Source organism: Pseudoalteromonas sp. GCY, from assembly GCF_016695175.1.
Lineage (GTDB): Bacteria > Pseudomonadota > Gammaproteobacteria > Enterobacterales > Alteromonadaceae > Pseudoalteromonas.
Map to the genome: position 1 here is coordinate 3,467,501 of NZ_CP068023.1, position 115,343 is coordinate 3,582,843.

Genomic DNA, 115,343 nt, shown 5'->3' on the forward strand with positions numbered 1-115,343 from the left:
TCTTGCTGTGCTTTCACTTCAGCAACAAGCGATACACCAGGCATAGCGGATACAATATGGTTAATCCCGAATTGTAAAAATGCGTCCCAAATATTAGCCGTGCCACTCAGTGACAATTGCTTGTGCATATTGTTTGCAAGTGCAACATCGACTTTGGCGCGCTGCATCCCAGTTAAGATCATTTTGGCGTGTGGTAACAACCTTTCACCTGGCGCAGTTAACTGAATATTGTTACGCTGGCGAATAAAAAGATTCACCCCTAAACTTTGCTCAAGCTGGCGGATCCTAAAACTTACAGCTGACTGAGTGATGTATAAATTTTCTGCCGCTCGACCGAAGTGACGGGTTTTGACAACTTCGACAAAAGTTTTTAATAGATCTATGTCCATTTTTCTTCCTGACGATAAAAATTACTCGTTTAAAAAATTATAAAACTTGGTCCATACTCCAGCCAGATAATCTTAGAGGACTCAGTTATGGATCATAATTTAGCGACTTTGAAAAATGCATTTGCAAGCCCCAGAGCCTTTTATGATGACGCCAACTTCCCTAGAGGATTCGGACGCAGTGGTCACTTTACGCTACAAGAAGCCGAAATTCTTGAACGCTGTGGTGCCACATTAAGAAGCTTATACAGCAAAGCAGAAGAACCTCAAAACAGTTTCCAATCTCAATTTGTTCAGGTAATGGAAGGGTTAATCCCCCCAACTAACGCTGTAGAAAAAGCTTGGACCAAATATTTGAAGCATACTACGTGTAAGACAAAGTTTCACACTCTATTTGGACGCTCTAAAGTTCAAAACGATGGTAGCGTTGTTATCCCGATAGATATTGACGACGAGCTATAAGCAAAATCGCCCAAATACTATCAAGCTTAGACGCCAACAGAGTTATGGTATTTCTTTCGTTGGTGTCTGAGCAGTCCCTTTATTGATACTATCTAAATCTTGATTACCTCACCATACCCTATCTTTCTAGCATTTTGTTTTTAGTCATTACCTGTTTATTAGCACAAGCATTGCAATTAAGCGCAGTTAGGTTAAGAATTAGTAAAACAGGAAATGATTGGCGAAGGTTGTGTTACGGAAAATCTTAATCATTGAAGACACCCCCACAATTGCGAAGGTGCAAAAGCATATTGCTACTACAGTGGGATACCATGTAGATATTGCAGAGTCTTTGGCTGAAGCCAAAGCTTTATTATCACAGCACAACTATTTTTGTGCCGTGGTTGATTTTATGTTGCCAGATGCGCCTCTTGGCGAAGCGATACCTTGCACCGTAAAAGCCGATATTCCAACGATTGTTATGACCGGCAACTTAGATAGTCAAACACGCTCAATCGTTGAGCAATACCCTATTATCGATTATATCACCAAGGAAAATAAACAAGCCTATCATTATTTACGTCGCCAATTAGAGCGCCTGCCAAGAAATGAAAATGTCAGAGTACTGGTTGTGGACGATTCTATTTCGTCGAGACACTATGTTTCAGCGCTCCTCACTCGCCACAAATATCAGGTACTAGAGGCCTGTGATGGCATAGAAGCGCTCGCAGTATTAAAAGACAATCCAGATATTTCCGTGATTATCACCGATAGCGAGATGCCTAACATGCGAGGAGAAGAACTATGTATCGAAATTAGACGACTCTACACTGATGATGATAAAGCGATAATTGGTATATCAGGAGTTGAAACCGCAAACTTGTCAACGCGTTTTTTGAAAAATGGCGCCAACGACTATCTCAGAAAGCCCTTTAATGCTGAAGAGTTTTACTGCCGCCTCAGCCAAAACGTCGATATGCTAGAGCATATTCAAACAATACGCAGACAAGCAAATACGGATTATTTAACCAGCCTGCCAAACCGACGCTACTTTTTTGATACAGTAAAGAAAAGTTTAAAAACCAGATATAAAAAAGAGTTAAACAGTCTGATCGCTATGGTAGACATAGATCATTTTAAACAAGTCAATGATAAATATGGCCACGAGGGTGGCGATGCAGTGCTTCAATCAATAACACAAGCTTTTGCAAAATACTTTCCAAACGATTTAGTTGCTCGCTTGGGTGGAGAAGAGTTTGCGATATATTTCAAAGATACAGTGGCCGAACATTGCAAAGAAAAACTAGAGCGCTTCAGAGAATATTTAGAGCAAAGCAGTAGTGAACTAACACCACAACAGATCTCATTTACCGTTTCAATAGGTCTTGCAGCACAAATAACTGCAAATATTGAAAGCCTGATAAAACAAGCAGATGAGCGTTTATATCAGGCAAAAGCTTCGGGAAGAAACCGCTTAGTTCACTAGGCGCTTTCTTTTATCTCGATAAGAATCAAAGCTAAACATCACCAGCGCTCCCCAAATAAAGGCAAACGTTATTGCTCGCTCTGCATCAAAGGCTTCCCCGTAAAATAGTACCGCCAATATAAACATTAAGCTCGGCCCGATGTATTGAAAAAAGCCAAGTGTCGTGTAGGGTATCCGTTTTGCCGCTGCGGTAAAGCATAACAAAGGCAAAGTTGTCACCACACCCGCACTTATCAATAGGGTGTTGGTGTACCAATCATTATTCCAAAGGTTGCTCGTGGCACTGGGCTCAACCCACCACCAATAAGCCAGTGCAATTGGGGTGAGAATAAGTGCTTCCACCAGCAATCCAGGAAGCGATTCAACCGCTAAGGTCTTACGTAACAATCCATATATCGCAAACGATCCCGCCAGTGAAAACGCAATGACAGGGAATGAGCCAAAACTGATTAACTGTAACACCACGCCCACTATCGCTAATAACACAGCAAACTTTTGTGCCGTTCTCAACCTTTCCGATAAGAATAACATTCCCAATAGCACGTTAAGTAATGGGTTGATGTAATAACCCAAACTCGCATCTAGCATAAAGCCGTTATTAACAGACCAAATAAATAAACCCCAGTTAAAACCCAACAGCAACGCGGTGAGTGTCAACATCGCCAGCAATTTAGGATTAGCCAATATAGCCTTAATTTTGGGCCATTGCTGCTTAGCAAGCACAATTAGTGCAATAAAAAATACAGACCACACAACGCGATGAATGAGTATCTCAATCGCGTCGACATGGACGAGTTGCTTAAAATAGATGGGTGCAAGTCCCCACATAAAAAAGGCGAGTACAGCGAGTAAATGGCCTTTCTTTTGTTCTTCAATCACGGGCGTTTAACCTTTGAAGGGATCAACTAAGAGGTCAATCATTATACTCATTTTTATTAATCACAGCGATGAAAGTTCGATGAATTCACAATCACAAAGTCTAAAGAACACAAGTGCTCAAAACTTATTCAAGTCTCTTTCGATTAGATAAAAAGCAAAGACAAGGTTCAAAAAAAGCTCTAAAATAACGCCGATGGATACCCTCGTAAGCACCCCAATTAAAGACCCTCATTCGGTACTGAAAGATATTTTTGGCTACAGTACGTTTAGACATGGTCAGCTTGATATTATTCAGTCTAGCTTAGCTGGTCAGGATACGCTTGTACTGCTGCCTACAGGCGGTGGTAAATCACTCTGTTACCAAGTCCCTGCAGTACTATTAGCAGGCGTGACAATCGTTATATCGCCACTTATCTCATTAATGCAAGATCAGGTCGCGCAGTTAAAAGCACAAGGCATAGCCGCTGAATATATCAACAACAGCGTCGCTTGGGAGCAGCAAAGAGATACCTATGACGCGCTTTTCCAAGGTCGTTTAAAGCTGCTGTACGTTGCACCAGAAAAGGCCTTACAAAGGGATTTTATCGAACGCATATCCAACTGTAACGTCAGTTTATTTGCCATTGATGAAGCCCATTGTGTATCCCATTGGGGACATGACTTTAGACCCCACTATTTTCGTTTAAAAGAATTGCGTCAACATTTTCCGTCTGTTCCGATGATGGCATTAACCGCAACGGCTGATTTAGCAACACGAAAAGATATTGTCCAGCAATTAGGTATGCAAGCACCATTTATCTATACCGGTAGCTTTGACAGACCCAATATTCGTTACACCATCGAAGAAAAGTTCAAACCCCTGTCGCAGTTGATCCGCTATTTAAAAGAGCAAAAGGGGCAAAGTGGCATAATCTACTGTGGTAGCCGTAAACGTGTTGATGATATTGCCGAAAAGCTGATTGATGCTGGGTTCAATGCTGCAGGTTATCACGCGGGTCTAGATAATGATCAGCGCCAGTTTGTACAAAACCGCTTCGCCCGAGATGACATTCAAATCGTAGTTGCAACCGTTGCTTTTGGTATGGGGATCAATAAACCCAACGTGCGATTTGTGGTTCACTATGATATTCCAAAAAGTGTAGAAGCGTATTATCAAGAAACGGGCCGTGCAGGGCGAGATAGCTTAGCAGCTGAAGCCGTTATGTACTTTGATCCTGCTGATATTCCCCGCGTTAGACGCTTTTTTGAAGATATTCCAGACGAGCAACGTCGTAAGGTTGAAGAGCAACGGTTTCAGGCGATGTCGAGCTTTGCTGAAGCGCAAACCTGTCGTCGTCAAATTTTGCTCAATTACTTCAGCGAATATCAACGTGAAGCATGCGGTAACTGTGATATTTGCCTTAACCCTCCGAAACAATTTGATGGCACATTAGTCGCCCAACAAGCGTTATCGTGCGTATACCGCGCAGAGCAACGCTTTGGCATTGGTTACATTGTGGATATTTTGCGTGGGGCAAATACTGCAAGGATCAGAGAACAAAACCACCATACCCTCTCAACCTATGGGATCGGGAAAGAGCACAGCAATGAGTTTTGGCTGAGTATCTTACGCCAATTGATCCACCATGGTTTATTGAGTCAAGATATTACTCAAGGTGCAACGCTTAGGTTAACAGAAGCGGCCCGTGCCGTGCTGCGCGGTGAATACGTGCTACAACTCGCAGAGCCAAGACTCATAGCTAAGCATGTCTATCAAGATAAACTGGCTCAGTTTAATTACGACAAGAAATTATTTGCTAAGCTTCGTGCACTCAGAAAGCAGCTCGCAGATGAAGATGATGTACCGCCGTATGTTGTATTTAACGACCGAACGTTGGCTGAAATGGCACAAAGAACGCCAACAACTGATAGCGAGTTTTTGCAAGTGTCTGGTGTCGGTTTTACTAAGCTCAGCAAGTACGGCGCCCCTTTCATGCAGCTCATTCGTAATTATTTGGAAAGAGAATAATGACCACACTCACTTTGGATAATTCACACGAGGTGATTATCATCAACTGTGAAATTACACCTCAAGATGACGAATTTGAAATTTGGGGCCGAATATTCTTACATCAAGATGAGATTCAATTAATTGAGTTCTCTGCTGGTGCAGACAGGCATCAATGGCGTTTTTCATATAAAAACTGTAATTTTAATTTAAATTTTGAACATTACAGTGAGAGCGTGTGGATAGCTCCTGATGGCGTTGATGCCTTAGAACTCCTACCTTTCCTACGCCAACAACTTTCTCGTTAAGTCCACATAAAGCTCTTTAAGTCTATAAATATTATTACTTTTGTTGCAGAACTAAAGCAAGCTGCAACAATATAATCCATACTAAAGGAATATTAGACTTAAAGGCGCTGTGATGAATGTAAAGAGGATTTCGTGTAATAGTATTGTACTAATATGTAGCCTAAATGCAGCTGCGCAAGCTGAAAAAGTTCCTGCTGTTGATTTTGCTAATAGCTGTGGTAACAACCGGGTTGAAGCACAAAGCGACCAAAATCTTTCACGCCAGCTAGACAGCAAACAAACCTATCCAGAGCCTGCAGAGGGTAAAAAGGTCGTCGCTATCACTCTTAAACAACTTAATGTTTTCGATACCGACAAACCTGAAGAAGACAATGCCCTATTCCGATTTGCCAACCGTTATCATATTCAAACCAAGCCCGAAGTATTAAAAAGCGTACTCCTATTTCAAGAAGGGGATGCTTACAACCCAAAAAAACTCAGTGAATCCGAGCGACTCCTTCGCAATCAGTCATACCTATATGATGCTCGTATCTACGCCGTGGAAAACTGTGATGGTGATATTTTAGTTACAGTTGTAACGCGGGATCTTTGGACACTATTGCCCGATTTAAGTTTTAGTCGTAGTGGTGGGGAGAATACTTCTCGAATTGGGTTTAGAGAAAGTAATCTATTTGGGTGGGGAAAGCGCCTTTCTTTTACTCATATACAAGAGGTCGACCGCTCCGGCTATCAGTTTGTCTATGATGACCCTAATATTTTAAACTCAAGATATCGTGGTCGCGTAGAATATTCAGATAATGACGATGGTGAACGCCACTATATCGATGTGAGCTATCCGTTTTTTGCAACCGATACCCCATATAGTTATGGTTTTACGAGTTATTCAGACAAACGCGAAGAGCCCATATATTCTGAAGGTGAAACAATCTCAGAGTTCAGTCAATCCACGGATGTCACGCAAGTCTACTTCGGACACTCAAAAGCGCTATCGGGCAGTTGGACTCGTCGTCTCATCGCAGGCGTTAGACATGAGCAACATACCTTCCGTGAGATAGCTGATACCACTTTACCCATTGCACAGGATAGAACACTCACCTACCCTTATGTTCAAGCTCAGTGGTTTGAAGATTCCTATGTAAAGGTACGCAATTTCGACTCGATTTATCGTACGGAAGATCTTAATTTAGGCTGGAATATTAATGCTCTATTTGGCTATTCGGCCGAATCTTGGAGTGACGATACTGAGCGTCTTGTTTATTCATTTTCTGCCAATACTGCGCACTACACCTCAGATCACAGCTTGTGGCGTTTTTATTTTGATGTCAGTGGCAACTGGAACAAAGACACAGATAAAACCGAAAACCTGATAGCGAAAACAACCTTTCAATACTATTTAAATACCAGTTTGTATGAATCTTGGTTTATCAATGCAAGCTATACCTATGGAAATAACCTGACCTTTGATAATCAAATTACGTTAGGGGGGGAAACCGGGCTTCGCGGATACCCAATAAAATATCAGCAAGGTAGTCGAAGCATGCTACTCAATATCGAAAAGCGCTATTACTGGGAATATGACTTACTGCGCTTATTCAAAATTGGTGGTGCGGCTTTTTTTGATGTAGGGCGCGCGTACCACTCTCACCTGCCGATTGAAGCAGATGAATCTGTCTTAAAGAATGTCGGCATTGGCTTGCGTTTAGCACCAAGCCGAGCCAATTCAGATATCATGGTTCATATTGATTTAGCCGCGCCAATTAATGGCCCGGATAACGTCGATAGTGTCCAGTGGCTATTAACGGTGAAAAATCGCTTTTAACGGTGTCGCGCACCAATAAACATGATATAAAGCAGAAAAAATTTCTTAGGATACGACTTTGCATTTGTTAGATTTCGCACTCAGTCAATACAAGCTAATTGTAACTTTGGTGGCGCTATTATCCTTCCCACTATTGATAAAAGCTTGTTGCAAACTATTAGAGAAAGTAACACGCGGAAAAATAGACTCACATCGTAAACAACGTGCCGATCTACTCGTTCGTGTACTCGTTGCATTTGTATTCGTCTGTTTTATGCTTGTATTCTGGGGCATAGAACTTCGTGGTTTGCTGGTGCTTGGCTCATCGTTATTTGCGATGCTAGGTGTTGCCATGTTTGCCGGTTGGTCACTGCTTTCCAATCTGACTTCATTCTTACTTATGTTTATTCAAAACGATTATCGCGTTGGGAATTGGGTAAGAATTGTCGACGGTGCAAACTTTGTTGAAGGCTGTATTGTAGAGATGGGGCTGATGAGTGTGGTGCTGCGTCATGTTGACGGTCATAAAGTCGTATATCCCAACAACTTGTTTGTTACTCGACCCGTTATGGTGCTTAGTCAGGAACCGGCTAAACCTAAACAGGTTCCAGCACCAAGAAGAACATTAGGCCCTAAGAAATAGGGCCTATATCGTCAATAAAGGTTTCTAGCTGTTGTTCAACAATGCTATTTGCATGTGCAAAGTAAGCTAAGTGAAAAACCGCATCTCCTTCATTCACCAAAGGTAGCATTTGTTGGCCAATCACTATCCCACTACGAGGCGCGATAATCGCTTCTTCACTTTGACCTAGTGGACTGTCTATATAAGCCAAGATTTGACCTTTTGATACGCGTTCCCCCAAGTTAACTTGGGCTCGAACAATACCATCAACGTCTGCTCGCACCCAACTTGTTGCTGCCGCGATAACCGCATCATGACGTTGTTTCCTGCGACGTCCACGCAACATTCTGAGTTTGCGCATAACATTTTCAACCCCTTGCAATCCAGCTGCAATGGCCAATGAGTCAAACCGCAACGCTTCTCCCGCTTCATAAGTGATAACAGGAATGTCCAATCCCGCGGCTTCACTTCGCAACGACCCATTACGCAGTCGCGCATCTATCGCAACCGGCGTACCAAACGCCATGGCCATTTCTTTGGTCATTTCGCAGGACAAGTCACCTCGGATCTGCGGTAAGTTAGAGCGATGAATCGCACCGGTATGTAAATCGATAATATGGGTGCATTTTTTTACCACCAAATCGAAAAACATAGATGCCATTCGAGCCCCTAACGAGCCTTGCTCAGAACCTGGAAAACAGCGGTTTAAGTCTCGTCTATCAGGTAAATAGCGAGACTTATGAATAAAGCCAAAGATATTGACGATAGGCACCGCTATCAAGGTGCCACGTAGCGTTGCCGCATCGACTTTACTTAATAGCTGGCGCACGACCTCAACGCCATTCAATTCATCACCATGAATTGCGGCACAGACCAAAAGTACCGGCCCGGCCTCTGCGCCATTAACAACTTCAATCGGAATGGTCATTGGTGTGTGAGTGTAGAGCTTGGCCACTTCCAACTGGACAGTCTGCCTTTCAGCAACACCCACTCTTGTATCTAATAACGTAAAGGGTTGGTTGATTTTAACCTTTGCCACGTGTAGCAGTCCTTTTCGCCGCTGCATTCTTCTCGATAAAGGAGATGATCAAGCTAGCAATGTCTTTACCTGTTGCCTTTTCAATGCCCTCAAGGCCCGGAGATGAGTTCACTTCCATCACCAAAGGACCACGCTCTGAACGCAATAAATCTACACCGGCAACATTTAGGCCCATGGCTTTTGCTGCAGCAATTGCAGTGCGGCGCTCTTCCGGAGTGATTTTTACCAATGTCGCAGAACCACCACGATGCAGGTTTGAGCGGAATTCGCCCTCTTGCGCTTGACGCTTCATCGCGGCAATGACACGGTCGCCGATAACGAAACAACGAATGTCCGCACCACCTGCTTCTTTAATATACTCTTGCACCATGATGTTGGCTTTTAAGCCCATAAATGCTTCGATAACGCTTTCCGCCGCTTTTCGTGTCTCAGCTAACACCACACCAATACCTTGTGTGCCTTCTAGTAGCTTGATCACAACCGGTGTGCCGCCAACCATTTCCAGTAAGTCTTTAACGTCATCAGGCTTACTGGCAAAGCCTGTGATTGGCATGCCTACGCCTTTTCTCGACAGTAACTGTAATGAACGCAACTTATCTCTTGAGCGAGTGATTGCAACAGACTCATTCAATGGGTAAACCCCCATCATTTCAAACTGTCTGAGTACCGCACAACCATAAAACGTCACAGAGGCACCAATTCGCGGAACAATCGCATCAAAGCCGCTCAACTGCTGTCCCTTAAAGTGAATTTCAGGCTCGCTACTATTGATATTCATATAACAACGTAGCGCGTCAATAACCTCAACTTCATGCCCACGCTGCTCTGCCGCTTCAATTAAACGACGTGTTGAATATAAAGATTGATTCCTTGAAAGAATGCCAATTTTCATGATTTATCCGTTTTATTACTTAAGTATGACTGTTCTGGATCAACAAGGATGCGGCCTCGCATCGCCGTGCGGCCCAGTAACATTCTAAATTTCATGGTTTCTCTATTGCTTAGCGTGATTTCAATTGGCCAAGCCTGATTGCCGATAGTTAAATTTGTTTCTATTATATAACGTAGTTCTTTATGACCGCCCGAATCGGTAACAACGCGCTCATCCACTACTTTTGCTTCACTACAGACTTCATAGTCGGTGTTGTCTTGTTTGGGATGGATCCAAAACCTTACCCAAAGTTCATCTTGTTCTGTTTTGAAAGGCTCAACCTTAAAGGCATGCAGACATGATGTCCTTGCTCCAGTATCTACTTTCGCTTTGATTTTTTCGATACCTAAATCGGGTAAGGAAAGCCACTCTCTCCAACCAACTGTGATCATATTATGCTCTCGTACAAAATGAGTTCGGACTTATACGCTGATTCAAGTCACTTGAAAAACAAAATAAATTTATCCTAAAGATAAAAACGCTCTGTTAAGCCAAGCACCTTAACTTACAGTAACACCACTTACACATTTTTCAAGGTAAAGCCCTATACTGAGCTAAAGTAAAATAGAGTATTCAAACAATTTATTTCATCGCCAAGATTTTTAAATGAATTTGAAAATTAAATTATCTATGTCAGTCTTGGGACGAACTTTTTAATAGGAATTAGCTATGACTGGACTACTCCATGCGTTTGTGCTCGACGGTCAAGGTGGCGGTAGGCTACTTTGCGATCTGAGTGAAGTAAAATCCGTAATTCACAAGGAGCCACTTTGGCTCCATTTTGACTACAGCTTCGACGAAACGACCGAATGGCTGAAGCAACAAACGTTTTTGGATGACTGGGAAAGAGAAGCGCTAACCGCAGATGAAACCCGTCCGAGAACGGCTAATGGCGATGAAGGTTTGCTAGTGTTCTTGCGTGGCGTGAACCTTAACCCCAAGCAAAGCCCTGAAGACATGGTTTCTATTCGCTGTTTTGCAAACGATAAACTACTTATCACCTGTCGTAAGCGCCATATTATGTCTGCCCAAGATATGCTGGCATCACTTAAAAAGGGTCAAGGCGCAAAAAGTATCGGTGAGTTACTGTCTACATTGGTGATGCGACTTTCTGTGCGAATGCAAGACATCATCTGGCAAATAGAAGAACAGCTTGATGAATTTGAAGACGCGATGGAAAGCAGTGAGCAGCTGCCAAACTATCAGCAACTTTCAACATTAAGAAGGCAAACCATTGGTTTAAAACGCTATCTTAAGCCACAAAAGCTTGCTATTAGCGAACTTATATTGGCAAAGGTTGCTTGGCTCGACGAAGATCATCAACACATGATTGAAGAGGCGAGCAATGCCTTAAGTCGATATATCGAAGAATTAGAGGCAGCGATTGAGCGTGCACAAGTGATCCAAAATGCGATCACCAACCATCAAAATGAACAATTAAACCAAAGAATGTACGTGATGTCCGTCGTTGCAGCGTTATTCTTACCACTTGGATTTTTAACAGGCTTGTTAGGGGTGAATATTGGCGGTATTCCTGGCACTGAATGGGGTGGCGCATTTGCCTTTTTTGTTATTATGTTGGTGGTACTAACTGGTGGTATTGGGGTGTACTTTAAACGCAAAGGCTGGTTGTAAGTAGGAGTAAGCATTGGCGCTCTCGCTAGGGATCGAACCTAGAACTCAGCCTCCGGAGGGCTACGTGATATCCATTTCACCACGAGAGCGTCGGCAACATAATAATGCTAAGTGCAGGCAATTGCCAGACAATGTTTGCTATATGACTAATTAGTAACCTATTTTTAAAAAAAGCTGTACTTTGGGCAAAAAACCAGTTATTCAACTATGCTTTGAAAATAATAAAATAGACTGATATTGCTGCCCGTTCAGAAATATCGCGATACATCATTGAGGATCCCAAATATGACACCGATGACAACAGAGCAAGTTGCAGAGTTTCTTGACGTAAAGGTTGAGCGCGTAAGACGCCTCGCACGAGAAAACTTGCTAGTCGCCAAAGACACTGATGCCAATGGCGAACCTATCTTTGACAAAGCCGATGTTGAAAAATACAAAGAACTCGCACAGCGACTGGGTGGGATCTAACCCTTTCAGTAACGATGGCCAGTATTGTGTTCAGGGAATGCCACACGTTACTGGCTCAGCTTGTTGTTACGATAACCACTGCTTCACTAACTGTCTCAGTTTTTCAGCTTCTGTTATTACGCCACGCTGCTCGTACCATTGAATACTAACAATCAAATAAATTTGGCAAAATACCGTCAGTTTAGCTTGAACGTATGAGGGCATTACTTGCTGCTTTAGAGAAAAGTAAGACTCAACCACCGTAAGTGCTTCTTCAACACCACAGCTAAAACTACACACCAGCGCTGCTAAATCAAAAAATATGTCACTATGACAAGCATACTCAAAGTCGATTAACCGAACCCCCTCTGGACTTTGAATGATATTGCTCATGACTAAGTCATTATGGCAAAACGCCTGATCCACAGGTAGAGAAGCTAAGCTTTCGATAAGCCATTCGATGTCAACTAAGTGACGCAGTTCCTCATCAATAGCCTGAACATAACCGACTAGGTCCAGCACCTCATATACTTCAAGCTCTAAGCTATGCACCTGAATAACTTGTGCTAACAACGCAGTATTTAACTTTGGCTCAGCACACACTTCTGGCATAAAGGTGAACAGCGCCATACGAGTGCGTAGATCGTACTGCAGTACTTTAGAAGTAATGCCTTGCTGTGCTAACTTATTCTGTGCCTTCAAGGCCTCAGTAGGAATACCATGGCTATAGCATTTTACTAGGTAGCTTTCGCCTTTACTCACCATCAGGTAATTGTTATTACTCACACCTTTAGTCAGCTTTTCTAATCGCTCTACTGAAACCTTGAATACGGTATCCACCTTTATTTTTAATTTTTCAAGTTCAGAGTGCTGCAAGCGTCTTTCCTTGCTTCGCTTCATATTCTTCGTACCAACGCTTGTAGCCCCAGCACGCCATCAAGGTGTAGAAAATGAATAATACCAGCGTAGGATAGAAACCTTTAAGGTAATAAAGGTAGATAGAGGCTGCATCAATAACGACCCAATATAGCCAGTTTTCAAGAATCTTCTTAGCCACTAAATAGGTCGTCACCACCGCGAAGCAAGTGGTAAAGCTATCTAAATAAGCGAGATCTGCTGCCATATAATGCTTGGTGAAATAACCCAGCACAACAGAAACCACTGAAGTGATAACAATGATTGAAAGGTGTTTTGATAACGACCAAGAAACAATATCACTGGGCTTATTTTTGTCACCCTGACGCCACATCCACCAACCAACGACGGCCATGACCATATAGTAAAAGTGCAGCAGTGATTCCATCACTAGCGCTCCGTTCCAGTACAGAACGGTATAGATAAAGGTGTTAATAAAGGCCACAGGCCAACACCAAATATTCTCTCGAATTGCCAGTAATAAATAGGCAACTGCCAGCACCACAGCGATGTACTCCCAACTCGACATCGCAGTGAACCCTGCAAAGGTTTCAGTAAACCAGTCCATTAATCGCAGGCACTATCAGCTGGAGATAAATCGCCTGAGATAAACTTACAAACAAAAATACATTTTCCGTAAGCTTCAAATGAGTGTTTCATTTCTTGATTCAATACTGAGGTCACTAAATCAAATTCACCAAAGACCTGAGTTGACATCGTGTTTGTGATCACCTTGATCCCTTCATGCTCATTCAGCCTATCAATAAAACCTTTAATAAAAGGGATATAGTCTTGGTGCAGTGGGTACTTGCTTATTTCAACAGAAACTTGCATGGGCGCTCCTTACAAATGGCAGCCGATTATTAATATTGCTGGTTTAGATTTTCCCCACCGGTAAAATCCGATTTTGGGGTATAGTTAATCCAATCTTGCTGATAGATAATTTTACCTTTTTCGTCAAACTTTAGCACTATCAGAAATCGCCAAGGCCCTAACTCGCGTGACGCATAATTAAAGCGATTAAAAACGCCTCTAGCAACCACGGTTCGAGTCGTGCTATCGACTATTTTATCCTCAACCACTAAGACGGGTTGTTCATCCAGCACAGCAAAATTCCCAGCAGACCAATTAAAAAAAGCCGTAATCTGATCTTTACCTCGTGCCTTATGACCAAAAACCATATCTTCCAGCACCGCATCTTCTGCATAGAACTCGATAAACTGGGTAAAGTTCTGCCGCTGAGCATAGGTATTAAAGTAAGCATCGGTATGGCTGATGAATGTATTTTTCTTACTGATATTAACCGAGTTACTACAACCACTCAGTATTAATATAAAGAATAACAAGAACCGATAGCGCATCATAGCCACTCCAAAAGCCGTATTAATCGAGTATAAAAAAAGCGCCTGTAGCGCTTAATTCGACGATGATAAAATGTGTATTTTTATACTGTCACTATACCCAATGGCTTAGCGGTTTTCCACGCTCCACGGGTAAAGTCTGGAATACTCAGTGATTCACTACGATTAGCGACTGACTGAGCCGATAATGGAGAAATTACCGACCAAGCTGCACCATCGTATACGTCTTGATCTAGCGCCTCACCATTACGCAGGCAATAGATCATGCGCCAGAACATTAAAAAGTCCATACCACCATGACCGCCATTGCGCTGCGCTTCTTCACCCATTTTAGTCCAAAGCGGATGGTCGTATTGTTCATACCAAGGATCCATTTCGTAATCCCATTCATGGAAGCTCTTAGTACCACCTTGCTCTAACGCGATACGATTAGGGAAACCAGCAAAGACCCCATTAGTTCCTTGAATAAGATTGTGACGAGAATAAGGCCTAGGCGTGGTCGTATCGTGTTGTACCATGATACTGCGTCCTTTGATGGTTTTAATCATCGTGGTATTCATATCACCCGCAATATAATGTAGTTGATTGCGCTCATGATCTGCTGGAAATTCGCGTTTTGCATAGGCAGCACGACCAAGGGCGGGAGAACTCATCGAGGTTAAATAATCAAAACGGTCACCTCGGTTAATATTCATGTACTGAGATACCGGCCCTAAACCATGAGTTGGATATAGATTACCATCTCGCTTAGTATGCCAGTGTGTACGCCATGAGCCGGTCTTGTGCTCAATTTCTTTCATTTGCCAACGCAGCTCATGAATATATGCAGCTTCACCATGCAATAACTCACCGAATACACCTTGGCGAACCATATTCAGTACCATCAACTCATCGCGACCGTAATTGACATTTTCCATCATCATACAGTTCTTTTGCGTGCGCTCTGCGGTATCGACTATCTGCCACATTTCTTCAACGGTCAGCGCTAAAGGCACTTCAACAAACGCGTGCTTACCACTGTTCATGGTATCTATTGCCATCGGCGCGTGCCATTTCCAGGGTGTGGAAATGATAACGATGTCAATATCGTCCCGATTAAGCATTTCTTGATAAGCTAAATCACCGCCACGATACAACGCAGGTTTCGGCAAACCTCGCTCGCGCACAAGATAGTCAGCCGATTTTTCAAGCACTTCATCATGGGTATCACAAATCGCGACAATACGTGCGCCATCGATGTGACTCATGCGCTTTACATGACCATAGCCACGTTGCCCAACCCCAATAAAACCTACCCGAACCACGTCCATTTTTGGTGCTACGAGTCCAATGACAGAGCGGCCTTGTTGCTTAGGTACAACGCTATTCTTTTGATTAGAGTTTGCGCACCCAGCTACTACACTCGCAGCCGCTGCCGCTCCTGCGGCTTTTAAAAAGTCGCGGCGGTTTATATTTTTCATTCTTACTCCTAAACGATACTTCTCAACAGCACTAATACTGCTCGCTATCAAGCTAACCTATCCCAATCTTAGGTTCAAAACATTGCGATAAAGCCGCAAAAAAAAGCGCTTGAAGCGCTTTTTCTTAAAATACATTAAACCGTTAAATTGCCCTGATAATGTTATTCAGACAATCCTCTTTTTCTAGCACACTGGAATACAACGCAAGCTGGTTCTTCGCGCGGTCGAGATTATGATTGGCTCTGTGGGTTGCAAAATAATTATCTCCATCTAAGTGATCTGTTAAAAATCTCAGACCTATCATGAATGGCATCACTTTGGCGCCAAGAATAAAACTGTCTTTTTCTGCTTCAGTCACACTGTCTTGTAACGGTTCAATATACCCTTGCGCCAGCGCAGCAAAGATATTTTCTCTTACCTGCACATTACTCAAGTTCGTAGAGTCTTCGGCTTCTGGTGAACAGAAGGTACGCACCATATCGCCAAAATCAAACAACCAGTTACCTGGCATACAAGTATCTAAGTCGATAACGGCTCGTGCTGCATCACTCTGTGTTGAAAACAGCATGTTGTTGATTTTGGTATCGTTGTGGCAAGCTCTAAGAGGTACTTGTTTTTGTACCTGCTGCAATTCTTCTGCAAGTGCAAATTGCTGCTGAAAAGCGGCGATAACATCACTGCACTTTTGCGCGCGACCATGCTCGTCTTTCGCTAGCACTTGGTTAAATGCATCAATACGCATCGCCAAGTTATGAAAGTTTGGAATTACATGATGTAACTGTGCGGCATCAAAATCATTTAGCGCATGTGCAAACTGCCCAAAGGCGTTTGCAGCCGTTAATGCTTGTTGTTCGTTTGCAACTACGTCTTCGCTATAACTGCGGCCAATAAATGCAAGTGCACGCCAAACTTCGTCATTAATATCGACTAAATATTGGCCTGAACTCGTCGCTAAGTGCTTTATGATAGCGAGACTATATTCTCCATTTAAGGCTTTTGCTGTTAGGTGCTGTTCAATCGCTCGCGCATTTTCAACAAGCTGCAAAGGGTTTGGAAATACCGTGGTATTTAGCTTTTGTACTACCATGGTTTTGTGGTTGTCCTGCAACAGCATGGTCGTGTTGATATGGCCACTACCAATCGGCTTCATTTTAGCTTCTTCACTAATGAGACCGTATTCATCAGCAAGTTGTTGCGCAACGGCTTGATACTCCATATTCACCTCAAAAGGAGTTAAGTCGGATGTAATTGTGTGGAGATGATTATCTTCCCTGACGTGCTTCATAAATCTTTCTCGCGACAATGTCTAGTTCGCTCTTATAAGTTATACCGTACCAATGTGATTTAGCTTGGTAGACCGACACGGTTTGCAGGCCCTTATTGATACTGTGTTGGATACAATCCGGCAGATAATACTCTTTTTTGACACCGTTGTCATAATTCCTTAAAAACGCATTAAACCCCGCTTCTAATGAATCAAAAAGTGACGGCGTCACACCCCAACAGGTCATCGAAGCAAGCGTAGAGTTTGCGATCTTACACCGCTTATCTGCAATATCACCGAACAACTCGCCGTTTTCAAAGCGAATATCTAATGCCTCTTCAACCGAGTGTAGTTGTTGCGCTTGTACCTGACAAACGCCACGGTTTACTCCACCTTGATCTGATAAGGTATTTATAATTGGGTATGCGACCATCGCCATATTGCTATGATGCTGAAAATGCTCAACAAGCTGCTCAAATGCATCAGGCCCGTAATAATCATCCGCCGTAATAACTATCGCTGGCTTATCAATGTAAGGTTTTGCACACAACAGCGCATGCCCTGTGCCCCATGGTTTTTCTCGCTCTGCCAAACAGTCGATAAATTCACTTGGAATATCGCTAAGCCGCTGTTGCACTAAAGTGATGTTCAGCGCCTTCGGCAACCGTGGTAATATCACATTTTCGATTAGGCTTCGCACTTTGTCATTAATGATCAAAATAACATCGCGCACACCAGCATGATGCGCGTCAATTATACTCAATTCCATAATGCTTTTATCGATACTTGGCAGCTCAGCAACCTGCTTATTACCACCAAAGCGGCTTCCTAATCCACCTGCCAAAATGATCAGCGTGGGGGGGTGTTCGATTCCTATCATTGAAAAAATATCAAAACTCAAATAAGCGGATAAGTGTACTGAGCTTTTGCGCAGAATAAAAGCAATTGCGAGCAAAGGCGTCCTCGCAATTAGGGCCAGTTGATCTTTCAAGTTTGTTTTTGCAGCTGTTTGATTGGTATTTATACAAGGCAGAGCCTGCGTAGCATAGTTACTCTATGTGAGTCAGGCGATAACACTGTAGAAATGCTAATCAAGCGCTGCCCTTTGGGTTCCCCTGAGTGCGCTTTGTTCATTGTTACTCAACTTTTGCTTAGATTACTAGGCGGCAAGTCGAGCGCCGCGACCAAAACACACTCAAGGGAACAAAAATCAAACAGCAAAGATCATCAGGCCCTAGTCTTACACCAGTGTGAACTAGCTAAACTTTTGGCATAAGTACTTTATTTCTTGGTATTCAAGCAGTCCTTCCTGTGCCCCTTCTCGGCCAAGACCTGAAAACTTCACACCGCCAAAAGGCGCTACCGGATTGGATATAATCCCTTCGTTAATCCCAACCATGCCATACTCAAGCGCATGACTTACTCGCCTTATTTGATTGCCATCATTCGAATAAAAATAAGCAGCAAGCCCTTCTGGCACAGAGTTTGCCATTCTTACCACTTCATCTTCACTCTCAAAATCAATAATGCTGACAATCGGTGCAAAAATTTCTTCATGGAAGATCCGCATGGTGCTATTTACACCCGTGATAACTACCGGAGCCATAAATTGGCCGCTTTGTTTATCACCTTGATAAGCGATGCTTGCGCCTTTAGCTAACGCATCGTCCAACAGCTGCTGTGCTTTTTGTTTGGCTTCAAGTGAAATGAGTGGACCAATATCAATACCTTGCTCTAAACCATTCCCCAAGGTGAGTGTGCTGACCTGCTGAGTGAGTGTATTGAGTAGCGCTGCCGCAATACTTTTTGCTACAAACACGCGATTTGCGGCCACACAAGTTTGTCCTGCATTTCTAAACTTTGCCGCCATCAAGCCACTTACCGCTTGCTCAACGTCAGCGCTGTCGAAAACAATAAATGGTGCATTACCACCAAGCTCCATTGACGTTCTTTTCACCGTGTCGGCACATTGCTTTAACAACGCACTCCCCACTTGTGTTGATCCCGTGAATGTGAGTTTGCGCACTTGTTGTGACTCAGTAAGGTGTGCAACTAATCCTTTAGAGTCGTTAGTCACTAACACCTGAAAAGCGCCAACTTCCATTCCAGCCTGAATAGCCAGCTTAGCCAGTGCGATGGCCGCAAGAGGGGTTTTCTCTGAAGGCTTTAATATAAAACTACAGCCTGCGGCATAGGCTGGTGCGACTTTTCTGGTGATCATTGCAAGTGGAAAATTCCACGGTGTGATCCCAAGTACAACACCAATTCCTTGCCTAATGGTAGTTAGCTCATGAGATTGAGAATGACTGGGAATAACCTGACCGTAGGCGCGCTTGGCTTCTTCGCTATACCACTCAATAAATCCAGCAGCATAATCAGCCTCAGCAAGCGCTTCCTTTAATGGCTTGCCTTGTTCCTTAGTGACGATTTCAGCCAATCCCTGACGATGCTCTATTACCAACTCGTACCATTTTCTAAGTATTTGGCTGCGGGCGTGTGCTGTCGTGCTAGAAAGTTTTTCAAAGGTTTCAACCGCTGCATGCAGCGCTTTATCGGCTGCCTGATTATCCACCTCAGAAACCTGAGCTAGGTGCTCTCCAGTTGCAGGGTTGACCACATCGACTTGCTTATTACTATGATGTGCTTGGCCATTGATAAGTGAGAATTCGGGATTACTGATGAGTGACATAGCATTCCTCCTGAAAGGCAAAAAGCCGTAGTAAGAGACCACGGCTTTTATTAAATTTGTCGGTAACAACCTAGGTTGTTAGCAGCACTTAATGGTCTTCATTAACGATATTGAGATTGTACTTCGGAATTTCAACCACTAAGTCTTCATCACTAATTATCGCTTGGCAACCTAAACGAGACTCAGCTTCAAGACCCCATGCTTTATCTAGCATATCATCTTCCAACTCATCGCTCTCTTCAAGTGAGTCAAAACCTTCACGAATAACGATATGGCAAGTGGTACATGCACATGATTTTTCACAAGCATGTGGAATACTAATACCGTTTTTCAACGCCACATCGAGTACAGTTTCACCCGTTTTCGCTTCGATTGCAGCACCTTCCGGACATAACTCTTCATGGGGTAAAAAGATAATTTGTGGCATATTACACCTCGTCTACCGACTGCCCTTGCAGTGCCTTTTTAATTGATTGGTCCATTCGACGTGAAGCAAAATCACTACTCGCCTGATCGACTTCTTCGATCGCCTTTTTAATCTGCTCTGGATTGTCTGCACTTTCGCGAATTTGTGCAAGTTCAGTCATCGCACCGCGCAGTGTATTGAGTTCATCTTCTGCCAACAGATGACCATCTGTTGCAAGCGATGCCTCTAACGCTTCCAACACACGCAGCGCTTCAACCTGCTGCTCTTTAAGCATACGAGCACTCATGTCTTCTTTGGCATTACTCATCGAATCTTTTAGCATTTGTGCTACTTGGTCATCGCTCAAACCAAACGAAGGTTTGACTTGGATCTCAGCCTGCACACCTGTCGATTTTTCTTCGGCTGAAACACTCAGCAGACCATCAGCGTCAACTCTAAAAGTGACACGAATGTGCGCAGCGCCTGCCGCCATTGGTGGAATGCCTTTTAGACTAAATTTAGCCAAACTACGACAATCATCAACTAGCTCACGCTCACCTTGCAGTACATGTAATGACATGGCCGTTTGACCATCTTTAAAGGTAGTAAACTCTTGTGCGCGTGCAACAGGAATGGTGGTGTTACGCGGAATGATTTTTTCAACCAATCCACCCATTGTTTCTAAGCCTAAAGACAATGGTAATACATCAAGCAGTAACATATCAGAGTCAGGCTTGTTACCCACTAAAATATCAGCTTGGATAGCAGCGCCTAATGCCACTACACGGTCTGGATCGATTGATGTTAGCGGCTCTTTGGCAAAGAAATTACCGACTTCTTCACGCACTACTGGCATACGAGTCGAACCACCCACCATCACAACCTGCAAGACTTCTTCTTGTGTGACACTGGCGTCTTTTAACGCACGGCGACAAGAGCGTAAAGTCTTTTTAACCAGTGGCATTGCCATTTCAGCAAATGCTTGACGCGTGATAGTAACAACCAACTTTTGCTCGCGAACTGGTAGCTCTACGTTTACTGTCTCGTAGCTTGAAAGCGCTTCTTTACAGGCTCTTGCCTTATTAATAAACAAGCGTAGCTCTTTTGGATTTAAATCAAATAGCTGAGTTTGTTGTTTGAAAAAATCGACCAATAATGAATCAAAGTCATCACCACCGAGGCTAGAATCACCACCGGTTGATAATACCTCAAACACTCCCTGGTTTAAGCGTAAGATAGAAATATCAAACGTACCACCACCAAGGTCATAAACCGCAATCACGCCTTCTTGACCAGAGTCTAGACCGTAAGCTACCGCAGCCGCAGTCGGCTCGTTAAGGAGTCTCAGTACTTTAAGACCAGCAAGCTCGGCTGCGTCTTTTGTACTTTGTCTTTGTGCATCATCAAAATACGCAGGTACGGTGATAACCGCACCCATTACATCTTCACCAGCAAAGCTATCAATAGCACGTTGGTGTAATGTTTTTAAAATTTCAGCGGAGGCTTGCACTGGACTCACAGCGCCTGCTACGGTTTCAATAGCTAGCGAACCGTTATTATCGACAAAGTTATAAGGCAATTGACCATAGCTTTGTTCTATTTCAGATTGCGTTTTACCTAAAAAACGTTTTACTGAAATAAGTGTATTGGTGGGATCTTCAGCAGAAGCAGCTTGGGCTTGTTCACCAACGATAACCTCTGATTCGGTGTACCTTACTACCGAAGGCAGCATAGGTTTACCCATTAAATCGCTAAGGGTCTTTGTTTCGCCACTTTGTACTGTCGCCACAAGAGAGTTCGTGGTACCTAAGTCGATACCAATCGCTAATTTATGCTCATGAGGTGCCGCGCTCTGCCCCGGCTCAGCAATTTGCAATAATGCCATAATGCTCTTTTCACTTTAACGTTTGTTGATGCTATACATCATCAATCGAATAATTCATCTTCGATACGTGCTAATTCGTCGCGTAACTTGTAGACAAACTTTAGCTTACGAATATTGTCTGCTGCGGCTTCTAATATGCTCATGTCATCGCTTTGAAGCTGCTCGGCAAGGGAAGCGCTAAACTCTATATCTAACGCGTTAATCTGTGTTTCAAATTCTGCAATCGCGCTGTCAGGCTCCGCCGCATCAGGTAATTCTTCTAATGCTTCGCGCAGCTCCATTTGTTGCATTAAAAACATCGGATCTTGCAAAGTTTGTTGCTCAGCCCGTATGTCTACACCCTTTTCGCTTAGCATATACTCAGCGCGTTTAACTGGATGTTTGAGCACCGCTAACGCGTCATTTATCTCTGCGGTTTTCTGTACCGCGAGCAACTTCTCGCGCTCACTTTTACCAGCGAATCTATCTGGGTGAACTGCACGCTGTAGCTCTAAATAACCTTGATTTAGTTTGTTTAAATCAACGTGATAATCAACAGGTAAATCAAATAATTCAAAATAACGCATACGCACCTAATACAGCAAAGCCCCACCAAGGCAGGGCTTTAAGCTATTCACTGTTGCAAACTATACGGTGAAACTTTCACCACAGCCACATTCGTCTTTCTGATTTGGGTTATTGAATTTAAACCCTTCATTCAGACCTTCTTTTGTGTAATCAAGCTCTGTGCCGTCGATATAAACTAAACTTTTTGCATCAACGATGATTTTGACATCTTTGTCTTCAAATACTTCATCGCCTTCATCTAAATCGTCGACAAATTCGAGAACATAAGCAAGACCTGAACAGCCCGTGGTTTTAATACCAACGCGCAGCCCTATGCCTTTTCCACGGTTACTCAAAAAGGCTAATACGCGATTAGCGGCTGCATCTGTTAACGTCACTGCCATAATAGTCTCTTACTTCGCTTGTTTACTCTTATAATCTGCAATCGCAGCTTGAATCGCATCTTCTGCCAAAATTGAGCAGTGGATTTTCACTGGTGGCAACTCAAGCTCTGCACTGATATCAGTGTTTTTGATAGTCGCAGCTTCTTCTAACGATTTACCTTTCACCCACTCAGTCACAAGTGATGATGATGCAATCGCGCTACCACAACCATATGTCTTGAATTTCGCATCTTCGATGATGCCTTCTTTTGACACTTTAATTTGTAGTTTCATTACGTCGCCACACGCAGGTGCCCCCACCATGCCCGTTGCTACGCTTGGATCGTTCTTGTCTAAAGAACCTACGTTACGTGGATTCTCAACGTGGTCTATAACTTTATCACTGTAAGCCATAACTATTTCCTCACTACCTGCTTGCGGCTGGATGGTATCCAGCCAGCGGCTAAAACTTGCTTAATGGTGTGCCCATTCAACGCTATCTAAATCGATGCCATCTTGGTGCATTTCCCAAAGCGGTGACATCTCACGTAAGCGACCAATAGAATTCTTAAGAAGATTGACGGTGTAATCGATCTCTTCTTCTGTCGTAAAACGACCAATACTGAAACGGATAGAGCTGTGTGCTAATTCGTCATTACGACCTAGAGCACGCAGTACATAAGATGGCTCTAAGCTCGCCGATGTACATGCAGAACCAGAAGAAACCGCAATGTCTTTAACCGCCATTAGTAGACTCTCACCTTCAACAAAGTTGAAGCTGATGTTTACAATGCCAGGTACTGATTGGTCGATAGCACCATTAAAATAAACTTCGTCCATATCCATTAGGCCGTCCAATAGACGCTGACGGAGCGCACTGATGTGTGCATGGTCTTTTTCAAAGTCTTGCTTTGCAATTCTAAATGCAGTGCCCATGCCCACGATTTGGTGAGTTGCAAGAGTACCTGAACGCATACCGCGCTCATGACCACCACCGTGCATTTGTGCTTCTAAACGCGCGCGTGGCTTACGACGTACGTACAACGCACCGATCCCTTTAGGGCCATAAACTTTGTGTCCAGAAAATGACATAAAGTCTACTTTCAATGTTTGTAGGTCGATTAGTACTTTGCCAGCACTTTGCGCCGCATCAACATGGAACATAATCTTGCGCTCACGACACATCTCACCGATAGTCGCGATGTCTTGAATAACACCTAGCTCGTTATTAACGTGCATTACGCTCACCAAAATAGTGTCTTCACGCATGGTTGCTTCAAGCTTTTTCAAATCAAGTAAGCCGTTGTCTTCAACATCCATATACGTCACTTCAAAGCCTTGACGCTCAAGCTCACGACAGGTGTCTAGCACTGCTTTATGTTCCGTACGAACGGTGATGATGTGCTTACCTTTCTTTTTGTAGAACTGTGCAGCACCTTTGATTGCAAGGTTGTTTGATTCAGTTGCACCAGATGTGAAAACGATTTCACGCGGATCAGCGTTGATTAAATCAGCGATATCATTACGCGCCTGATCAACCAGTTCTTCTGCTTGCCAACCGAAACGGTGTGAACGAGAAGCTGGATTACCAAAGTTACCATCCATTGTCAGGCACTGCATCATCTCGTCTGCAACACGCTGATCAACCGGAGCGGTTGCTGCATAATCTAGATATATCGGTAATTTCATTTATCTCTCCGCTTGACGTCAACCTAGAGTTGACAGCTCACTTGAATATTGTCTAATTGCTCGATAACACGCTTAACGTGCTTATCTTGCCGCGTTGCTACGGATTGAACATCCGCGTCGGCGACTAACTCGGCTAGGGAAATACTGTTTAAAAACTCTTCAATTCGCACACTTAAGTCAGACCACAATGAATGAGTCAGACAGCGCATACCGCTTTGGCAACCGCCGCCTTCGCCGTGACAACGTGTTGCGTCAACGGACTCGTCAACGGCATTAATCACATCACCAACGGAAATTGTGTGTGCATCACGGCCTAATAAATAGCCGCCGCCTGGACCACGTACAGAGCTTACTAAGCCATGTTTACGTAGACGGGCAAATAATTGTTCAAGGTAAGATAGCGAAATCTCTTGTCGTTCAGAGATATCTGCTAGTGGAACAGGGCCAATACTTGCGTGTAACGCAACATCTAACATTGCTGTCACGGCGTATCTGCCTTTTGATGTCAGTTTCATGCATAACCCCCGCTAATTTACCAAGCAGCAAATTTTAATTACTTGACTAAGATAGTCAAGTATTAACCAAGCATAATAACGGCTTTAAATCTGCAACCCTCGTATGCCTACCCGAAATACCTGAGTAATTTAATCAGGTATTATGGATATTGTAATTACCTGAGTATTTTAGTCAAGTATTAGTGATGAAGATTTATGCAAGATTTCACAAAAGGAATGGTTAATATCTAGACAATGGAAATATAACAGTATTGGCGCGTTGGGAGGGCCAATACTGTCTTCTTGTTTGGTTTACTTGTTAGTGGATTTATCTATTGAGCTTAGGATCCCACGTAGAATATTAAGTTCTTGATCTTCCGGTCTAGCACGGTTGAACAAACGCTTTAGCTTAGTCATCACCATGCCCGGATGCTGCTTAATGATAAAGCCGGTGTCATTCAAGGTATTTTCAAGATGCTCGTAGAATAACTCCATCTGCTTTGATGATGGGTAAATCGTTTCATCCACTTCTTCTGGCTGTTTTTCTTGCGTGTCTAGATATGTCATACGCGTTTCGTAGGCCAAAGTTTGCACTGCCATCGCAAGATTAAGCGAGCTATACTCAGGGTTGGCTGGAATACACACATGATAGTTGCACAATTGCAGCTCTTCGTTCGTCAGACCACTATTCTCACGACCAAATACAAGGGCTACAGGGCCATTCACCGACTCAGCCACCAATTTTTGTGCACACTCACGCGGGTCTACCATTGGCCACGACAAAGTACGCGAGCGCGCACTGGTGCCAATAGTTAGAGCGCAATCAGCAATCGCCTCTTGAAGCGTATCGACTTTAGTAGCCGCACCCAACACATCCGTTGCACCAGCCGCCAATGCACTTGCGTGGCTGTCCACTTCACATGCAGGGTCAACTAAATAAAGCTTAGATAACCCCATCGTCTTCATTGCTCTCGCAACTGAGCCAATATTGCCAGAGTGTGAGGTGTTCACTAATACAATTCGAATATCTTCTAAAGCCATTTACACGAGTCTCAAACAAAAATAATGGCGCAGTGTAGCATATCTCATTTGCGTTTATCCAAGCTCTACAACCAGAAATTAAAAATCTTTGCACAGCAAAGGAGTACAAAAAACAACCACAAAAATTCACAATTGGTTATTTACTTTAGAGAAAAAACCGCTAGAATACGCCGGCTCAAAATGATCCTGTTCTTTTACAACCTAAAGGTAATGCTATGCATCCAATGTTGAACATTGCGGTACGCGCTGCGCGTAACGCAGGTAAGATTATCCTACGTGCAAGTGAAGATTTATCGCGCGTTGAAGCCACTCAAAAAGGCACTAATGATTTAGTAACAAACATCGATACAGATGCGGAATCAATCGTTCGTGACACAATTTTAAAATCTTACCCTGATCACTCTATTGTTGGTGAAGAATTTGGTCATCACGAAGGCAAAGATGCAGACTACCTTTGGGTTATCGATCCTCTAGACGGTACGACTAACTTCGTTAAGGGTATCCCCCACTATGCTGTTTCTATCGCGCTAAGAGTTAAAGGCCGCGTAGAGCAAGCTGTTGTATACGATCCAATCCGCGACGAATTATTTACCGCTTCTCGTGGTCAAGGCGCGCAGCTAAACAACAAACGTATTCGTGTATCTAAGTCTATTGAATTACAAGGCACGGTGCTTGCAACTGGTTTCCCTTTCAAGCAAAAGCACCACATGGATGCCTACCTTGAAGCGTTCAAAGCACTATTCATTCATACAGCTGACATCCGCCGTGCGGGCTCTGCAGCACTCGATATGGCGTATGTTGCAGCAGGTCGTATGGATGGCTTCTTTGAAATTGGTCTTAAACCTTGGGATACAGCAGCTGGTGAGCTGTTAGTGAAAGAAGCTGGCGGTATGGTCACCGACTTTGCAGGCGGTGCTAACTTTAACCGTAGCGGCAACATCATCTGTGGCGCACCTAAGCTTTGCCAAGCGATTGTAAAAGAAATTCGTCCAGTATTAACTGAGTCATTGTTAAAATAATAACTCTGGCTTAGACAAAAGAGCCAAGTATTACCTTAGGCTAGTAAATTAATAAAGAGCTACTATTTCATTATGGTGGCTCTTTTTGTTTCCATCTCCTTTCGTACAACTCACGACGAGCCAGCCTGTCACTACCACAAAAACGACTCTTTTCTTCTTATATCCAAATCGCTAAATGCTGTTGCCAGCAGTACATAAGCACCATATGCTAGAGCTTCTCCATTTAAGCAAGGAAAAGTGATGGTAAAACTCATTGTTTTTGTATTTACGGTATTCGCCCCAATCGCACTTTCGCAACCAACAATTAATAATGCGCTACCTTTTCCTGATAAAAAACAACGAACAGAGATTACCACACAGCTATTTTCTGGAATAGAAAGCATCGATGCCATAACAATAACACTGCGCAATAAAACAAGACGTATAGACTGGAAAACCTACAAAGCCATAGCAAGTAAACGTATCATAAACTCAAATAATTGGGATACCTTATACCGTGCCCTAGACAACCTACATTATGGAATTTTAAATCGTCACTCCTATTTGATAGTTGATGAAAAGGCACGCAAAAAAGTCACTAGCTTCCCTAAGTGGCCGAAGCTCGAAATAGGCTATACATGGCCTCAAATTAGCTTTTTCTCTACAAGAAACCAAAAGTCAATCAGACTTATAAACGACCGTAGCATAGAAGATTTGTTTGAAGAGTTTTTCAACTTTTATTGTAATGACGTACATAAATCAGGTTGCCTGCGGCTGTTCTCCAGCTACATGAAATCGGGCTACTTCTTCTCTGGTGACCTAGATAAACTCGTCGTTAGTTACACAGATAACAGTTCAGATGTTTTTGTAAAACAGGGGCAACAAAAAAGCAAGCAGCAGGCTTCTTCTAAATGTTCAGAAATGTATTTACCGCTTGGCTTAAATTTGCTCTACGATGGCAGCCAGTCATGCCTATATGAAAGCGACGGTGCCTTTGTGCTTAAGATATTCTACTTTGGTAAGTGGGGTTCTCACAGCGATGATATCTATTGTGACGAAGCTAAAGAACCAGGTATGTGCTTCGATATTAGCGAAATAAAGCAAATTACACATCGCTCGTCGGCTAAACCCCTAATAGTAGATATCCAGAATAATAAAGGTGGTTCAGAAAATACGCCTTGGATCGCCGCTTTGACCAGAAATGGATTCAGAGATAATTTGGTCCAGTATCGAAATACACCGCTTTTGGCGAATAAAGAGATACGAGATAGTGCGTTTTACCAAAGTAAAAAAGCCGAACGTTGGTATCAGAATATTGTCGCTGACATCACCAGTCGCGATGACTTTCTGCCTCCTCGGCCTGACTTTTGCCGTGGCTCTGCCCAGTGCGACATTCGCATGATTGACTCGTCTTCTACGCCTATTAAGTACGAGTCCTTAAAACTCGTAGTCAATGCTGGATGCGTTAGCTCTTGTGATGATTTTATTTGGCGAACACGCCAGTATGCAAATGCGAAAACCTTTGGACAATTGCCGGCTACCGACGGCGCCTATGCCAGATTAACTGGTTACTTATTTATCACTAAAACAGGGAAGATAATTAATATTATCACTGGTGAAGGTGAGCACCCAGCAGGTGATAATGGAACTTTATTACTGACTTATCAGCTCCCTATTTCTAAAACAGTGAGCTTTGAGGGAGAAATGTTGGAAGGAAATGCTAGCGTACTTGACAACTTATTGCCTGTAAGCAAACTGAACTATGTTAATTTGGAATTAGATAACTTGGTAAATGCCTTGCGTGATTAAAGCATCCGATTAGCTAGAACAAGAAATACAGTGAAGCCGCTATATCCAAGATAGCGGCTTCACTGGTTTAAGAGCGTTCAGACCTACTTAATTTCCACACGGGCTGAGCGCATCACGATTTCATCGTTTAGCTCAATACCAAGCCCCGGCTCTTCTGACACTCTAAAGATACCGTTCTTAGGCTGTGGATCTTGCAAGCATAGTTCCCTGTTCCACTTTTTGATTGCGTAAGTATGGTGCTCATGGATCAGGAAGTTTGGGATCGCGGTTTCCAAGTGTAGTGAAGCAGCAGTTGCTACCGGGCCGCCACAGACGTGCGCCTGAATACGAATATCAAAGATATCGGCGTAATCACATACCTTCTTGGTTTCAGTAAAGCCACCACATAGGCCAATATCTGGCTGCAGTACATCGATACTTTGATCTTCAAAATAAGGACGGACACCCCAGCGGTTATATAAACGTTCACCACCAGCGATTGGCACAGAGGTCTTGTTTGCTACCTTTGCATGTAAAGAGTGGTTTAGATAATTCACTGGCTCTTCATAATACATACAATCAAATTCTTCAGCGATGTCTGCAATTTGAATGGCTGATGTCGCGCCTGGTAAGCTGTGGCACTCAAAAATAATGTCGACTTCATCGCCTACCGCTTCACGTATTGCTTTCATTCTTGCACGGTATAATTTCATTTCCGCGCGCGAGATAAGCTTAGTTCTATCGTAATAGGTGTTGCCATCTTTATCGTACTGAATTGGGTCAACTTTAACCGCATCGTAGCCTTCTGCAATGGCTTTATGTGCAGCTTCAGCATATTCGTGTGGTTGAACTAGTGCTTTAAACTCGCTGTCCCAGTCAAACTGTAATTGCGAGGCATAGGTACGAAGCTCAGGGTTCACTTTACCACCAAGCAACTGATAAACAGGTAGGTTTAAGGCTTTACCTTTAATATCCCAAAGCGCGGTATCTATTGCTGACATCGCCGCATACACCACAGGTCCACCACCTAAACCCCAAAAACTTTCTCTCAGCATACGCGACCAAAGCAGCTCGGTTTGAAAAGGGTCGTGACCAATTAAAAAAGCTTCAGCCATTTCTTTGATCATACTAGCCGCAGCGCTGTGACCGAGGTCGTATGCAAGCCCTGCTTCACCAACCCCTGAAATGCCTTCATCGGTGTGAATACGAACAAAAACGGGTGTCCAAGCAGGTCTATCTGGACAATGAATATCGAAAACTTCGACGCGATTAACTTTCATGTTGACTCCTATTGAGCAAAGCTTGGATCTAGGCGGTAAGCTTTACGAAGCATTGCTGGCCATGCTAATTGACCACCGGTGCTACCGCTATGCACGACATTCGCTTGGTTATAAATGTTATCAATAATGGGTTGTGGTACAGGTACCGCTTGCTGTCCCGTTGCTTGAATCGCAACTTGGATTTCACATGCACGCTGTAAGTCATAAAAACGCATAAAGGCATCGCCTACCGTTGGCCCAACAGTTAAACCACCATGGTTCACCAGCAGCATATGATTGGTTGTACCTAAGTCATCTTGTAAGCGCTTTTTCTCATCCATATTCACCGCTAAACCTTCATACCCGTGATACGACAGTGATGGTAAGGAGAACATACTATGCTGACTCAAAGGCAATAAACCACATTCTACACTTGCGACTGCAATCGTCTCTTTGGTATGAAGGTGGATAACGCAATGCGCATCTTCTCGCACCTCATGGATTGCACTGTGGATGGTAAAGCCCGCCGGATTAATCTTAAATGGCGTATCATCAAGAATATTCCCTTCAAGATCGACCTTCACTAAATTAGAAGCGGTGACTTCATCAAAGGTCAGCCCAAAAGCGTTTACTAAATAATGATCCGTACCCGGCAAACGCGCCGACATATGCGTATAAATTAAGTCTCCCCAGCGAAAGTGCTCAACCAGTCGATAGCAAGCGGCAAGGTCAACACGCAGTTGCCATTCTTCTGCGCTTACTTTGTCTTTTAAATTTAACTGAGGTAATTCGAACATGGGGATCCCTTATTGACTCCACATTTGGATGTATAGAAGTCTAAAATAGCTTAATTATATCTTCAACTAAAAACCACCGCGAACGGTGGTTTTTTATCATCTTTGATATCTAATTTTGATGTTATTCAACTTTAGATAGATACTCTGCAATCGCATCGATTTCAGCGTCCGTGACATTGGCAACCATCGCTTTCATCGCCGCTGACATACCATTATTACGTTTACCTGATTTGATATCTTTCATTTGCGCCGCTAAATACTCTTTATTTTGACCATTTAGCTTTGGATACAGAGGCATGATTGGTGCTTTACCTTCTGCACCATGACAGGTTTGACACATTTTTGCTGTATATAATGCTTTACCATCTGCAGCCATTGAACTTGCTGAACCTAGTGCGCAAATTGCCACCGTAGTCCCTACTAGTAGTTTTTTCATCTTGCTCATATCATTACTCTTTTTATTGACGGTTAACGTTGTAAGTCAGTGTAGACTAAAGTTTGACCTAAAGCCTAATCACTACCACATCAAATCATCTGGGACTTCAAAGTCAGCGTAAGGGTCATCCTCATCACCTTGCTGATTATCTTCCACATGGAAAACGATATATTTTTCGTCTACCTCTGCAATCTTTCTAGCAGGTTCATCTTGTAGCACATAGAACTGCTCTTCTAACACACAAATCGCTAAACGCCCCTTTGATAGCGCTTTTTGTGTTTCGGAATTAACTTCTAACTCCTTCACCTTATTTTGGTATGTGAAGTTAAAGGTCACATTACCGCGGATCTCATCTTGGTTATGATGCTCTAAGATCTGCTTCACGCGAGCAATTTGCTCTTTATCTTTTAGCGTTTCTTGCTTCGCTTTATTTAACTCTTCGGCACGCTTTTGCTGCTCAAGCTTTGTCTGCTCAATATGTTTTTGAAGGTCTGTTTGGTCGCTCGTTGCGCCTTTTTTCTTTTTCTTCTGCTGTTTACGCTTTTGTGTTTTTGCAACTTTCGCTTTGTGCTCAGTTGTTAGACCTGCTTTTAGCAACTGATCTTGCAGTGAACCCATCATGCAACTCCGTAAAATAGACTTTTCACTATTTTAACTCAGCAATTTCGATTGACCAGAGAGGAATCGGTCAATCTAATGTAAAACTACCAAAATTATTGTTGCGCATCGTGATTTAGCGCAAAAAATTGTCATCTAGTTTGCTTTAATTTAAGCTAACTCATCGAAATAAAAAGCCTTATTGCTTAATGCCCGTCATTCATCTATTGCTTTGCTCTGTTACCATTTTTTTTGTGCTCTATGCACCGCAGCCGCTGCTGGCCGAGTTTGCAGAGCAATTTAATGTATCTGCGTCTGATGCGGGCATGCTGATGTCAGCAACTATGCTACCTTTGGCTATCGCGCCAATCTGCTACGGATTATTGCTGGCAAAGTCCAATCCGCTGCGCATTTTAAAATGGACCATGCTGCTCTTAGCACTCAGCAGTTTAGCATTTGCTTCAATGACTTCGTTTTCAGGGCTCTTGTTTACTCGGTTAATTCAAGGGCTATTATTACCTGCAGCACTCACTGCGATGACAGGTTATATCGGCCAACAATTTAGTGGCTCGCAGTTGAAAAGAAACATGAGTTTGTACATCGGAAGTACCATAGCCGGAGGTTATTTTGGCCGTACGCTTGCAGCCAACTTTACTGTCTGGTTTGAGTGGCAAAGTTTCTATTACCTAAACGCATTGTTATTGATTGTGCTGGCATTTAGCATTCGGGCCAGCAAGAACAAACCACCAATAATTCACGCGACAAGGATCAGGGACTATCTGGCACCACTCAAGCAATCGCGCCTGGTGAGATTATACAGCTCTGTATTTTGTATGTTTTTCTGCTTCGCGGGACTACTCAACTTTTTACCTTTTATACTCAAGTACGACTTTAATTTAACTGACCCCAGTAAAGTGGGCTGGGTCTATACAGGCTATTTGGTTGGTGCTTTAGGGTCTATCGTTACACCTTGGCTACAAAGTAAATTTCATTCTACCTGGCGATTTTTAGCTGTGATGTTCTTCATCTATGCTACAACCATTGCGCTGTTACCCGTGGCGTCTGTGTTCTTTTTTGTGGTCTTATTTACGCTATTCTGCGCCTGTATGTTTGTGATCCATTCAACCGCTGCACCATTAGCCAACAGTATTAGTCAGGCACCTGCAACAGTCACTAATGGCGCTTATGTTTCGTTTTATTATTCCGGAGGCGTGCTGGGCTCTTACCTTCCGGGTTTGATTTATGAGCAAGCTGGTATCACTTGGTTTTGTGCGTCACTTTTTATCGTTTGTACAGTCGGCTTAGCTCTGAGTTTGAGAAACACAGTCAACCCAGTGAGGTGAGTGTCCAGTGACTTGCCAAAAGCGCTTTAGATCTGCGAGCGTTAATACCCAAGTTTTAGTATTCACTAGCGGATGGCACTGCCATAAGTGCGCAGATTGCAGTTCACTGTCAAGCCATAATTCGACTTGTTGCTCGCTGTCGTTATGCAGTGTGAGTGCCGACACACAGCCTTGTTCCACTCCTAAATACTTTGCTAGCCTGTCCGTCGATGCAAAACCTAAACGCGACACCCCTTGAGATTTAGACAGCGCTTTTAGGTCAACTTGCTTGTCTGCAGGAATAATAAAAAGAAAGTGTCGCTTTCCATAGTTATCTCGGAGGAAGAGATTTTTCAGTCGCGTCCCTTTTCTCTCTAACTTCAAGTTGTCAGCATCTAGACAAGTATGTAACGGTGGATGCTCATAATTGAGATAGTTGATATCTAACTGAGCGAGCCGCTCTGCAAGTGCACTTGGATTGTTTCTGATCACAAACACTTACCTCGTAGCTGAACGCTACGCTGTCGCCAGTATACATCGGTAATTTTATGACCTGCGTTACAGTAATCCGCCTCAATCAAAGCCGGTTTTAATAAGGCGACGGCTTGCTCTTCTAACTTGAGTTTTAGAGAGGGGGAATCTTCAATACGCTCAAACTCGGCAAAACGTTTTAGCTCTCTTCTTGATATTGGCTTACTTGCATCCAGCTCCATTCGAGGTGTTGCTTGTACCGTTACAATGAAAGCAAATTCTTTATCACCAGTTGGCGAAAGGCGCTTATGAAGAGATTGTTTTTCGATAATAAGTTCAGGCTCATCAGGTTGTGATGCACAACTCGCTAGAAGCCCAATAATGAGAATAGAAAAGATATGACGCAGAACCATAATTCGCTTAATTCGTTTTATTTTCAGTTCAGTGTAACAAAGACTATAAAAAAATAGCGAAATTTTTTGTCTGGGGTTGACGGGAATATAAAAAATGATTAAATTTCGCTTCGTCTACAGATGGAATGTGGGGCTATAGCTCAGCTGGGAGAGCGCCTGCCTTGCACGCAGGAGGTCAGCAGTTCGATCCTGCTTAGCTCCACCACTTTCCGCTCTTCTTACTTCTTACAAAATTAACACTCTAAATCGAAAAGAAAAAAGCCCAAGTCTTTCGACCCGAGCTTTGCAGTTACTTATGTCATTCTGTGTATACCACTGAGTAAAATTCCACATACTCAAGCAGCATAAGTTTATTATTCTCTGATTTGACCTTCACCATTCACTAAAAACTTTTCGGTTGTTAGCGACTCCAAGCCCATAGGTCCGTAAGCGTGCAATTTGGTTGTAGCAATACCAATCTCGGCACCTAAACCTAACGCTGAACCATCACTGAAGCGTGAAGAGGCGTTAACCATCACAACAGAAGCATCTACACCGCGTTGGAACAAATCAGCAACAGCTTCGTCTTCCGTACAGATAACTTCGGTATGGTGACTACCAAAGCGATCAATATGGGCAAGCGCTGCATTAAAATCAGCAACCTGACGAACCGCTATTTCAAGGCTCAAGTATTCTTCGCCAAACTCGTCATCGCTTAACTCAACTGCGTTATCAAAATAAGCTACGGTTTGTTTACACGCATTAATTTTCACACCCCTTTCAGCCAGTGCTGCAGCGACTTTCGGTAAAAAAGTCGGAGCGATATCTTGATGCACGATTAACCCTTCTAGCGCATTACACACACCAGTACGCTGAGTTTTACCGTTTAACAGAAGCGCCATTGCTTTATCGAGATCGGCCGCTTTATCTATATACAAGTGACACACGCCTTTAAAATGCTGGATCACTGGCACCGTACTATTCTCTGTAACGAAATTGATTAAGCCTTCACCGCCACGTGGGATGATAAGGTCGATATACTCTTTTTGTTGCATCAGTTCCATTAACAATGCACGGTCTGGATCTGGAATAACAGAAACTAACGCTGCGGGTAGGTTATGTTTTTCAAGCGCCTTATGCATCGCTTTTGCGATCTCTAAAGAACTCGCTAACGCTTCTTTACCACCACGCAAAATAACACCATTACCTGATTTAAAACACAGCGCACCGGCGTCAGCGGTGACATTGGGGCGCGCCTCATAAATCATGCAGACAACACCAAGTGGCACTCGCATTTTGCTGATTTTAATGCCATTTGGTCTTACACCCATGTCTCTACGTGCACCCACTGGATCGTCCAGTTGAATGATAGTCTCGATACCTTCAGCCATACCTTCAATCCGCGCTTGGTTAAGCGTTAATCTATCTATCATGGCGTCGCTAAGCTGGTTATCACGAGCAGCAGCTAAATCAGCTTCATTGGCTTTAATAATGGCATCGCTGTTTTCACGGATCCCTTTTGCCATATCTGCTAACACCGCATTTTTTTGCTCTGTAGATAATAGTGCTAACTGTTTCGCTGCTTTTGCAGCCTGTGATGAAATATCTGTAATTAAACTCATGTCTTATGACTTCTCCAATAATGCAATATCTTGTTCTGAAATAACGGGTCCGATACTATCTTGAATTCTTTCGCTGATCGGATTCTCTTCATGTTCAGTTAAAAAGTTTAATAGGCAACTACTGTAATTCGTGGTCGCTTTGGCTAAGCGCTTACCATCTTTACTCCTCACGAGTACGGTATCTCCAACAGAAAACTCACCTTTTACTTCAGTGATTTCATCACCACTTAACTGACCCACCACTTGATTTTCGCCTGAGCCATAATCGCTATCTACGACCAGCTCACCTTGCTCTGATGCTGTGTGAGTCATCCAATGCACCGCTTCTTGCATCGGTTTATCATAGGCTGTAAATACCGTGCCTGGATTTTTTCCCGCCAACAATAATTCAAAGGTTGTTTCTTCGAAGCCGTTAACAATATAGGTATCTATACCGTGAGACGTCGCCTTTTCAGCAGCTTCGATTTTGGTTTTCATACCACCGGTGCCAACCTTACTCGTTGGACAACCTGCCATATCGTAGATTTCTTCAGTGATCTCTGTCACTTCTGAAATCAGTTCTGCATCAGCATGTAAGTTAGGGTTTTTGTTATATAAACCACTGACGTCGGAGCAAATAATTAGCCCGTCGGCATCTGCTGCCCCCGCTACCATGGCAGACAAATTATCGTTATCACCCACCTTCAAATCGTCTGTGGTCACGGTATCATTTTCATTGATGATAGGCAGTATTCCATGATCGAGTAAAGTGAATATTGTTTCACGAATACTGGTATATCGCTCCCTGTCACGCAGGTCGCCGTGAGTCAGCAATATCTGCGCCGACGGGAAGTCGAAGAAACGGTCCCACGTAGCCATCATCTCGGTTTGGCCAGCTGCCGCCATCGCTTTTTTCACCGCAATGCTCGGCTGCTCTGAATTAGGAAATAAGTGCGACCCTGCCGCGACTGAACCTGAAGAGACGAGGATCACTTCGATACCTCGGGCTCGACAACGCACGATGAATTGCGCGATGCTGAGTAAATAGCGGGATCGACACCCATCTTGCTCTGGCGCGATCAACGCACTCCCGATCTTGATTACTATACGTTTTGACTGTTTCATCGACATAAATTCCTGCATTAAATTAACCACCCACTCACGAGCTGGTACTCCAAATATCTCCTATTAAAAGACAACAGAAAGCGCAATGCATCGACCAAAAAGTCGGCAAATAGATAAAACAAACAGACGTGCGACGGCGAAGACCTTAGTCCCATAATATCGCCACACATGCTAAACCCAGACACAGCAACAATCGTTAACTGGCTGACATTTCACTAATAGAAGATTGATTGTGACATCAAGTACTTAACCCTTGACGTCGAGCCGTTTCCAACAGGGCCACCATGGTTTGGTGCGGCCAGAAAGGCTGTACCGCAATGAATAATTGCGTAATGAGTAGATTGTGAATGACGGCGCGATTTACTTCACGCCTTGAACGCTTACTACCTTAACGTAAGCTCGGGTAAGATTGCAACCCTATCCCATGTTAATTATTTATGACCACCATAAATCATTTTTATAATACCTTATTTTCAGTAATTTATTCACTTTACCCTCATTCGCGCTGTGTTATAACTGGATGCTAGCTATACTGATAAAAATGTTGGAATAATCCAACCGGGGAGAATCTATGTCAGCAATCTACATTGCAGGTATTGCAGTATGCTCTGTAATAGCACAATGGCTTGCTTGGGCCTTTAAGGTTCCTGCAATTTTGTTTTTACTTCTTATTGGCCTTGCTTTGGGGCCATTTAGTGGCACGCTGGATCCAGATGCCTTACTCGGGGATTTACTCTTTCCCGTCGTCTCACTTTCCGTTGCCGTTATCCTTTTTGAAGGTTCACTAACCCTGCATTTTAAAGAACTCAAAGGAATAGGTAAGGTCGTACGGAACCTTTGTTCTATTGGGATGTTGGCAACCTTTGCGGTGATAGCAACGACCGCAATTTTCGTGCTAGAGCTTAATTGGCAAGTTGCCGCCGTTTTGGGCGCAGTACTTGTCGTGACGGGTCCAACGGTTATTGCCCCAATGCTGAACGCAATGCGTCCAGACAAAGACATAGACCGTATTTTACGTTGGGAAGGTATAGTAATAGACCCAATTGGTGCGCTCTTTGCGGTACTCGTATTTGAAGCCGTCTCTTTAGTTGGTGGCGAAGGTATCTTCAGTCATACCTTGTGGGCGCTCGTATCAACGCTTGGTGTTGGGATCAGTATTGGCGTCGCATCAGGTTACCTCACCACTTACCTAATAAGAAAAGAGTGGCTTCCTTTCGAGCTTCACAAATTCGCGATTTTAGCGCTAGTGTTGTTTAGCTTTACGCTATCGAATCATCTGAGTCATGAGTCAGGCTTACTAGCCGTGACCATCTTTGGTATTTGGCTCGCTAACCAAGATGACTTGGAAATAGACTCAGTATTAGAGTTTAAAGAAGATCTCTCAATGATCCTGATTTCGAGCTTATTTATCTTACTCGCGGCACGACTCAAGTTAGAAGATTTAATGCTGTTAGATACCGACGTCTTTATCTTTCTAGCTGTAGTATTATTTATTGCTCGACCGTTGTCGATATTCTTATCGACGTTCAATACTGACTTACCGATAAAGTCTCGTATTCTGTTAAGCTGGATAGCTCCTCGAGGCATTGTTGCTGCAGCTGTAGGCTCAGTTTTTGCGCTGAGTATGACCAAATCACAGATAGCAGATGCGGATAAAATGGTGCCACTTATCTTCACCGTCATCATTGTTACCGTGGTACTACAAAGCCTAACGGCAACGCCATTCGCACGTCTTTTAGGAGTGCGTCAACCAAAGCCCAATACCTTACTTATCATTGGTGCAAACCATGTAGCTAGAGCGGTGGCTAAAGGCTTAAAAGACCAAAATATTGATGTTTATCTCTCCGATCCCGCATGGGAAAACTGCAAGATGGCGAGAATGGACGGACTGCCTTGTTACTATGGTAACCCACAGTCGGAACATGCAGAGCGTTACCTCCCGTTGACCAGCTTAAAGTCAGTGCTAGCGCTTTCACCTAACCGTCATCACAACGCTTTAGGTGTACAGTACTTTTCTCACTTACTTGGCGATCAATGTGTTTATTCGCTCAAATCATCCACTAACCACGCCAAAGCAAACAAAGATAGCGCCACTTTCCTTTCTCGCCAAATCTTGTTTGGTGACGAAGGTAATTACGCCAAGCTAAGTAGCATGATGGCTAAGGGCGGCAAAGTGAGTGTAACGCGGATCTCAGAAGAGTTTAAATGGGAACAGTATAAAGAGGTTAACAGTGAAGCAATCCCACTGTTTGTACTCACAGAGCAGAACAAAGATGAGGAGCCTATCTTGATCCGCCCGTTTACCTCTGACATGAAAAAGCTTCCAGAAGAAGGCGACCGCGTATTAGCGTTGCAACCGCCTAAGTTAACGGTGCTTAAAGATCCAAATGCGAATAAAGAAGGCCAAATTGGTGCAAAGCTTAGCAGCCAGCAAATTACTTAACCTGAGATTTGGATTAGGAATAAGCAAGCTAACATGCTCTATTTAGAAACAAGCAAAGCGGCATAACTCACGCCGCTTTTACTTTCCACTCACAACCCACAGAAGTAATACCTATTGATTCAACGGAGTTAGCCTAAGCTCGGGTTATATAGGCAATCTAGCGCGCTTTACCACGCTATCAGGCATTTTATTTGCCAATTGCCCTAGTGCTACCTGAATTCGCTTATGTAGCTTTTTATCTGCAACTGCGGAATGGAACAGCCATCTATAGGCATCTTCATAATCTCTAGGACTACCATGACCTTGATTAAATACATCTACGAGTCTTAATTGAGCGTTTAAGTTGCCAAGTGCTGCGGCCTCTCTCAGATAGGTTACCGCCATCGCTTTATCTTCTTGCACTAACTGGCCAACATCATAGTAACGACCTAATTGTTCAAGCGCCGCGGCAAGGCCCTGCTCTGCTGCCCTTTTCATATAATAAAGGCCAAGTTCAACATCTCTATCTACACACACAGCATAAGCTAGCATGTCACCATAGAGAAATTGATACGAAGGCAGCGCCATAATTTCAGCACGCGCTTCAATATCTTTAACCAGCTGACACTCATCCGCTTTAACCCGAGCAAGGTGTTGATTTTTTTCAATGAGCGCTAGTAGCTCTTGCTGCGTATACAAAGGCACAGCTTCGATAGCCTCTTCGGCAGATACTTTGCTCTGTATACTGAGACTTAAGGAAACACTCAATGCTGAAGCTGCAAAATAACGAAGTAAGTAATTCATCGAAGACCCATCAAAGTAAAGCTGATTGTTTAACTATAGCAGGCTGCAAAGGCAAATTACTTGCTTTGCAGCAACATCGACACTCAAATTTGATTAAGCATTATTCACGCCAAAGCGAAGGCTAATTTTATCATATGAGCAAACATTCGCTTACTTATCGGCAGGAAGATAAAAACTTGTAGGGTAATAGACACAAAAAAAGCTGCCGTAGCAGCTTTTTTCTTTATCAATCGACAGCAGGATTATTCAGCAAAAGGGTTGCGAACAATCATTGTCTCAACGCGATCTGGGCCTGTTGAGATGATATCAATTGGCACGCCAGTGATTTCTTCTAGGCGCTTGATATAGTTGATAGCGGCTTCTGGAAGCTGCTCAACAGAAGTTGCACCAAAGGTGTTTTCGCTCCAACCTGGCATTTCTTCGTAGACTGGAGTCACTTTCTCATAGCCTTCAGCAGCAAGAGGAGTCACATTAGTCACAGTGCCGTCTTCTAACTGGTAACCAGTACAGATTTTCACTTTTTCTAGACCATCAAGTACGTCCAGTTTAGTTAAGCAGAAACCACTGATGCTGTTGATTTGAACTGCACGGCGCATTGCCACTGCATCAAACCAACCGGTACGACGTAAACGACCTGTCGTTGCACCAAACTCGTTACCTTTCTCGCCTAAGTGTCTACCAACTGCGTCTTGCTTGTCTTGACCATCGTAAAGTTCTGTAGGGAAAGGACCAGAACCAACACGAGTTGTGTAAGCTTTAACAATACCTAAAACGTAATCTAAGTGTAAAGGACCAAAACCTGCACCAGTTGCAACACCACCAGCCGTTGTGTTTGATGAGGTTACGTACGGGTAAGTACCGTGGTCGATATCAAGTAATGTACCTTGCGCACCTTCAAATAGAATATGGTCGCCAGCAATACGTGCTTGATCAAGTAGTTCAGTAACGTCAACAATCATTGACTTAAGTACTTTTGCTACTTCCATTGCATCATCGTATGTCTTCTGGAAGTCTACTGGGTCTACTTTGTAGTAGTTAACCAAGGCGAAGTTGTGGAACTCTAATACTTCTTTAAGCTTCGCTGCAAATTGCTCTGGGTTGAAAAGATCGCCAACACGTAAACCACGACGTGCAACCTTATCTTCGTACGCAGGACCGATACCACGGCCAGTTGTACCAATGGCTTTTTCACCACGCGCTAGTTCACGCGCTTGGTCTAGTGCAACGTGGTAAGGCAAGATCAAAGGACATGCTTCGCTGATCAATAGACGCTCACGTACAGGAACGCCACGCGCTTCAAGCATGTGGATTTCTTTCATTAGTGCATCTGGTGCAAGTACTACACCATTACCAATTACACATTTAACGTCTTCGCGTAGTACACCTGATGGGATCAAGTGTAGTACCGTTTTCTCACCGTTAATTACTAGTGTATGGCCAGCATTGTGTCCACCTTGATAGCGAACAACTAAAGAAGCCTTATCTGTAAGTAGGTCAACTACTTTACCTTTACCTTCGTCACCCCATTGGGTGCCTAATACAACGACGTTTTTACCCATTGCAAATTCACTTAGAAAAAATTAGGCGCAGATTTTACCAGAAAACCATAGTCGAAATCACCCCAATTTGCCTAATTTTTCTGCTTTCAATTAGATTGATGATGTAAAGCATCAAGGTAAGTTACATAACTTGTTGAAAAGGTGGATTAATAGCTGAAAATCAAACAACGTATTTTATTTTTATATCAAAATAGCTGTATTGTTCGGATTAATCGATAACTATCTCTTTGTTATCAAAAGTAAACTTTTATAAAACGTAAAAAGCCCAAAGGTTAACCTTTGGGCTTTTAAAAATATGGCTCAAGCTTGCTCGCGAGCAGTTATGCTTGAGTGGCTAGCCTATAGCTCTAAATCGTCTTCAACTTCAGCAAGGCCTTTATCTTCTCCCTCTTCAGGCATAATAACCGCTTGCGCTAGGAGCATTTCTCTCAACTTGCCTTCAATTTCGTTGGCAATCTCAACATTTTCTTTTAAAAACTTAATTGAGTTTGCTTTACCCTGACCAATCTTATTGCCGTTGTAGCTAAACCAAGCACCCGCTTTATCAACCAGTTTGTGTTTCACACCTAAGTCTATCAACTCACCTTGTTTCGACGTACCTTCACCGTACATGATGATGAACTCAGCTTGCTTAAATGGTGGTGCTACTTTGTTTTTCACAACCTTAACGCGAGTTTCGTTACCAACAACCTCATCACCTTCTTTCACTGAACCGATACGACGAATATCAAGACGTACGGATGCATAGAATTTAAGTGCGTTACCACCAGTTGTGGTTTCAGGGTTGCCAAACATCACGCCAATCTTCATACGAATTTGGTTGATGAAAATACATAATGTGTTCGAACGTTTGATATTAGCTGTAAGCTTACGCAATGCTTGTGACATGAGTCGAGCCTGCAAGCCAACGTGTGAGTCACCCATATCGCCTTCGATTTCAGCTTTAGGGGTAAGTGCTGCTACCGAGTCAATAACAACCAAATCAACCGCGCCAGAACGAACTAACATGTCACAAATTTCAAGCGCTTGTTCACCGGTGTCAGGCTGTGATACTAATAGCTCATCAACATTAACGCCTAGCTTTTCAGCATAGATTGGATCGAGTGCGTGTTCAGCATCAACGAACGCACATGTTTTACCAAGCTTCTGCGCCTCTGCAATCGCTTGTAATGTTAGCGTTGTTTTACCTGATGATTCTGGACCATAGATTTCAACAATACGACCAGTTGGTAAGCCGCCGATACCAAGTGCAATATCCAGACCTAGTGAACCAGTTGAGATGGCTTCAATATCTAGCGCCTTGTTCTCACCCAGTTTCATGATTGAGCCTTTACCAAACTGACGCTCAATTTGTGATAGTGCTGCGTCTAATGCCTTTTGCTTGTTATCGTTCATTTGCTTCTCCAATTCAGCGTAATGACACCTAGTATACTGTATGAAATTACAGTATCAAGTAGAATTTTATGATTTTACCATCGCTATAGTATTTTTTAATGCGAATTCAATAGCTTGAACTCTTACTTCGGCCCTACTTCCAGTAAATACTTGGTGAAATGCCTGAACTTTTTCACTATTTGCAATAGCAAACCATACAGTACCTACGGGCTTATCAACACTGCCCCCTGTTGGTCCTGCGATACCAGACACAGCAATAGCAACTTCAGCATGGGCTGCCTGCTGAGCGCCTTTGACCATTTCCAAAACCGTTTGCTCGCTCACTGCACCAAATTGCGTTAGGGTTTGTTGCGATACTCCCAATAATTCATGCTTAGCTTGATTACTGTATGTCACAAAACAACGTTCTATATATGCAGAGCTCCCCGGCGTATCTGTTAACGCATAACTCACCCCACCACCCGTACATGACTCTGCGGTAGTGATTGTTACGCCGTTATTCGTTAGAATAGCGCCCAATTGTGCCGCATATTCGGCTATCTCTTTGTAGTGCTCCATAGGAAAACCTTTTAGGTATCAACAATGTCGTCAGATCTTTATTCAGAACACACTATAAACCAACAAACCCCAATGATGCAGCAATACCTGCGAATTAAAGCTCAGCATCAAGAAATCTTGCTGTTCTATCGCATGGGCGACTTTTATGAACTTTTCTTTGACGATGCCATCAGAGCGGCGCAGCTTCTTGATATTTCTCAAACCTATCGCGGTAAAGCCGGTGGCAATCCAATTCCAATGGCAGGTGTTCCCTATCATGCAGTTGAAAACTACCTAGCTCGATTGGTACAACTGGGTGAATCTGTTGCTATTTGTGAGCAAGTTGGTGACCCTGCGACCAGTAAAGGTCCTGTAGAACGTAAAGTTGTGCGTATTGTTACTCCAGGTACCGTCACCGACGAAGCACTATTGCAAGAACGCCAAGATAATTTACTTGCGGCGGTCTACCAACATCCAAAAAACTTAGGTTATGGCGTTGCCTATCTTGATATTAACTCGGGCCGATTTAATATCGTAGAGCTACAGACTGACGAAGCACTTAATTCCACGTTACAGCGCTTGCAGCCCGCAGAATTGTTATATCCAGAATCATTTCAGAACCTTTTAGTGCTAGAAAGCATTAAAGGCAGTCGTCGCCGCCCGGATTGGGAGTTTGATTTAGACACTGCAAAGCATTTACTTTGTCAGCAGTTTGAAACCCGCGACTTAGTCGGTTTTGGTGTCGACAATGCCAATATGGGTTTAATCGCTGCAGGTTGTGTCATGCAATACGTGAAAGACACGCAACGCACCGCATTACCTCATATTCGTGCGATCACGCTCGAAAAGAATGAGCACGCGGTGATCTTAGATGCCGCGACGCGCAAAAACTTAGAGCTGACACTGAACCTCTCTGGCGGTGTTGAAAACACCTTAGCGCAGATTTTAGATAAGTCTTCAACGGCCATGGGTTCGCGCTTACTAAAACGCCGCATTCATACGCCCGTGCGCGAACGCAAAGAGCTCAATGCTCGACTCAATGCGATTGCGAGCCTTATCGAACAACAACTATGCATGGAAGTTTACGACGCACTAAAACACATTGGCGATATTGAACGAGTCGTAGCCCGGTTAGCGTTGTTTACCGCTCGTCCGCGTGATCTAACACGCTTAAGAAGTGCATTACAAGCGTTACCGCCACTGCATGAGATATTACAAGATGCGACGGATGCGAGACTTCAGTCTATCATTAGCCACTCACCGGCATTACCTAAGTTACAAGATTTGTTAGAACGAGCGGTTATCGACAATCCCCCTGTTCTCATTCGTGATGGAGGGGTGATAGCACAGGGCTACAATGCAGAGCTTGACGAGCTACGCGCATTAAGCGCAGGTGCCACGGATATATTAGAAAAACTTGAAGAAAGAGAGCGCGAACGCACAGGGATCTCGACATTAAAAATTGGGTATAACCGCGTTCATGGATTTTATATTGAGATCAGCCGCGCCAATTCGCACTTAGTGCCTGCGGAATACATTCGCAGACAAACACTGAAAAATAACGAACGCTATATTATTCCTGAGCTAAAAGAGCATGAAGACAAAGTGCTTGGAAGCCAATCGAAAGCACTAGCACTTGAAAAGCGACTATATGAAGAGCTCTTTGAACTCATTGCACCTTATATTGAACAATTGCAAGTAATGGCAGCAGCACTTGCGGATTTGGACGTACTAAACACCTTAGCAGAACGTGCTCAGACACTAGACTATTGCAAGCCCACGCTTACCGAAGGCACTGAAATTGATTTAGTGGATGGTCGCCATCCAGTCGTAGAACAAGTAAGTAAAGAGCCATTCATTGCCAACCCAGTAAAACTCAACGATGAACGTAAAATGCTCATTATCACTGGGCCAAATATGGGTGGTAAATCGACCTATATGCGTCAAACCGCGTTAATTGTGTTGATGGCGCATATTGGCAGCTATGTACCGGCAAGCGCAGCCACCATCGGAATTGTCGATCGTATTTTTACTCGCATTGGTGCAAGTGATGACCTTGCCTCTGGGCGCTCAACCTTTATGGTTGAAATGACCGAAACTGCAACCATTTTAAACAATGCAACCGCCCAATCATTGGTGCTAATGGACGAAATTGGTCGCGGGACAAGCACCTATGACGGTTTATCACTCGCTTATGCGACAGCGGATTATCTCGCCAGCAAAATTGCAGCAAAAACACTGTTTGCTACTCATTATTTTGAGTTAACCGAATTGGCTGAGCAACAAGCAGGCCTTGTTAATGTGCATTTGGATGCCGTTGAACATAACGATACCATTGCCTTCAAACACACCGTGATGGAAGGGGCTGCAAGTAAGAGTTTTGGTTTACAGGTAGCAAGTCTTGCCGGTGTGCCAAAAGCGGTGATTAAGTTGGCGAAACAGAAACTCGCTTTGTTAGAGCAACATCAGAGTGTCGTTGGCGATAAGCCTGTTCATGTTGCCGCGCCTGTACAGCAGAGCTTAATGCTTGCCAATGAGCCTTCTGAGGTTGAAGCGCTACTTGCAGATATGGATCCCGATGATATGACACCGAAGCAAGCTCATGCTTTGCTATATCAACTTAAATCTATGCTATAGAAAGTAAAAAGCGGCTAAAAGCCGCTTTTTTAATGTTCTCTTACAATTAGAACTTGTGGTTATACTGAAGACCAAAGATCATCGCATGACCTTTAGAGCGATAGCCCCACTCACTGAATCTGTCAGCTTCAGTGAAAGTTTGTGTTTTACCTCTTAAAACACTGATCCCGAAATCTACAGTTGCTTGGTTAGCAAGTGTATACTCCGCACCAAATGAGTACCAAGTACGGTCTGTATCAGGAATTGAGATAGACAGATGGTTTTCATCCGCTGGTGACTCATCATACGCCATACCTGCACGTAGTTTCACCGCATTACTAAGCTGATAGTCAGCACCAACTGCAAAACGTAATGAATTAGAGAAATTCTCTTCTTTAGTGAATACTGAACCTGCGCTACCAACTACAGCTTCAAGTTCATCAAAACTATTCCAGCCGGTCCAAAGTACGCTGTAGTGTAGTGAGGTTTCTTGGTTTAGTTTATGAGAACCTGAGATCTCAGCGATCGCAGGTAACGTTACATCTACTGAACCTGGTAGTGACGCGCCATTCAAGCCGCCCATCGCTGCTGGTAAGTCGTTACTAAAGTGACCATCAAATGTGATATCTGTTTCACTGCGGTAATGAAAGCCGATTAGGTTGTTTTCATCAATTTGATAAGCAACGCCTAGGTTCCAACCAAAGCCATAATCGTCACCTTCTAAATGTACTGCTTGAGTACTTGCTGGCAAACCTGTCGTTGTCGCACCAAGGTTACGGACGATTTTAGCATCGGCATAAACTTCATTAATACCAAACGCTACGCTCCATTGCTCATCAATTTGGTAAGCAGCAGAAATACCTAAATTAACAGTCTTAATTTCAGTTTCACCCGCGATTTGGCCAGCAACGTAATCCTTATCGAATTCAGTAGATAAGCCAAACTGTGAATAAATACCTGCACCAATCGACCATTGGTCATTATATTTGTGTGTTGCATAAATAGCAGGAATAATAGCACTTGGTGCAATACTATTGTCATTTAACGCTGACGCAGGGATACCATTGCTAGTACCTGTTCCCGTCAGGCTTACGTCCGGTTGAACATACATAGCTGCTACTGATAATTGCGTGCCCGATAGCTTACCCATCAATGCAGGGTTACGCGCTACCACTGACGCATCGTCGGCTGCAGATGCTTCACCCGCATAAGCACGACCAAGGCCAGATACGTTTTGTTCCGCAAGTTGGAAGGCGGCAGCTAGTGCTTGTGATGACGATAAAATCGCACCTGATGCGATAAGACCTAATAATACTTTGTTCATACTCTAATCCCCTGTGAACTAACCATTTCTCTGAGTAATGGTTAAAAAAACCAATTCGAGTAAAACTGCGTAGCCTCACTTTGACCTTGCTCACCTAGCCAATATCCAGCTATGCCACACACCCACCAAATTGGCAGAATAATAAATTCATGACACCCTACCTAAAAGTGGAGTAGAAATCTCCTTTTTTGCGACTTTTCGTTGATTAAGTGAACATATAACGAACAAATTACGCACTTTATAAACTCATCGGATGAGATTGATTATCAAATGATAATAATTACCAATATCATTGACGTACCTTCATACCTTATATACACTCTTCAATCTGAGTAGGAGTCATTCTGTGTGCTAATCGTGCCAAGGAGAACAACATGTCGATAGCATTAATCGTTTGCGCTTTGGTATTTTGCGGTCTCAGCGTATATTGCCTGTGTAAAGCAAACTACTGTGCCTGTCGCCACGCGGGAGAATGCGATAACCCGGTCAGTCAATACTGGCTAGGGGCTATTGTCGCAGCGCTACTATCATTGCTGCTAAGCTGTGCAGCGTTACATTCGGAAAAAGGAACATTACTGTGGGTATTAATGATGGCAAGCTGTATGACTGGCGCGATGCTCTCTGCTAGATGGCAAAACCTCAAAAGACGCTGTAAAAACGCTTTCTTCCCAGTCGCGCAATCCAAACCTTAAATCAATAATTGATCTCTTAGCAATCGTGAGAGGTTAATTTGATAATCAAGCGGCCTAACACTTGCGATCACTTTGATGTCTGACTCGCTTAAATCCAAATCTTTTGCCGTAACATGGTGGAGATGTTTGGTATTGTAAAACACTCGTACAAGAGGCGCGGTGGGTGCATGTTTATTGCCTTCTAGTACCAATCCTAATCGCTCGTTGGTCAGTTTAACAATAGTTCCTACGGGGTGAACCCCCATACACTTAATAAAACGCTGCACTAAAATAGGATCAAATTGCTTTTTACTCGACAGCAAAAAGCGTAATGCATTAATAGGCTCATCAGCCTCTTTGTGGTGCTGATCTGAGGTTATGGCGTCGTATACATCCACAATCGCCATCATTCTTGCCGCAGTGCTGAGTGCGTCGTCTTTAATCCCTCTGGGATAGCCTGTACCATCTAAGCGTTCATGATGGTTGATGATCATGTCCAGCATGATTGGCGTGATCCCAGACTCTCCTTTACTCAACCCTAACGACTGTGCCACATGTTTTTTTACCGCACGATACTCAAGATCGGTAAAATTACCCGGCTTATTGATCAGCCCCTGCGGTAGCTTAGCGTGACCAATGTCATGCAACATCGCCCCCATGGCTAACTGTTCAATAATGTGATGTTGCAAACCGAGGTGCTTCGCAAATACGGTGATCAGAATTGCGCAATTGGTCATATGACGCCAATTGTAGGCATCTTTGTCTTTGATCCGAGTTAAAATCGCCATCGCATTTGAATTACGCAGTACCGAATCTACGATGTCTTTACTTACCTCATTGATGAGGCTCATATCAACCTTCAAACCCGATGTTACATCTCCATAGAGGCTTTGGATCTGACGGTTATTTTTTTCAAACTTTTGCATCGCAACCGCAAACTCTTGCTGCAAAGTTTGTTCTTTACTCACCGTTTTGGCTTTGGATTTTGGCTTGCTGCGAGCGGTGGAAAGACTGCCATCCATGCTATTTTTGGCGGCAGGTTTTTCAGGGGCTTGTGGTGCTTCAGTGACCGGTTCTGCTGGCTGCTGGTATTTCTGTGGTACAGGAATATCGCTCTGCGTAAAGTCTATAGTGAGCTCCAGTACCCCTTTATCAATCAGTTTTTGAATGATGGCTTCATCTCTGACCATTCCCCGAGATTTGATCTTAATGCCCGTGTCAGACTTATGCTTGTGAACATTATCCACAAACATTCCTGGTCTAAGATCTTCAATGGGGAGGACAATCTGCATGAATCGCTTACACTACGTAGTTAGCCAATGAATATTAATACCATTGAATGAGGTGAAACACCATCTATTCAGATTAAATTCACACAAAGGTATGGTGAAATTACAACCACTCAGAAACGCTTGTTATACCAGTTTACTTAATTAAGTGATTTAATTTGAGGTATTTATGAAGTGTTGCAGAAGGGGAAACCCAACACCATATACATGCTGGGTTTTATACAGTTGCTATTCTTGGAAATAAGTTCCCCAGCCGTCGTATTCAACGCCAGCGTCTAGTGCAACCTTTTCTAACTTGTCTACGTCTTCCATGATAACGTCGGTATCCAGTTCGGCTTCTACTACAACATCAAAGCCCCAAATTTTACCGCCGTCTTCGAGCTCTAGCTCTGCAGGTTCTTCAACATCATAGCCCAATTTAAATGCCGCTAATGCTGCTGCTTCCAGCTTGTCAAAATCCTCGCTTACAAAGTGATGTTCTACTTCATAAAGCGTTTCAGGGTTTGAACCGTCTTCTAGCAATGAAGAAACGATGTCTTCACTTATCTCACGCCAGTTTTCCATTATTTTAATCTCGCTTTTGCATCTAGTTCAGCTATTCTTTGAGCCATTTTAGCATGGATCTGAGCAGCGTGATCCCTTGCTGGCACTTCTGGGTCTAAATATTCTGGTTCTAGCATGTCGATATAGACCTTACCATTATTCCAACGATTGAGCTTTATCTGCTCATGCGTTGAACTCATACATACTGGGATGATAGGCACATTGGCGCTCATTGCAGTGTGAAATGCCCCGGTTTTAAATGGCAACAAACCGCGACCATAGCTTCTGGTTCCTTCAGGGAACATCCAAACCGATAGTTTTGACTCAGTGATTTTTTTTGCTGATTTGGTCAGTGTCCCCAAGGCTTTAGAACGATTAGCTCTATCAATCAAAATGTTGCCAGATAGCCAATACATTTGCCCAAAGAACGGGATCCACTTTAAGCTTTTTTTTCCCATGCTGACGGTGTTTTTTGGCACCACGGCCGGCAGCGTAAAGAGATCATAATTATTTTGATGATTTGCAACATACATCGCGGGGACAACATGCTTGGCATTTGCATGCTGCGTAATAACCAACTCAACGCCTATCAACTTTGACATATAGCCATACCATTTGGCTATCGTGTGCACATTGTTGGCATGAAAAGGACGCACAATGCACAATAACAATCCGCAAATACCACTAACAATGATAAACACTGCTAATAAGAGAATTCGTATAATGGCAATCAATTTAACCACTCCAGAATTAAAATCTCGCGCATTATAGTAAAATAAGCGAACACTTGTAAGCTCAAAATGATGATAGTTTTGAGATTGCCAGAGGAGTCTCAAGGTATGATAGTTAAGATACTGATCTGTTTATAGAAAATAAAAATGCCGCTGAGTAGCGGCATTTGACACACGATTTATCATTTTTGCAAAATTTAGCTCATTGCGTTTTGCAGCTTTTTCATTGCTGACTTTTCTAGCTGGCGTACACGCTCTGCCGACACGCTATATTTCTCAGCTAGATCTTGTAGCGTTGCCTTTTCGTCAGCAAGCCAACGTGCACTCACGATATCTTGAGAACGCTCATCAAGCGTTTTCAGTGCTGCAAATAGGCGATTATGTGACTGCTCTTGCCACTGCTCTTGCTCAACTTCTTCGGCAAGGTCACTACTTGTGTCTGTTAAATACTGTACTGGAGAGAAGTTACCCGCTTGGCTTTCGTCATCATCAGCAGATAGGTCAAAGCCCATATCTTGGCCTGCCATACGAGACTCCATCTCGCGTACTTCTTTCTCACTTACACCAAGCTCGTTTGCAACCGTTGTCACTTCGTCTTGGTTAAACCAACCTAAACGCTTTTTATTTTTGCGCAGATTGAAGAATAATTTACGCTGCGCTTTTGTCGTCGCAACTTTAACTATACGCCAGTTCTTTAATACATATTCATGGATTTCTGCTTTAATCCAATGTACCGCAAAAGAAACAAGACGCACACCCACACTTGGGTCAAAACGCTTTACTGCTTTCATCAACCCAATATTACCTTCTTGGATTAAGTCAGCCTGAGGTAGGCCATAGCCCGAATAACTTTTTGCGATGTGAGCAACAAATCTCAAATGAGACATAATGAGTTGCTTAGCCGCGTTAAGATCCCCTTCTTCCTGAAGACGTGTCGCAAGTTTTTTCTCTTCCTCAGCGCCAAGCATAGGTATTGTGCTTACAGATTGAAGGTAACCTTCAACACTTGCGCTTTGCTGCCCAGTTAGTGCTAATGCGTATAAATCTTTAGTCATGTTTCACCTCAGTGATAAACCGTTTCGTGTATATTTAGCACTCTAACATCTAGAGTGCTAAATGCAATCTACTTTATCTGATTTTTAAAATCAACCTTTTTAGAAGAACTTCAATAACAAAATATAAACCATTGAATAATATTAAAAATATTGAATTAACTAGGCTTCTTTTTACGATATTATTTTTTTATGACAGTGCTAAATTTAATTAGTTCTGATTGTTTGAGTGCTAAAATCTGATAGTAATTGGCAATCGACTGCTAAACTTTAGCAGTCGATTGGTGTTTGTAGCGTTAAATCACACCTTTTCAGGTTCAATCTCTTTGATATAACGGTGTACAGAAAGAAAAGAGCCAACAAACCCTAAAGTAACCGCAGTGCCAAGTAGCACTAAAAGTTCATTCCCTGCCATTCCCTGAAGCACAAAGTTGCTTTGATATACCCCAACAACCGTAGATACAGCTGACTCCAGCCACCACAACATAAGGCCAACACAGATAAAGGCAACCAAACCGCCGACTATGCCATACCATACACCAGTCCAAAGAAACGGAGCCTGAATAAAGGTATTGGTCGCTCCCACCAGTTTTAGCACTTGAATTTCTTCTTTCTTGTCCATGATGGATAAGCGTATGGTATTTCCAATAATCAAGATAACGGCGCTAAGCAACAGAAATCCCACGGTGATCACACTTTCTTTTAGTAACCCCAGTAGTGCATTTAGGCGCTCTAGCCATTCAATATCCAGCTTACCAAACTCGACCTCGCGCTCTTTTTCAAGTTTAGTGAGAAGCTCTGTTGCGGCTTGTGGTTTTCTAAAACGACTAACAGGCGTTACTAGCACAACATTAGGCAGCGGGTTTTCTTCTAAATAGTTAAGCGCCTGACCAAAGCCAGACATAGACTTAAATTCGTCCAGAGCTTGGTTTTTACTTATCAGTACTACTTTTTCTATTTCTGGATAGAGTGCAAGCCGCTTCACCAAGGTTTGTGTCTGTGCTTCTGTCATTTCATCTTTAACGAACAATGATATTTCAGATGCCTCTTTAAACCCGCTACTTACCTGCTGTACATTTTTCACTACCACATAAAGCGTCGCGGGCAATGTTAGGCTGAGTCCCAAAACTAGAATAGTCATTAAAGAGGCCATTGGCGTACGCCACATTTCCCCAAGGCTCTGTACACCTTGACGAATAATCATCAAACAAAAAAAGTAAAAATGATGAAATATCGATTTTTTACTCTGTTCAGCCTGATTTCCTCGTCCTTTAAACAGCAAACTCATAGCGTGTCCTCCGCCAGCGGATCTTGTAGCATGCGTCCTTGATTAAGCGTGAAGCTACGGTATTTCATACGTGCTATTAACCCCAAATCATGAGTAGCGATAAGAACGGATGTACCACGGCGATTAAATTCTTCAAATAGGTTCAGAATTTCCATCGATAGTTCTGGGTCTAAGTTTCCCGTCGGTTCGTCTGCAAGCAGCAAAGGCGGCGAGTTAACAATCGCTCTTGCTATGCCAACACGTTGCTGTTCACCTCCAGATAACACACTCGGATGGCACTTTGCTTTATCAAGCAAACCCACTTTGTCCAAAGCGGCATGTACTCTTTTGGTGATCTGTTTATGGTGAGTACCTTCAATAACTAAAGGTAGTGCGACGTTATCAAATATGCTGTAACGTTCGAGTAGGCGGTGGTTTTGAAAAATAATCCCAATATCTCGGCGAACGAAAGGAACTTGCCGGTTAGATACCGTATTGAGATCAACACCATTAATGTAGACACGGCCTGCTGATGGCCTTTCCATCACGCTAACCAACTTTAATAATGTACTTTTACCAGCGCCACTGTGGCCGGTTAAAAATGCGAGTTCTCCATTTGCAAGTTCAAAGCTAACTTTTTCCAGCGCTTTGTGCCCACCAGGATAAGTTTTGCTCACTTGCTCAAATTTAATCATGTTGGCCTCTTATACTTATTTTAACCATGACGCTCAGTCCGTGGCATTGTAGCAATTCGGCAATCGAATAAAGCGGGCAAATTTGCCCGCTTTATTGCAACTGATGTCTCTATTTATTCTTGACTGAACAAAGCCTCGATAAAATCATCACTCTTAAAGGTGCGTAAGTCATCAATACCTTCACCTACACCTATATATCGAATTGGCACCTTAAACTGATCCGCCACAGCAAAGATAACCCCACCTTTGGCTGTACCATCAAGCTTAGTTAACGTGATACCAGTTAAGCCAACCGCTTGATTAAACAGTTTTACCTGACTAATCGCATTCTGACCAGTTCCGGCATCAATCGTCAACATCACTTCATGTGGCGCGTCAGGGTCTAACTTTTTCATTACTCGAGCAATCTTCTCAAGCTCTTGCATTAGGTTATCTTTATTTTGTAATCGACCCGCTGTATCCGCTATTAATACATCGATATTTCTCGCTTTAGCCGCTTGGAAGGCATCAAATACCACCGACGCAGAATCAGCTCCGGTGTGCTGGGCAACAACAGGGATACTGTTTCTTTCACCCCATACCTGTAACTGCTCTACCGCAGCCGCGCGGAAAGTATCGCCAGCCGCCAACATGACAGATTTACCTTCGCTTTGAAACTGTTTGGCAAGCTTACCAATTGTTGTCGTTTTACCAACGCCATTTACGCCAACCATTAAGATAACAAAAGGTTTCTTATCGGCAGGGATCTCAAGCGGTTGCTCTGCCGTATTTAAGATCTCTGACATTTCTTTTTTCATTAGATCATATAAAGCTTCACCGTCTTTTAACTGCTTTCTATCAGCAGCATCAGTCAGGTTATCTATCAGCTTCATCGTGGTTTCAACACCAATATCAGCCGTTAGCAATTGCGTTTCTAGATCTTCGAACAACTCATCATCGATTTTCTTGCCTTTGAATACCGAAGCAAAGCCTGAGCCGATATTGGCCTTGGTTTTCAACAAGCCTTTTTTAAGGCGGGAGAAGAAACCTTCTTTTTTCGGCTTTTCTTGTTCTTGAGCTAATTGTGCCTGACGTTCTGCTTCTTCACGCTCGGCTTGTTCTTTAGCTAATTGTGCTTGACGCTCTGCTTCTTCACGTTCAACTTGCTCTTTCGCTAATTGTGCCTGACGCTCTGCCTCTTCACGCTCAGCTTGTTCTTTAGCTAATTGTGCTTGACGTTCTGCTTCTTCACGCTCAGCTTGTTCTTTCACTAATTGTGCCTGACGTTCTGCTTCTTCACGCTCAGCTTGCTCTTTCGCTAGTTGTGCTTGACGTTCCGCTTCTTCACGCTCAGCTTGTTCTTTAGCTAATTGTGCCTGACGTTCTGCTTCTTCACGCTCAGCTTGTTCTTGAGCTAATTTTGCTTGGCGTTCCGCTTCTTCACGATCGGCTTGTTCCTTTGCTAACTGTTCTTGACGTTCTGCTTCTTCACGCTCGGCTTGTTCTTTAGCTAATTGTGCTTGACGCTCTGCTTCTTCACGTTCAACTTGCTCTTTCGCTAGTTGTGCCTGACGTTCTGCTTCCTCACGCTCAGCTTGTTCTTTAGCTAATTGTGCCTGACGTTCTGCTTCCTCATGTTCAGCTTGTTCTTGAGCCAATTGCGCTTGGCGTGCTGCTTCTTCACGTTCAACTTGCTCTTTCGCTAATTGTGCTTGACGTTCTGCTTCTTCACGCTCAGCTTGCTCTTTAGCTAATTGTGCCTGACGTTCTGCTTCTTCACGCTCGGCTTGCTCTTTAGCTAATTGTGCCTGACGTTCTGCTTCTTCACGCTCGGCTTGTTCTTTCGCTTGTTGTGCCTGACGTTCTGCTTCTTCACGCTCAGCTTGCTCTTGAGCAAGTTGTGCCTTACGTTCTGCTTCTTCACGCTCAGCTTGTTCTTTCGCAAGTTGTACCTGACGCTCTGCTTCTTCACGCTCGGCTTGTTCTTTCGCTAGTTGTGCCTGACGCTCAGCCTCTTCACGCTCAGCTTGTTCTTGAGCTAATTTTGCTTGGCGTTCTGCTTCCTCACGCTCAGCTTGTTCTTTTGTTAACTGTTCTTGGCGCTCAGCTTCTTGTTGCTCTTTATCGGATTTACCAAAGCCCAACCAAGATAAAAATTTGTTTTTCTTTCCCATATTCACTTATGACCGTGTTAGATAAATTGCATAAACCCAAAGCAAAATGTTGATGATCTTGCTACCATACTCGAAAACGCCAATCCGCATCAGCTTATTGCTTTTACTTGGATTGATATCACACTTAATTTTGGGCTCGAAAGGCAAGCCGAGGATGGCAACCTTAGTGCTTAGACAAAATTGCGTGCAAGTGTACCATGTTCCGTAAGGATGAAAAATCCTGACACCAAGAACCTTTAATAAAGAAGCAAATTACGTCGCTATGAGAAAATCTAAGCCTAAGTCAAATACCAAACAGTCTGGTTTCATCCGCCTGATCAGTGGTAAGTATAAGGGTCGCAAGTTACCAGTTCATGATGTTGTGGGATTAAGACCAACAACAGATAGAATGAAAGAAACCGTTTTTAATTGGCTCATGCAGGACGTAAGAGACGCAAAAGTACTCGATTGCTTTGCCGGTGCTGGCAGTCTAGGATTTGAGGCTATTTCACGCTTTGCAGCAAGTGGAACTTTTATCGAACTGGATAAAACCGCGGCGACACAGCTTAGCAATAATGCAACTTTACTCAAACTAGATAACGTTGAAATCATTAATACCGACGCGTTAACCATGCTGGCAAATAACCTTAAGCAACAGCAATATGACTTGGTTTTTATTGACCCACCCTTTCGCAAAGGGCTTGTGACTCCTTGTTGTGACTTACTTGAGTCACAATCTTGGCTCAGCGAAGACGCACTTATCTACGTTGAATTTGAACAAGAGGCACAACCTGAAACACCAGAAAATTGGCAAGTGATTAAAGAAAAGCATGCAGGACAAGTGATCAGCCGCCTTTATCAGCGCTGAAATTCCCTCATAAAGAATGAAAAAACAGCCGTTAGCGTATGACATGACAGGGCTGGTGTTTTTAGCTATAATTTAGGCTTTACATGCGGTCTTGCTTCAGATTACAATACCGCACCATTTTTGAACCAATTGGCTAGTTTTTAGCCAGATAGAGCTAAGCTCATTAATTAGGTAGGTGAATTTTTAATGCCAGTAATTAAAGTAAGAGAAAACGAGCCGTTTGACGTTGCACTACGTCGTTTCAAACGTTCATGTGAAAAAGCAGGTATCCTTTCTGAAGTTCGTCGTCGCGAGCACTACGAGAAGCCAACTGCTGAGCGTAAGCGCAAAAAAGCTGCAGCGGTTAAGCGTCACATGAAGAAGCTTTCTCGCGAAAACGCACGTCGCGTTAAATTATACTAATCAGTATTGGTCTTGTATCAATGAGCTTATTAGTTACGCTAAAAGACGCGCAAAAAGAAGCGATGAAAGCCAAAGAGAAACTTCGTCTTGGCGCGATTCGTGCGGTACTTGCTGAAATTAAACAGCGAGAAATCGACAACCAAACTACACTAGACGACGCAGGCATTACTGCGGTTTTAGTTAAGTTGGTTAAGCAGCGTCGCGATTCTTATACCCAGTATAAAGATGCAGGGCGTGAAGACTTAGCTGATATCGAAGCTAACGAAATTAGCGTACTTGAGACATTCCTTCCTAAGCCACTTAGCGAAGATGAAATTGTCGAGCTAATTGATGCCGTGATTGCACAAACTGGTGCGTCAGGCATGCAAGACATGGGCAAAGTAATGGGTGCGATTAAAGCCGAAGCTGAAGGTCGTGCTGATATGGGTAAAGTCTCTGGTTTAATTAAGCAAAGACTTACCGCTTAAGCCCACATACAATTGTATGATTGATAAGTGAACCGAGCCTAGTGCTCGGTTTCTTCGTTTTAGGCGTCATGTGCATCAATGCAGTACTGGTAATACCAATTTGCTTAATTAAGTGATCTATTTTGAGGCGAGAAAATCTTGTCGATAATCAGGCAAAAATTTTGCTATTTAGTTGTTCTAAATGAGAAATTTTTAACGCAGTTAGCGTCAGATTTGCTCCTTCAAATTGAGCAAGTATTAAGACTAATTGGTATAAAATACCTTAATTGAATTAAGTTGATTTTTTCTCGTTGCTACTTGATATAATGCGCTCACTCACTAGTACAACTTCGGAACTTAAATGAAAGGCAAAATCCCTAGACAGTTTATTGATGACTTGCTCGCAAGAGCGGACATTGTCGAGCTCATAGACGGTCGTGTGGGATTAAAAAAAGCAGGAAAAGACTATCAAGCCTGCTGTCCATTTCACAATGAAAAAACGCCTTCATTTACCGTGTCACGTGATAAACAGTTTTATCATTGCTTCGGATGTGGTGCTAATGGCAACGCTATTTCCTTTTTAATGGAATACGACAAGCTTGAGTTTGTTGATGCTATTGAGGAACTAGCCGCCCTATTAAACTTAGAAGTACCACGCGAAAACGCCCCACAAGGGCCGCAGCGTTCAATGGAAGAAAAAAAGTCTGACTATGACTTAATGCTCCAAGCCGCTAAGTTTTACCAGCATCAGTTAAAACACCATAGCAATGCCACTCAAGTAATTGACTACGTAAAAGGCCGCGGCCTGAGTGGCGAAACTGTACAAAAGTTTATGATTGGTTATGCACCACCTGAGTGGGAGTCATTGTGTAATCAAATAGCCCGCAAGCCTGAGCACAAACAACAGCTACTTGATTTAAAGTTAGCATCAGAAAAGTCAGCTGGCCGCCAATTTGACTTCTTCCGCGATCGCTTGATGTTCCCTATTCGTGATAAACGTGGTCGTGTCATCGCATTTGGCGGAAGGATAATGGGTGCAGATCAAGGCCCTAAATATCTAAACTCGCCTGAAACACGCATTTTCCATAAAAGTTTCGAACTTTATGGTTTTTATGAAGCTAAACAAGCGCATAAGCAATTAGATAAAGTGTTGATTGTGGAAGGCTATATGGACGTCGTTGCCTTAGCAGAAAAAGGCATTGATTACGCCGTTGCCGCATTAGGCACTGCAACCACCGCTGAACACATGCAAACTTTGTTTCGTAATACCGACAGAGTGATATGCTGCTACGACGGTGACAGAGCTGGCCGTGATGCAGCTTGGCGTGCGCTTGACCATGCTCTACCTAACTTAAAAGATGGTAAATCACTACAGTTTGTCTTTTTACCTGATGGTGAAGATCCAGACTCATTAGTACAGCAAGAAGGCAAAGACGCCTTTGAAGCGCGGCTGGAAACGGCAACCGATTATACGCAAGTATTGTTTACGAAATTACGCGAGCAATGCGACCTTACAAATGATGCAGGTAAATCTAAGCTACTTACCGATGCCATTCCACTCATTAGCAAAATACCCAGTGACTACTACCAAGAGAGTTTGTTAACCACCTTAGCCAGGTTAATTGGTCGTACTCGTGAGCAACTTAGTGCTAAATTAGCAAGTAACAAACAGCAGAATAAAATTGAGCGCCAATTTAAAGTCACACCGATGCGCCGAGCAATTGGCTTACTGCTCCAACATCCACAGCTTGCGCAAACAGTTGAGTACATGCCTGAACTCGGTGAAATGGCGATCCCGGGTATTCAACTGCTGCTGAGCTTACAAATGTTATGTCACGATAACCCGCAAATAAACACAGCGCAGTTACTTGAACATTATCGCGACCAAGCTGAATTCGATGCCTTGAAAAAGCTTGCGGTGTGGCAACATGGCGTTGCTGAAGATAGGCTAGAAGACGAGTTTAAAAATACTTTTCAATTTATTGAAGATCAATGTTTAAATTATCGCCTAGAGACCCTATTAATAAAGGAGAAAACCGAAGGCCTAACAAATGATGAGCGGCTAGAATGCGCACTCCTTACCCAAGCGCTTAAACAGTAGAAGTTCTAGTCAATAGCAATTTTCGGTGCTATAATGTTCTATTCACTGCGTCATCAAAATTTAGCTGTTAAATAGCTGGCGCCTGTTGTATCAACTTTTCAGAGTGGAAGCAAATTTCTCTATGGATCAATCTCCTCAGTCACAACTCAAACTTCTGATTCAGAAAGGTAAAGAGCAAGGTTATTTAACTTTTGCAGAAGTTAACGATCATCTTCCACAAGACATCATAGACTCAGATCAGGTAGAAGATATCATCAGCATGATCAACGATATGGGTATTCAGGTCTCTGAAAATGCGCCTGATGCTGATGAGTTGATGATGCAAGAAACAACAACAGATGAGGATGCTGCGGAAGCAGCGGCTGCGGCTTTAGCAACAGTAGAAAAAGAAATTGGCCGCACAACTGACCCTGTTCGTATGTATATGCGTGAAATGGGTACGGTTGAACTTCTAACTCGTGAAGGCGAAATCCAAATCGCTAAGCGTATTGAAGAAGGGATCAACCAAGTACAGATTTCTGTTGCAGAATACCCTGAAGCTATTACTTACCTTCTAGAGCAATGGGACAAGTACGAAGCAGAAGAAATGCGCCTAAGCGACATTGTTTCTGGTTTCTTTGACCCTAATGCTATCGAGGAAGACGAAGCACCAATTTCAGCAACACACATCGGTTCTGAGCTAAGTGATGAAGACTTAGATGACGAAGATGATGATGAAGATGATGACGATGACGATTCAGAAGAAGGCGATTCAGGTCCGGATCCTGAAGAAGCTCGTGAGCATTTTGAACAACTTCGTACGCTGTACAATAAAGCGCGAGAAATTTTTGAAAGTAAAGGTCGTTCGCACCCAGATGCGAAAGCTGCAATTCAGGAAATCGGCGATCACTTCCGTACTTTCAAGTTAGTTCCTAAGCAGTTCGACCGAATGGTAAATAACATGCGCGACATGATGGACAAAGTGCGTGTTCAAGAACGCATCATCATGAAGCAAGCAGTTCAGATTGCCAAGGTACCAAAAAAGGTTTTTGTTAAGCACTTTGCTAACAACGAAACCGATACCGCATGGATCGACGCTGAAATTGCATCAGGTGAAAAACACTCGGCAAAACTTGCTGAAGTAAAACCTGAAATCGAGCGTTGTGTTAACAAGCTTAAAGCGTTTGAAGATAGCACTGGTCTTAGCATTGAGCGTATTAAAGACATCAACCGTCGCATGAGCATTGGTGAAGCAAAAGCTCGCCGGGCGAAGAAAGAGATGGTTGAAGCGAACTTACGTCTTGTAATTTCAATCGCTAAAAAGTATACCAACCGTGGTCTGCAGTTCTTGGATCTGATCCAAGAAGGTAACATCGGTCTGATGAAAGCGGTTGATAAATTTGAATACCGTCGTGGTTATAAGTTTTCAACATACGCAACTTGGTGGATCCGTCAGGCGATTACACGCTCGATTGCGGATCAGGCAAGAACTATCCGTATTCCAGTGCATATGATTGAAACGATCAACAAGCTGAATCGTATCTCTCGTCAAATGCTACAGGAGATGGGCCGTGAGCCAAGTCCTGAAGAATTGGCAGAGCGTATGATGATGCCTGAAGACAAGATCCGCAAAGTGTTAAAGATCGCCAAAGAGCCAATCTCAATGGAGACGCCAATTGGTGATGATGAAGATTCACATCTTGGTGACTTTATCGAAGACACTACTATTGAGTCGCCGATTGATTCAGCAACGATGGAAAGTCTTCGTGGCGCAACCAACGAAGTGCTGGCAGGCCTTACTGCTCGTGAAGCTAAAGTACTACGTATGCGTTTCGGTATCGATATGAATACAGACCACACGTTAGAAGAAGTGGGTAAACAGTTTGATGTAACACGTGAGCGTATTCGTCAGATTGAAGCTAAAGCGCTACGTAAGTTGCGCCACCCTTCTCGCTCAGATCTATTAAAGAGCTTTTTAGACGTTAAAGGCTAAAAAGTAGCAAATAAGATTAAGGCCGCTATTCAGCGGCCTTTTTTATATTAATTGGATTAAATAGGTATACACACATGGCTTGGATCCAAATCCGAATTTATTCAGATAAAGCCGATGCCGATGCTTTAAGCGATATGCTTATGGATGTCGGTTGTCCGTCTGTCACATTCATGGATAGTAAAAACAATCCCGTTTACGAACCAAAACCTGGCGAAGTCATCTTATGGCCTGAAACAACGGTGATTGGTTTATTTGAAGCGAACCATGATATGCAAGCAGTCGTTGACTTTGTCCAGTCACAATATGACAAACCGTTAAACTACAAGCTTGAACAGCTAGAAGACAAAGACTGGGAACGCGAGTGGATGGATAATTTCCACCCAATTAAGTTTGGCGAGAGATTATGGATCTGCCCAAGCTGGCGTGATGTGCCAGATCCCAATGCTGTCAATGTGTTACTAGATCCAGGCCTTGCATTTGGTACTGGTACCCATGCCACAACCGCACTTTGCCTGCAGTGGCTAGAACAACAAGACCTCAGTGGCAAAACGGTCGTTGATTTTGGCTGTGGCTCTGGGATTTTAGGCATTGCAGCAATCAAATTAGGCGCTGAGCGTGTGATTGGTATTGATATCGATCCACAAGCGCTTATCGCAAGCCGCGATAATGCCGAGCGTAATGGCGTTGCAGATAAGCTAGAAGTGTATTTACCTGAAAATCAGCCGCAATTCAGTGCTGATATCGTTGTTGCTAATATTCTTGCACAGCCGCTGAGAGAGCTACACGAAATCATTCTCGGCTTCTTGGGCGACAAAGGCGCCATCGCCATGTCTGGTATTTTAGAAGAGCAAGCGCAATCCGTTGCGGATGTTTACGCACCATTTTTAAAGCTAGACAACATTGCCCAACAGGGTGAATGGACGCGCGTCAGCGGTGTGAAAAAATAAGGCTGCTAACGTAACGCTGACAAAAGTATCAGCGAGTCAATGAAAGTTAGTAAGTTTTAACTGGTAAAGCCTGTAATTAACAGGCTTTACGCATTTTTCACAGCTTAAATTTTCGGCTCAAATTGTACCTTTAAAATTGTTTTTGCATAAATTTCGTGCAAATTATCTGGGCTCTCAGGTTGTTATCAAATGTCAACCCATAAAGTTCAAAAAAAAAGCAATTATGTTCAATTTATAACCTTTGATTTTTGCGAAAAAAACCGTAAACTTAGCGCCCCTTGAGGTAAGGCGGATTAAACTGTAGTGCGTATTGGTCCATACCAACTTGAAAACAATCTTATCGTAGCACCAATGGCTGGGATCACCGACAGACCGTTTCGACAACTGTGTCGACGTCTAGGTGCGGGGCTTGCGGTATCAGAAATGTTGTCTTCAAATCCAAAAGTGTGGAAAACCGATAAGTCGCAAAATCGCATGGATCACAGCGGTGAATCGGGCATTCGCTCGGTACAAATCGCAGGAGCAGATCCTGAGTTGATGGCGCAAGCAGCACAATTTAATGTCGCAAACGGTGCGCAGATCATAGATATCAATATGGGCTGCCCCGCTAAGAAAGTGAACAAGAAGCTTGCAGGCTCAGCATTGTTGCAATATCCAGAGTTGGTTGACGAAATCGTAACTGCTGTGGTTGCTGCCGTTGACGTACCTGTGTCGTTAAAAATCCGTACAGGATGGGACACAGACAATCGTAACGGTGTTGAGATTGCTCGCATAGCTGAACGTCGAGGCATTGCTTCGCTAGCCGTGCATGGCCGTACAAGAGCATGTATGTACAAGGGCGAAGCTGAATACGCCACGATCAGAGAAATTAAACGTTCAGTATCTATTCCTGTGGTAGCAAACGGTGACATTACGTCTCCTGAAAAAGCGAAGCAGGTGCTGGAATACACGGGCGCAGATGCCATTATGATTGGTCGAGCCGCCCAAGGTCGTCCTTGGATTTTCCGAGAAATAGACCACTATTTGCGAACCGGTGAACATTTGCCAGAACCTGAAATAGCAGAGGTTCGAGCAATATTGATGGAGCACTTAGTAAATCTCCATCAATTCTATGGTGAGCCAATGGGAGCGCGCATCGCACGCAAGCATGTATCTTGGTATTTGCAGGCCCATGACCAAGAAGGTCAATTTAGGCGAGTATTCAATGCCTTGGAGACGCCAGAAGCGCAAATCGAGGCATTAGAAGACTATTTTGAAACATTAGGGTGAATGAATTTATTCATCCTTCAGGCTAACTAAGAAAGAGACATAACGATGTTCGAACAAAATGTGACTTCTCCATTTATTACTAACGCTCATGTTCAGTCACAAGAGAAACCGCAACCTTTGCGCGATGCAGTTAAAAAAGCTGTACATCACTACCTAAAGCAGCTTAATGGTCAAGACGTACAAGACGTTTATGAGTTAGTTCTTTCTGAGCTTGAAGCACCTCTACTTGAAGAGGTTATGACTTATACTCGTGGTAACCAGACTCGTGCAGCGATCCTTTTAGGTATCAACCGTGGCACACTTCGCAAGAAGCTAAAAAAATACGGCATGAACTAAGTACTGCTGGTAAAATTTAGTTGATAAAAAAGCACCTTCGGGTGCTTTTTTATTGTTTAAAATTCAGCAGCTAGCGGACATTTATCCTTTTCATATCGCACTTTTCTCATGTTTATCTCGCCTTTTAACATCGTCATCTTAACAATAATGCGCTAAAATACCGGCTTTCTAAGCTAGCCCTTAACTAATCATTGAGGAAACCTGAACCATCATGGATATACATCGTCCAATTCGTCGCGCCCTACTAAGCGTGTCAGATAAAACCGGTATCGTTGAATTCGCCACAGCTCTTGCAGCTCAAGGCGTAGAAATTTTATCAACCGGCGGTACTTGCAAACTACTTGCAGACAACGGCATTAAAGTAACAGAAGTATCTGATTACACTGGCCACCCAGAAATCATGGATGGTCGCGTTAAAACGCTTCACCCAAAAGTGCACGGCGGTATCTTAGGACGTCGCGGTCAAGACGAAGACGTCATGACTGAAAACAATATTTCAGCAATCGATATGGTAGTAGTCAACTTATACCCCTTCGCACAAACTGTTGCGAAAGCTGACTGTAGCCTAGAAGATGCAATCGAAAACATCGATATTGGTGGTCCAACTATGGTTCGTGCTGCGGCTAAAAACCACAAAGATGTGACCATTGTTGTAAATGCGAATGACTACAGCCGTGTCATTGAAGAAATGAAGGCGAACTCTGGCTCTACAACATACAAGACACGTTTCGACCTTGCTATATCGGCCTATGAGCATACCGCACAGTATGACGGCATGATTGCGAACTACTTCGGTAAAATGGTTCCGGATTATACGGAAGAAGCAGCAGAGGAAACCAAATTCCCTCGCACTATCAATATGCAATTCACTAAGAAGCAAGATATGCGCTACGGTGAAAACTCGCATCAAGACGCTGCTTTCTATGTTGAAAACAACATAGAAGAAGCATCCGTCGCGACGGCTAAACAACTTCAAGGTAAAGCGCTGTCTTATAACAATATCGCTGATACCGATGCAGCACTTGAGTGTGTTAAAGAGTTTGATAAGCCGGCTTGTGTTATCGTAAAACACGCAAACCCTTGTGGTGTTGCAGTAGATGACAATATTCTTGCCGCCTATGACCGCGCATTTAAGACCGACCCAACTTCTGCCTTCGGTGGTATCATCGCCTTTAACCGAGAGCTAGACGGCGATACTGCGGAGGCCATCGTAGCGCGTCAGTTTGTTGAAGTTATCATCGCGCCTAGCGTATCAGAAGAAGCCGCACAAATCGTTGCTGCGAAGCAAAATGTACGCTTGCTAGAATGTGGCCAGTGGTCAAACAAAACCACAGGTACTGATATTAAGCGTGTTAATGGCGGTATCTTAGTACAAGATCGTGACCAAGGCATGGTTGGTTTGGACGACCTTAAGGTGGTTTCAAAACGTCAACCTACAGAGCAAGAACTAAAAGATCTACTGTTCTGCTGGAAAGTCGCTAAATTTGTTAAGTCTAACGCGATTGTTTACGCCCGTGATGGGATGACTATTGGTGTAGGCGCTGGTCAAATGAGCCGCGTATATTCTGCAAAAATTGCAGGGATCAAAGCCGCCGACGAAAACCTAGAAGTACCAGGTTCTGTGATGGCTTCTGATGCGTTCTTCCCATTCCGTGATGGCATTGACGCTGCTGCAGCTGCAGGTATCACCGCGGTTATCCAGCCGGGTGGTTCAATGCGTGATGAAGAGGTGATTGCCGCCGCTGATGAAGCGGGAATGGCAATGGTGTTTACCGGCATGCGCCACTTCCGCCATTAATCAATAAAGCGCGAAACTTATGAGTTTCGCGCTTTTTGTTTCAGCTAATTTCCAGTATTCTGGCTACAGCATAATCATAACAGAATGAAGGAAGCTAACGATGAATCTAGGTATGAAATCTCTTATCGCTGCGGCAGTGTTTACCACTTTAGTGGGCTGCAACGCGACAGAATCCAACTCCAGCCAAGCAGTACCAAGTGCGATTGCAAAAGCCGTTGCTAGCGACAATCGAGCTGAGAAAAATAGAGCCCGAGACCAGTATCGCCATCCAAGTGAAACGCTTGCTTTTTTTGGCATTGAACCATCAATGACCGTGGTAGAAATTGCACCTGGTGGTGGCTGGTATAGCGAGATTTTAGCGCCCCTGGTTAAAGGTCAAGGCACCTATTATGCAGCGCACTTCCCTGCTGATTCAGATGTTGGCTACTATCAACGCTCATTAAAAAGCTACAAAGAAAAAGTAGCAACCAACCCAGACTATAGTGAAGTAAAGATCACGGAATTTGCACCAATGACACACAGCAATATTGCGCCACAAGGCAGTGCAGACGTGGTACTTACCTTCCGTAATGTGCATAACTGGTACATGGGTAAAGGGGATGAAGGTGTACTTAGCGCGTTCAACGCGTTTAATAAGGCACTGAAACCAGGTGGTATTTTAGGTGTGGTTGAACACCGTCTGCCTGAGCACCGTCAACTTGAGGATCAAAAGTCGTCAGGTTATATGAAGCAAAGTTATGTTGTTGATATCGCCAAGCAAGCTGGGTTTGAATTAGTTGCAAGCAGCGACATTAACGCCAACCCGCTAGACAGCGCCAATCACCCGAAAGGTGTCTGGACTCTGCCACCTCGCTTAGCGCTAGGTGATGAAAAAGCAGCGCAATATAAAGCGATTGGGGAAAGCGACCGCATGACCTTAAAATTCAAAAAGCTTTAATAGGAAAATTTCGCCATGAATGTACTAGTCATTGGCAGCGGTGGACGTGAGCATGCGCTTGCGTTCAAAGCCGCACAAAACCCATCTGTAAAAACGGTTTTTGTAGCACCAGGTAACGCAGGTACTGCGCTTGAGCCTAAACTCGAAAACGTGGCTATCGGCGTTGAAGATATCGATGCCTTAGTCGTCTTTGCTAAAGAAAACAATGTGCAATTAACCATTGTTGGCCCTGAAGCGCCACTGGTTATCGGTGTAGTTGACCGTTTCCGTGAAGAAGGCTTAGCTATTTTTGGACCTACTCAAGCGGCAGCACAGTTGGAAGGTTCAAAGTCGTTTACTAAAGACTTTTTAGCACGTCACGATATTCCAACAGCGGCTTATCAAACGTTTGAAGAAATTGAGCCTGCGCTTGCCTACTTGAAAGCGCAAGGTGCACCTATCGTCGTTAAGGCTGATGGTCTTGCTGCTGGTAAAGGGGTCATCGTGGCAATGACCGAAGCGGAAGCGGAAGAAGCTATCCGCGATATGCTTGCGGGGAATGCTTTTGGTGAAGCAGGCAGCCGCGTGGTTATTGAAGAGTTTTTAGAAGGTGAAGAAGCCTCTTTCATCGTCATGGTAGACGGCAAAAATGTACTTCCTTTTGCCACCAGCCAAGATCACAAACGTGCATACGATGGTGATAAAGGCCCAAATACAGGTGGTATGGGTGCATACTCTCCAGCTCCTGTAGTCACGCCAGATATTCATGACCGCATTATGGCCGAAGTGATCAATCCAACGGTTGAAGGTATGGCTAAAGAAGGCCACCCTTATACAGGTTTCCTATACGCAGGTTTAATGATCACAGCGGACGGCACACCAAAAGTTATCGAGTATAACTGCCGCTTTGGCGACCCTGAAACACAACCTATCATGTTACGCCTACAATCTGATTTAGTTGAGCTGATTGAAGCGGCAAACCGTGAAGAGCTTGATCAAACATCGATTGAATTCGATCCGCGAGCTGCTGTTGGTGTTGTGCTTGCAGCTAGTGGCTACCCGGGCAACTACCCTAAGGGTGACGCTATTTCAGGTCTTCAAGTGAACTACCCTGAAGGTGAAAAGGTGTTCCATGCTGGTACTAAGCAAGATGGCGAGCATGTAGTCACCGCTGGTGGTCGAGTATTATGTGCAACGGCCCTTGGCCACACGGTAACCGAAGCGCAAAAACGTGCCTACTCTCTAGTGAAAGACATTCACTGGGATGGCGTAGAGTACCGCACAGATATCGCATATCGCGCAATCGCACGCGAAAGCTAATTCGCGTTAAGCTTTGCAAGGCCAGCTTGACGCTGGCCTTTTTCATTTTTACACACTGCGTTTCTAAGTTTGTAATGGTATCCTACCCTTTTATGAGCATTTTTAGGGGCAAAGATGCAAGTACAAGGTACACTCAGCAAGTTGAAATCAGCGCTTGTTGAGCCTATTCAATATCAATTACCCGTGGGTGATAACTTAGTATCGCTCAACGATTACTTTGGTAAACCAGTTACCCTTACCTTCACCGGCAATATATTTTGCAGTAGCTGTGGTAAAAAAACCAAAAAGAGCTATTCGCAAGGCCACTGTTTCGTGTGTATGAAAAAGCTCGCTAGCTGCGACATGTGCATTATGAAGCCAGAGACCTGCCACTATGATCAAGGTACCTGTCGTGAACCCCAATGGGGCGAAGAGAACTGTATGATCCCGCACTATGTGTACTTAGCCAATACCTCAGGTCTTAAAGTTGGGATCACTCGTCATACGCAGATCCCAACGCGTTGGGTAGATCAAGGCGCAACGCAAGCACTGCCGATTTTTAAGGTGCAAACCCGTCACCAGTCAGGATTAGTGGAAGTGGCGCTGGCTCAGTTTATTGCCGATAAGACTAACTGGCGCAATATGCTCAAAGGCATCAATCCTGAAATAGACCTCAAAGCCGAAGCCGCTAAGCTTATTCCCGAGATCCAAGCAAGGCTCGACGAGCTTGCTGAACTCTTTGGTGCAACCGCCATTGAAGTGCTGGACGAGAAAGTGGTTGATCTCACCTTCCCTGTAGAGCAGCACCCGAGCAAAATCAGCTCGTTTAACTTTGATAAAGACCCTGTAGTATCAGGCGTGCTTGAAGGGATCAAAGGCCAATACCTTATTTTTGATAATGGCGTGATCAATATCCGTAAGTTTACCTCCTACGAAATCACCTTCTCTGACGAATAAAATGCATGCCAATCGTCTTCTGTAAGTGGCTTACAGAAGACGTAACCTTGTATTGTATGGCAGCCTAGCTTGCGCAGGTAACGTTTCTGTACAGGCTTTTCTACGCCCTCAGCTACAACCTGCAGGTTTAGCGCCTTAGCCATCGCCACAATTGCCGAAACAATTTCGCTGTTGCCATATTCATCGGGCACTTTCGCAATAAAACTAGCATCTATTTTTAGGATGTCGATGGGCAGTTTCGCCAAGTAACTGAGCGCAGAATACCCTGTTCCAAAGTCATCAATCGCCAGTTTTACACCCAGCTCCTTGAGTTTTTTCAAGGTATACTTAGCCTCAAGCAGATTACCGATAAAGCTATTTTCAGTAAGCTCAAGCTCAAGATACTTACCTTCTACGTTATGCTTTTTTAATGCCTGCGCGACACATTGATAAAGATCCCCATGAGTGACATGTGATGCCGAAATATTAATCGCCAAGCGCCTAATTTCAATACCTGCGCGTTGCCATTTAGCCAAGTGCTGACAAGCTTTATCTATTACCCACTGATCTAAGCGAATAATAAGCCCAAGCTCCTCTGCGAGTGGAATAAATTGAGCCGGCGAGATCATCCCAAGATTTGGGTCGCGCCATCGCAGCAAACACTCAACACTGGAAATACGACTACTGGTTAAGCACTGCAAGGGTTGAAAATGCAGTTCAAACTCATCATTTTCTAAGGCATTCTGAAAACGGCTTAGCATGGACAAACGCTCAAATGAACGTGCATTCATCGAAGCTTCGAATAACTGAAAGGAATTACGCCCGACTTCTTTGGAGCGATACATAGCAACATCGGCGTGTTTAAGCAATGTTTCCGTGTCATGACCATCTTCGGGATAAATAGCAGCCCCCATCGAGGCCGTCGCAGCCACCTGCATATCACCAAGTTGAAAGGGGCTCGATAATGCCATCAACATTTGGTCAGCAAACTCAATGACCTCCGACATGCCATTCACTTCACTCAGTAACACGACAAATTCGTCGCCACCAAGTCGCGCTAACGTGTCACCTTCGTTTAGAATAGACTTTATCCGCTCGCTAACCTGTACCAATAACTCATCTCCGGCGCTGTGGCCAAGAGAGTCATTCACTTCCTTAAAGCGGTCTAAATCTATAAACATCACACTGAGTTTTTGTTTATAGCGGTGCGCTGATGCCAATGCCATAGAGAGTCTGTCGTAAAATAAGCGGCGATTAGGCAGCCCAGTCAATTCATCAAAATAGGCTAAGCGAGCAATTTTTTCTTCAGCATTTTTACGCTCCGTAATATCGCTAAAAATGGCTGCGTAGAGCATGTCGTCACTGTACGGCTCTTTGATCTCAATAATTGTGAGCCATTCAACATAAATTTCACCACTCTTTTTACGGTTGCATATCTCGCCCTGCCACACCCCCTTATCTCTAAGCGTTTGCCACATGCTTTGGTAATAAGATTCATCATGTAGCCCAGAACTTAATATGCTTGGATTTTTCCCCAGCACTTCGTAATCTTTGTAACCGGTAAGTGCGCTAAACGCGGGGTTGATCTGGATTATTTCTCCTGAACTTTTGGTGATCATGATGCCATCGAGAGAGGCATCAATAATGCGGTTAGCTAGATAAAGATTTTTCTCCGATTTTTGCAGTGCAATATCACGTTGTACTAAGACTTTTTCCAGCTCGCTACAATACGCAGTTTCAATTTCAGTCAGGACATTTTTGAGCGCCAATAACCCTATCACTTGTTGCGAGTCTGGGGAAGTCACCACCAAATGACGAATGGAGTTTACCGTCATCAGCCGGTAAGCATCGAATAGGCTGTCTTTTGGCGTCATGGAGAGCATAGGATAGCTGGCTAATTGCCAACAAGGCTGACGCCAATCAGGGTTGAGAATAATATACGCAATATCACGCTGAGTAATAATGCCATACTCATTTAATTCACGGTTATACACCAGCACAGCGGTAAGCTTAAGCTCACGCATATTATTGATAACATCAGAGACGCAGTCTTCACTGTCTAAAATCACAATGCTCGAGTCAAAGTGCTGCTCAATTGGTCTAAAATGCAAATAATGGTCGAGCCCCTGGCTGCGCACAATATCGGATAAAGAGACCACACCACAAGGTAGATTATCCGAGTCCACCACGAGTAAATGACGGATCCCTAATTGGTGGAACTTGACCGTCGCCTCACTCAAGGTTTTATCAATTTGAATTTTTTGCACCGGTGTAGTCATCACTTCTCGGATCGGCACCTGGGCAAAGTCAGGGTCGTTAAAGTTGAGCTTAACGCAATCCGACTCAGTCCAGATACCAATAATGTCATCGGCACGGGTAATAAAGATCGAGCTCACTCTGCTCGCTCGCATTTGCGCAACCGCATCATATAGACTGGTTTGCTCATCGCAACATAACAAGCTATTGGTAAATACTTCTTTGATCTGTAACTGACGTGAATCACCAACCATAAGCACACTCTCGCAATATTATTCCAATTTGAAGTATACTGGGCGACACTTTTGATAACTTGACCAAGAACAAATTATGGCGATAAAAACCTATCCTTTACTGCTGGTATTAGACCAAAGTATAGAGTTTATCGAAGATGAAAAAGCACTTCTGGATGCAACGCATCTGCTTGATGATGCGTCACTCAAACGTGTAATTTTAGTGTATCCAAACGATCACTGCAGTAACGCGCAAGGTGCTCCCGTGCAATGTATTGATTTGAAATTTTTAACCGAATTAGTGCAACAATATCTCATTGACGAAGGCCAGTGTTGCGTAAGCAAAATCCAACTGAGAAATACTCAGCAGGCTTTTGATTTATTAAGTCTAAGCTAACAGGCTTCAACCAGCGCTTTGATATGTGTCACGGCGCTGCGGCCTAAAGAAGAAAGATCGTAGCCCCCTTCTAAGTAGGAAATAATCCCCAAACAGTCCGATGAGTTTGCAAACTCGACCACTTGCTCAGTAAACCACTGGTAATCTTGTTCAACAAACTTGAGTCCGCCCATATCATCCTCCAAATGACCATCAAACCCTGCACTGATAAAAATGAGCTGAGGTCTAAATGATTGCAGCTTAGGCAACCATTGCTGCTCCACCAAGGCTTTTAAGTCTGTGCCATCCGCTCCCGCACTCAACGGGGAATTGATAAGTGTTTGATGATTCTCAATCGCGGTATTCGGATAAAAAGGGTGTTGAAATAAAGAGCAAAGTAACACGCTATGATCGTCTTTGAAAATATCTTGTGTGCCATTTCCATGATGTACATCGATGTCTAATATTGCCACACGCTCTACGCCCTTTGTTTTTGCATAAGCGGCAGCAATGGCAACATTATTAAAGACACAAAATCCCGATGAAGTACTTTGATTTGCGTGATGCCCGGGTGGTCTCACAGAACAAAATGCGGCGTCAAGTTTACCAGCAATTACTTCATCCACCGCAAGTATTCCTGCGCCGACAGCGCGTTCAATCGCTTTCATAGAATCAGGACAAAGCCAAGTGTCGCCGTCTAGTTCGGTTAACCCTTCATTAGGGATTTTATCCATGACTTCTTTGATCATGGCTTGATCATGAACCAATGCATAGTGTGACGTATCGGCTTTCAGCGCCGTTTTGTGTTCAATGGCGATATCAAGTCCAGACGCTAACAACCTGTCTGATATCGCATCTAACCTCGCAGGACACTCAGGATGTTCCTCGGTCATTTTATGCTTGCGACAATATGGATGAGTAATAATTGCAGTACGCATAACGAATATACATCCTATGTTAGTTTGCGACGTGGTTGATTTAAATAGCTATCCTTTCACTATATCAAAGCCACATAATTGTGGCTTTGATACTTTGGTATATCTTAATGTTGGATTTCTTTCGCCTTTAAATCCAAGTTATGGAAATCGAAACTAAAGTCGGTTATTTCCGGATTAACAAATTCCATCGCAGCAGAATCAACCCGTTGAGATTTATTCATCACAAAATTGATGTAAGCATCTGCTTCAAGTAATGGCTCATCCCAACGTACCACAAAAGTGTTACCGGTTAGGTGCTCAAGTTTCCCTTTTAGGCGCTTAGTGTGCGTAAAATCAATGCGCAGTTCCTCACCGAGTTTTTCCACTACCACATCACCATACCAAGCGCTATTTAGTGTCCCTGTGTAGTTGTGTAATGGTAAAGCAGGTTGTGGTTTTGCAACTTCGATTATCCCAGCTTTGGCATATTTTTCTTGTTGCGCCTTAAAGTAGTCATCGGCGATGATCTGCACCCAGTCTTTATCTTCTAGGCCAAGCGCATCCTCAAACACTTCATTGATAATCGCGGAAAGAGCGGGGTATTTTTGTTGGTTTGATAAGACCACCACACCCAATTTTTTCTCTGGAATCATCGCAACTTGCGACACCATACCTAAAATCCCACCGCCGTGACCTACCTTTTTATAACCAAAGTAGTCTTCTACCGCCCAGCCAAGGCCATACCCTCTAAACTGCTGGTGGTATACTTCTGCAGCTTTTTCTGCGGGAATACGCGTAATGTGTGGATGCCACATTTGCACTTGTTGCTCTTGGCTAAATAGCTGCTCGCCAGAAGGTAAGCGACCACCTTCAAGCTGAGTTTGTAACCACTTGGTCATGTCATCCACGTTAGACGCAATAGCGCCAGCACCACGGAAATCTTCTAGGTAATTAACAAAGAACGGCGTAAGTTTGCCATCCATCGGAATATGGCCAGTCGCCCAATTACTATTGTTAGCTGGGATCCGAGAGAATCCAGCCTTTGAGTCATCCATATCTAGCTTGGTAAACATTTCCTGCTCAACAAAATCGCGCCAATCTTTACCACTAACTCGGCTTACGACTTCTCCTGCAACCACAAACATCAAATTGTTATAAGCGTAATGGCTGCGGAAACTTGAATCAGGTTTGAGATGTGAAATACCTGCTAGCAATTCAGGCATGGTTTTATCAGTATCAGGCCAGATCATAAGATCGCCCGCCCCAAGACCCAATCCACTTCGATGACTTAATAAATCGCGGATCGTCATCTCTTGAGTTACATAACTATCGTAAAGCTTAAATTCTGGAATGTGTTTGGTGACTTTGTCATCCCAACTCAGTTTGCCTTGATCTATCAACATCGCCAGCGCTGCTGCCGTAAATGCTTTGGTGTTAGATGCAATACCAAACAAGGTATCCGCATTGACCTTGGCTGGCTTATTTAAATGCGCCACCCCGAAGCCCTGGGTCATCACAACCTTGCCATCTTCTACGATACCAATTGCCAAACCTGGAATATTAAACTTTGTCATTGCGCTTTTTACCGCAGTTTCAACATCCTGTTGGTTTACTGCCGCACTTGCCTGCGCACTAAGAAAACTTGCTGCAACTAGGCCGGAGGTTAATAGCCATTGTTTTATTTTCATTATTTTTCCTTGGTTTTTTGCCACAACCAATCACGATGTTACGAGTTAGGCCTTAAGGTTTAACTTTGTAGTATCACAGTGGTAGATGGCTAATTCTTGTTGTTGTCTGTCACTATTATTATCTGTAACGTGTGATTGCGCCGAAATTGCCTGTAAATAGCTGGTCGGAAACTGATGCTCCTTTGCCCCGGCCAACACATGATGTACGTACCAATCGAAAGGTAATTGATGTTCCACAAAGGTGTTAGCAATATAGCACCAGGCGTCCACGATACGGCCATCTTGCCTTTCAACTGGCAAGCAATGGCAGGTGTAGCGCTCCCCTTCAATGTCGTCCAAACGCGCTTTTTCTTGCTCATCCAACGCATACAAAACGCCATAAACATGGCTATTTGCTTCAGTGCTCGGCGTAATACTACACTTTGCTGAACCATCGGTGCTCAACATATCAAAAGTAAGCCGATAGCCATGCAATTTCCCCACTCCTAGCAGCTTCGCTTGTGGTAAGCGGGCAAACAAACGTACGGTCGACATATTTGAACCAAAGCTAAAGTTAATAATGTTTTTGTCACGCATTACATCACCAATCTTACTGCAAGCAATAACATGATCACACCGATCCCGCGATCAAACCAATGTCCTGCACGACGAAAAAATTGTCTTACCGTTGTTTTTGATAAAACTAAAGATAAAAACGAAAACCAAGCCCACGTAGCCAACGCCATATAAACACCGTAAAACAACTGCACACTGCTTGGTGTGGTTGGCTCAATCACTAAGGTAAAAAGCGATAAGAAAAACAGCGTTGCTTTAGGATTCAAGGCATTGACTAAAAAGCCTCGTTTTAACGCAGTCCAATTAGACTCAGTAACAGCGTGTTCAGTAATATTTTCTTGCTCTGAATTGGGTTTTGCATACCGCAACGCTTGGACACCGAGGTAAGCGAGGTAAAGCGCGGCTATGTATTTTACTGCTGTGAACAAGGTTTCAGATTGAGATAGCAATAACGCAACTCCCAATAAGCAATAACTGACATGTACTAAAATACCAAGACCAACCCCAAAACTTGTCCAAAGGGCATTTGCTCTACCCTGCTGTACACTTTGTTTAAGCACTATCGCAAAATCAGGACCGGGACTTGCGACAGCAAAAAAATGTGCCAGCGCAATTAAAATAAACTCATCAAGATAAACGAGCATGTGCATGCTCCTGTAAGGCCAGTAAATCACCTCGCTCTGAGTTATCCATTAGGGTATTAATTTGCTTTTTCGCCTTTTTATACTGACTCACAAGGTGTGACTTAAGATGCTTATGACCATCTTTCACTCCTTTAAAATGACATACTAAGGCGTGCACAAAAACACTTTGCTGCTCCGTCAGTGCAGCTTTTCGGTTGGCATATTGGTTGTAGCAAGAACCACATCCTCCCCTAAAGTGATATACGGTATTAGACACCATGACCCCAAAGCCAAAAAAGCTCGCCAGCACGTCACAAGCTGCGTCTAATTGCGCTTCCCCACCTGGAGGTAACACGCCACGCTGTAAAATTAAAACTTTTGCCATGACACCTGCATAACTGGCGATCAGATCTTGAGGCTGATTTATTTGATTAGGGTTATAAGAAATCAAAATAGGCGCAGCCGCTTCAGCGATAACCGCTTGCTCACCACGCCAACGCCCAGCAATGTTTAACTTAGTCATGCTGGTCGACGCGAGCATGCGTTCAGGCGCAACCAAAGTGATTGGCCACCGTTGTAACCCCGCGTAGGACTTTACTCGGGAGAAAACCACTGCCGCCATCTCTTCAATACTGGATACCGGCTCAGGAAAACAACTGGGAGTCGGAGTAATGATCTGCGTTTCATTTAAAAAGTACTCGCCATCAAAATGCTCAAATGCCCAGACAAAGGTATCAATTAACCATTGGGTTTCTTCATCGCTAAGCAAAGGTGAGACTTTAAATAAGGACAGCATGCTAATAATTCACTCTTTTCTGGAATAACCCCTGATAAATAGCATAAACTCTGAGCCTAATGCAAAAACATGGAGTTTCACATGCCACACTTTATTCTCGAACACTCAGCTAATTTGCCAATTGAAACCGAGGCGTTAGTATCACAGGTGCAGCAATTTGCTTGTGCAAGTGGCTTGTTTGATCCAACTTCCGTCAAAACCCGTGCTGTTGCTTTTGAGCATTTTCAGTTAGGTGATGGCAAACAAGGATTTATTCACCTGCAGATCCATATGATGGCTGGTAGAACATTAGAGCAAAAACAAATGCTCACGGAAGGTGCTCTGAAACTTTTGCTCGCAAAGGTCGGGGAGCATTTTGCTCTCAGTGTCCATTGCTATGATTTATTATCCGATATTTACCGCAAAAACTAATTTATTATTCGAGTTATTTAGCTATGAAATTTCCATGTAGATTGGAGAAATTTTTGAGCCACGTTGCAGAGATGCCGCGCAGCAAGGTCAAAATTAATATTAAAAAAGGTCTAGTTACCGTCAATGGCAATGTCGTCAAAAAAGGTGATATCCAAGTCACCCCAGCAGACCACATTACTTTCGATGGCAAGCGCCTAGAGTATTTGGGTTTACGCTACTATATGCTAAACAAACCACAAGGTTATGTGTGTGCAAATAGTGATGAATTACACCCAACAGTATTCGATTTAATCGAAGAACCTAACTTAAAAGATTTTCATGTTGCAGGTAGACTGGACATCGATACGACGGGTTTAGTGCTGCTCACTAACGATGGTGATTGGTCTCATCAAATCACCTCACCGAAGAAACAAAAGTTTAAAACTTATGTACTAGAAAGTCGCGACGAACTCACTGAAGACGCACTAACACAGCTTGAACAAGGCGTTGAGCTACATGGTGAAAAGCAAGCAACCCTGCCCGCAAAAGCGGAGCTTATTGATAAATTTGCACTACGTTTGTCTATTTGCGAAGGAAAATATCATCAAGTAAAACGTATGCTCGCCGCAGTTGGCAATCAAGTAGTTGAACTTCATAGAGAAAATATTGGAGGGATTGAGCTTGATCCAAACCTTGCTGAGGGCGAATACCGCCCATTAACTGATGAAGAAATAAGCATAATAAATGCAAATTAATCTTCATCCTTAAGTAGTATGAGTAAATATCATCTCAAAATCGCCTCCTTGAAGCATTAACCTACTTACAAACTCCCCCTAAACATGCTAAATCATGTATTGAGAGTATTTTTAGGGGGCGATCCTGTGTTTTCTAGTTTCACATTAAAAGCAAAAATAATTTCCTTTGCCGCCGCAATATTTATTTCATTACTTGCCGTTGCCTTTGTAGGTCTTCAAGCTCTGCGCCATGCCAGTGAAAGCGATAATATTGCGCGTATCAACCAATTAATGAAAAGCACCGTTAATATTGTTAAACAGTTTGAGTTGTTTGCAGAGCAAGGAAAACTGACGGAGCAGCAGGCGAAAGAAATGGCTATTCAGGTTTTAAGAGAAAATAAATACCATAACTCTGAATATGTGTACGTCGTGAATGAAAAAATGGATTTCGTAGCAACACCGCATGATCCCCAACTGCACAATACTAGTTTTAACGACTTTAAAGATGCCGATGGCAAAAGCATCGGTAGCATGGTTAAGCGCTTAGTCGGTAACCAGTTCGATCGGATCATTACCTACAATTGGACCTCATTACGAGATGGAGAAATTGTCGACCTGACCTCTGTGGTACAAAAAACACCAGGGTTTGGCTGGTATGTCGGCACAGGTATTAGCTACAAAGAAGTAAACGATCGTTACTGGGACACCGCAATTTGGCTAGTCGCACTTTCTTTAGCGGTTGCCGTTGCATTAACCACCGCACTTGCACGATTTGGACTGTCACTCAACAATAAACTGGGTGCCGAAATCAATGATGTGCTCGAAATCGTAAAACATGTTTCAAGAGGAAACCTGACTACACCAATCAATACTGCAGACTGCAAAGATTATAGCATTCTCGCAGCCATGGCTTATATGCAAGGCGGATTAAAAGGCGTAGTAGAGGGCCTTAAAGAAGCAACCAAGGCACTACAAAACCAAACTTCAGACAGTGAAGTACGTTCCGTAGAACTGGAAAATTTAACTCGCAGCTTAAATGCCGAAACTCAAATGGTGGCTTCTGCAATAACCGAGCTAACAGCATCGGCACAAGCAGTAGTGGAGCATGCAGAACAAGCTGCGGGCTCAGTTCAAGAGGCTGAAAAACAAGGCAATGCCGCCGATAAACTGACAGCTCAGGCAGCGACTGAAATCGCTTTATTGGAGCAGCAAATTGACAGCGCTGGTAATAATATCCAAGTGCTAGATGAAGAAGTATCTAATATTGCTAATGTACTTACCGTTATCCAATCTATCGCCGAGCAAACCAATTTACTGGCTCTCAATGCTGCGATAGAGGCAGCACGAGCTGGAGAGCAAGGACGAGGCTTTGCTGTCGTAGCGGACGAGGTCAGACAGCTTGCTCAGCGCACTCAAACCAGCACAGAAGAGATCCGTACCATGATCACTAAGCTACAAAGTGCAACTCAAGATGCGAAGGCTTCGGTAAGTTTGAGTATTGCAACAAGTGAAAAGACGGTGAGTATGTCATCTAAAGCATCCCAAGCGCTTGTGCAAGTCGCCGATTCTTTAAAATCTATATCACAGATGAGTCATCAAATAGCTCAAGCAGCCAAAGAGCAGTTGGATGCAGGTGAAGATACTGCCAAACGTGTCGTTATTATTTCTGATACCGCATCGCAAACGGCTAGCGTCTCAGAAAAAGCGCATAAAGCGACAGATACGATTAAATCATTATCCGGAAATCTGGAGCTTGAGATGGCTAAATTCAAGGTGTAAAAAACTAATTTTATCTTTACTTTTCATACCATTAGAATAGTGTAAATATATCTAAACTATTATTTGAAAATTTTCTTTAATTTTTCATTCACCTTGTGTTTATTTGGTGTTAAGTTTGTACCTGTCGGGAGTGTCGGTTGAGTAGTCTGGCACGGCCCTCCTGAAGTTGTGATAATCACAATAAAAGATAAACCCAATACTATTTGATCACTTGGAATTCAAGTGAGTTCAATAAGGACTATGATAATGCAAAAGCTAAATTTGAAAGAATGCAAAAAGGTTTCTGGTGGTAATATTTACGAGCCAAACGATCCTAAAGCCGCAAAGAGCGAAACGCCAACAGCAAAAAATGAAGCTAGCAAAAAAGATTAGCACTCACCTATGAAGAAAAACTTTTCATTAGGAGACCTACTCATTCCATATGCCATTGTGGCAGTAGGTCTCCTAGTTTTGTACGATATTAGGTTTCATTTCTATCTCATTTACCTGTTAATCGTTTTAACGGTCTTTATTTTGGGGGCTCGATTAAAAGACATCAATATATGCGCTTTATCTCTTCTTGCCATTGTACCGTTTACCCTTGAAACAGCGGTTTTTTCCTCCGGCCTCATCAGTTTAGAATCGTCTAAAGATCAGAGGTTACTTCAAAATACTCTCATTTTTGGAGCACACTTTTTGATCGATTTAATGATCGTATTCCCTCTTACATATCGTGTTGAATTGACGAAAAAGTTATTTCCTAAATTCAAAACCCGCTATACCTTTGCTGATGCAATAATGCCTTGGTTAGCGATATTTAGCGTATGTATGAGCTTTGCTGCACTAGTTGAAAATTACTTTAGAAATGCAAAGGGTGTGAACCTGACATTTTTCTTCTACAGCTTTGATGTTAGCGGTTACCTGATATACAGCGCAAACTGCCTAATTTTATTGATTTTAGCCGCCGTTACTTACAAGGAAGCGTATGATTACGCACTTCCAAGCCTGAGGAAAAAGAGATAACCAACTCAAAAGTAAGGGTTGACTAGCTCGATACTCTCACTTTCAAGTTGCTTGTTAAGACCATACTTTTGTTTTAAAGATTGTAACTCGCCAGACACTTGAAGTTTGGCAAGCCCTTCTTCCAAAGCCTTTGCCAGCGCTTGCTTGTCTTTGTTTACAAAGAAGTAAAAGGCGGTTGAATACGATAGATGAAAATCAGGTACGATCATGAGATTCTCGTTATTTTGTGCGATTAATTCTGAATTTGCCTCAATCACCGAGCGTGGAAAATAATCCGCTTTTTTATCCGCAATCAGATTAAACATGGTTTGATAATCAGAAATCGGTCTGATCTTAAGGCCGTTATAGCTTAGAATTTTGGTATCAGGCCAATCGTGCCCCTGAACTGCGGTAAAACGCTTTAATTCGTGAAGTGACCGAACTGCTTTTATGGCTGGATAAATATCTTTATGAACAATCAGCACGCGTTTACCAATAAGCCCATCATACAAGGGAACCTTAATAGGAATAGCAATTTGCTCACGAGCTGGGCTGGTCATAGACCAATGTAAATCAACCTTACCTCGGCTTAGTGCCATTAGCGTGCGCTGTTGATGAGGGTGGATTTTGATGTGTTCAATTTGAGCTGAGTACTTAGCAGCCGCCAGCGCCTTTTCTAGTAATTCGTAAAGATAAAGATCGCGATCGTACAAGGTTCGCGCTTCTTTCGCGACATAGATTAACTCAGGGGATTGCGCTGCTATACAAGCGCTTTGGAACACCAGAGCAGAGATAGTTACACTCAACTTTAACTTCATCGCACAACCCTCTTTTAGGGGAAACAATACTACAATCAAGAGTATTTTTACGGATTGCTATTACTATTGCGTAATTAAAAATATAGTCAACCTGCATTTTCCAATCGTACAGTCGATACCGTAGGCTTGCGACGGTTACATACAAATAAATAGCTATTACGATAGCGCTTTGCTTCTTTCTTAGCATCTGTTGCTAAAGCTGCAACTTGGTGCGAATTAATACAGTGTTGTAAATCTGGTCTCACTAAGCCAATCGATAAAGTGAGTAAAGGTACAAATTGCTTTTGCCCTTCACGATTTGTTGCCCAGTAACCGCCAGCACTAACATGCTCAGGAGTAAAAAAGGCTTTTGATTTAAGCTCAAACTGAGTGATGATCTCATGACACAACTCTTCTGCATCATTATTATCGAACACCACCATAAAGTCGTCGCCCCCAATATGCCCAACAAAGCTTGAGCTCTGTGCACATACATCAACTGTCACCTCAGCAAGTAGCTTAATCACACTATCGCCACTGGCATATCCATATAAATCATTAAACTGCTTAAAATGATTAAGGTCGATATATGCAAGAGAAAAGTCATGATGTGAACGTAACCTTTGCTCTATTGCCTCATTTATCGCGACATTACCCGGCAACATGGTTAATGGATTGGCATGTTGAGCATGACGAATTTTTTCTTCTGTGATGTGCTTGAGTATGTCTCTCAAGGGTGCTAGGCCAAGATAATGACCATCTCTTGTAATAATAATATGACGTCGAATATCAAATTCATGGTCGGTTATTTGCTTACTCACCGTATCAAGCTCTTGCTGTTCATCCACCACTAACGGCTGTTTATCCATCAACTTAATCACTGATTTCTTATCGAAGAGTGCATGACCATATGGTGCCGCAAACACCTCAGTCAGTTGATCTCTGTGTAGCAGCCCTACAGGCTCTCTAGCATCATTAACCACTGCAAGGCTGGTTAGCTTGCGATCTTGTTCAAACAACCTATGAGCATCGATACATTGCGTACATTCATGGATAGCATTAGCCTCTTTGGCAAGCCAACCGATTGCCATCGACTGTTCAAATTGATTGAAGGTCGTTTTGGATTCCGTATGTAAAGATTTAAACAGTGCAAGTTCAGTGGGAGGTTTGCGAGTTGGCTTGGCAAGCAAGAAGCCCTGCGCAATCACTATACCGAGCTGCTCAATAAGCTTGAGCTCTTCAATTCGCTCAATTCCCTCGGCAATTACTTGAGTACTGGTGGCTTTAGCAAGCTCGATAATGGACTTTAAAAACTCGCGTTTCACCACACTTTGGTCACAATGGTCGATAAAATATCTGTCGACTTTGACGTAGTCAGGACATAACTCCGACCACTTCTTGAGACCAGAGTAACCTGCTCCCAAATCATCAATCGCAATTTGAAATCCAAGTTCTCGATAATGTGTAATTGTAGTTAATAATAGATTCGCGTCATCTACTTTATCTTGCTCAGTCACTTCAATGACAACTCGCTTGGGATCGAGCCCATATACTTCAGTAAGATGCCTGGTTTCACCTTTCGGATGGCTCGGGTCGAGTAACGCTTTTGGACTAACGTTTAAAAATAACTTACCGGGAAGGTTGAGTGAGACGAACTGCTTAATAGCCGCTTCTCGGCAGATAATCTCCAGTTCTGACAAACGTTCCTGCTTACTCGCAATCGCAAAAAGCTTGTCTGGAGATTCTAATAATGAGCCAGACATTCCGCGGCTCAAAGCTTCAAACCCTAAGATTTGCCGTTTCGCAAGATCGTAAATGGGCTGAAACAGAGTAAATACAGCTTTTTCTTTTATTATTGTATTAAGTACTAACGTGCGCGAAGGATCCACAGCATTAAACTCACTGTAAAAGTATAATCGCGCACGGTAGCAACTGGGTATGACAGATATATGTCAATCGGATGAAATGTACCCAATTTGCAATTGAATGATTTTCAACCTCTTACTTCAGTGCTCTTTCTACTTGATCAAAGTGTGCTATCACTTCCACAATTTCCATCTCTGCGCTCTTATAGTCTTCAGCGCCACTAAACCCTTTCATCGCAATCGCTTGCACAGTTGCTGGATGCACTAATAAATCTTTTGCATGGTAGCAAACAGGGTCATCAAACTTGGGTAATTTGCCATCTGCGTGATAGCCAGTTTCGATCTCTTCAAGTGGTAAAGTAGGAATGATATCAGCGGCCTTATCCAAGGCATCTAGATAAGTCTGACACTGAGGATACTTGGTCACAAACTCATTAAGCAAAGTTCTAGAGAGAGTCACTAGATCGGCGGATTGTGCTTCAAGTGCTGCAGCATCTTTCTCGATACGAATATCCGCAAGTAAAGTCTCGGCTTGTGCTTTATATTGCGCCAAAGATGAGGTTGCTGCCGTGGGAGCGGACTCTGTGCGTTGTTCTAATTCAGGTTGCTTAGAACATGCGGTCATTAATGTTAATGCGCCAACCACCATCACAAGTTTGTACATAAGTATCTCCTTTATTGATAACGATTATCATTATACACTACTGTCATTTTTTAGAAACAATAAAATGACGTTTTACACGCAACAAAAAAGCGGCCAAAAAGCCGCTTTAGATTATCACATCAATTTCTGTGATTAAGGCATAGCGTCTAGATCTGCACCTTCTTTTTCAACTTCTACCGGGATCAAATCTTCTTTGCTAACGCCCATTGCTACTGCAACTGAACTCGCTACATAAACTGAAGAATACGTACCGATAAACACACCAAACAGCAGTGCTGTTGCAAAACCATGAATAGTTTGGCCACCCCATACGAATAGCGCGATCAATACGAGGATAGTCGTGATTGAGGTCACTAATGTACGATTAAGCGTTTGTGTCAGTGAAATGTTGATGATCTCTAAGGTGTCATCAATACGTACTTTACGGAAGTTTTCACGAATACGGTCAGACACAACAATAGTATCGTTAAGTGAGTAACCTATTACCGCCAATATTGCCGCCAAAATCGTTAAGTCAAATTCCAGACCTAAGATTGAGAACAGCCCCATTGTCAGTACAACATCGTGGAAAAGTGCAAATACCGCACCTACCGCAAAGCGCCATTCAAAACGAAAAGCAACGTAAATCAAGATACAGATAAGCGCGGTTAGCATCGCCAAACCACCCTGCTCTTTAAGATCTTCACCAACACTTGGACCTACGAATTCAATACGGCGCATCACCACACTTTCATCCGCTTGTTTCAGTGCTGCAATAAGCTGGTTACCCAATACTTCAGCTTTCACGTCGTCCCCACGAGGGGCGAGTCGTACAAGCACTTCTTGGCTTGAACCAAAAAGTTGTACAGAGGCATCGGCAAAACCACTTTCGGCTAATACACTACGTACCTTTGCTAAGTCTGCTGGCTGTGAAAATCCAACTTCAACTGCCGTACCACCGGTAAAGTCCAAACCAAAGTTTAGTCCTTTCACCATAAACGAGCCGATTGAAGCCAAGATCAATAAAACAGAGAAAGCCATGGAAAGCTTTCTTGCTGACATAAAACGGATAGTGCCTTTTAAGTTTAATAATTGCATGTCCGTCTCCTAGATTGATAGCTTAGTGATACGTCTGCCACCGATGATGGCATTAATAACCGCACGTGTACCAACAATCGCTGTAAACATTGAAGTAATGATACCGATAGCTAAGGTTACCGCGAAGCCTGCAATCGGACCTGTACCTACAGAAAACAGGATCACCGCAGCAATTAAAGTGGTAATGTTGGCATCAAAAATCGTACTAAATGCACTATCGTAACCATGGTGAACGGCTTGCTGTGGACTGCGGCCTTCCGCTATTTCTTCACGAATACGCTCAAAGATAAGTACGTTAGCATCAACGGCCATACCGACTGTTAATACAATACCTGCAATACCTGGTAGCGTCAGTGTCGCACCTGGGATCATTGACATCACACCCACGATCATGATGAGGTTAGCGGCAAGCGCCAGGTTTGCTACAAGACCAAAGCCCTTGTAGTACAACAACATAAAGGCAAGTACAAAAGCAAAACCAAGTACAACCGCAGTCATACCTGCTTCGATATTTTCCTGACCTAGGCTTGGACCTACAGTACGCTCTTCAACAATTTGAATTGGCGCAACCAGTGCACCTGCGCGAAGTAGCAAGCTTAGGTTGTGTGCTTCTGCTGGGCTATCAATACCAGTAATACGGAAAGAGCTATTCAAACGGGCCTGAATTGTAGCCACGTTAATCACTTCTTCCACTTTGATTGGTGGTAACGCTTTGCCGTTTTCATCTTTCTTGCCAGATGGTTTGTACTCGATGAAAACTGTCGCCATACGTTTGCCGATAGCACGTTTAGTAAAGGCATTCATTTTTGCCCCACCTTTGCTATCAAGCTTGATATTCACCTGAGGACGCTGATATTCATCCATACCAGACTGCGCACCTGTGATATGCGTACCTTCAAGAATAACACGCTTTTTAAGCACGACAGGATAACCATCTTTATGCGGGATCACTTCTGTGCCAGGAGGAATGCGGCCTTGTGCTGCTGCACGCACGTCGGCATTTTCATCTACTTCACGGAACTCAAGCGTCGCCGTAGCACCGAGGATTTCTTTCGCCCGAGCCGTATCCTGAACACCGGGAAGTTGAACAATTATGCGTTCACCACCTTGACGTTGCACATTTGGTTCAGCAACACCTAGTTGGTTAATACGGTTACGAATAATGGTTTCGTTTTGTTTAATGGCGTATTCGCGTAGCTCTTTATATTTGAGATCGCTAAGGCTTGAGAAGAAAGCGAGGCTATCGCTGCTATCATTGATAAAGTCATTACCCGGGTAACGCTTTCTCAAGAAGCTCATTGCCGCGTCTTTATCTTCTTCCGAGCGCATCGTTACTTGTACACGTTCACTATTAGAAACACGACGAACAGCACGATAACGCAATTTCTCATCACGTAAATCGCTCTTGAAATCTTGCTCCATTTGCTCAAGTGCATTGTCCATCGCAGTGACCATATCCACTTCCATTGTGAAGTGAACACCACCACTTAAATCTAGACCAAGCTTCATTGGGTTTGCACCTAAGTCTTTTAACCACTCAGGTTGTGCAGGAGACATATTGATTGCTGAAATGTAATCATCGCTTAAGCTATTGCGCAAAATATCTTGTGCTTTAAGCTGATCTTCAACATTTTTGAAGCGAACAAGGATTTGACCGTCTTCTAACACTGAAGATTTTACGGCAAGGTTGTTCTTTTGCAGGGTTTCGTTAACTTGATCTAATACACTGAGCGTCGCATCAGCACCTTTTGTGCCAGATACTTGTATGGCCGGATCGCGGCCATACAAGTTAGGTGTGGCATAAAGAATACCGATAGCCAACACAGCGAGAACAAGTAAGTACTTCCACATTGGAAACTTGTTTAACACTGGGCTATCCCTTTATTGTTATTCTTATAGAGATTTCATTGTACCTTTAGGTAACACAGCTGAAACCGCTGACTTTTGCACTGTCACTTCAGTTTGGTCGTTTAGTGCGATTACAACAAAGTCTTTATCATCAGCAACTTTTGTGATTTTACCGACAAGTCCACCTTGAGTTAGTACTTCGTCACCCTTACCTAATGCACCCATTAGGTCTTTGTGTTCTTTAACACGCTTGGCTTGTGGACGGTAAATTAAAAAATAAAATACCAGACCAAAAATACCTAACATGATTAGCATTTCCATGCCACCACCAGCTGGTGCAGCCGCTGCAGTGCTAGCATGCGCGTTTGAGATAAAAAAGCTCATTTCACTTCCTCGTTTATAAATTAATTATTTTCTGTCAAACCAACGTCAGCCAACTCTGGCACCGCAATACCACGGCGCGCATAAAAGTCTTCGACAAATTCATCAAATGTACCTTCAGATAAGGCGTTTCTCATTCCTTCCATCAAACGTTGATAATAACGTAAGTTATGGATGGTATTGAGTCGAGCGCCTAGAATTTCATTACACTTATCTAGGTGATGTAAGTACGCTCGAGAGTAATTCTTACAAGTGTGGCAATCACACTCCGCATCTAATGGACTAGTATCTGTTTTGTGTGCAGCATTGCGGATTTTCACCACGCCACCAGTTACAAACAAATGACCATTACGAGCGTTACGCGTTGGCATTACACAGTCAAACATGTCGATACCGCGACGTACCGCTTCAACCAAATCTTCTGGTTTACCAACGCCCATTAAGTAGCGTGGCTTGTTTTCTGGCATTTTATAGGCACATTGGTCAAGAATATTGATCATGTCTTCTTTAGGCTCACCAACCGATAAACCGCCAAGTGCATAACCGTCAAAGCCGATTTCTTCTAAGCCCTTTTGTGACTCGGCACGAAGCTCTGGGTACATACCGCCCTGAATAATACCGAATAGCGCAGAAGGGTTATCAGCATGTGCATCTTTAGAGCGCTTAGCCCAACGTAAGCTTAGCTCCATCGAGTCTTTTGCTTCTTTTTCTGTCGCTGGATACGGCGTACATTCGTCAAAAATCATGACGATATCTGACCCTAAATCGCGCTGTACTTCCATCGCTTTTTCTGGAGACAACATGATTTTCTCACCATTAACTGGTGACTTGAACAACACACCTTCTTCCGAAATTTTACGCATCGCACCAAGACTAAATACTTGGAAACCGCCTGAATCGGTCAAAATCGGTTTATCCCAGTTCATAAAATCATGCAGATCGCCATGCTGCTTGATGATCTCAGTGCCAGGTCTTAGCATCAAGTGGAAGGTATTTCCTAAACAGATATGTGCGCCCGTTTCTTTGAGCTCATCAGGGGTCATACCTTTTACTGTGCCGTAAGTACCAACAGGCATAAATGCAGGCGTTTCTACCACACCACGGTCAAAAATCAAGCGACCTCGGCGAGCCTTCCCCTGTTTGCTATCTAATTCAAATTTCATTGTTACCTCGTTGTCGGAAAAACAGTCCAACTTTGACTAAAAAACGTGCTAACCCAATGCTTAGGGCAGTGATCTTTCGATTCTACCAAGATTACTAGCGCAATTCTAATATTGGGATAAAAAACACAAAGTCTATATCAAACCGACAACTTTACAGCTATAAAACGCAAAATGCCCAGCAACACTGGGCATTTTAATATCTCTGCAACTGTAATTACTTAACCTGAGGTTTGGATAAGGAATGAGCTAACTCATTGTTTTTTTAATCACCTTAAATTATCTTCTTATCTAGCCGGAGAGTTTTGGGGATAACTAGGCGAATTTACGCGCCAATAGCTGGCTATTTGAAGTGAATTCAACACAGTTAGCGCTAAAACTGGCTGCTAGAAAGGCATTAATTATCCGAAGCTCAGGTTACTTATCTTGCTTTTGCAAGAACATCGCATCACCGTAACTAAAGAAGCGGTATTTCTGTTCAATTGCGGTTTGGTAGGCCTTCATAATATGTTGTTGCCCTGCAAACGCACTCACTAGCATGATTAGCGTTGATTCTGGTAAGTGAAAGTTGGTCACCATTGCATCTACTACGTTAAAACGATAGCCCGGATAAATAAAAATATCGGTATCGCCGTAAAGTGGAGCAATTTCACCGCCGTTTGCTTTAGCCGCAGACTCAAGTGAGCGCACCGACGTAGTACCTACCGCGATGACGCGTCCTCCTCTGGCTTTTGCCGCTTTGATTGCCTCCACGACTTCTGCTGAGACTTCGATATATTCTGAGTGCATAACATGCTCTTCCACCGAATCGACTCGCACGGGCTGGAACGTACCTGCGCCCACGTGCAAAGTAACAAAGGCCATCTCAACACCTTTGTCTTTTAGCTTGGCCATCAATTCATCATCAAAGTGCAGTCCAGCAGTAGGTGCAGCGACTGCGCCTGGTTTCTCACCATACACAGTCTGATAACGCTCTTTATCTTCTTCATCATCCGGTCTGTCGATATAAGGAGGCAAAGGCATATGGCCAATTTTATCTAAAATAGCCAATACATTTTCTTCGCCCTCGAATCTCAACTCAAATAATTCACCGTGGCGCTGAACCATTTCTGCGGTTGCTTGGCCTTCAAGCTCAATCTTAGTACCAGGTTTTGGCGACTTGCTCGCTCTTACGTGAGCAAGCACAGTACGCTCATCTACAACGCGCTCAACCAGTACTTCGAGTTTTCCACCACTGGCTTTTTGACCAAACATACGAGCAGGAATAACTTTAGTGTTATTAAAGATGATTAAGTCTTCTGGATTAATGAGTGCCAAAATATCTCTAAATACTTTGTGTTCTATTTCACCACTATTGCCATTTAAGGTAAGAAGACGACTGCTAGAGCGTTCCTTCATTGGGTGTCTGGCAATCAACTCATCAGGAAGATCAAAACTAAAGTCTGCTACGCGCATGGAAAGGCCTCATTTCTAAAAGTGCGCCAAGTCTAGTGCGGTGTTTTGGCGAAATCAAGTGCTTGTAACCTTGCGTAAATACCTTTAACCTAGCGAGTCTAAAACGGTAATCACCATGTAAAATTTTGTACGGTGTGCTCCTTTGTTTAGTGCGTTCTTTATTCTTTACGTTTAAACAATAACTTATCGCTATCGGCTATGATTTCCGAGCAACGTTCGTGTCACTGTTTGATTATTATCAAGCAGCGGTTAAGTGCGATTTGCTAACTTTAAGACAAGCCCAATGATTGTGTCGCAGTATCTGGTGAGGTTTTTTTATTGTGTCTAGACAACTAACGTTGCTCATTGTTAACGCCAGTGCTCACGAGCGTCAAACCTTGACTAAAACTCTTAGTGCATTAGATGTCTTTACTATCATTGCCAAGTCTGACTCTCAAGACGCCCTAAGCTTACTGAAGACTCAAGCTGTAGATTTAGTGATCACCGGCTTGGATGTTGGCAAAATTGATGGCTGGCGATTCTCTCGCATGATCCGCTCAGGTCTGCTGGCAACCCCCAAAAACACCCCCATCGTACTTATTCCACCGACTTATTGTGAACGAATAGCCGAAACCACCGCCCGTAGCTACAGTATTGATGCCGTGCTGCCATTTGAGCGTCAAGACATGTTGCCTCAAATTTTGGCCAATGTGTTGTCAACACATTTAGATAAAAGCAGCCGCCTCAACTTGCTCTTGTTAGAGCCCAACCAACAACGTGCGCAAAAAATATGTGAGCACTTATCGCACAATTTCGTTTGCACACATGTAAGCTCGGCGGCCAGCGCTTTATCACTATTTCTACAAGATCACTACGCCATTGTTTTAATGGACACTACGTCTAACTTGTCAGGTTCCGCAGAAAGCTTAGTCGAAAGTATTCTCAAACATCGTCCAAGCCAAGCCATTGTAACCATTATTGACAAACGCGATGCCGACCATGCCGAACAACTATTATTGTTAGGTGTTACCGACTTTGTTCGAGCGCCATACGATATGCCCTTTTTAAGCAAGGTATGCGACCATGCGGCGCGGCGAGAAGATTTTATGGTGAGCTATGCTGAGTTTGCTAATAAAGTTGAGCAACTCAGTCGCAGTGAAAGTCGCTATAAAGATTTGTTTTCTGCGCACCAACGGATCTTACTGCACCTCAGAACTGTAGTCGTCGAATTAGATTTGGAAGGCGCGATCCGCTTTATAAATCCAGCATGGGAATACCTCTCGGGCTTTGGTATTAAGTCGAGCCTCAATACCCAACTCAGCAACTACATTGCCAAAGATGAACTTGCAACTTTCAACAAAGTCATTCGAGAAATTCAAAGTGGGGTAAGGCAACATGCGCAAGTCGAGCTGCAGCTCTGCCATAAAGCTGGACATTTAGTGTGGATCGAGTGTCGCTTGCAACTTATCAAGAATACCTCAAGTTCGGTCGCAATAACTGCAACACTCGATAACATTCACGAGCGCAAGCAAGCTGAACTACAACTCAGACACTTAGCACTACATGATACGCTTACCGGCTTACACAACCGTTACTATTTTGACCAGCAATTAAATCAGCTGTGCAATGAAGTAAAGTCTGCAGAAGAGATAGAACATGCGTTAATTTACATCGACTTAGATCACTTTAAGATCATCAATGACAGTAAAGGCCATCAACAAGGAGATATCGTACTCAAAGAAGTATCTGAGTTGTTTGGCGACAAAATAGGTGAAGAGCATCTCACTTTCCGTATTGGGGGAGACGAGTTTGCTGTACTGCTCAAGCACACCAATTTACTCGACGCTCATATGTGCGCTGAAAGCATTTGCATGGCAATCGAAGAACATAAATTTCACTTTGAAGATAATGCATACTCTCTCAGTTGTTCTATCGGATTAACGCAAATTACCAATGAAAATGCGGATCCCAGCGAGTGTTTGAAACAAGCAGACATAGCCCTTTATATTGCCAAGAATCTCGGCCGCAACTTGGTTCATTGTTATAACAAAGAAGATGAACAAAACCAGACACTGCAAACCGGTTTAGAATGGGGCCACAGTGTTAGACAAGCGCTTCAAAACGACAGCATAGAACTCCACTATCAACCGATCTGGGATTTCAAAAAACAACAAATAGCCTATTACGAAGCACTGCTTAGATTAAAGATCAACGGTGAGACAATTTACCCAAATCAGTTTATTCCTGCATTAGAGCTACTTAATGATACATTTTTGATGGATCAATGCGTGATCAGAACAGCTATTAAAGCACTGGCTGAACATGAGATCCTGAGCCAAGTGGCAATTAACTTATCCGCTCATTCATTTTTAGATGAACGACTGCAGCCCCACATTCAAGCCTGTTTAAAAGAACATCAAGTTTCAGCTAATCGCGTTATTTTTGAGATCACTGAATCTGCCAGTATTAACAATCTCAACGCAACCCAGACGATGATCAAAAACCTGAACGATCTTGGCTGCCATTTCGCTATTGATGATTTCGGGACAGGCTTCAGCACTTTTAGCTACCTAAAACAGCTACCCGCGCAGCATGTTAAGATAGATGGCTCCTTTGTTCGAGACATGCTCAACGACCCAATTGATCTGGCGCTGGTCAAAGCTGTAAACGATATTAGTCACTCGTTAGATAAGTGTTCAGTTGCCGAATATGTCGAAAACAAAGAAATATTTCAACAACTTAAGGAAATAGGTGTGGACTATGGACAGGGTTACTTTATCTCAAGACCTCTCCCTATTGAACAGCTAGCGAGTAGTGCAAAAACTATTTTATCTCTAAAAACAGCGTAGTAACATTTTTACACTAAAGGTTACTTTTACTTCTTGCAAAGTCCACTATAATTAGAGATACCAGTTTAAAATGTCACCAAATTTTAAGGTAACACCTTAATTTTATAGACATTCAAAGGATTGAGTTACATCTTGCTATGGACTTCAAGGGGTAAATTATGCTGTCATTATCATTGTTTTTACTACTTGCAAACTTGCTCATCGCTTATCAATGTTACCGCTATGCCAACACAAAAGGATATCCGGTAAAATTGTTCACTGGGCTCGGTTTGCTACCCTACTTTAATCTAGTGGTTTGGGTTTACTTACTCTTTTTACCAAATTTAACTACTGCAAAAAATATAGAGCAGGCTTAATACAGGCAAGTGTAGTTCCTTTACAAGTGTAAGTTCCTTTATAAATAAAACAGCATGTAATCATGCTGTTTTATTGTGTTATTACTTTGCGCCCCTAACCTCAAAGAAACACTTTTACCCCAAGCTTAGGTTAACTAAAAGCGATAGCTAGTTACTGTCTCGGTAAGCTCCTTAGCCGTTTTCTCACCTTTAACACATTGCTGCACCAAGGATTTTGGATAAACAAATACCTGTTTATTGTTTGGATTGCTAAGCTCACTGTAAATAAAGCTTATATGCTCATTTCTAGGTAAACTTCTTAAACCCGCACCATAGTCGCATAAACTACGGGCTAAGCTGGTTACTAGCATTTTTTCAAGCGCCTGCTGCTTTTCAGCTTTCTCTTTCGCGCGTTTGACCCGAGAAGCCTCAAGGCTCGCTTTCAGCTTATCTTTAAGGTCTTTTAATTCCGAATCCTTAAGTGAAAGCTTTTCTATGCGCTTCTCAACTTCTCTCAATGACTCCGTAAATTCTTTTACTTGATCATCACTTTCGTGCCTTTTCGCAAACTCCAGCTCCGCTTTTTGGCGTTCAAGCTCCCTCAATTGAATTCTATTCTCTCTTTCTTGCTCTACGGCTTCGCGGACCTTCTCAGCTCCTGCTCTCACTTTCTCAGCGGCATCCGAATAAGCTTGAGAAAAAGCTTCAGCTATCGGCTGTGAAATCTCGATCTCCGCGATGTCCATGTCAAATTCCGGCAGTTCAAACTCCCCTATTGCAGCCACATCGTCCAAATTGTCGATATGAGAGATCCACTCTAAACGGTGCCGACGTTTTAATGCCAGTTCAAACACAACTCCCTGATCTTTTAAATAATAGCCAGAAACACTACGAACTTGATCTTGTGTGTCATGCTGTAATGCACTCATTAGTACCCGTTCAAAAATAGCAACCTCACGCTTTAGCGCTTCATCAACAACTTGGGCCTGAGCAAAGCTTGTTGCAATGGCTGCGACAGCGCCAAAACAAAGTGGAATTAACTTCATGGTTTACCTCGATACTGTGCTAAATTTTGTGTCGGTGTTTGCTCTACTTGCTCTGCTAATTCATTCAATTGCAGCCTAAGTAGGGCTTGATCTTGCGCTCTTTGTGCTTGGATCAGGTCAACGAGATTATTCATTGCCAAACTGCGCTCTTTACGATTTTGTTCAACCACTTGCGTTGCTAACTTGGCAAGCGTAGCTTGATCTATTGGCTTAGTCTCATCAAGTTTTGCAAGCATGGCCTGCATAGCGCTTTGCTGCTGTGCCAGTTGCACTTGTTGAACACTCAACTGTTGATGCAAGCCTAAGTTCTGTAGCCAAAGTCCTGATACACCAAGCCCAACAACCAGCCAAGCTGCAACGGCAGCCACTGGCCAAGCGCGATTTTGATGCGGCAAAGTGAGCTGTGAGGGTGGCGCTTGCTCTTCGAAGCTAGCAGCACGCTGTTGCCAAGTAGTCGCAGCACTCATCATTTCTCGATATTCACTATCAGCCTGAAGTTCGGCCAACTCTGCCTCAGACAGCACTTTTCCATCTAACCACTGCTCAAATAAGTGTGCTAATTTAGCCATGATTTTGCACCTCTAGTTGCCCTTTCATCTTACCTAACGCACTGTATAGCCTAGCCTTCACCGTATTACTTGATAACTCAAGCTGCAGCGCAATTTCATCAAAGGTGTAATGCTGGAAAAACTTTAACTCCACGATAATGCGCTGCTCAAATGGTAGTTGTTTCAGCGCGATGTATATCTCTTCATTACTTTGTTGTTGCGCTATTTTGCTGTCAGGTCCGTGTTGCGGCACCTCCGGTTCTTTACCTTCAATCGATTCAAACTTATGTTTTCGCATGTGATCTACTATTCTTGCATGGGTGATTTTAAATACCCAAGTCGAGAACTTAGCATCGCCATTAAAGGTATGCAGATTTCGATACATACTTAAAAATACATCTTGAGCAATATCTAGCGCGTCTTGCGGGTTACCAACCAGCCTCAAGCATTGGTTATACACACGGCTATGATGCTGGGCGCAAAGCTTTGACCATGCTCCTTGGTTACCTTGCAGTGCTCTTTTTATTAATTGTTTTTCGCTATTAAAAAACACGCAGTTCACTCATCCAATCTTCTCACTAACTATTAATCGTAGCGGGCGCAAAAAAAGTTGTTCAGACGGGAAAATTTTTTGAAAAAAAGCACCGTTAAGGTGCTTCTTCATCATCATTACTATTACTGCGACTGACATTGGCCACTGATGTAGCCACCAACAAAGTCGCTAAACAGTCTAAAATCTCTTATTCGCCCCGTAGTGCGACGCCAAATCAAGCCAATCTCACGATATGCATGATCTTGTGGTGGCATCGCCACTAAAGGCTTCCCCTCCAAGATCCCTGCATTGATCGCCATTTGAGGTAAAAACGTTACGCCATTTTTGTATTCCACCATACTTAATAAAGTATGTAGGTTTGCCGCCTCAAATGGATTGATGCACGCGCTACGGTTTAAGTGGCAAGCGCTAAGAGCATGTCCCGTCATACAGTGCTCTTTTTCGAGTAAAAATACACTTTGCTCAGGTAACAGGTTAAAGTCCTCAATCGGCTCTGGTACGCTGTACTCCGTATGGCGAACCAAACTAAAGTGATCTTTTGCGAGCACTTGAGTATGAAACTTATCGGTCCTATATGGCAGCGCCAACATGGCCATATCAATATGGCCATGCTCTAACTTATCCAGTAAGTTATCACTGGTATCTTCAACCAGTACCAAATTAAGCGCTTCAAACTCCTTTTTGCACGCCTGATAAAGTGGCGCAGCGATAAAACTCGCAATGGTGGGAATGATCCCTAACGTCAACTTGCCAGATAATGGATTTTTATAGCTTTTAGTCAGCTCTTTAACACTCATGGTGTCGTCGATAATTTTCCGCGCTCGTTCAACCACTTCCTCACCAATATCGGTAAACATTAGGCTGCGATTTTCGCGTTCAATTAGCTGACATCCTAATGTCTCTTCAAGGTTTTGTATCGCGCTACTTAGCGTCGATTGACCAATAAAGCATGCTTCCGCTGCACGACCAAAATGTTGGTGCTGATGCACCGCAAGAAGGTATTGTAGTTGTTTGATACTAGGTAAATTCGTCACAAGCTTTACTCTTAATTTTCAACAGCACAAATAAAAAGACCCCAACACCAAAGGTGTTGAGATCTTTTCAAGCTAAAAGTCTGTCTTTTTGAAAAGTGCGGTTTATTTTTATACGCCGAACACTAATCTCAAAATATAGAATATAACAATAGCAAGGGCAGCACCAACTGGCAATGTAATTACCCAAGAAACTACGATGTTACGAATAACACCCATGTTTAATGCCGCAATACCACGTGCCATACCCACACCCAATACCGCACCAACTAAGGTTTGAGTTGTAGAGATTGGTAGGCCTGTGCCTGATGCGATTACTACTGTTGAAGCAGCCGCAAGTTCAGCTGCGAAACCACGGCTAGGAGTAAGATGCGTGATGCCTTCACCGATAGTCTTGATAACTTTCTTACCAAGAATCGCAAGACCTGCAACAATACCTAAACCACCAAGTGGTAAGATCCACCAGGCAAGGGCCGCTTTCTTAGCAATTTCACCGTCGTTTTCAACAATGTTTACCACTGCTGCTAATGGACCAATTGCGTTAGCAACGTCATTCGAACCATGAGCGAATGCCATACAACATGCCGTTAGTACCATAAGGATAGCGAATACTTTTTCAACATTGTTGAACTGCATTTGCTTGTCTGCATTGGGATCCATTTTCAGCTTAGAAATCGCAATCTTACCGATAATAGCAATGATAATAGCGATACCGATAGCAAGCGCAAAACCTTCGAATGTGCCGAGCTTGATACCAATATGCTTAAGGCCTTTTTTGATCGTAACCAAAGACATAACAAAGCCCGCTAGACCCATGTAAATAGGCACAAAGCGTTTGGCATTCTCTAGTGGCTTATTGGTATCGAAAATGAGCTTTTGGGCACTCATAAAGATGAGATAAGCAATAAAACCTGAGATGGCAGGGGTGACAATCCAGCTACCAACAATGCCTGCAACTTTACCCCATTGGATTGCTTCGCTGCCTACAGCAACTAGCGCAAAACCAATGATTGCACCTATGATTGAGTGCGTCGTAGATACAGGCCAACCTAACATTGAGGCCATTAATAACCAAGCGCCTGCAGCAAAAAGTGCGGAGATCATTCCTAATATCATCAGTTCAGGAATATCAATGAAAGGGGTTGAATCTATAATCCCTTTTCGGATCGTTGATGTTACCTCACCACCCGCAAGATAAGCACCAGCGAATTCGAAGATCATAGCAATGATAATTGCTTGTTTGATGGTAAGTGCTTTTGAACCTACCGAAGTACCCATAGCATTCGCAACATCGTTTGCGCCAATACCATAAGCCATAAAGAAACCAACTGCTGCGGCAATTAAAACCAATACTGTGCCGTAGGATGCAATGATATCCATAAGAAACCTTACTTTATTTTAAAAGATCGATTTTTATTAACGAGCTAACATCAGCTCAAGACGTGAACCAACGCGCTCTGCGATATCTGCAAGCCCACCGACCCATTCGATGATCTTGTATAAGAACATCGCATCAATTGGGTTAAGCTCGCTTTCAACAGCGCGTAACTCTCGACGAATTTTAATTTGCATATCGTCGGTATCTTGCTCGATGGCATCAAGCTCAACTAGCATTTTTTCAACTAAAGTGACTTCACGGCCTCTAAAGCCTGTCTCAAGCAGTTCATCAAACTCATTAATCGCTTCTGATGCTTGTTTAGTTGCGTCCACACAACGAGTGACATAAGCAAGAAAATCTTTTTGAATGGATTCAGGGATGACCATTTCACGACCGATAACGCGACCTGCGATATCTTTCGCTTTGTTGGCTATCTTATCTTGGTGGGTGATAAGTTCCAGTAAGTCAGTCCGTTCTACTGGCATGAATAAACCACGAGGCAAATGTAAGCGCACTTCACGCTTTAGCTCATCTGCTTCACGCTCTAGGTTGCGGATTTCAATGCGAATTGCATCCGCTTCTGTCCACTCCCCTTTGAAGACATGGTTAAAAAATGGGATCAAAGCCGCACTGGCTTGATGGACTATTTTTATATGCTCTTCAATTGGCTTAATAGGAGATTTAGCAAATACTCCTAAAAACGCGTTACTAGGCATAACTGACCCTTAAATCATATTTGTATGCATGTGCAAAGTGTAATTTTACAGCATTGAGCGCTGTTGTGAACGGTTTTATTGCAAGTTTAGATGAACTTACTATGAAATTGCGCGCCGAAAGCGCGCAACTAATTGATAAGCATCACAAGGTTTTTGCGATATCTTCTTGAGATGTATGACGAATATCTTTGCCATTTACGAAATAAATCACATATTCCGCAATATTTTGACAACGATCGCCGATCCGCTCTAATGAGCGCACAGACCAAATTAAATCCATAATTTTTGGAATCGAGCGTGGGTCTTCCATCATATAGGTCATAATTTGACGTGTTACTGCTTCGTATTCACGGTCCACTTTGGCATCAGCTTTGTGCACTTCAAATGCCTTTTGCGCGTCCATCCGGGCAAACGCATCGAGCACGTCATGTAGCATTTGTGACACTTGGCGACCCATATTGTCAATATTTACCAATAGATCTTGCTGATCTTTTGTAAACGAATCCAAGGCAACTTTGGCAATACGCTCCGCTTCGTCTCCGATACGTTCAAGATCTGCAATCGTTTTTGCGATGGCAACAACCAAACGCAAGTCACTGGCTGCAGGCTGTCTTTTGGCGATGATACGTGTACATTCTTCGTCAATATTCACTTCCATCGCATTGACTTTGTAGTCGTTCTGACTGACCTTTTTCGCTTTTTCAGCATCATTGTGATTAACCGCATCAAGCGCAGTGTTTAATTGCTGCTCTACCAGTCCACCCATACTGAGTACGTGATTTCTCACGTTTTCCAGCTCTTCATTAAAGCGGCCAGAAATGTGCTTATTAATATTGTGTTCCATTATATTCTCCTCGCAAGCTCGCCTTAACCGTAACGACCTGTAATATAGTCTTCTGTTTTCTTCTTAGACGGCGTGGTGAATAAGGTATTGGTATCTGCATACTCAATTAACTCACCCATATACATAAACGCAGTTTGATCAGATACACGCGCAGCTTGTTGCATGTTATGTGTAACGATAACTACAGTATACTTGTTTTTCAGGTCGTTAATGAGTTCTTCGATAACCAATGTTGAAATCGGATCAAGTGCCGATGTTGGTTCATCAAGTAACAACACTTCTGGTTCAATCGCGATAGAGCGAGCAATCACCAAACGCTGCTGCTGACCACCAGATAAACCAAATGCACTGTCGTGAAGTCGGTCTTTTACTTCATCCCAAAGTGCGGCGCCACGGAGTGACTTTTCAACCACTTCGTCTAACTTGCGCTTATCTTTGATACCTTGTAGGCGCAGACCATAAACCACATTCTCATAAATAGATTTAGGGAAAGGGTTTGGTCTTTGGAATACCATGCCTACGTTACGGCGCAGTGCCGCAACATCTACGCTCTTGTCATAAATGTTCTGTCCTTGAAGGTTGATTTCTCCTTCAATACGGCAGCTATCAACAAGGTCGTTCATGCGGTTAATACAACGCAGTAACGTTGACTTACCACAGCCTGATGGACCGATAAACGCGGTTACCTGCCCTTTTGGGATCAACATATTGACGTTGCTAAGGGCTTGTTTATCACCATAGTAAAGATCTAGGTTTTTGATCTCTAGTGCGGTGAGTTCTGGACTTAAGTTTGCTAAATCAAGCTTGTTATTGCCGTTTGCTTGATTGACTTCTGGCGCTACTGTAATCATGTTTTTACCTATTAAAAATCTTTACTATTAATGCTCTAACGATCTGAATTTTTCGCGTAAGTGGTTACGAATACCAATCGCTGTGATATTCAGTGCAATAATCACCGTAACCAGTAGGAACGCGGTCGCATAAACCAAAGGTCTAGCAGCTTCAACATTCGGGCTTTGAAAACCAACATCATAAATATGGAATCCTAAGTGCATAAACTTACGATCCAAGTGAATATAGGGGAAGTTTCCGTCTAGCGGTAGGGTTGGTGCCATTTTTACTACACCAACCAGCATCAGAGGTGCTACCTCACCCGCAGCACGAGCAACAGCAAGAATAAGACCCGTCATAATTGCTGGACTTGCCATTGGTACAATGATCCGCCATAAGGTTTCAGCTTGAGTTGCACCAAGCGCAAGTGAACCATGGCGCACTGAGCTTGGGATCCGAGACAGACCTTCTTCCGTGGATACAATAACCACTGGCAAAGTAAGGATAGCAAGTGTAAGTGCAGACCAAATCACACCCGGTGTACCAAATACAGGACTTGGCGCAGCCTCAGGGTAGAAAAGTTCGTCAATTGACCCACCTAGCATGTAAACGAAGAATCCTAAGCCAAACACCCCATATACAATGGATGGAACACCTGCAAGGTTGATCACCGCGATGCGGATCATCTTAGTCACAGCGTTTTTTGCTGCATATTCATGGAGATAAATCGCGGCAATAACACCGAATGGTGTCACGATCACCGCCATCAGCATAACCATAAATACCGTACCAAAGATTGCTGGGAATACCCCACCTTCGGTGTTTGCTTCACGCGGGTCATCGCTCACAAACTTGCTGATTTGCACTAAATAGTGACCCACTTTGGCAAAAAAGCCCATGTCATTTGGAAACCAAACATCCAACACCTGGTACAGAGGCAAAGTCACTTCTTCACCACGCATATCGCGCACCACAACTTGGTCACGCTTCGCCTGCTTTCTTAGCTCAAATAAACGCTTTTCGAAGACTTTGTAATCTTCACGTAGCTCAGCACGACGTGCATTTAACTCTGCTAACTTTTCCTCTGTCAGGTCATTATCAAGCTGATACGACTTTTCTTTTAAACGTAGACGTTCAAGCTCATAGTTAATGTGCCCGATTTCGCTATTTTGTAGATCAAGCGCTTCGTCATTAAGGTCAACGGCACGCTCAACAAGCTCATGTAGCCTTTCAATCGGCTGGTCAGTGACTACTTTACCGTCTTCTAAAACGCGGGCAACATAGCCATAGAAATTACCATTTTTACTACGCTCAAATACCGCTAATTCCGCTGGTGTAGACTGGCTTTTGATGTCTGTTGATAATACCCAACGAAAATCAAGTTCTACATATTCACGGTTACCCGTTTTAACGAGCAAACGCTCGATTTGGTCGCTGTTGTAGCCTGAAAGGTCGAACCCAGCTGCTTCAAGGCGAGATTTTGGTACCATCTCGCGATCGTATATTTCACCAATTACGGTTTGCTTAGCAACCGAACCATCAAGATGCATCTCAACAACTTGAGATGGCCAAAAGAAGCTCAGTCCTTTCCACGCTATCATCGCAAGTAGTCCAATTACTGAAATCAAACTAATACTGACCGCGCCACCTGTCATCCAGATCCACGGAGAACCTGACTTAAACCACTGTTTTACCATGTCATGTCACTCCAATTACATTGAGCTGTACTTTTCACGCAGCTGCTGACGAACAAACTCAGCAACGGTGTTAAATACGAAAGTAAAAATAAACAATACAAAGGCAGCTAGGAACAGGATGCGATAGTGAGAGCTGCCAACTTCAGACTCCGGCATTTCCACCGCAATGTTTGCAGCAAGCGTACGCATACCCTGGAAGATACTCCAGTCCATGATTGGCGTGTTACCGGTTGCCATTAATACAATCATGGTTTCCCCTACGGCGCGGCCAAGACCCATCATCACCGCAGAGAAGATACCAGGGCTTGCAGTCAGTAATACAACACGAACCAAAGTCTGCCACTGCGTAGCACCGAGTGCCAATGAACCATTTGAAAGATGTTTAGGTACGCTAAATACCGCGTCTTCTGCAATAGAGAAGATTGTAGGAATAACCGCAAAGCCCATCGCGATACCCACTACCAGCGAGTTACGCTGGTCGAATGTTAGACCTAATTCATTGGTTAGATACTGGCGCACATTACCGCCAAACAACCAAGACTCAATACCACTGCTCATGGCAAATGAAATCCAGCCTACGATGAGCACAACAGGGATCAGCAAGATTGAATGCCAACCTTCAGGCACAACGTGTCTTACTTTTGCAGGTAACTTAGTCCAGCCAAATGCCGTTGCTATCATCGCGATTGGCAATAGCACCAATAAAGCAACCACGGCGGGTAGATGAGTTTCAATTAAAGGAGCAAGCCAAAGACCTGCCAAGAAGCCCAAGATAACCGTTGGTAGTGCTTCCATTATCTCGACCGTTGGTTTCACCACGCGGCGCAACTCACTCGACATAAAATAGGCGGTGTAAATTGCTGACGCCAGTGCGATAGGAACAGCAAACAACATGGCGTAAAGCGCCGCTTTAATAGTACCGAACGAAATAGGTACTAATGAGAATTTCGATTCAAAGTCATCACTCGCAGAGGTTGACTGCCAAGTATAAGCAGGTTCAGGATACCCTTCATACCACACTTCTTGCCATAGAGCTGACCAAGTTACTTCAGGGTGTTCATTGTGTAGCTCTACCACCGTCAACGTATCATCGGCTAGTAACAAAGCCGCATTTGCACGCGGCGCTACCGCAAACTTCTGTACTGCTTTATCTGTGATTTTACCTTGCCATAAGTGCGCTTCACTGGTGGTATAATATAGACCTAACTGACCATTTTCGTTGGTCGTGAAGAAAGTACGACGATAGTATTCGCTGAATAGTTTGACCTGTTTACTCTTTGGTGTCTCAAAAGAACGTATTTTAGCAAACTGGCGTCCATCATCTGTATTGACTTCAAACCATTGCGAAACCTCACCGTTGTCGTTAGCAAGCATTAACGAGTTGGCGCCCGCTAGCAGGTTCATATCGACTAAGTTGGCATTTTCTTCGTTTGCAGCAAGCAATTGGAATAACTCAACCTCAGAAGCATAGCGAGAGTCAAAGACGTAAACTTGGTTTGCTGAGCGAACAAATGTACGCGACGTATCTGGAGAAATAAGTAACTCATCAACGCGACCATCAATATCTAGCTCGGTACGCTCAACCGCCCACTCAACTTCTCCAGTAAACATGTTTTCTTCAGCAACAAAAGAGGCAAAAATCACACGTTTATCCGCAGTCTGTGCAACAACAGCGGTTTTGTCTTCGAAGTGACTAAAGGCGAATTTACGAATTGCTTGCCCTTGTTCATCAACAATCAGTTGCTTCGCATTAAGTGGATAACTTAAGCGAGGAGTTAAAACACGTTGATTACCAGGAAAGCTTACCGTGAACATCGGCTTCACTAGTTGTACCTGGCCATTATCCAGACCAAATGCATATTGCCCTAGGAAAGGCGCACTTTCTGCAAATGCTGTAACATTACCGTCAAGTTCAACATCCAATGTATCTAGTAATTTAACGGCGCTTTCACCTTTGATCTGGTAATAATCTACCGACCCTTGGCTACCGAGTAAGTACGCAATTTCAGTTTGTTCTTCTACCCCTACACCTAAATATGCTTTGTCTTGTGTAAGCTGAATATCCATACGCTTCTCAACCTTTGCTGATTCAAAGATTGGTTGAACGACATATAATAAGTAGAAGAAGATAAGTAAAAGTGCGACTAATACCATTACTCCACCAGAAGTAATGCCAAATTGTGCAAACCTGTCTTTAAAGAGACGGCTTCTATCCGTTTTAAAGGATGGCTTATGCGGATTTGAAGTCATCAATATACCCTTTGGTTTAAAAATTGGGGGCATTATATTTCATCAAGATGACAGTTGTGTTACACCTGAGACACAATTGAACTTTCTTCAATTGGCATTTACCATCAAATTCATTATAAAAATAATGGAACTAATCGGCTCAAAAAACGCTCTGATTGTTAGCCTAGAGCAAATACAGAAATTTCGTTGCATTTCTTTACATTAAGTGTTTATGGGCACTGGACAAAGTAAGTTTTTAGACTAGTCTAAATCATGCGCCGAATTCGTTTTTTCGCCTACGGGCGCCACAAAAAAAGAGACATGATATGAAGCAGTTAATATTAACACTTATAGGTAAGGACCGACCGGGTCTCGTTGAGGAAATCTCTTCCACTATTCTTTCCCACCATGGCAATTGGTTAACCAGCAATTTAAGCCACCTTGCTGGACAATTCGCAGGCATAGTGCAGGTTGAGGTTGCTGAAGAACATTTGCAAGAAATACAAGATGCATTGCATAAATTGCCAGGTTTAGACGTGAGTGTTGAATCAGGCGAAAACTTGCAAGCGCAGGAAGAGCCAGATACATTAAATTTAATCATCACAGGCAACGATAGACCGGGAATTGTGCAAGAACTTGCTACGGTTATTCGCCACAAAGGTGCAAACATCACGCACTTAACCTCAAAACAACGTAGTGCACCAAACTGGGGACTGCCTATTTTCAGCGCTTTCGCAACCGTGACTTTACCTGCTGGCACAGTCAAGGAAAACGTAATTGAAGCACTCGAGTCAATCACCAGTGATTTGATCGTGGACATAGAAGAAAGCTAAAACCTACACTATACTCATGATGGTTGCATGGCAAACACGACAGGCGCGTTGTGTTTGTCATAATTATGTCACACACCCTGCTTAAGCTGTAAAAATAAGCTGTACCTATGGAAAGCACCATGCAGGCCGTATCTCTAGAGCATAAAACTATCACGTACTTTGCCAAAGAATTAAGCTGGCTCTCATTTAACGAACGCGTTTTACAAGAAGCCAAGGACCCAACCAACCCGATCATCGAGCGGATCCGGTTTCTTGGTATATTTTCCAATAATTTAGACGAGTTTTTCCAAGTCCGTGTTGCGGATGTAAAGCGCCGTATCTTATTAAATAATCTACCTGATACCAATTTCGACGAAGATGAAGCACTACTCGCTGACATTCAAAAGAAAGTATTGGAACTAGGTAAAAAGTTTAGTGTTATTTATGATCAGATCCTCATTGATTTAAATGAGCATAATATCCATATTAAGCAACCAGATGCGCTGTCGGATTTCCACAAAAATTGGCTTGCAAACTATTTTAAAGACCAAGTACTGCCTCATCTATTGCCAATGATGATTAACGAAAGTAAGGACTACTCGGACAACATCAATGACACCATGACCCACCTGTTTGTGGAATTAAATGGCGAGAAGCAGCATCATGCCTTTTTAGAAGTTCCCACGGACCGTCTGAACCGTTTTGTCCAGCTGCCACCAGAAAAAACCCGAAGGCATAAAACGATTGTGTTACTCGATGACGTTATTCGATTCTTTATTGCCGATGTCTTTAAGAGTTTCTTCAAATTTGAGCGCATTGAAGCCTATTCGATGAAGCTCACTCGTGACGCCGAGTACAACTTAGATGATGAGCTTGAAGAAGGCGTGTTAGATACGATGTCTAAAGGCCTAAAACAACGCTTGTATGCCGAGCCTGTGCGTTTAGTCTACGAAGAATCAATGCCGGAAGAAATGATCAAGCTGATGAAAAAACGCTTAGGAGTGACAGGTCAAGATGCCATGATCCCTGGCGGTAGATATCGCAATTTCCGAGATTTTATTTCTTTTCCAAATGTTGGTCGCGGCTACCTAGAAAATAAACCACTGCCGCCGCTTAAAAGTGCAGCCTTTTCAAAATATAGTAGCGTCTTCCGCGCGATTTCAGTTCAAGATATTTTACTGTATTACCCCTACCATACCTTTAATCACATGCTGGAATATATCCGCCAAGCTGCGTTTGATCCCAGAGTGACACAAATAAAGGTCAACATTTATCGAGTTGCCAAGCAATCTCGTTTGGTAGCCTCATTGATCAATGCGGCAAAAAACGGCAAAAAAGTCACCGTGATGGTTGAATTAAAAGCCCGCTTTGATGAACAAAACAATATTGAGTGGGCAAAACTCATGAGCGAATACGGTATTAAGGTCATGATTGGCATACCAGCGCTTAAGGTCCATAGTAAGCTTTGTGTGGTTCACCGCAGAGAAAAAGGCAAAATCGTCAAATATGCACACATAGGCACAGGTAACTTCCACGAAAAAACCGCCCGAATTTATACTGATTTCAGTTTGTTTACCAAACATCCTGATATCACAGAAGAATGCGATAGCGTGTTTCGCTTTATTGAGAGTAGTTATCTACCGTTTAAATTCGAACATCTGATGATTTCGCCCATCAATGCACGTAGTCGAATTTTAGAGTTGATCGATGAAGAGATAACCCATGCCGAGCAAGGCCGAACAGGAAAAGTAACAATTAAGATCAATAACTTAGTTGATAAGCAGCTCGTTGATAAACTTTACGAAGCATCGCGTAAAGGCGTCAAGATCCGCCTCATAGTGCGTGGTATGTGTGCACTTGTGCCAGGCATTGCACAGTTTAGCGATAATATAAAAATCATAAGTATCGTAGATCGCTTCTTAGAGCACCCACGAGTGATGATTTTCGACAACAACGGCGACCCCAAGATCTACATCTCCTCAGCGGACTGGATGACCCGTAACCTCGACCACCGTGTCGAAGTAGGCACGCCTATTTATGCCGAGCATTTGAAGAAACTAATTATCGATATCATTGAATTGCAATTTAAAGATCGCACCAAAGCCAGAGTTATTGACGCCGAACAGAAGAATCTGTACGTTCGCCGAGGTAACCGTAAAAAAATTCGCTCTCAGATCGCGATTTATGACCATTTAAAAAAATGGGAGTTACACCAATTAAATGAAGCGAAAGAATAACCGTTGAGGAAGAATATATGCGCGACTACCCTTCTATTGCCGCAGTGGACTTAGGTTCAAATAGTTTTCACCTTGTTGTAGCAAGAGAAGTAGATGGTCGCCTTCAACTCCTCCATAAAGAAAAACAACGTGTTTACTTGGCCGCGGGCCTTGATGATGATTTCAATTTAAGTGACGACGCGATCGCCCGAGCATTAGATACCCTCTCGCAATTTGCGACGACACTACATGATTTTCCGAAAGAGTCCGTGCAAGTAGTGGCAACCTATACACTGCGAAATTGCAAAAACCTTAATTATTTTCTCGCTAAGGCAAAACAAGTTTTTCCATACCCAATCAATGTGATTTCAGGTCAAGAAGAAGCTCGTCTTATTTACCAAGGGGTCGCTAACCATGAACATGACAGTCATAACCGTTTGGTTATCGACATCGGTGGAGGCAGCACAGAGTTGGTTATTGGTCAGCACCTTACACACAAGCTGTTAAGTAGTCGTAATGTAGGCTGCGTGACCATGCAAAAAGCCTACTTTGCTGATGGTAAGCTATCTGTAAAGCGATTCAAAAAAGCAGAAATAAAAGCAGAGCAACAAATTGAGAGCATTACCGCGAGCTACTTAAGGCTCGGCTGGAATACCGTTATCGGTACTTCTGGTACTATTAAGGCGATTGCGGCTATGGTTCACGAACTTACTCAAGCCGATGAAATTACCCTGCCTATTTTGGAGCAAATTAAGCAGTTATTTATTGATGCTGGGCACATAGACAACGTCTCCTTAAAAGCACTACCTGAGGAGCGAAAAACCAGTATTGCAGGCGGCCTTGCTGTATTGATAGCACTGTTTCGACAGTTAGGACTAGAGCGCATGCGCCTTAGTGAATATGCATTGCGAGAAGGCTTATTGTTTGAAATGCATCAAACCGACGAGTTTGATATTCGTACCCGCACAATTAACACGTTCAGCGATCACTATAATATTGATAAGCAACACGCCGACAATATTTGTGAAACCATCAAACTTTTTACCACTCAACTAAAAGAGCAATGGCAACTATCCTCTTATGATGTCGAAATGTTATGTTGGGCAGCAAAACTCCACGAAGTTGGGCTCGCCATTAACTCTTCCGGCATGCATAAACACGGTGCTTATATTGTCAGGCACAGCCAACTTCCAGGCTTTACTCAAGCCCAGCAATTAAGGCTAAGTGCACTTGTACGCTTTTATCGAAAAAAGATAAAAATGCCAGAGTTAACAGAGTTAATCGATGAAGAGCTAACCCACTTTAACCGTGTTTTGGCTGTGTTTCGTCTCAGCGTTTTAGTGAACCAAAAACGCCAACAAGACCAACTTCCCGAATTAAGTATTACAGCCGTTGATAACGCTTTGATACTTCACATTGCAACTGAGTGGCTCGAATCACACTCGCTGTTTCAAGCAGATTTAGAGCAAGAACAAAACTATTTAAAAACAATAGGTATTCAGTTTAACCTGAGCTTTGGATAAGCAATACCAATTTATCTTAAAACTTGCTCAATTTGAAAGAGCAAGCCGACTGCTAAAAAGTCGCTAATTATCCGCGGCTCTGGTTACTTATCTTTTCACATTGTCAGGTAAGAACTACTGTTCATCACTTGCCACAATAGAAAGGATTTCATCTGCGTAGGCTCGACTAGAAAGCGCCATATCATAGAGATAATTGGTTGGTGTCGCAGGTCGAATGGCTTGTAAAATAAGCTCTGCTTCGCGCCAATCATTGCGCTCAATTTCAAATGCTAAACGTAGCGCCCCTCCAAGCAACCCTTGGTAACTCAGTAGCGCACTGGAAAGTGAATCATCGAGAGAAAATTCCGCCGCAATCACAGAAAGATCAACATCAAGGATCACGTCTAGGATGGACATGAGACCAAGCAAATAGCCGGTTTCTGCCATTTCTTCACCTCCTGGCATCAGAAATGTTTCCACAAACTTGGCACGAGTTAACCCCATTCTTGTCAGCTCACTGGGTTTATCTGAACCCAATTCGCTCAACGCGAGTACTTTAACAAACTGCCTAATTGCGTCTTCACCTAAATACACTACGGCCTGAGAGATAGACTTAATTTCTAACCTGTCTTCACCGGCTTTCGCGTTCGCAAGTTTTAGCAATCGTGCGGTTAAACTCAGATCTTTACTTACTCTATTTTGTATTTCTTTGAAGCATAAAGACTTTCTTGCTGTTGCTTGTAGCAGCTGAAACACCACCATTTTCGACGGTTCCACGTTGCCATGGTTGAGCATTTCAGGCTTGGCGAAAAAGAAACCTTGGAAAAAGTCTGCTCCGGATGATTTGATGATCTCGAACTCTTCTTTTGTTTCGATACGCTCAACAATTACCTTAATATCAGGATACTGACGCTTGAGCTTTTTTACCGTCATATTGGTTTTTATAATTGGCTGTTCAACCTCAATTTTGACGTATTCCATGAGTGGTAGTAACGGATCCCATTTTAACGTACCGTCGTAGTCATCTAGCGCAAATCGATAGCCTCTCTCTGTTAACTTAGTCACCGTGTTCACAAGAGAAGGAATATTTTTAGAACGCTCAACGATTTCCACCACAATCTTCTGTGGCGCTAACAAGCTAGGTAATTCTTGCAGCAACGATTCGTCGGATAGGTTTATAAAAGCAAGCTGTCCCGCAGCCAAACGGTCTACACCGATAAACATTAAAGAGTTAAAAAACATTCGCCCAGTCGCTTGCCCATCACTCACCCCAACTGGGAAAGCATTGTTTTCTGAGTCTCTGTAAAGCAACTCATAGGCAAAGACTTCTTGATCTGGCCGTAAAATGGCCTGTCGTGCAATATACTGCACTGCTGATTTACGTACTTCAGTCACCGGACCACTCATTAACATTCGTATCCTTTATTAGGTAAAAGGAAACCACGTATCTCTGAGCGTATTATATGGTAACGCCCCGAGCAATAAAAAAGTTTCGCTATTTTACAACACTTATAACCAAAAGTTACCAACTTATTAAATTAAGTCCTTATAAAGAGTAGGCTTTTAATTCACAGAACGCCAGCGGCTTGCCTGTCTAAGAAAAGTTAAGCTAAGATGAGTGCATGAAGCAAGTTTTGATCGTCTGGTTATTCGCCTTTGCCGCTTTGACTGAGGTAGAACAAGTCCCCTACTTAAAGTACAGTTTAAGTGGCTCTGGAAGCTTTTACCCTTATTTTACTCACAGCGAAGATGCGCCTGGGATTCTGCCCGAAATGGTAGAAGCCATTTTGGTTAAGGCAAAGATCAGAGGCGAAAATCTGCTTCTCCCAGCAAAGCGCACCAACTTTTATTTAGAGAAGCAGCAAATTGATTTTGATATCATTAGTCCAGATTGGCTGAACGAACAGCAAAAGCAAGACGATAGATTTATCTATTCAGACCCCATTCTACCTATTAAAGAGTACGTTGTTACTCGTCAGTCTCAACCACCAGTATTAACCCTAGCAGGCATCGAAGTTGGTACAGTGAGAGGCTACTACTACTATGACGACCAAATATTCGAGCGGGTTGATTTCGCATCCGAAAAAGAACTACTGCAGGCCCTAAACTTACGCCGAATTGAACATATTATTATTGGTGATTTACCCGCATTATATTGGTCAGAACAACTTGGTATTGCTTTTAGCTTCAACCAACTACATTCAGAAGGGATGTTGCAGCTACGCCTGTTAGCTAAACATCAAGGATTACTTAAGCGGATAAATCAAGCTATCGCACAACTTAAACTCTCTGGCGAAATCGAAAAAATAGAACAGCAGTATATTTCACAACTACCTATACACGCAAAAGGTGGCAGATAACCTCTGCTCTGGACATAGATCAAGTTATACGCATAAATTCTTCCCATAAATTGAGCATCAACTGACGCATTTGGTATAATGGCGCTTTTACAGCTTGGGAAATCATTATGACTATCGCTGCCGCGCTTGCTGAGCGCAGTAACAATCAATGTGAGCTATGTACCTCAACGGATGGTCTCGAAGTATACGAAGTACCACCAGTCGCCGAGGCGCATTCTGACAAATGTGTTTATCTTTGTAGCCAGTGCAAACCACAGGTTGAAGGTCAACAGGATTTAGAAGCCAATCATTGGCACTGTTTAAACGATAGTATGTGGAGCCAAGTTCCTGCCGTTCAGGTTGTTGCCTACCGTATGCTTAAGCGCCTTGCGCCGGATAATGGCTGGGCTCAAGATGCATTAGACATGCTGTATCTGGAAGATGAGACTCGAGCATGGGCTGATCAAGCACTTGCAGAGGATGACGACCTTGTCCACTTAGACAGTAACGGAGTGAAGCTGAGCGCTGGTGACACTGTGACCTTGATTAAAGACTTGGATGTTAAAGGTAGTAGCCTAGTTGCAAAACGCGGCACTGCAGTACGTAACATTCGCCTCTCGCCTTCAAACCCAGAGCATATTGAAGGCCGTGTAGAAGGTCAAAACATCGTTATTTTAACGAAGTTTGTTAAGAAGTAACTAGCGCAAGCTAACACGCCCCAAGATAAACTGCTAAGTATCTTCAATACCTTATCGACTGGATAGCTTAGCAGTTTATTTTTACTATTCTTCTACTAATTGAATGCTGCGATAAAACGCACCATCATCCTCTGCCAATAACGAAACCAGCTCGGGCAACACTTTATCCATGGTTTTCTTTAAGGTCCAAGGCGGATTGATCACTATCATTCCAGAAGCCGTCATGCCTCGTTCTTGGGTATCTGCGTGGGTGGCAAGTTCAAACACTTGAATATTACGCACTCCAGATTCAATCAGGCTCGACTCCATTGCATCAATGCGTTCACGGTCAACAACGGGATACCAGATCATATACACGCCAGAATCAAACTTCTTGTGCGCTTTTATGATGCTTTTGACCGCAACATCATAATCGGATTTGATCTCATAAGGGGGATCCATCAGCACGCAGGCTCTACGCGAAGCTGGTGGCACCAATCCTAATAGCCCTTTAAAGCCATCACTCCCAGTAACGCGTAGTGACTTTTTATGTGCCGTATTTTGCTTTAACAGCTCTAGATCTTTTGGATGTAGCTCAAAAAACCAGCCGTTATCCTGACGACGTAAGAAGTGCTCTGCCACCTTAGGAGAGCCGGGATAATGGCTTAGTTTATCGCCTTCGTTAAAAGACTTGATTAGTGCAACATAATCGCTAATTGCCGACACGGATCCTGAATAATTCCAAAGCTTAGCGATGCCTTGCAGATACTCCTGAGTTTTTTGTGCATCACGGCTCGCCAGCTCAAAAAAACCAGCGCCAGAATGCGTATCCACGTAATCGTACGGCTTATCTTTTTTAGCCATGTACGACAAAGTTTCTGCCAATACTAAATGTTTGATCACATCGGCAGGGTTTCCTGCATGAAAAGAATGTCGGTAACTGAGCATAACCCCGCCTTGATAAAATAATAACAACACAGGTGAAATAAACCTGAGCTAAATTTGAGCAATGATTCATCAATTTTTAACTTTAGACTGAATCACTTCTGAACAAAATATTCTAATATCGGCATTATCTCTTAAAAGTTGAGAAAAATCAGCAGAAAGTCGCGTAAACACTAGCATCCTTAGCCACTTTGTTTTACATTTGCATGACAAATCACAGTCATATGAGCGCATTTATGAATAACCAAGATCTCCAAAAACTCGACCAGTTGATTGACCAACTTTTGAGCCAAAATAACCAGTTAAAATCGGAAGTTTCGGCACTAAAAGAACAAAATCAAAAACTCATCGATGAAAATGAAACCCTACAGCTTGAAATGCTAGAAAGCGAAGAAAAGCAAAAAGAGTTTAGTTCATCTTTATCTGGCCTACTTGATAAGTTGCAAACTCAACAGGCTAGCTAATGTCTGAGCAGAATAACCAAGTAACAGTGACGTTACTTGGCAAGTCACATCAATTTGCATGTGCGCCAGATCAAGAAGAAGCGCTGCATAACGCCGTAGCGCTTTTAGACCGACGTGTAGAAGAAATGCGTAAACGCTCAACCGTTCGCAATGATCACAATGCGTTATTACTCGCAGCCCTACACCTTTGTCATGATTTACAAGCATTGGAAGTAAAGCAACAGCAAGACGCAGAGTTCGTTTCCACGCTCATCGACAAGTTAGTGCTGCCAGCAGGCGAATAATGCCGACATACTGGAGCAAACCAATCTTACGTAGCATCTCTCTAATTTGGGCTATCATTCTATTGGCGGCGAGTCTTAAAAGTACCGCCGCCAATGCTAATCAGTTCCATAAAGTCAATGACGCGGTTTATTTTATCCAAGGAAAAGATAGCGCTTTACAGCCCAATCAAGCTTTAGTTATCGGCAAACAGTGTGCACTGTTGGCATCCATACATGGCGATCTTGTCACCACAGAGGCCTTGATCCACGAATTAGAAAAACGCCTCACCGTTCCACTTTGTTACGTAATCTCTTTGCATGCCGATATCAAACAAGACACCAGCATAGTACTGCTCAAGCATGCTTATCCAAATTTACAATGGCTAAGTCCAACGGCAACATCAGCCAACGCATTGACGACTGCCTTTCACTCACAGCTTGAGCTTTTTAACCAAAGCGTCATGCTCAGTGAAAATCGTATCGCGTCTCTTGAACCAAGTGAACGGCCAAAGTGGCAAGCCAAACTTGCGCTTGCAAAAAGTAGGATTGCAACGTGGTCCAAGCTCGCCACACAAGCGCCATCAAGTAAAGCCATCAGGAACGCGCCTAAAACCATGGAGCTAGGAGGTTTGGTGGTTGAGCTTGCTCAAGTCACGGGCTTTAGCGGTCATGACATCAGTGTTTATCTGCCAAAATATCGGGGCTTGATAGCAGGTTATAGCGTGGATCAGATCCCACTTGCGCATTTACCGCATACTACACAGTGGCAACAAACTATTACCCACTTTAATCGCTATGCACTCGATTGGATATTGCCGGCAACAGGAAAACCCTACCGTCCTGAAATGCTGACCACTCCAGCACAATTTTTGGCTTTATTAGAGTTACAAGATACTCAGCAAGTGGTTGAGAAAATAAGTATTTTATATCCAGATAAACACATGCAGCAACGCGCGTTATTGCAGTGGCAGCACTTTCAGCAGCAAAGAAATTTTGAATAAAACTTAACCTCTCGGTATAGTTAAAGGATGAACAGAGTATTAATACAGCTGAGCGGGTTAATATTATTAACCATGCTCTGTGGGTGTAAAAGCAGTAGCAGTCCACAGGTGAGCAGGCAAGCCATTTTGTCGGCTCTCACTCAAGTGCCCATAGAAAAGCCAGTCACGTCTCCTGCTATAGTTGAGGTAGAACCACCCAAAATAACTACCGTTAAAGCCCCCCTCAGAGACGATGATTTATGGCAACACATACGCCAAAAGCTCAGTTTTAATACTGCATCTCACCCACGGCTTGATAAGCGCATAAAATGGTATTTATCACAGCCTAATTATCTCAATGTGGTAAATAGGCGCGCCGCCCCCTACTTTTATCACGTAGTAAAAAAGGTAGAGCGCAAAGGTCTTCCTATTGAAATAGCATTACTCCCTTTTGTTGAAAGTGACTTTAGACCAAAAGCCAAATCGCAACAAAATGCTGTTGGGGTTTGGCAGCTAGTGGATGCCACTGCCTACCATTTCGGCATCAAGAAAGACGAATGGTATGACGGTCGACAGGATGTGTTAGCATCGACTGACGCAGCGCTTGATTATTTGCTGTATTTGCATGAACGCTTTGATGGCGACTGGCTACACGCGCTTGCGGCCTACAATAGTGGTGAGGGGCGCGTCAAAAAGGCCATCACAAAAAATAAAAAAGCAGGAAAGTCGACCCACTTTTGGCATTTAACATTACCAAAAGAAACCGCAGACTACGTGCCCAAACTCTTAGCGCTCAGCCACTTGCTAAAAACCTCACCCAAGGGTTTTAAGATACCAAGTTTGCCCAACAAGGCCACTACGTCGATACTTGATATTGGACAGCAATTTGACGTCAACCAACTGGCTAAACTCAGTGGTATCAAAAAGCGTCAACTTTACGCACTCAATCAAGGGATCTTAAAACATAGAAGCTCTCCAAACGGTCCGCACAAAGTGTTATTACCATTATCCGAGCAAGCATTATTGAAAAGTGCATTTTTCAGGGAAAACTTCAGCCAAGGCTACACTGTCAAAGCTAACGACACACTCTACCGCATCGCATTATATGCGGGGATGAGTGTTGGTGCACTAAAAGCGCTAAACAATAAGCGCTCTGATTTGATCCGAGTTGGCGAAAAGCTATTAGTTTCAGAGAGTAATGAGCAGTTAGACTTACTCGTCGACTATGACGTAAGCCCTTATATTCAAGAAATAAAAGCCAAGCCCACACCTCAAGTGGAACATCACCACACCATAAAACAAGGCGAGTCATTGTGGACTATCAGCCGT

The 115,343-nt window shown here is 43.3% G+C and carries 110 protein-coding genes and 2 tRNA genes (2 of these 112 running past the window's edge); 44 read left to right on the plus strand and 68 right to left on the minus strand.

What is annotated here, in order from left to right; translation table 11 throughout:
* Positions 1-389, minus strand: the 5' portion of a protein-coding gene (locus tag JJQ94_RS20925) for a LysR family transcriptional regulator (RefSeq protein WP_099030335.1). The gene continues 457 nt to the left of window position 1, outside the view; the window shows 389 of its 846 coding nt (coding positions 1-389); the start codon lies at positions 387-389; its stop codon lies beyond the left edge, outside the window.
* A gap of 87 nt (positions 390-476) precedes the next feature.
* Here JJQ94_RS20925 and maoP point away from each other — a divergent pair, with 87 nt between their 5' ends.
* On the plus strand, positions 477-848 hold the full coding sequence (gene maoP / locus JJQ94_RS20930) for a DUF413 domain-containing protein (protein ID WP_099030336.1): 372 nt from the start codon (positions 477-479) through the stop codon (positions 846-848).
* Between the two features lie 229 nt (positions 849-1,077).
* Positions 1,078-2,313: a GGDEF domain-containing response regulator gene (locus JJQ94_RS20935; RefSeq protein ID WP_172439933.1), complete on the plus strand. Its 1,236-nt coding sequence runs from the start codon at positions 1,078-1,080 to the stop codon at positions 2,311-2,313.
* On the opposite strand, the gene rarD is transcribed toward JJQ94_RS20935, so the two are convergent.
* The gene (rarD, locus tag JJQ94_RS20940) at positions 2,302-3,141 is read right to left on the minus strand and encodes an EamA family transporter RarD (protein WP_211200999.1); all 840 of its coding nucleotides are present in this window, start codon (positions 3,139-3,141) and stop codon (positions 2,302-2,304) included. The genes JJQ94_RS20935 and rarD overlap by 12 nt on opposite strands.
* A gap of 244 nt (positions 3,142-3,385) precedes the next feature.
* On the opposite strand from rarD, the gene recQ reads away from it, so the two are divergent.
* The 4 genes from recQ to JJQ94_RS20960 all read left to right on the plus strand — a co-directional run bounded on the left by recQ (position 3,386) and on the right by JJQ94_RS20960 (position 7,928).
* Positions 3,386-5,200 carry a DNA helicase RecQ gene (gene recQ / locus JJQ94_RS20945; RefSeq protein ID WP_099030338.1) on the plus strand — a complete coding sequence of 605 codons (1,815 nt, stop codon included), beginning with the start codon at positions 3,386-3,388 and terminating at the stop codon, positions 5,198-5,200.
* Complete coding sequence (locus JJQ94_RS20950) at positions 5,200-5,487, plus strand: DUF3630 family protein (RefSeq protein WP_099030339.1); 288 nt, start codon at positions 5,200-5,202, stop codon at positions 5,485-5,487. Before recQ ends, JJQ94_RS20950 begins: the two co-directional genes overlap by 1 nt.
* Before the next feature lie 112 nt (positions 5,488-5,599).
* Positions 5,600-7,306 (plus strand): POTRA domain-containing protein, encoded by a 1,707-nt coding sequence (locus tag JJQ94_RS20955; protein WP_442960331.1) that lies wholly within the window; start codon positions 5,600-5,602, stop codon positions 7,304-7,306.
* 58 nt (positions 7,307-7,364) lie between these two features.
* Complete coding sequence (locus tag JJQ94_RS20960; RefSeq protein ID WP_099030340.1) at positions 7,365-7,928, plus strand: mechanosensitive ion channel domain-containing protein; 564 nt, start codon at positions 7,365-7,367, stop codon at positions 7,926-7,928.
* Here the strand turns inward: JJQ94_RS20960 and JJQ94_RS20965 are convergent.
* From JJQ94_RS20965 to JJQ94_RS20975, 3 genes are read right to left on the minus strand one after another with little or no spacing between them, the layout of a single operon-like run.
* Entirely contained in the window at positions 7,918-8,946 is a 1,029-nt protein-coding gene (locus JJQ94_RS20965; protein WP_010378992.1) for a succinylglutamate desuccinylase/aspartoacylase family protein, read from the minus strand. The genes JJQ94_RS20960 and JJQ94_RS20965 overlap by 11 nt on opposite strands.
* Entirely contained in the window at positions 8,933-9,838 is a 906-nt protein-coding gene (gene rimK / locus JJQ94_RS20970; RefSeq protein ID WP_010378991.1) for a 30S ribosomal protein S6--L-glutamate ligase, read from the minus strand. Before rimK ends, JJQ94_RS20965 begins: the two co-directional genes overlap by 14 nt.
* Complete coding sequence (locus JJQ94_RS20975) at positions 9,835-10,269, minus strand: ATP-dependent zinc protease family protein (protein ID WP_099030341.1); 435 nt, start codon at positions 10,267-10,269, stop codon at positions 9,835-9,837. The genes rimK and JJQ94_RS20975 overlap by 4 nt, the downstream gene beginning before the upstream one ends.
* Before the next feature lie 277 nt (positions 10,270-10,546).
* Between JJQ94_RS20975 and JJQ94_RS20980 the strand changes: the two genes are divergently transcribed.
* Positions 10,547-11,512: a zinc transporter ZntB gene (locus JJQ94_RS20980; RefSeq protein WP_099030342.1), complete on the plus strand. Its 966-nt coding sequence runs from the start codon at positions 10,547-10,549 to the stop codon at positions 11,510-11,512.
* A 14-nt stretch (positions 11,513-11,526) separates the two neighbouring features.
* On the opposite strand, the gene JJQ94_RS20985 is transcribed toward JJQ94_RS20980, so the two are convergent.
* A tRNA-Arg gene (locus JJQ94_RS20985) sits at positions 11,527-11,601 on the minus strand.
* A 196-nt stretch (positions 11,602-11,797) separates the two neighbouring features.
* Here JJQ94_RS20985 and JJQ94_RS20990 point away from each other — a divergent pair.
* Positions 11,798-11,980 carry a helix-turn-helix domain-containing protein gene (locus tag JJQ94_RS20990; protein WP_010607231.1) on the plus strand — a complete coding sequence of 61 codons (183 nt, stop codon included), beginning with the start codon at positions 11,798-11,800 and terminating at the stop codon, positions 11,978-11,980.
* Between the two features lie 66 nt (positions 11,981-12,046).
* Here the strand turns inward: JJQ94_RS20990 and JJQ94_RS20995 are convergent, their stop codons facing one another.
* The 16 genes from JJQ94_RS20995 to trmJ form a co-directional block, all read right to left on the minus strand.
* Positions 12,047-12,859, minus strand: coding sequence for a phosphotransferase (locus tag JJQ94_RS20995; RefSeq protein ID WP_236596529.1), 813 nt, complete (start codon positions 12,857-12,859; stop codon positions 12,047-12,049).
* Positions 12,822-13,442 (minus strand): nicotinamide riboside transporter PnuC, encoded by a 621-nt coding sequence (gene pnuC, locus JJQ94_RS21000; RefSeq protein ID WP_039493061.1) that lies wholly within the window; start codon positions 13,440-13,442, stop codon positions 12,822-12,824. Before pnuC ends, JJQ94_RS20995 begins: the two co-directional genes overlap by 38 nt.
* Positions 13,442-13,708 (minus strand): YkoF family thiamine/hydroxymethylpyrimidine-binding protein, encoded by a 267-nt coding sequence (locus tag JJQ94_RS21005; RefSeq protein WP_017218496.1) that lies wholly within the window; start codon positions 13,706-13,708, stop codon positions 13,442-13,444. Before JJQ94_RS21005 ends, pnuC begins: the two co-directional genes overlap by 1 nt.
* Before the next feature lie 29 nt (positions 13,709-13,737).
* Positions 13,738-14,238 carry a nuclear transport factor 2 family protein gene (locus JJQ94_RS21010; protein ID WP_099030344.1) on the minus strand — a complete coding sequence of 167 codons (501 nt, stop codon included), beginning with the start codon at positions 14,236-14,238 and terminating at the stop codon, positions 13,738-13,740.
* Between the two features lie 80 nt (positions 14,239-14,318).
* Complete coding sequence (locus JJQ94_RS21015; RefSeq protein WP_099030345.1) at positions 14,319-15,695, minus strand: Gfo/Idh/MocA family protein; 1,377 nt, start codon at positions 15,693-15,695, stop codon at positions 14,319-14,321.
* Positions 15,696-15,837: 142 nt separating this feature from the next.
* Complete coding sequence (locus JJQ94_RS21020) at positions 15,838-16,911, minus strand: phosphotransferase enzyme family protein (RefSeq protein ID WP_099030346.1); 1,074 nt, start codon at positions 16,909-16,911, stop codon at positions 15,838-15,840.
* A gap of 46 nt (positions 16,912-16,957) precedes the next feature.
* Positions 16,958-17,839 (minus strand): nucleotidyltransferase family protein, encoded by an 882-nt coding sequence (locus JJQ94_RS21025; protein WP_172439934.1) that lies wholly within the window; start codon positions 17,837-17,839, stop codon positions 16,958-16,960.
* A gap of 375 nt (positions 17,840-18,214) precedes the next feature.
* Positions 18,215-19,648 carry an NAD-dependent succinate-semialdehyde dehydrogenase gene (locus tag JJQ94_RS21030; RefSeq protein ID WP_099030348.1) on the minus strand — a complete coding sequence of 478 codons (1,434 nt, stop codon included), beginning with the start codon at positions 19,646-19,648 and terminating at the stop codon, positions 18,215-18,217.
* A gap of 88 nt (positions 19,649-19,736) precedes the next feature.
* Positions 19,737-20,075: an ISC system 2Fe-2S type ferredoxin gene (gene fdx, locus JJQ94_RS21035; protein ID WP_010378974.1), complete on the minus strand. Its 339-nt coding sequence runs from the start codon at positions 20,073-20,075 to the stop codon at positions 19,737-19,739.
* Between the two features lies 1 nt (position 20,076).
* Entirely contained in the window at positions 20,077-21,939 is a 1,863-nt protein-coding gene (gene hscA, locus JJQ94_RS21040) for a Fe-S protein assembly chaperone HscA (RefSeq protein WP_099030349.1), read from the minus strand.
* A 41-nt stretch (positions 21,940-21,980) separates the two neighbouring features.
* Positions 21,981-22,505 carry a co-chaperone HscB gene (gene hscB, locus JJQ94_RS21045; protein WP_099030350.1) on the minus strand — a complete coding sequence of 175 codons (525 nt, stop codon included), beginning with the start codon at positions 22,503-22,505 and terminating at the stop codon, positions 21,981-21,983.
* 60 nt (positions 22,506-22,565) lie between these two features.
* Positions 22,566-22,889, minus strand: coding sequence for an iron-sulfur cluster assembly protein IscA (gene iscA / locus JJQ94_RS21050; protein WP_010378967.1), 324 nt, complete (start codon positions 22,887-22,889; stop codon positions 22,566-22,568).
* A 9-nt stretch (positions 22,890-22,898) separates the two neighbouring features.
* Entirely contained in the window at positions 22,899-23,282 is a 384-nt protein-coding gene (iscU, locus tag JJQ94_RS21055) for a Fe-S cluster assembly scaffold IscU (protein WP_010378965.1), read from the minus strand.
* A 60-nt stretch (positions 23,283-23,342) separates the two neighbouring features.
* On the minus strand, positions 23,343-24,557 hold the full coding sequence (locus tag JJQ94_RS21060) for an IscS subfamily cysteine desulfurase (RefSeq protein WP_088531800.1): 1,215 nt from the start codon (positions 24,555-24,557) through the stop codon (positions 23,343-23,345).
* Between the two features lie 23 nt (positions 24,558-24,580).
* Positions 24,581-25,072: a Fe-S cluster assembly transcriptional regulator IscR gene (iscR, locus tag JJQ94_RS21065; protein ID WP_010378960.1), complete on the minus strand. Its 492-nt coding sequence runs from the start codon at positions 25,070-25,072 to the stop codon at positions 24,581-24,583.
* Positions 25,073-25,363: 291 nt separating this feature from the next.
* The gene (gene trmJ / locus JJQ94_RS21070) at positions 25,364-26,092 is read right to left on the minus strand and encodes a tRNA (cytosine(32)/uridine(32)-2'-O)-methyltransferase TrmJ (protein ID WP_039493041.1); all 729 of its coding nucleotides are present in this window, start codon (positions 26,090-26,092) and stop codon (positions 25,364-25,366) included.
* Positions 26,093-26,307: 215 nt separating this feature from the next.
* Between trmJ and suhB the strand changes: the two genes are divergently transcribed.
* Entirely contained in the window at positions 26,308-27,111 is an 804-nt protein-coding gene (gene suhB / locus JJQ94_RS21075; protein WP_099030351.1) for an inositol-1-monophosphatase, read from the plus strand.
* A gap of 240 nt (positions 27,112-27,351) precedes the next feature.
* On the plus strand, positions 27,352-28,899 hold the full coding sequence (locus JJQ94_RS21080; protein ID WP_099030352.1) for a hypothetical protein: 1,548 nt from the start codon (positions 27,352-27,354) through the stop codon (positions 28,897-28,899).
* An 83-nt stretch (positions 28,900-28,982) separates the two neighbouring features.
* On the opposite strand, the gene JJQ94_RS21085 is transcribed toward JJQ94_RS21080, so the two are convergent.
* From JJQ94_RS21085 to JJQ94_RS21100, 4 genes are all read right to left on the minus strand, one after another.
* On the minus strand, positions 28,983-30,158 hold the full coding sequence (locus JJQ94_RS21085; RefSeq protein ID WP_039493039.1) for a mandelate racemase/muconate lactonizing enzyme family protein: 1,176 nt from the start codon (positions 30,156-30,158) through the stop codon (positions 28,983-28,985).
* A gap of 8 nt (positions 30,159-30,166) precedes the next feature.
* Positions 30,167-30,934 (minus strand): class II aldolase/adducin family protein, encoded by a 768-nt coding sequence (locus JJQ94_RS21090; protein WP_010607214.1) that lies wholly within the window; start codon positions 30,932-30,934, stop codon positions 30,167-30,169.
* 121 nt (positions 30,935-31,055) lie between these two features.
* Positions 31,056-31,379, minus strand: a complete 324-nt coding sequence (locus JJQ94_RS21095; RefSeq protein ID WP_017218486.1) for a c-type cytochrome — start codon at positions 31,377-31,379, stop codon at positions 31,056-31,058.
* A gap of 72 nt (positions 31,380-31,451) precedes the next feature.
* The gene (locus JJQ94_RS21100; RefSeq protein ID WP_010378951.1) at positions 31,452-31,988 is read right to left on the minus strand and encodes a DUF2058 domain-containing protein; all 537 of its coding nucleotides are present in this window, start codon (positions 31,986-31,988) and stop codon (positions 31,452-31,454) included.
* A 188-nt stretch (positions 31,989-32,176) separates the two neighbouring features.
* Here JJQ94_RS21100 and JJQ94_RS21105 point away from each other — a divergent pair, with 188 nt between their 5' ends.
* Entirely contained in the window at positions 32,177-33,310 is a 1,134-nt protein-coding gene (locus JJQ94_RS21105) for an MFS transporter (RefSeq protein ID WP_099030353.1), read from the plus strand.
* Here JJQ94_RS21105 and JJQ94_RS21110 read toward each other — a convergent pair.
* Together JJQ94_RS21110 and JJQ94_RS21115 are read right to left on the minus strand one after the other, a co-directional pair.
* Positions 33,269-33,781, minus strand: coding sequence for a prolyl-tRNA synthetase associated domain-containing protein (locus tag JJQ94_RS21110; protein ID WP_099030354.1), 513 nt, complete (start codon positions 33,779-33,781; stop codon positions 33,269-33,271). The two genes, JJQ94_RS21105 and JJQ94_RS21110, sit on opposite strands and share 42 nt — an antisense overlap.
* The gene (locus JJQ94_RS21115; protein ID WP_045988899.1) at positions 33,778-34,173 is read right to left on the minus strand and encodes a hypothetical protein; all 396 of its coding nucleotides are present in this window, start codon (positions 34,171-34,173) and stop codon (positions 33,778-33,780) included. Before JJQ94_RS21115 ends, JJQ94_RS21110 begins: the two co-directional genes overlap by 4 nt.
* A 129-nt stretch (positions 34,174-34,302) precedes the next feature.
* Here JJQ94_RS21115 and JJQ94_RS21120 point away from each other — a divergent pair.
* Positions 34,303-34,378: transfer RNA gene (locus JJQ94_RS21120), tRNA-Ala, on the plus strand.
* A gap of 148 nt (positions 34,379-34,526) precedes the next feature.
* Here the strand turns inward: JJQ94_RS21120 and JJQ94_RS21125 are convergent.
* Together JJQ94_RS21125 and proB are read right to left on the minus strand one after the other, a co-directional pair.
* Positions 34,527-35,774, minus strand: coding sequence for a glutamate-5-semialdehyde dehydrogenase (locus JJQ94_RS21125; RefSeq protein ID WP_099030355.1), 1,248 nt, complete (start codon positions 35,772-35,774; stop codon positions 34,527-34,529).
* Between the two features lie 3 nt (positions 35,775-35,777).
* A complete protein-coding gene (gene proB / locus JJQ94_RS21130) occupies positions 35,778-36,884 on the minus strand; it encodes a glutamate 5-kinase (protein ID WP_026001031.1) in 1,107 nt (368 codons plus the stop codon).
* A gap of 565 nt (positions 36,885-37,449) precedes the next feature.
* On the opposite strand from proB, the gene JJQ94_RS21135 reads away from it, so the two are divergent.
* A complete protein-coding gene (locus tag JJQ94_RS21135) occupies positions 37,450-39,321 on the plus strand; it encodes a cation:proton antiporter (protein WP_010607207.1) in 1,872 nt (623 codons plus the stop codon).
* Positions 39,322-39,465: 144 nt separating this feature from the next.
* On the opposite strand, the gene JJQ94_RS21140 is transcribed toward JJQ94_RS21135, so the two are convergent.
* From JJQ94_RS21140 to JJQ94_RS21155, 4 genes are all read right to left on the minus strand, one after another.
* Positions 39,466-40,104 (minus strand): tetratricopeptide repeat protein, encoded by a 639-nt coding sequence (locus JJQ94_RS21140; RefSeq protein ID WP_010378945.1) that lies wholly within the window; start codon positions 40,102-40,104, stop codon positions 39,466-39,468.
* 242 nt (positions 40,105-40,346) lie between these two features.
* Positions 40,347-41,663, minus strand: a complete 1,317-nt coding sequence (locus tag JJQ94_RS21145) for an adenylosuccinate synthase (protein ID WP_099030356.1) — start codon at positions 41,661-41,663, stop codon at positions 40,347-40,349.
* A gap of 339 nt (positions 41,664-42,002) precedes the next feature.
* Positions 42,003-43,058 (minus strand): recombinase RecA, encoded by a 1,056-nt coding sequence (gene recA, locus JJQ94_RS21150; protein ID WP_017218478.1) that lies wholly within the window; start codon positions 43,056-43,058, stop codon positions 42,003-42,005.
* Positions 43,059-43,124: 66 nt separating this feature from the next.
* Entirely contained in the window at positions 43,125-43,616 is a 492-nt protein-coding gene (locus JJQ94_RS21155; protein ID WP_099030357.1) for a CinA family protein, read from the minus strand.
* 24 nt (positions 43,617-43,640) lie between these two features.
* Between JJQ94_RS21155 and mutS the strand changes: the two genes are divergently transcribed.
* A complete protein-coding gene (gene mutS, locus JJQ94_RS21160) occupies positions 43,641-46,232 on the plus strand; it encodes a DNA mismatch repair protein MutS (protein ID WP_099030358.1) in 2,592 nt (863 codons plus the stop codon).
* Between the two features lie 46 nt (positions 46,233-46,278).
* Here the strand turns inward: mutS and JJQ94_RS21165 are convergent, their stop codons facing one another.
* Positions 46,279-47,535 (minus strand): outer membrane protein transport protein, encoded by a 1,257-nt coding sequence (locus JJQ94_RS21165; protein ID WP_099030359.1) that lies wholly within the window; start codon positions 47,533-47,535, stop codon positions 46,279-46,281.
* Positions 47,536-47,909: 374 nt separating this feature from the next.
* Between JJQ94_RS21165 and JJQ94_RS21170 the strand changes: the two genes are divergently transcribed.
* Complete coding sequence (locus JJQ94_RS21170) at positions 47,910-48,227, plus strand: hypothetical protein (protein ID WP_099030360.1); 318 nt, start codon at positions 47,910-47,912, stop codon at positions 48,225-48,227.
* On the opposite strand, the gene JJQ94_RS21175 is transcribed toward JJQ94_RS21170, so the two are convergent.
* The 7 genes from JJQ94_RS21175 to ftsY all read right to left on the minus strand — a co-directional run bounded on the left by JJQ94_RS21175 (position 48,224) and on the right by ftsY (position 55,936).
* The gene (locus JJQ94_RS21175; RefSeq protein WP_099030361.1) at positions 48,224-49,498 is read right to left on the minus strand and encodes an HD-GYP domain-containing protein; all 1,275 of its coding nucleotides are present in this window, start codon (positions 49,496-49,498) and stop codon (positions 48,224-48,226) included. The two genes, JJQ94_RS21170 and JJQ94_RS21175, sit on opposite strands and share 4 nt — an antisense overlap.
* Positions 49,499-49,723: 225 nt before the next feature.
* Complete coding sequence (rraB, locus tag JJQ94_RS21180) at positions 49,724-50,059, minus strand: ribonuclease E inhibitor RraB (protein ID WP_010374098.1); 336 nt, start codon at positions 50,057-50,059, stop codon at positions 49,724-49,726.
* Positions 50,059-50,772 (minus strand): 1-acylglycerol-3-phosphate O-acyltransferase, encoded by a 714-nt coding sequence (locus tag JJQ94_RS21185; RefSeq protein WP_172439935.1) that lies wholly within the window; start codon positions 50,770-50,772, stop codon positions 50,059-50,061. Before JJQ94_RS21185 ends, rraB begins: the two co-directional genes overlap by 1 nt.
* Positions 50,773-50,966: 194 nt before the next feature.
* Positions 50,967-51,824, minus strand: a complete 858-nt coding sequence (gene rpoH, locus JJQ94_RS21190; RefSeq protein ID WP_010374102.1) for an RNA polymerase sigma factor RpoH — start codon at positions 51,822-51,824, stop codon at positions 50,967-50,969.
* Between the two features lie 298 nt (positions 51,825-52,122).
* Positions 52,123-53,109 carry a permease-like cell division protein FtsX gene (gene ftsX, locus JJQ94_RS21195; protein WP_099030362.1) on the minus strand — a complete coding sequence of 329 codons (987 nt, stop codon included), beginning with the start codon at positions 53,107-53,109 and terminating at the stop codon, positions 52,123-52,125.
* A complete protein-coding gene (gene ftsE, locus JJQ94_RS21200) occupies positions 53,106-53,783 on the minus strand; it encodes a cell division ATP-binding protein FtsE (protein ID WP_099030363.1) in 678 nt (225 codons plus the stop codon). The genes ftsX and ftsE overlap by 4 nt, the downstream gene beginning before the upstream one ends.
* 113 nt (positions 53,784-53,896) lie before the next feature.
* The gene (ftsY, locus tag JJQ94_RS21205) at positions 53,897-55,936 is read right to left on the minus strand and encodes a signal recognition particle-docking protein FtsY (RefSeq protein WP_201435437.1); all 2,040 of its coding nucleotides are present in this window, start codon (positions 55,934-55,936) and stop codon (positions 53,897-53,899) included.
* Positions 55,937-56,198: 262 nt separating this feature from the next.
* Between ftsY and rsmD the strand changes: the two genes are divergently transcribed.
* The 12 genes from rsmD (at position 56,199) to JJQ94_RS21265 (ending at position 69,226) form a co-directional block, all read left to right on the plus strand.
* A complete protein-coding gene (rsmD, locus tag JJQ94_RS21210) occupies positions 56,199-56,783 on the plus strand; it encodes a 16S rRNA (guanine(966)-N(2))-methyltransferase RsmD (RefSeq protein ID WP_099030365.1) in 585 nt (194 codons plus the stop codon).
* A 186-nt stretch (positions 56,784-56,969) separates the two neighbouring features.
* Positions 56,970-57,185, plus strand: coding sequence for a 30S ribosomal protein S21 (gene rpsU, locus JJQ94_RS21215; protein ID WP_010362466.1), 216 nt, complete (start codon positions 56,970-56,972; stop codon positions 57,183-57,185).
* A 20-nt stretch (positions 57,186-57,205) separates the two neighbouring features.
* A complete protein-coding gene (locus tag JJQ94_RS21220; protein ID WP_010374111.1) occupies positions 57,206-57,652 on the plus strand; it encodes a GatB/YqeY domain-containing protein in 447 nt (148 codons plus the stop codon).
* Positions 57,653-57,992: 340 nt separating this feature from the next.
* Entirely contained in the window at positions 57,993-59,732 is a 1,740-nt protein-coding gene (gene dnaG / locus JJQ94_RS21225; RefSeq protein ID WP_099030366.1) for a DNA primase, read from the plus strand.
* A 121-nt stretch (positions 59,733-59,853) separates the two neighbouring features.
* Positions 59,854-61,704 (plus strand): RNA polymerase sigma factor RpoD, encoded by a 1,851-nt coding sequence (gene rpoD / locus JJQ94_RS21230; RefSeq protein WP_010374116.1) that lies wholly within the window; start codon positions 59,854-59,856, stop codon positions 61,702-61,704.
* Positions 61,705-61,778: 74 nt separating this feature from the next.
* Positions 61,779-62,651, plus strand: a complete 873-nt coding sequence (gene prmA, locus JJQ94_RS21235; RefSeq protein ID WP_010607189.1) for a 50S ribosomal protein L11 methyltransferase — start codon at positions 61,779-61,781, stop codon at positions 62,649-62,651.
* A gap of 303 nt (positions 62,652-62,954) precedes the next feature.
* Positions 62,955-63,920, plus strand: a complete 966-nt coding sequence (gene dusB, locus JJQ94_RS21240; RefSeq protein WP_045962649.1) for a tRNA dihydrouridine synthase DusB — start codon at positions 62,955-62,957, stop codon at positions 63,918-63,920.
* A 45-nt stretch (positions 63,921-63,965) separates the two neighbouring features.
* Positions 63,966-64,256 (plus strand): DNA-binding transcriptional regulator Fis, encoded by a 291-nt coding sequence (fis, locus tag JJQ94_RS21245; protein ID WP_010374122.1) that lies wholly within the window; start codon positions 63,966-63,968, stop codon positions 64,254-64,256.
* Positions 64,257-64,467: 211 nt separating this feature from the next.
* Entirely contained in the window at positions 64,468-66,054 is a 1,587-nt protein-coding gene (purH, locus tag JJQ94_RS21250; RefSeq protein ID WP_099030367.1) for a bifunctional phosphoribosylaminoimidazolecarboxamide formyltransferase/IMP cyclohydrolase, read from the plus strand.
* Positions 66,055-66,154: 100 nt separating this feature from the next.
* Complete coding sequence (locus JJQ94_RS21255; RefSeq protein ID WP_099030368.1) at positions 66,155-66,991, plus strand: class I SAM-dependent methyltransferase; 837 nt, start codon at positions 66,155-66,157, stop codon at positions 66,989-66,991.
* 15 nt (positions 66,992-67,006) lie between these two features.
* The gene (gene purD / locus JJQ94_RS21260; protein WP_045990370.1) at positions 67,007-68,290 is read left to right on the plus strand and encodes a phosphoribosylamine--glycine ligase; all 1,284 of its coding nucleotides are present in this window, start codon (positions 67,007-67,009) and stop codon (positions 68,288-68,290) included.
* 114 nt (positions 68,291-68,404) lie between these two features.
* Positions 68,405-69,226 carry a DUF2797 domain-containing protein gene (locus JJQ94_RS21265; protein WP_099030369.1) on the plus strand — a complete coding sequence of 274 codons (822 nt, stop codon included), beginning with the start codon at positions 68,405-68,407 and terminating at the stop codon, positions 69,224-69,226.
* On the opposite strand, the gene JJQ94_RS21270 is transcribed toward JJQ94_RS21265, so the two are convergent.
* Positions 69,199-71,715 carry an EAL domain-containing protein gene (locus tag JJQ94_RS21270; RefSeq protein ID WP_099030370.1) on the minus strand — a complete coding sequence of 839 codons (2,517 nt, stop codon included), beginning with the start codon at positions 71,713-71,715 and terminating at the stop codon, positions 69,199-69,201. The genes JJQ94_RS21265 and JJQ94_RS21270 overlap by 28 nt on opposite strands.
* 76 nt (positions 71,716-71,791) lie before the next feature.
* Here JJQ94_RS21270 and JJQ94_RS21275 point away from each other — a divergent pair, with 76 nt between their 5' ends.
* A complete protein-coding gene (locus JJQ94_RS21275) occupies positions 71,792-72,091 on the plus strand; it encodes a DUF4144 family protein (protein WP_099030371.1) in 300 nt (99 codons plus the stop codon).
* On the opposite strand, the gene JJQ94_RS21280 is transcribed toward JJQ94_RS21275, so the two are convergent.
* The 5 genes from JJQ94_RS21280 to JJQ94_RS21300 all read right to left on the minus strand — a co-directional run bounded on the left by JJQ94_RS21280 (position 72,088) and on the right by JJQ94_RS21300 (position 76,649).
* On the minus strand, positions 72,088-73,008 hold the full coding sequence (locus JJQ94_RS21280; protein ID WP_099030372.1) for a histone deacetylase family protein: 921 nt from the start codon (positions 73,006-73,008) through the stop codon (positions 72,088-72,090). The two genes, JJQ94_RS21275 and JJQ94_RS21280, sit on opposite strands and share 4 nt — an antisense overlap.
* A 104-nt stretch (positions 73,009-73,112) precedes the next feature.
* Positions 73,113-74,675 (minus strand): serine hydrolase, encoded by a 1,563-nt coding sequence (locus JJQ94_RS21285; protein WP_099030373.1) that lies wholly within the window; start codon positions 74,673-74,675, stop codon positions 73,113-73,115.
* Positions 74,676-74,720: 45 nt separating this feature from the next.
* Positions 74,721-75,251 carry a gamma-glutamylcyclotransferase family protein gene (locus tag JJQ94_RS21290; RefSeq protein WP_099030374.1) on the minus strand — a complete coding sequence of 177 codons (531 nt, stop codon included), beginning with the start codon at positions 75,249-75,251 and terminating at the stop codon, positions 74,721-74,723.
* Positions 75,251-75,874, minus strand: a complete 624-nt coding sequence (locus tag JJQ94_RS21295) for a LysE family translocator (RefSeq protein ID WP_099030375.1) — start codon at positions 75,872-75,874, stop codon at positions 75,251-75,253. Before JJQ94_RS21295 ends, JJQ94_RS21290 begins: the two co-directional genes overlap by 1 nt.
* Positions 75,858-76,649 carry a hypothetical protein gene (locus JJQ94_RS21300; RefSeq protein ID WP_045990376.1) on the minus strand — a complete coding sequence of 264 codons (792 nt, stop codon included), beginning with the start codon at positions 76,647-76,649 and terminating at the stop codon, positions 75,858-75,860. The genes JJQ94_RS21295 and JJQ94_RS21300 overlap by 17 nt, the downstream gene beginning before the upstream one ends.
* A gap of 81 nt (positions 76,650-76,730) precedes the next feature.
* On the opposite strand from JJQ94_RS21300, the gene JJQ94_RS21305 reads away from it, so the two are divergent.
* The 5 genes from JJQ94_RS21305 to JJQ94_RS21320 all read left to right on the plus strand — a co-directional run bounded on the left by JJQ94_RS21305 (position 76,731) and on the right by JJQ94_RS21320 (position 80,554).
* Positions 76,731-77,060 (plus strand): 5-carboxymethyl-2-hydroxymuconate Delta-isomerase, encoded by a 330-nt coding sequence (locus tag JJQ94_RS21305; RefSeq protein WP_017218460.1) that lies wholly within the window; start codon positions 76,731-76,733, stop codon positions 77,058-77,060.
* A gap of 23 nt (positions 77,061-77,083) precedes the next feature.
* Entirely contained in the window at positions 77,084-77,794 is a 711-nt protein-coding gene (gene rsuA, locus JJQ94_RS21310; protein ID WP_172439936.1) for a 16S rRNA pseudouridine(516) synthase RsuA, read from the plus strand.
* Between the two features lie 126 nt (positions 77,795-77,920).
* The gene (locus JJQ94_RS21315) at positions 77,921-79,552 is read left to right on the plus strand and encodes a methyl-accepting chemotaxis protein (protein ID WP_099030434.1); all 1,632 of its coding nucleotides are present in this window, start codon (positions 77,921-77,923) and stop codon (positions 79,550-79,552) included.
* 246 nt (positions 79,553-79,798) lie between these two features.
* Positions 79,799-79,924: a hypothetical protein gene (locus tag JJQ94_RS24320; protein WP_019647436.1), complete on the plus strand. Its 126-nt coding sequence runs from the start codon at positions 79,799-79,801 to the stop codon at positions 79,922-79,924.
* Positions 79,925-79,933: 9 nt separating this feature from the next.
* A complete protein-coding gene (locus tag JJQ94_RS21320) occupies positions 79,934-80,554 on the plus strand; it encodes a hypothetical protein (RefSeq protein WP_236596530.1) in 621 nt (206 codons plus the stop codon).
* Positions 80,555-80,559: 5 nt separating this feature from the next.
* On the opposite strand, the gene JJQ94_RS21325 is transcribed toward JJQ94_RS21320, so the two are convergent.
* The 8 genes from JJQ94_RS21325 to queA all read right to left on the minus strand — a co-directional run bounded on the left by JJQ94_RS21325 (position 80,560) and on the right by queA (position 89,780).
* Positions 80,560-81,351 (minus strand): substrate-binding periplasmic protein, encoded by a 792-nt coding sequence (locus tag JJQ94_RS21325; protein WP_099030377.1) that lies wholly within the window; start codon positions 81,349-81,351, stop codon positions 80,560-80,562.
* An 86-nt stretch (positions 81,352-81,437) separates the two neighbouring features.
* Complete coding sequence (locus JJQ94_RS21330; RefSeq protein ID WP_099030378.1) at positions 81,438-83,219, minus strand: bifunctional diguanylate cyclase/phosphodiesterase; 1,782 nt, start codon at positions 83,217-83,219, stop codon at positions 81,438-81,440.
* Between the two features lie 112 nt (positions 83,220-83,331).
* The gene (locus JJQ94_RS21335) at positions 83,332-83,859 is read right to left on the minus strand and encodes a hypothetical protein (RefSeq protein ID WP_099030379.1); all 528 of its coding nucleotides are present in this window, start codon (positions 83,857-83,859) and stop codon (positions 83,332-83,334) included.
* 132 nt (positions 83,860-83,991) lie between these two features.
* Positions 83,992-84,936: a protein translocase subunit SecF gene (gene secF, locus JJQ94_RS21340; RefSeq protein ID WP_088531842.1), complete on the minus strand. Its 945-nt coding sequence runs from the start codon at positions 84,934-84,936 to the stop codon at positions 83,992-83,994.
* Positions 84,937-84,945: 9 nt separating this feature from the next.
* The gene (gene secD / locus JJQ94_RS21345) at positions 84,946-86,805 is read right to left on the minus strand and encodes a protein translocase subunit SecD (protein WP_010374164.1); all 1,860 of its coding nucleotides are present in this window, start codon (positions 86,803-86,805) and stop codon (positions 84,946-84,948) included.
* A 24-nt stretch (positions 86,806-86,829) separates the two neighbouring features.
* A complete protein-coding gene (gene yajC, locus JJQ94_RS21350; RefSeq protein WP_010374166.1) occupies positions 86,830-87,168 on the minus strand; it encodes a preprotein translocase subunit YajC in 339 nt (112 codons plus the stop codon).
* A gap of 20 nt (positions 87,169-87,188) precedes the next feature.
* On the minus strand, positions 87,189-88,328 hold the full coding sequence (gene tgt, locus JJQ94_RS21355; RefSeq protein WP_010374167.1) for a tRNA guanosine(34) transglycosylase Tgt: 1,140 nt from the start codon (positions 88,326-88,328) through the stop codon (positions 87,189-87,191).
* Positions 88,329-88,742: 414 nt separating this feature from the next.
* A complete protein-coding gene (queA, locus tag JJQ94_RS21360) occupies positions 88,743-89,780 on the minus strand; it encodes a tRNA preQ1(34) S-adenosylmethionine ribosyltransferase-isomerase QueA (protein ID WP_010607167.1) in 1,038 nt (345 codons plus the stop codon).
* A gap of 320 nt (positions 89,781-90,100) precedes the next feature.
* Here queA and JJQ94_RS21365 point away from each other — a divergent pair, with 320 nt between their 5' ends.
* Both JJQ94_RS21365 and JJQ94_RS21370 read left to right on the plus strand, forming a co-directional pair.
* Positions 90,101-92,608: a two-component system response regulator gene (locus tag JJQ94_RS21365; RefSeq protein ID WP_099030380.1), complete on the plus strand. Its 2,508-nt coding sequence runs from the start codon at positions 90,101-90,103 to the stop codon at positions 92,606-92,608.
* A 158-nt stretch (positions 92,609-92,766) separates the two neighbouring features.
* Positions 92,767-92,964, plus strand: a complete 198-nt coding sequence (locus tag JJQ94_RS21370; protein ID WP_010607165.1) for a hypothetical protein — start codon at positions 92,767-92,769, stop codon at positions 92,962-92,964.
* Between the two features lie 134 nt (positions 92,965-93,098).
* Here JJQ94_RS21370 and JJQ94_RS21375 read toward each other — a convergent pair whose 3' ends face one another.
* The 10 genes from JJQ94_RS21375 to JJQ94_RS21420 all read right to left on the minus strand — a co-directional run bounded on the left by JJQ94_RS21375 (position 93,099) and on the right by JJQ94_RS21420 (position 103,837).
* On the minus strand, positions 93,099-93,989 hold the full coding sequence (locus JJQ94_RS21375; protein ID WP_099030381.1) for a hypothetical protein: 891 nt from the start codon (positions 93,987-93,989) through the stop codon (positions 93,099-93,101).
* Positions 93,986-94,558: a hypothetical protein gene (locus tag JJQ94_RS21380; protein ID WP_099030382.1), complete on the minus strand. Its 573-nt coding sequence runs from the start codon at positions 94,556-94,558 to the stop codon at positions 93,986-93,988. Before JJQ94_RS21380 ends, JJQ94_RS21375 begins: the two co-directional genes overlap by 4 nt.
* Entirely contained in the window at positions 94,551-95,090 is a 540-nt protein-coding gene (locus tag JJQ94_RS21385) for an RNA polymerase sigma factor (protein WP_099030435.1), read from the minus strand. Before JJQ94_RS21385 ends, JJQ94_RS21380 begins: the two co-directional genes overlap by 8 nt.
* A gap of 122 nt (positions 95,091-95,212) precedes the next feature.
* Positions 95,213-96,124, minus strand: a complete 912-nt coding sequence (locus JJQ94_RS21390) for a hydrogen peroxide-inducible genes activator (RefSeq protein WP_099030383.1) — start codon at positions 96,122-96,124, stop codon at positions 95,213-95,215.
* 108 nt (positions 96,125-96,232) lie between these two features.
* Entirely contained in the window at positions 96,233-97,501 is a 1,269-nt protein-coding gene (locus JJQ94_RS21395; protein ID WP_010607160.1) for an inorganic phosphate transporter, read from the minus strand.
* A 36-nt stretch (positions 97,502-97,537) separates the two neighbouring features.
* Positions 97,538-98,215 (minus strand): TIGR00153 family protein, encoded by a 678-nt coding sequence (locus JJQ94_RS21400; RefSeq protein WP_010607159.1) that lies wholly within the window; start codon positions 98,213-98,215, stop codon positions 97,538-97,540.
* Positions 98,216-98,357: 142 nt separating this feature from the next.
* Positions 98,358-99,059: a phosphate signaling complex protein PhoU gene (phoU, locus tag JJQ94_RS21405; RefSeq protein ID WP_010607158.1), complete on the minus strand. Its 702-nt coding sequence runs from the start codon at positions 99,057-99,059 to the stop codon at positions 98,358-98,360.
* Between the two features lie 23 nt (positions 99,060-99,082).
* Entirely contained in the window at positions 99,083-99,910 is an 828-nt protein-coding gene (pstB, locus tag JJQ94_RS21410; protein WP_010607157.1) for a phosphate ABC transporter ATP-binding protein PstB, read from the minus strand.
* Between the two features lie 27 nt (positions 99,911-99,937).
* On the minus strand, positions 99,938-101,587 hold the full coding sequence (gene pstA / locus JJQ94_RS21415; RefSeq protein ID WP_099030384.1) for a phosphate ABC transporter permease PstA: 1,650 nt from the start codon (positions 101,585-101,587) through the stop codon (positions 99,938-99,940).
* 15 nt (positions 101,588-101,602) lie between these two features.
* Positions 101,603-103,837, minus strand: a complete 2,235-nt coding sequence (locus JJQ94_RS21420; protein ID WP_099030385.1) for an ABC transporter permease subunit — start codon at positions 103,835-103,837, stop codon at positions 101,603-101,605.
* 305 nt (positions 103,838-104,142) lie between these two features.
* Between JJQ94_RS21420 and JJQ94_RS21425 the strand changes: the two genes are divergently transcribed.
* From JJQ94_RS21425 to JJQ94_RS21435, 3 genes are all read left to right on the plus strand, one after another.
* Positions 104,143-104,649, plus strand: coding sequence for a glycine cleavage system protein R (locus JJQ94_RS21425; RefSeq protein WP_099030386.1), 507 nt, complete (start codon positions 104,143-104,145; stop codon positions 104,647-104,649).
* Positions 104,650-104,768: 119 nt separating this feature from the next.
* Positions 104,769-106,865 (plus strand): polyphosphate kinase 1, encoded by a 2,097-nt coding sequence (gene ppk1 / locus JJQ94_RS21430; RefSeq protein WP_099030387.1) that lies wholly within the window; start codon positions 104,769-104,771, stop codon positions 106,863-106,865.
* Between the two features lie 17 nt (positions 106,866-106,882).
* Positions 106,883-108,367, plus strand: coding sequence for a Ppx/GppA phosphatase family protein (locus JJQ94_RS21435; protein ID WP_099030388.1), 1,485 nt, complete (start codon positions 106,883-106,885; stop codon positions 108,365-108,367).
* A 114-nt stretch (positions 108,368-108,481) separates the two neighbouring features.
* Here the strand turns inward: JJQ94_RS21435 and JJQ94_RS21440 are convergent, their stop codons facing one another.
* Positions 108,482-109,759 (minus strand): EAL and HDOD domain-containing protein, encoded by a 1,278-nt coding sequence (locus JJQ94_RS21440; protein WP_099030389.1) that lies wholly within the window; start codon positions 109,757-109,759, stop codon positions 108,482-108,484.
* A 209-nt stretch (positions 109,760-109,968) separates the two neighbouring features.
* On the opposite strand from JJQ94_RS21440, the gene JJQ94_RS21445 reads away from it, so the two are divergent.
* Both JJQ94_RS21445 and JJQ94_RS21450 read left to right on the plus strand, forming a co-directional pair.
* Positions 109,969-110,706 carry a substrate-binding periplasmic protein gene (locus JJQ94_RS21445; RefSeq protein ID WP_099030390.1) on the plus strand — a complete coding sequence of 246 codons (738 nt, stop codon included), beginning with the start codon at positions 109,969-109,971 and terminating at the stop codon, positions 110,704-110,706.
* A gap of 107 nt (positions 110,707-110,813) precedes the next feature.
* The gene (locus JJQ94_RS21450; RefSeq protein ID WP_010374208.1) at positions 110,814-111,383 is read left to right on the plus strand and encodes a PhnA domain-containing protein; all 570 of its coding nucleotides are present in this window, start codon (positions 110,814-110,816) and stop codon (positions 111,381-111,383) included.
* 84 nt (positions 111,384-111,467) lie between these two features.
* Here the strand turns inward: JJQ94_RS21450 and JJQ94_RS21455 are convergent, their stop codons facing one another.
* Positions 111,468-112,310 (minus strand): 23S rRNA (adenine(2030)-N(6))-methyltransferase RlmJ, encoded by an 843-nt coding sequence (locus JJQ94_RS21455; protein WP_099030391.1) that lies wholly within the window; start codon positions 112,308-112,310, stop codon positions 111,468-111,470.
* 233 nt (positions 112,311-112,543) lie between these two features.
* Between JJQ94_RS21455 and JJQ94_RS21460 the strand changes: the two genes are divergently transcribed.
* The 4 genes from JJQ94_RS21460 to JJQ94_RS21475 form a co-directional block, all read left to right on the plus strand.
* The gene (locus tag JJQ94_RS21460; RefSeq protein WP_010374211.1) at positions 112,544-112,771 is read left to right on the plus strand and encodes a hypothetical protein; all 228 of its coding nucleotides are present in this window, start codon (positions 112,544-112,546) and stop codon (positions 112,769-112,771) included.
* Positions 112,771-113,055, plus strand: coding sequence for a cell division protein ZapA (locus JJQ94_RS21465; protein WP_099030392.1), 285 nt, complete (start codon positions 112,771-112,773; stop codon positions 113,053-113,055). Before JJQ94_RS21460 ends, JJQ94_RS21465 begins: the two co-directional genes overlap by 1 nt.
* Positions 113,055-114,035, plus strand: coding sequence for a hypothetical protein (locus tag JJQ94_RS21470; protein ID WP_099030393.1), 981 nt, complete (start codon positions 113,055-113,057; stop codon positions 114,033-114,035). The genes JJQ94_RS21465 and JJQ94_RS21470 overlap by 1 nt, the downstream gene beginning before the upstream one ends.
* Positions 114,036-114,143: 108 nt before the next feature.
* Positions 114,144-115,343: the 5' portion of a LysM peptidoglycan-binding domain-containing protein gene (locus JJQ94_RS21475; protein WP_099030394.1), read on the plus strand. Its footprint extends 216 nt past the window's final position; only the first 1,200 of its 1,416 coding nucleotides appear in the window; the start codon lies at positions 114,144-114,146; its stop codon lies beyond the right edge, outside the window.

Excerpts from the sequence above, each read along its gene's own strand:
- maoP (WP_099030336.1), top strand. The coding sequence starts at position 477 with ATGGATCATAATTTAGCGACTTTGAAAAATGCATTTGCAAGCCCCAGA.
- rarD (WP_211200999.1), bottom strand. The coding sequence starts at position 3,141 with ATGTGGGGACTTGCACCCATCTATTTTAAGCAACTCGTCCATGTCGAC.
- recQ (WP_099030338.1), top strand. The coding sequence starts at position 3,386 with ATGGATACCCTCGTAAGCACCCCAATTAAAGACCCTCATTCGGTACTG.
- JJQ94_RS20950 (WP_099030339.1), top strand. The coding sequence starts at position 5,200 with ATGACCACACTCACTTTGGATAATTCACACGAGGTGATTATCATCAAC.
- JJQ94_RS20955 (WP_442960331.1), top strand. The coding sequence starts at position 5,600 with ATGAATGTAAAGAGGATTTCGTGTAATAGTATTGTACTAATATGTAGC.
- rimK (WP_010378991.1), bottom strand. The coding sequence starts at position 9,838 with ATGAAAATTGGCATTCTTTCAAGGAATCAATCTTTATATTCAACACGT.
- JJQ94_RS20975 (WP_099030341.1), bottom strand. The coding sequence starts at position 10,269 with ATGATCACAGTTGGTTGGAGAGAGTGGCTTTCCTTACCCGATTTAGGT.
- JJQ94_RS20980 (WP_099030342.1), top strand. The coding sequence starts at position 10,547 with ATGACTGGACTACTCCATGCGTTTGTGCTCGACGGTCAAGGTGGCGGT.
- JJQ94_RS20990 (WP_010607231.1), top strand. The coding sequence starts at position 11,798 with ATGACACCGATGACAACAGAGCAAGTTGCAGAGTTTCTTGACGTAAAG.
- JJQ94_RS20995 (WP_236596529.1), bottom strand. The coding sequence starts at position 12,859 with ATGAAGCGAAGCAAGGAAAGACGCTTGCAGCACTCTGAACTTGAAAAA.
- pnuC (WP_039493061.1), bottom strand. The coding sequence starts at position 13,442 with ATGGACTGGTTTACTGAAACCTTTGCAGGGTTCACTGCGATGTCGAGT.
- JJQ94_RS21005 (WP_017218496.1), bottom strand. The coding sequence starts at position 13,708 with ATGCAAGTTTCTGTTGAAATAAGCAAGTACCCACTGCACCAAGACTAT.
- JJQ94_RS21010 (WP_099030344.1), bottom strand. The coding sequence starts at position 14,238 with ATGATGCGCTATCGGTTCTTGTTATTCTTTATATTAATACTGAGTGGT.
- JJQ94_RS21015 (WP_099030345.1), bottom strand. The coding sequence starts at position 15,695 with ATGAAAAATATAAACCGCCGCGACTTTTTAAAAGCCGCAGGAGCGGCA.
- JJQ94_RS21020 (WP_099030346.1), bottom strand. The coding sequence starts at position 16,911 with ATGGAGTATCAAGCCGTTGCGCAACAACTTGCTGATGAATACGGTCTC.
- JJQ94_RS21025 (WP_172439934.1), bottom strand. The coding sequence starts at position 17,839 with ATGATAGGAATCGAACACCCCCCCACGCTGATCATTTTGGCAGGTGGA.
- JJQ94_RS21030 (WP_099030348.1), bottom strand. The coding sequence starts at position 19,648 with ATGTCACTCATCAGTAATCCCGAATTCTCACTTATCAATGGCCAAGCA.
- fdx (WP_010378974.1), bottom strand. The coding sequence starts at position 20,075 with ATGCCACAAATTATCTTTTTACCCCATGAAGAGTTATGTCCGGAAGGT.
- hscA (WP_099030349.1), bottom strand. The coding sequence starts at position 21,939 with ATGGCATTATTGCAAATTGCTGAGCCGGGGCAGAGCGCGGCACCTCAT.
- hscB (WP_099030350.1), bottom strand. The coding sequence starts at position 22,505 with ATGCGTTATTTTGAATTATTTGATTTACCTGTTGATTATCACGTTGAT.
- iscA (WP_010378967.1), bottom strand. The coding sequence starts at position 22,889 with ATGGCAGTGACGTTAACAGATGCAGCCGCTAATCGCGTATTAGCCTTT.
- iscU (WP_010378965.1), bottom strand. The coding sequence starts at position 23,282 with ATGGCTTACAGTGATAAAGTTATAGACCACGTTGAGAATCCACGTAAC.
- JJQ94_RS21060 (WP_088531800.1), bottom strand. The coding sequence starts at position 24,557 with ATGAAATTACCGATATATCTAGATTATGCAGCAACCGCTCCGGTTGAT.
- iscR (WP_010378960.1), bottom strand. The coding sequence starts at position 25,072 with ATGAAACTGACATCAAAAGGCAGATACGCCGTGACAGCAATGTTAGAT.
- trmJ (WP_039493041.1), bottom strand. The coding sequence starts at position 26,092 with ATGGCTTTAGAAGATATTCGAATTGTATTAGTGAACACCTCACACTCT.
- suhB (WP_099030351.1), top strand. The coding sequence starts at position 26,308 with ATGCATCCAATGTTGAACATTGCGGTACGCGCTGCGCGTAACGCAGGT.
- JJQ94_RS21080 (WP_099030352.1), top strand. The coding sequence starts at position 27,352 with ATGGTAAAACTCATTGTTTTTGTATTTACGGTATTCGCCCCAATCGCA.
- JJQ94_RS21085 (WP_039493039.1), bottom strand. The coding sequence starts at position 30,158 with ATGAAAGTTAATCGCGTCGAAGTTTTCGATATTCATTGTCCAGATAGA.
- JJQ94_RS21090 (WP_010607214.1), bottom strand. The coding sequence starts at position 30,934 with ATGTTCGAATTACCTCAGTTAAATTTAAAAGACAAAGTAAGCGCAGAA.
- JJQ94_RS21095 (WP_017218486.1), bottom strand. The coding sequence starts at position 31,379 with ATGAGCAAGATGAAAAAACTACTAGTAGGGACTACGGTGGCAATTTGC.
- JJQ94_RS21100 (WP_010378951.1), bottom strand. The coding sequence starts at position 31,988 with ATGGGTTCACTGCAAGATCAGTTGCTAAAAGCAGGTCTAACAACTGAG.
- JJQ94_RS21105 (WP_099030353.1), top strand. The coding sequence starts at position 32,177 with ATGCCCGTCATTCATCTATTGCTTTGCTCTGTTACCATTTTTTTTGTG.
- JJQ94_RS21115 (WP_045988899.1), bottom strand. The coding sequence starts at position 34,173 with ATGGTTCTGCGTCATATCTTTTCTATTCTCATTATTGGGCTTCTAGCG.
- JJQ94_RS21125 (WP_099030355.1), bottom strand. The coding sequence starts at position 35,774 with ATGAGTTTAATTACAGATATTTCATCACAGGCTGCAAAAGCAGCGAAA.
- proB (WP_026001031.1), bottom strand. The coding sequence starts at position 36,884 with ATGTCGATGAAACAGTCAAAACGTATAGTAATCAAGATCGGGAGTGCG.
- JJQ94_RS21135 (WP_010607207.1), top strand. The coding sequence starts at position 37,450 with ATGTCAGCAATCTACATTGCAGGTATTGCAGTATGCTCTGTAATAGCA.
- JJQ94_RS21140 (WP_010378945.1), bottom strand. The coding sequence starts at position 40,104 with ATGAATTACTTACTTCGTTATTTTGCAGCTTCAGCATTGAGTGTTTCC.
- JJQ94_RS21145 (WP_099030356.1), bottom strand. The coding sequence starts at position 41,663 with ATGGGTAAAAACGTCGTTGTATTAGGCACCCAATGGGGTGACGAAGGT.
- recA (WP_017218478.1), bottom strand. The coding sequence starts at position 43,058 with ATGAACGATAACAAGCAAAAGGCATTAGACGCAGCACTATCACAAATT.
- JJQ94_RS21155 (WP_099030357.1), bottom strand. The coding sequence starts at position 43,616 with ATGGAGCACTACAAAGAGATAGCCGAATATGCGGCACAATTGGGCGCT.
- mutS (WP_099030358.1), top strand. The coding sequence starts at position 43,641 with ATGTCGTCAGATCTTTATTCAGAACACACTATAAACCAACAAACCCCA.
- JJQ94_RS21165 (WP_099030359.1), bottom strand. The coding sequence starts at position 47,535 with ATGAACAAAGTATTATTAGGTCTTATCGCATCAGGTGCGATTTTATCG.
- JJQ94_RS21170 (WP_099030360.1), top strand. The coding sequence starts at position 47,910 with ATGTCGATAGCATTAATCGTTTGCGCTTTGGTATTTTGCGGTCTCAGC.
- JJQ94_RS21175 (WP_099030361.1), bottom strand. The coding sequence starts at position 49,498 with ATGCAGATTGTCCTCCCCATTGAAGATCTTAGACCAGGAATGTTTGTG.
- rraB (WP_010374098.1), bottom strand. The coding sequence starts at position 50,059 with ATGGAAAACTGGCGTGAGATAAGTGAAGACATCGTTTCTTCATTGCTA.
- rpoH (WP_010374102.1), bottom strand. The coding sequence starts at position 51,824 with ATGACTAAAGATTTATACGCATTAGCACTAACTGGGCAGCAAAGCGCA.
- ftsX (WP_099030362.1), bottom strand. The coding sequence starts at position 53,109 with ATGAGTTTGCTGTTTAAAGGACGAGGAAATCAGGCTGAACAGAGTAAA.
- ftsE (WP_099030363.1), bottom strand. The coding sequence starts at position 53,783 with ATGATTAAATTTGAGCAAGTGAGCAAAACTTATCCTGGTGGGCACAAA.
- ftsY (WP_201435437.1), bottom strand. The coding sequence starts at position 55,936 with ATGGGAAAGAAAAACAAATTTTTATCTTGGTTGGGCTTTGGTAAATCC.
- rsmD (WP_099030365.1), top strand. The coding sequence starts at position 56,199 with ATGAGAAAATCTAAGCCTAAGTCAAATACCAAACAGTCTGGTTTCATC.
- rpsU (WP_010362466.1), top strand. The coding sequence starts at position 56,970 with ATGCCAGTAATTAAAGTAAGAGAAAACGAGCCGTTTGACGTTGCACTA.
- JJQ94_RS21220 (WP_010374111.1), top strand. The coding sequence starts at position 57,206 with ATGAGCTTATTAGTTACGCTAAAAGACGCGCAAAAAGAAGCGATGAAA.
- dnaG (WP_099030366.1), top strand. The coding sequence starts at position 57,993 with ATGAAAGGCAAAATCCCTAGACAGTTTATTGATGACTTGCTCGCAAGA.
- rpoD (WP_010374116.1), top strand. The coding sequence starts at position 59,854 with ATGGATCAATCTCCTCAGTCACAACTCAAACTTCTGATTCAGAAAGGT.
- prmA (WP_010607189.1), top strand. The coding sequence starts at position 61,779 with ATGGCTTGGATCCAAATCCGAATTTATTCAGATAAAGCCGATGCCGAT.
- fis (WP_010374122.1), top strand. The coding sequence starts at position 63,966 with ATGTTCGAACAAAATGTGACTTCTCCATTTATTACTAACGCTCATGTT.
- purH (WP_099030367.1), top strand. The coding sequence starts at position 64,468 with ATGGATATACATCGTCCAATTCGTCGCGCCCTACTAAGCGTGTCAGAT.
- JJQ94_RS21255 (WP_099030368.1), top strand. The coding sequence starts at position 66,155 with ATGAATCTAGGTATGAAATCTCTTATCGCTGCGGCAGTGTTTACCACT.
- purD (WP_045990370.1), top strand. The coding sequence starts at position 67,007 with ATGAATGTACTAGTCATTGGCAGCGGTGGACGTGAGCATGCGCTTGCG.
- JJQ94_RS21265 (WP_099030369.1), top strand. The coding sequence starts at position 68,405 with ATGCAAGTACAAGGTACACTCAGCAAGTTGAAATCAGCGCTTGTTGAG.
- JJQ94_RS21270 (WP_099030370.1), bottom strand. The coding sequence starts at position 71,715 with ATGGTTGGTGATTCACGTCAGTTACAGATCAAAGAAGTATTTACCAAT.
- JJQ94_RS21275 (WP_099030371.1), top strand. The coding sequence starts at position 71,792 with ATGGCGATAAAAACCTATCCTTTACTGCTGGTATTAGACCAAAGTATA.
- JJQ94_RS21280 (WP_099030372.1), bottom strand. The coding sequence starts at position 73,008 with ATGCGTACTGCAATTATTACTCATCCATATTGTCGCAAGCATAAAATG.
- JJQ94_RS21285 (WP_099030373.1), bottom strand. The coding sequence starts at position 74,675 with ATGAAAATAAAACAATGGCTATTAACCTCCGGCCTAGTTGCAGCAAGT.
- JJQ94_RS21290 (WP_099030374.1), bottom strand. The coding sequence starts at position 75,251 with ATGCGTGACAAAAACATTATTAACTTTAGCTTTGGTTCAAATATGTCG.
- JJQ94_RS21295 (WP_099030375.1), bottom strand. The coding sequence starts at position 75,874 with ATGCTCGTTTATCTTGATGAGTTTATTTTAATTGCGCTGGCACATTTT.
- JJQ94_RS21300 (WP_045990376.1), bottom strand. The coding sequence starts at position 76,649 with ATGCTGTCCTTATTTAAAGTCTCACCTTTGCTTAGCGATGAAGAAACC.
- JJQ94_RS21305 (WP_017218460.1), top strand. The coding sequence starts at position 76,731 with ATGCCACACTTTATTCTCGAACACTCAGCTAATTTGCCAATTGAAACC.
- rsuA (WP_172439936.1), top strand. The coding sequence starts at position 77,084 with ATGAAATTTCCATGTAGATTGGAGAAATTTTTGAGCCACGTTGCAGAG.
- JJQ94_RS24320 (WP_019647436.1), top strand. The coding sequence starts at position 79,799 with ATGCAAAAGCTAAATTTGAAAGAATGCAAAAAGGTTTCTGGTGGTAAT.
- JJQ94_RS21320 (WP_236596530.1), top strand. The coding sequence starts at position 79,934 with ATGAAGAAAAACTTTTCATTAGGAGACCTACTCATTCCATATGCCATT.
- JJQ94_RS21325 (WP_099030377.1), bottom strand. The coding sequence starts at position 81,351 with ATGAAGTTAAAGTTGAGTGTAACTATCTCTGCTCTGGTGTTCCAAAGC.
- JJQ94_RS21335 (WP_099030379.1), bottom strand. The coding sequence starts at position 83,859 with ATGTACAAACTTGTGATGGTGGTTGGCGCATTAACATTAATGACCGCA.
- secF (WP_088531842.1), bottom strand. The coding sequence starts at position 84,936 with ATGCAATTATTAAACTTAAAAGGCACTATCCGTTTTATGTCAGCAAGA.
- yajC (WP_010374166.1), bottom strand. The coding sequence starts at position 87,168 with ATGAGCTTTTTTATCTCAAACGCGCATGCTAGCACTGCAGCGGCTGCA.
- tgt (WP_010374167.1), bottom strand. The coding sequence starts at position 88,328 with ATGAAATTTGAATTAGATAGCAAACAGGGGAAGGCTCGCCGAGGTCGC.
- queA (WP_010607167.1), bottom strand. The coding sequence starts at position 89,780 with ATGCGCGTAGCAGACTTTAGTTTTGATCTTCCTGATGAGTTGATTGCC.
- JJQ94_RS21370 (WP_010607165.1), top strand. The coding sequence starts at position 92,767 with ATGCTGTCATTATCATTGTTTTTACTACTTGCAAACTTGCTCATCGCT.
- JJQ94_RS21375 (WP_099030381.1), bottom strand. The coding sequence starts at position 93,989 with ATGAAGTTAATTCCACTTTGTTTTGGCGCTGTCGCAGCCATTGCAACA.
- JJQ94_RS21380 (WP_099030382.1), bottom strand. The coding sequence starts at position 94,558 with ATGGCTAAATTAGCACACTTATTTGAGCAGTGGTTAGATGGAAAAGTG.
- JJQ94_RS21395 (WP_010607160.1), bottom strand. The coding sequence starts at position 97,501 with ATGGATATCATTGCATCCTACGGCACAGTATTGGTTTTAATTGCCGCA.
- JJQ94_RS21400 (WP_010607159.1), bottom strand. The coding sequence starts at position 98,215 with ATGCCTAGTAACGCGTTTTTAGGAGTATTTGCTAAATCTCCTATTAAG.
- phoU (WP_010607158.1), bottom strand. The coding sequence starts at position 99,059 with ATGGAACACAATATTAATAAGCACATTTCTGGCCGCTTTAATGAAGAG.
- pstB (WP_010607157.1), bottom strand. The coding sequence starts at position 99,910 with ATGATTACAGTAGCGCCAGAAGTCAATCAAGCAAACGGCAATAACAAG.
- pstA (WP_099030384.1), bottom strand. The coding sequence starts at position 101,587 with ATGGTAAAACAGTGGTTTAAGTCAGGTTCTCCGTGGATCTGGATGACA.
- JJQ94_RS21420 (WP_099030385.1), bottom strand. The coding sequence starts at position 103,837 with ATGACTTCAAATCCGCATAAGCCATCCTTTAAAACGGATAGAAGCCGT.
- JJQ94_RS21425 (WP_099030386.1), top strand. The coding sequence starts at position 104,143 with ATGAAGCAGTTAATATTAACACTTATAGGTAAGGACCGACCGGGTCTC.
- ppk1 (WP_099030387.1), top strand. The coding sequence starts at position 104,769 with ATGCAGGCCGTATCTCTAGAGCATAAAACTATCACGTACTTTGCCAAA.
- JJQ94_RS21435 (WP_099030388.1), top strand. The coding sequence starts at position 106,883 with ATGCGCGACTACCCTTCTATTGCCGCAGTGGACTTAGGTTCAAATAGT.
- JJQ94_RS21440 (WP_099030389.1), bottom strand. The coding sequence starts at position 109,759 with ATGTTAATGAGTGGTCCGGTGACTGAAGTACGTAAATCAGCAGTGCAG.
- JJQ94_RS21445 (WP_099030390.1), top strand. The coding sequence starts at position 109,969 with ATGAAGCAAGTTTTGATCGTCTGGTTATTCGCCTTTGCCGCTTTGACT.
- JJQ94_RS21450 (WP_010374208.1), top strand. The coding sequence starts at position 110,814 with ATGACTATCGCTGCCGCGCTTGCTGAGCGCAGTAACAATCAATGTGAG.
- JJQ94_RS21455 (WP_099030391.1), bottom strand. The coding sequence starts at position 112,310 with ATGCTCAGTTACCGACATTCTTTTCATGCAGGAAACCCTGCCGATGTG.
- JJQ94_RS21460 (WP_010374211.1), top strand. The coding sequence starts at position 112,544 with ATGAATAACCAAGATCTCCAAAAACTCGACCAGTTGATTGACCAACTT.
- JJQ94_RS21465 (WP_099030392.1), top strand. The coding sequence starts at position 112,771 with ATGTCTGAGCAGAATAACCAAGTAACAGTGACGTTACTTGGCAAGTCA.
- JJQ94_RS21470 (WP_099030393.1), top strand. The coding sequence starts at position 113,055 with ATGCCGACATACTGGAGCAAACCAATCTTACGTAGCATCTCTCTAATT.